At 63.8% G+C, this 112182-nt stretch carries 112 protein-coding genes and 4 tRNA genes (2 of these 116 running past the window's edge); 90 read left to right on the plus strand and 26 right to left on the minus strand.

Translation table 11 applies throughout. From position 1 onward, the window contains the following. The 4 genes in view from EPO34_00275 to EPO34_00290 are tightly spaced (at most 47 nt apart) and all read left to right on the plus strand, a layout consistent with a single transcriptional unit that may run on beyond the window. Positions 1-1055, plus strand: the 3' portion of a protein-coding gene (locus EPO34_00275) for a DNA cytosine methyltransferase (protein ID TAK03586.1). 295 nt of this gene lie to the left of the window's left edge; 1055 of the gene's 1350 nt are visible here — the last part of the coding sequence; the start codon falls outside the window, past its left edge; it ends in the stop codon at positions 1053-1055. After that, entirely contained in the window at positions 1045-2136 is a 1092-nt protein-coding gene (locus EPO34_00280; GenBank protein TAK03587.1) for a hypothetical protein, read from the plus strand. The genes EPO34_00275 and EPO34_00280 overlap by 11 nt, the downstream gene beginning before the upstream one ends. Continuing rightward, entirely contained in the window at positions 2136-2984 is an 849-nt protein-coding gene (locus tag EPO34_00285) for a hypothetical protein (GenBank protein ID TAK03588.1), read from the plus strand. The genes EPO34_00280 and EPO34_00285 overlap by 1 nt, the downstream gene beginning before the upstream one ends. Before the next feature lie 47 nt (positions 2985-3031). Beyond that, on the plus strand, positions 3032-3616 hold the full coding sequence (locus tag EPO34_00290; protein TAK03589.1) for an NUDIX hydrolase: 585 nt from the start codon (positions 3032-3034) through the stop codon (positions 3614-3616). Positions 3617-3686: 70 nt separating this feature from the next. Here the strand turns inward: EPO34_00290 and EPO34_00295 are convergent, their stop codons facing one another. Then, complete coding sequence (locus EPO34_00295; protein TAK03590.1) at positions 3687-4694, minus strand: magnesium transporter; 1008 nt, start codon at positions 4692-4694, stop codon at positions 3687-3689. 54 nt (positions 4695-4748) lie between these two features. Beyond that, positions 4749-4824, minus strand: a tRNA-Pro gene (locus tag EPO34_00300). Positions 4825-4887: 63 nt separating this feature from the next. Between EPO34_00300 and EPO34_00305 the strand changes: the two genes are divergently transcribed. The 5 genes from EPO34_00305 (at position 4888) to EPO34_00325 (ending at position 9946) form a co-directional block, all read left to right on the plus strand. Next, entirely contained in the window at positions 4888-5403 is a 516-nt protein-coding gene (locus tag EPO34_00305; protein TAK03591.1) for a class I SAM-dependent methyltransferase, read from the plus strand. Between the two features lie 96 nt (positions 5404-5499). Next, positions 5500-6018 carry a DUF4178 domain-containing protein gene (locus EPO34_00310; GenBank protein TAK03592.1) on the plus strand — a complete coding sequence of 173 codons (519 nt, stop codon included), beginning with the start codon at positions 5500-5502 and terminating at the stop codon, positions 6016-6018. A gap of 9 nt (positions 6019-6027) precedes the next feature. After that, positions 6028-7791, plus strand: a complete 1764-nt coding sequence (locus EPO34_00315) for a penicillin-binding protein 2 (GenBank protein TAK03593.1) — start codon at positions 6028-6030, stop codon at positions 7789-7791. Positions 7792-7872: 81 nt separating this feature from the next. Then, positions 7873-9180, plus strand: coding sequence for a hypothetical protein (locus EPO34_00320; GenBank protein TAK03594.1), 1308 nt, complete (start codon positions 7873-7875; stop codon positions 9178-9180). A gap of 7 nt (positions 9181-9187) precedes the next feature. Continuing rightward, positions 9188-9946, plus strand: a complete 759-nt coding sequence (locus EPO34_00325; protein TAK03595.1) for a slipin family protein — start codon at positions 9188-9190, stop codon at positions 9944-9946. Positions 9947-10032: 86 nt separating this feature from the next. Here EPO34_00325 and EPO34_00330 read toward each other — a convergent pair. Continuing rightward, a tRNA-Glu gene (locus EPO34_00330) sits at positions 10033-10108 on the minus strand. Positions 10109-10204: 96 nt separating this feature from the next. On the opposite strand from EPO34_00330, the gene EPO34_00335 reads away from it, so the two are divergent. Then, complete coding sequence (locus tag EPO34_00335) at positions 10205-11356, plus strand: hypothetical protein (protein ID TAK03596.1); 1152 nt, start codon at positions 10205-10207, stop codon at positions 11354-11356. 89 nt (positions 11357-11445) lie between these two features. On the opposite strand, the gene EPO34_00340 is transcribed toward EPO34_00335, so the two are convergent. Next, positions 11446-12297, minus strand: a complete 852-nt coding sequence (locus EPO34_00340; GenBank protein TAK03597.1) for a hypothetical protein — start codon at positions 12295-12297, stop codon at positions 11446-11448. A 109-nt stretch (positions 12298-12406) separates the two neighbouring features. Between EPO34_00340 and EPO34_00345 the strand changes: the two genes are divergently transcribed. The 12 genes from EPO34_00345 (at position 12407) to rplU (ending at position 25366) form a co-directional block, all read left to right on the plus strand. Further along, positions 12407-12805, plus strand: a complete 399-nt coding sequence (locus tag EPO34_00345; protein ID TAK03598.1) for a hypothetical protein — start codon at positions 12407-12409, stop codon at positions 12803-12805. Between the two features lie 56 nt (positions 12806-12861). Next, a complete protein-coding gene (locus tag EPO34_00350) occupies positions 12862-13569 on the plus strand; it encodes a hypothetical protein (GenBank protein ID TAK03599.1) in 708 nt (235 codons plus the stop codon). Beyond that, the gene (locus EPO34_00355; protein TAK03600.1) at positions 13556-14074 is read left to right on the plus strand and encodes a nucleotide exchange factor GrpE; all 519 of its coding nucleotides are present in this window, start codon (positions 13556-13558) and stop codon (positions 14072-14074) included. The genes EPO34_00350 and EPO34_00355 overlap by 14 nt, the downstream gene beginning before the upstream one ends. Positions 14075-14078: 4 nt before the next feature. Further along, positions 14079-16058 (plus strand): molecular chaperone DnaK, encoded by a 1980-nt coding sequence (gene dnaK / locus EPO34_00360; protein ID TAK03601.1) that lies wholly within the window; start codon positions 14079-14081, stop codon positions 16056-16058. Positions 16059-16197: 139 nt separating this feature from the next. Continuing rightward, the gene (gene dnaJ, locus EPO34_00365; GenBank protein TAK03602.1) at positions 16198-17316 is read left to right on the plus strand and encodes a molecular chaperone DnaJ; all 1119 of its coding nucleotides are present in this window, start codon (positions 16198-16200) and stop codon (positions 17314-17316) included. 159 nt (positions 17317-17475) lie between these two features. Further along, positions 17476-19242 (plus strand): ABC transporter ATP-binding protein, encoded by a 1767-nt coding sequence (locus tag EPO34_00370; protein ID TAK03603.1) that lies wholly within the window; start codon positions 17476-17478, stop codon positions 19240-19242. A 49-nt stretch (positions 19243-19291) separates the two neighbouring features. After that, on the plus strand, positions 19292-20425 hold the full coding sequence (locus EPO34_00375) for a tRNA guanosine(34) transglycosylase Tgt (protein ID TAK03604.1): 1134 nt from the start codon (positions 19292-19294) through the stop codon (positions 20423-20425). Between the two features lie 7 nt (positions 20426-20432). After that, positions 20433-20813, plus strand: coding sequence for a hypothetical protein (locus EPO34_00380; protein TAK03605.1), 381 nt, complete (start codon positions 20433-20435; stop codon positions 20811-20813). A 1-nt stretch (position 20814) separates the two neighbouring features. Then, positions 20815-23424, plus strand: coding sequence for an AAA family ATPase (locus EPO34_00385; protein ID TAK03606.1), 2610 nt, complete (start codon positions 20815-20817; stop codon positions 23422-23424). Continuing rightward, positions 23421-24464 (plus strand): undecaprenyl/decaprenyl-phosphate alpha-N-acetylglucosaminyl 1-phosphate transferase, encoded by a 1044-nt coding sequence (locus EPO34_00390; protein TAK03607.1) that lies wholly within the window; start codon positions 23421-23423, stop codon positions 24462-24464. The genes EPO34_00385 and EPO34_00390 overlap by 4 nt, the downstream gene beginning before the upstream one ends. Continuing rightward, positions 24457-24918, plus strand: coding sequence for a DUF192 domain-containing protein (locus tag EPO34_00395; protein TAK03608.1), 462 nt, complete (start codon positions 24457-24459; stop codon positions 24916-24918). Before EPO34_00390 ends, EPO34_00395 begins: the two co-directional genes overlap by 8 nt. Positions 24919-25054: 136 nt before the next feature. Continuing rightward, positions 25055-25366, plus strand: a complete 312-nt coding sequence (gene rplU / locus EPO34_00400) for a 50S ribosomal protein L21 (GenBank protein TAK03609.1) — start codon at positions 25055-25057, stop codon at positions 25364-25366. A 243-nt stretch (positions 25367-25609) separates the two neighbouring features. Here the strand turns inward: rplU and EPO34_00405 are convergent, their stop codons facing one another. From EPO34_00405 to dnaB, 5 genes are all read right to left on the minus strand, one after another. Next, on the minus strand, positions 25610-25906 hold the full coding sequence (locus tag EPO34_00405) for a GIY-YIG nuclease family protein (protein TAK03610.1): 297 nt from the start codon (positions 25904-25906) through the stop codon (positions 25610-25612). A 218-nt stretch (positions 25907-26124) separates the two neighbouring features. Continuing rightward, a complete protein-coding gene (locus EPO34_00410; protein TAK03611.1) occupies positions 26125-27045 on the minus strand; it encodes a DUF475 domain-containing protein in 921 nt (306 codons plus the stop codon). Between the two features lie 3 nt (positions 27046-27048). Next, positions 27049-27651, minus strand: a complete 603-nt coding sequence (gene recR, locus EPO34_00415; protein TAK03612.1) for a recombination protein RecR — start codon at positions 27649-27651, stop codon at positions 27049-27051. 1 nt (position 27652) lies between these two features. Continuing rightward, entirely contained in the window at positions 27653-27955 is a 303-nt protein-coding gene (locus tag EPO34_00420; GenBank protein TAK03613.1) for a YbaB/EbfC family DNA-binding protein, read from the minus strand. A 109-nt stretch (positions 27956-28064) separates the two neighbouring features. Next, positions 28065-29534, minus strand: a complete 1470-nt coding sequence (dnaB, locus tag EPO34_00425; protein ID TAK03614.1) for a replicative DNA helicase — start codon at positions 29532-29534, stop codon at positions 28065-28067. 11 nt (positions 29535-29545) lie between these two features. On the opposite strand from dnaB, the gene EPO34_00430 reads away from it, so the two are divergent. Further along, entirely contained in the window at positions 29546-30775 is a 1230-nt protein-coding gene (locus tag EPO34_00430; protein TAK03615.1) for a hypothetical protein, read from the plus strand. Next, positions 30772-31191 carry a hypothetical protein gene (locus EPO34_00435; protein ID TAK03616.1) on the plus strand — a complete coding sequence of 140 codons (420 nt, stop codon included), beginning with the start codon at positions 30772-30774 and terminating at the stop codon, positions 31189-31191. The genes EPO34_00430 and EPO34_00435 overlap by 4 nt, the downstream gene beginning before the upstream one ends. Here the strand turns inward: EPO34_00435 and EPO34_00440 are convergent. Together EPO34_00440 and EPO34_00445 are read right to left on the minus strand one after the other, a co-directional pair. After that, positions 31188-32009, minus strand: a complete 822-nt coding sequence (locus tag EPO34_00440) for a bifunctional 5,10-methylenetetrahydrofolate dehydrogenase/5,10-methenyltetrahydrofolate cyclohydrolase (protein TAK03617.1) — start codon at positions 32007-32009, stop codon at positions 31188-31190. The genes EPO34_00435 and EPO34_00440 overlap by 4 nt on opposite strands. 44 nt (positions 32010-32053) lie before the next feature. After that, on the minus strand, positions 32054-33295 hold the full coding sequence (locus EPO34_00445; GenBank protein TAK03618.1) for a serine hydroxymethyltransferase: 1242 nt from the start codon (positions 33293-33295) through the stop codon (positions 32054-32056). Between the two features lie 67 nt (positions 33296-33362). Here EPO34_00445 and EPO34_00450 point away from each other — a divergent pair, with 67 nt between their 5' ends. The 21 genes from EPO34_00450 to EPO34_00550 all read left to right on the plus strand — a co-directional run bounded on the left by EPO34_00450 (position 33363) and on the right by EPO34_00550 (position 56707). After that, positions 33363-35444: a penicillin-binding protein gene (locus EPO34_00450; protein TAK03619.1), complete on the plus strand. Its 2082-nt coding sequence runs from the start codon at positions 33363-33365 to the stop codon at positions 35442-35444. A 32-nt stretch (positions 35445-35476) separates the two neighbouring features. Beyond that, positions 35477-41401, plus strand: a complete 5925-nt coding sequence (locus EPO34_00455; GenBank protein ID TAK03620.1) for a hypothetical protein — start codon at positions 35477-35479, stop codon at positions 41399-41401. 53 nt (positions 41402-41454) lie between these two features. Continuing rightward, the gene (locus EPO34_00460; GenBank protein TAK03621.1) at positions 41455-42798 is read left to right on the plus strand and encodes a hypothetical protein; all 1344 of its coding nucleotides are present in this window, start codon (positions 41455-41457) and stop codon (positions 42796-42798) included. 101 nt (positions 42799-42899) lie between these two features. Further along, entirely contained in the window at positions 42900-44270 is a 1371-nt protein-coding gene (gene murC, locus EPO34_00465; GenBank protein ID TAK03622.1) for a UDP-N-acetylmuramate--L-alanine ligase, read from the plus strand. 2 nt (positions 44271-44272) lie between these two features. Continuing rightward, entirely contained in the window at positions 44273-45289 is a 1017-nt protein-coding gene (gene murB / locus EPO34_00470) for a UDP-N-acetylmuramate dehydrogenase (protein ID TAK03623.1), read from the plus strand. Positions 45290-45324: 35 nt separating this feature from the next. Continuing rightward, on the plus strand, positions 45325-45669 hold the full coding sequence (gene raiA / locus EPO34_00475) for a ribosome-associated translation inhibitor RaiA (protein TAK03624.1): 345 nt from the start codon (positions 45325-45327) through the stop codon (positions 45667-45669). Positions 45670-45742: 73 nt separating this feature from the next. After that, positions 45743-48424 (plus strand): preprotein translocase subunit SecA, encoded by a 2682-nt coding sequence (gene secA, locus EPO34_00480; protein TAK03625.1) that lies wholly within the window; start codon positions 45743-45745, stop codon positions 48422-48424. Between the two features lie 23 nt (positions 48425-48447). Beyond that, complete coding sequence (locus tag EPO34_00485) at positions 48448-48993, plus strand: four helix bundle protein (protein ID TAK03626.1); 546 nt, start codon at positions 48448-48450, stop codon at positions 48991-48993. 44 nt (positions 48994-49037) lie between these two features. Then, positions 49038-49304, plus strand: a complete 267-nt coding sequence (locus EPO34_00490; protein ID TAK03627.1) for a DUF3850 domain-containing protein — start codon at positions 49038-49040, stop codon at positions 49302-49304. Positions 49305-49326: 22 nt separating this feature from the next. After that, complete coding sequence (locus tag EPO34_00495; protein ID TAK03628.1) at positions 49327-49869, plus strand: serine hydrolase family protein; 543 nt, start codon at positions 49327-49329, stop codon at positions 49867-49869. 9 nt (positions 49870-49878) lie between these two features. Then, complete coding sequence (locus EPO34_00500) at positions 49879-50442, plus strand: hypothetical protein (protein TAK03629.1); 564 nt, start codon at positions 49879-49881, stop codon at positions 50440-50442. A gap of 51 nt (positions 50443-50493) precedes the next feature. After that, positions 50494-50901 carry an NUDIX hydrolase gene (locus EPO34_00505; protein TAK03630.1) on the plus strand — a complete coding sequence of 136 codons (408 nt, stop codon included), beginning with the start codon at positions 50494-50496 and terminating at the stop codon, positions 50899-50901. A 41-nt stretch (positions 50902-50942) separates the two neighbouring features. After that, positions 50943-51254 (plus strand): hypothetical protein, encoded by a 312-nt coding sequence (locus EPO34_00510; GenBank protein ID TAK03631.1) that lies wholly within the window; start codon positions 50943-50945, stop codon positions 51252-51254. Between the two features lie 22 nt (positions 51255-51276). After that, positions 51277-51570: a hypothetical protein gene (locus EPO34_00515; protein TAK03632.1), complete on the plus strand. Its 294-nt coding sequence runs from the start codon at positions 51277-51279 to the stop codon at positions 51568-51570. Between the two features lie 53 nt (positions 51571-51623). Next, positions 51624-51827: a DUF1653 domain-containing protein gene (locus tag EPO34_00520; protein ID TAK03633.1), complete on the plus strand. Its 204-nt coding sequence runs from the start codon at positions 51624-51626 to the stop codon at positions 51825-51827. Beyond that, positions 51824-52126, plus strand: a complete 303-nt coding sequence (locus EPO34_00525; protein TAK03634.1) for a phosphoribosyl-ATP pyrophosphohydrolase — start codon at positions 51824-51826, stop codon at positions 52124-52126. The genes EPO34_00520 and EPO34_00525 overlap by 4 nt, the downstream gene beginning before the upstream one ends. Before the next feature lie 60 nt (positions 52127-52186). Continuing rightward, positions 52187-52807 (plus strand): hypothetical protein, encoded by a 621-nt coding sequence (locus tag EPO34_00530; protein TAK03635.1) that lies wholly within the window; start codon positions 52187-52189, stop codon positions 52805-52807. Positions 52808-53030: 223 nt separating this feature from the next. After that, positions 53031-54338 (plus strand): HD domain-containing protein, encoded by a 1308-nt coding sequence (locus EPO34_00535; GenBank protein TAK03636.1) that lies wholly within the window; start codon positions 53031-53033, stop codon positions 54336-54338. 128 nt (positions 54339-54466) lie between these two features. Next, a complete protein-coding gene (locus EPO34_00540; protein ID TAK03637.1) occupies positions 54467-55570 on the plus strand; it encodes a hypothetical protein in 1104 nt (367 codons plus the stop codon). Positions 55571-55670: 100 nt separating this feature from the next. Beyond that, positions 55671-56228 (plus strand): non-canonical purine NTP pyrophosphatase, encoded by a 558-nt coding sequence (locus EPO34_00545; protein TAK03638.1) that lies wholly within the window; start codon positions 55671-55673, stop codon positions 56226-56228. Between the two features lie 125 nt (positions 56229-56353). Continuing rightward, on the plus strand, positions 56354-56707 hold the full coding sequence (locus EPO34_00550; protein ID TAK03639.1) for a DUF1294 domain-containing protein: 354 nt from the start codon (positions 56354-56356) through the stop codon (positions 56705-56707). Positions 56708-56738: 31 nt separating this feature from the next. Here EPO34_00550 and EPO34_00555 read toward each other — a convergent pair whose 3' ends face one another. Then, positions 56739-56984, minus strand: coding sequence for a hypothetical protein (locus EPO34_00555; GenBank protein ID TAK03640.1), 246 nt, complete (start codon positions 56982-56984; stop codon positions 56739-56741). On the opposite strand from EPO34_00555, the gene secD reads away from it, so the two are divergent. The 9 genes from secD to mnmA all read left to right on the plus strand — a co-directional run bounded on the left by secD (position 56924) and on the right by mnmA (position 70237). Beyond that, the gene (secD, locus tag EPO34_00560; protein ID TAK03641.1) at positions 56924-59293 is read left to right on the plus strand and encodes a protein translocase subunit SecD; all 2370 of its coding nucleotides are present in this window, start codon (positions 56924-56926) and stop codon (positions 59291-59293) included. The two genes, EPO34_00555 and secD, sit on opposite strands and share 61 nt — an antisense overlap. 1 nt (position 59294) lies before the next feature. Then, a complete protein-coding gene (gene secF / locus EPO34_00565) occupies positions 59295-60200 on the plus strand; it encodes a protein translocase subunit SecF (GenBank protein TAK03642.1) in 906 nt (301 codons plus the stop codon). A 177-nt stretch (positions 60201-60377) separates the two neighbouring features. Further along, a complete protein-coding gene (locus tag EPO34_00570) occupies positions 60378-62018 on the plus strand; it encodes a hypothetical protein (GenBank protein ID TAK03643.1) in 1641 nt (546 codons plus the stop codon). Beyond that, positions 62015-63775 carry a hypothetical protein gene (locus EPO34_00575; GenBank protein ID TAK03644.1) on the plus strand — a complete coding sequence of 587 codons (1761 nt, stop codon included), beginning with the start codon at positions 62015-62017 and terminating at the stop codon, positions 63773-63775. The genes EPO34_00570 and EPO34_00575 overlap by 4 nt, the downstream gene beginning before the upstream one ends. A 1-nt stretch (position 63776) precedes the next feature. Next, positions 63777-64427, plus strand: a complete 651-nt coding sequence (locus tag EPO34_00580; protein TAK03645.1) for a hypothetical protein — start codon at positions 63777-63779, stop codon at positions 64425-64427. Then, a complete protein-coding gene (locus tag EPO34_00585) occupies positions 64424-65209 on the plus strand; it encodes an undecaprenyl-diphosphate phosphatase (GenBank protein TAK03646.1) in 786 nt (261 codons plus the stop codon). The genes EPO34_00580 and EPO34_00585 overlap by 4 nt, the downstream gene beginning before the upstream one ends. Positions 65210-65254: 45 nt before the next feature. Further along, on the plus strand, positions 65255-66757 hold the full coding sequence (locus EPO34_00590) for a hypothetical protein (protein ID TAK03647.1): 1503 nt from the start codon (positions 65255-65257) through the stop codon (positions 66755-66757). Next, the gene (locus EPO34_00595; protein TAK03648.1) at positions 66426-68825 is read left to right on the plus strand and encodes an adenylate/guanylate cyclase domain-containing protein; all 2400 of its coding nucleotides are present in this window, start codon (positions 66426-66428) and stop codon (positions 68823-68825) included. The genes EPO34_00590 and EPO34_00595 overlap by 332 nt, the downstream gene beginning before the upstream one ends. A 335-nt stretch (positions 68826-69160) precedes the next feature. Continuing rightward, positions 69161-70237, plus strand: coding sequence for a tRNA 2-thiouridine(34) synthase MnmA (gene mnmA, locus EPO34_00600; protein TAK03649.1), 1077 nt, complete (start codon positions 69161-69163; stop codon positions 70235-70237). 113 nt (positions 70238-70350) lie between these two features. Here the strand turns inward: mnmA and EPO34_00605 are convergent, their stop codons facing one another. Then, positions 70351-70992 (minus strand): hypothetical protein, encoded by a 642-nt coding sequence (locus EPO34_00605; protein TAK03650.1) that lies wholly within the window; start codon positions 70990-70992, stop codon positions 70351-70353. A gap of 43 nt (positions 70993-71035) precedes the next feature. On the opposite strand from EPO34_00605, the gene EPO34_00610 reads away from it, so the two are divergent. From EPO34_00610 to EPO34_00640, 7 genes are all read left to right on the plus strand, one after another. Next, positions 71036-71299, plus strand: coding sequence for a hypothetical protein (locus tag EPO34_00610; protein TAK03651.1), 264 nt, complete (start codon positions 71036-71038; stop codon positions 71297-71299). Then, a complete protein-coding gene (locus EPO34_00615) occupies positions 71296-71520 on the plus strand; it encodes a hypothetical protein (GenBank protein ID TAK03652.1) in 225 nt (74 codons plus the stop codon). The genes EPO34_00610 and EPO34_00615 overlap by 4 nt, the downstream gene beginning before the upstream one ends. A gap of 4 nt (positions 71521-71524) precedes the next feature. Then, positions 71525-73528, plus strand: a complete 2004-nt coding sequence (ligA, locus tag EPO34_00620; protein ID TAK03653.1) for an NAD-dependent DNA ligase LigA — start codon at positions 71525-71527, stop codon at positions 73526-73528. Positions 73529-73561: 33 nt separating this feature from the next. Then, positions 73562-73867, plus strand: a complete 306-nt coding sequence (gene gatC, locus EPO34_00625; GenBank protein TAK03654.1) for an Asp-tRNA(Asn)/Glu-tRNA(Gln) amidotransferase subunit GatC — start codon at positions 73562-73564, stop codon at positions 73865-73867. Between the two features lie 135 nt (positions 73868-74002). Then, entirely contained in the window at positions 74003-75457 is a 1455-nt protein-coding gene (gatA, locus tag EPO34_00630; GenBank protein ID TAK03655.1) for an Asp-tRNA(Asn)/Glu-tRNA(Gln) amidotransferase subunit GatA, read from the plus strand. Positions 75458-75567: 110 nt separating this feature from the next. After that, positions 75568-76317 (plus strand): prolipoprotein diacylglyceryl transferase, encoded by a 750-nt coding sequence (lgt, locus tag EPO34_00635; protein TAK03656.1) that lies wholly within the window; start codon positions 75568-75570, stop codon positions 76315-76317. Between the two features lie 30 nt (positions 76318-76347). Next, the gene (locus tag EPO34_00640; protein ID TAK03657.1) at positions 76348-76731 is read left to right on the plus strand and encodes a DUF302 domain-containing protein; all 384 of its coding nucleotides are present in this window, start codon (positions 76348-76350) and stop codon (positions 76729-76731) included. Between the two features lie 52 nt (positions 76732-76783). On the opposite strand, the gene EPO34_00645 is transcribed toward EPO34_00640, so the two are convergent. The 3 genes from EPO34_00645 to EPO34_00655 form a co-directional block, all read right to left on the minus strand. Further along, positions 76784-76871 (minus strand) — tRNA-Ser (locus EPO34_00645). 85 nt (positions 76872-76956) lie between these two features. Further along, positions 76957-77403 (minus strand): hypothetical protein, encoded by a 447-nt coding sequence (locus EPO34_00650; GenBank protein TAK03658.1) that lies wholly within the window; start codon positions 77401-77403, stop codon positions 76957-76959. Positions 77404-77413: 10 nt separating this feature from the next. After that, on the minus strand, positions 77414-77863 hold the full coding sequence (locus tag EPO34_00655) for a hypothetical protein (protein TAK03659.1): 450 nt from the start codon (positions 77861-77863) through the stop codon (positions 77414-77416). Between the two features lie 86 nt (positions 77864-77949). Between EPO34_00655 and EPO34_00660 the strand changes: the two genes are divergently transcribed. From EPO34_00660 to EPO34_00685, 6 genes are all read left to right on the plus strand, one after another. Next, entirely contained in the window at positions 77950-78324 is a 375-nt protein-coding gene (locus EPO34_00660) for a hypothetical protein (protein ID TAK03660.1), read from the plus strand. Positions 78325-78357: 33 nt separating this feature from the next. Further along, positions 78358-80193, plus strand: a complete 1836-nt coding sequence (locus EPO34_00665) for a DNA primase (GenBank protein ID TAK03661.1) — start codon at positions 78358-78360, stop codon at positions 80191-80193. A 98-nt stretch (positions 80194-80291) separates the two neighbouring features. Beyond that, the gene (locus tag EPO34_00670; protein ID TAK04304.1) at positions 80292-81515 is read left to right on the plus strand and encodes a sigma-70 family RNA polymerase sigma factor; all 1224 of its coding nucleotides are present in this window, start codon (positions 80292-80294) and stop codon (positions 81513-81515) included. Between the two features lie 72 nt (positions 81516-81587). Then, entirely contained in the window at positions 81588-82223 is a 636-nt protein-coding gene (locus tag EPO34_00675; protein TAK03662.1) for a sigma-70 family RNA polymerase sigma factor, read from the plus strand. After that, positions 82168-82527 (plus strand): hypothetical protein, encoded by a 360-nt coding sequence (locus EPO34_00680; GenBank protein TAK03663.1) that lies wholly within the window; start codon positions 82168-82170, stop codon positions 82525-82527. Before EPO34_00675 ends, EPO34_00680 begins: the two co-directional genes overlap by 56 nt. A gap of 246 nt (positions 82528-82773) precedes the next feature. Beyond that, on the plus strand, positions 82774-83739 hold the full coding sequence (locus EPO34_00685) for a sigma-70 family RNA polymerase sigma factor (GenBank protein TAK03664.1): 966 nt from the start codon (positions 82774-82776) through the stop codon (positions 83737-83739). 35 nt (positions 83740-83774) lie between these two features. On the opposite strand, the gene EPO34_00690 is transcribed toward EPO34_00685, so the two are convergent. From EPO34_00690 to EPO34_00705, 4 genes are read right to left on the minus strand one after another with little or no spacing between them, the layout of a single operon-like run. Then, on the minus strand, positions 83775-84533 hold the full coding sequence (locus EPO34_00690) for a hypothetical protein (protein TAK03665.1): 759 nt from the start codon (positions 84531-84533) through the stop codon (positions 83775-83777). Between the two features lie 56 nt (positions 84534-84589). Further along, complete coding sequence (locus EPO34_00695; GenBank protein ID TAK03666.1) at positions 84590-85504, minus strand: A/G-specific adenine glycosylase; 915 nt, start codon at positions 85502-85504, stop codon at positions 84590-84592. 4 nt (positions 85505-85508) lie between these two features. After that, complete coding sequence (locus EPO34_00700) at positions 85509-86570, minus strand: DUF2914 domain-containing protein (GenBank protein ID TAK03667.1); 1062 nt, start codon at positions 86568-86570, stop codon at positions 85509-85511. A gap of 7 nt (positions 86571-86577) precedes the next feature. Then, positions 86578-87063, minus strand: coding sequence for a leucine-rich repeat domain-containing protein (locus tag EPO34_00705; GenBank protein ID TAK03668.1), 486 nt, complete (start codon positions 87061-87063; stop codon positions 86578-86580). Between the two features lie 141 nt (positions 87064-87204). Between EPO34_00705 and EPO34_00710 the strand changes: the two genes are divergently transcribed. The 7 genes from EPO34_00710 (at position 87205) to EPO34_00740 (ending at position 94399) form a co-directional block, all read left to right on the plus strand. After that, positions 87205-87459, plus strand: coding sequence for a GIY-YIG nuclease family protein (locus EPO34_00710; protein TAK03669.1), 255 nt, complete (start codon positions 87205-87207; stop codon positions 87457-87459). A gap of 71 nt (positions 87460-87530) precedes the next feature. After that, positions 87531-87605 (plus strand) — tRNA-Asn (locus EPO34_00715). Positions 87606-87744: 139 nt separating this feature from the next. Continuing rightward, positions 87745-88329, plus strand: coding sequence for a molecular chaperone Tir (locus EPO34_00720; GenBank protein ID TAK03670.1), 585 nt, complete (start codon positions 87745-87747; stop codon positions 88327-88329). A 5-nt stretch (positions 88330-88334) separates the two neighbouring features. Beyond that, positions 88335-88823 carry a DUF4231 domain-containing protein gene (locus tag EPO34_00725; GenBank protein ID TAK03671.1) on the plus strand — a complete coding sequence of 163 codons (489 nt, stop codon included), beginning with the start codon at positions 88335-88337 and terminating at the stop codon, positions 88821-88823. 293 nt (positions 88824-89116) lie between these two features. Continuing rightward, positions 89117-90778, plus strand: coding sequence for a site-specific DNA-methyltransferase (locus EPO34_00730; GenBank protein TAK03672.1), 1662 nt, complete (start codon positions 89117-89119; stop codon positions 90776-90778). A gap of 1 nt (position 90779) precedes the next feature. Next, positions 90780-93062, plus strand: a complete 2283-nt coding sequence (locus EPO34_00735; protein TAK03673.1) for a hypothetical protein — start codon at positions 90780-90782, stop codon at positions 93060-93062. 398 nt (positions 93063-93460) lie between these two features. Beyond that, complete coding sequence (locus EPO34_00740) at positions 93461-94399, plus strand: hypothetical protein (GenBank protein ID TAK03674.1); 939 nt, start codon at positions 93461-93463, stop codon at positions 94397-94399. Between the two features lie 130 nt (positions 94400-94529). Here EPO34_00740 and EPO34_00745 read toward each other — a convergent pair whose 3' ends face one another. After that, positions 94530-95147 (minus strand): rhodanese-like domain-containing protein, encoded by a 618-nt coding sequence (locus EPO34_00745; GenBank protein ID TAK03675.1) that lies wholly within the window; start codon positions 95145-95147, stop codon positions 94530-94532. 132 nt (positions 95148-95279) lie between these two features. Here EPO34_00745 and EPO34_00750 point away from each other — a divergent pair, with 132 nt between their 5' ends. From EPO34_00750 to EPO34_00765, 4 genes are all read left to right on the plus strand, one after another. Continuing rightward, positions 95280-95549, plus strand: coding sequence for a hypothetical protein (locus EPO34_00750; GenBank protein TAK03676.1), 270 nt, complete (start codon positions 95280-95282; stop codon positions 95547-95549). A gap of 86 nt (positions 95550-95635) precedes the next feature. Further along, complete coding sequence (locus tag EPO34_00755; protein ID TAK03677.1) at positions 95636-96865, plus strand: nitrite reductase, copper-containing; 1230 nt, start codon at positions 95636-95638, stop codon at positions 96863-96865. Positions 96866-97150: 285 nt separating this feature from the next. Then, complete coding sequence (locus EPO34_00760; protein ID TAK03678.1) at positions 97151-97525, plus strand: hypothetical protein; 375 nt, start codon at positions 97151-97153, stop codon at positions 97523-97525. Positions 97526-97536: 11 nt separating this feature from the next. Beyond that, positions 97537-98988 (plus strand): ABC-F family ATP-binding cassette domain-containing protein, encoded by a 1452-nt coding sequence (locus tag EPO34_00765; protein ID TAK03679.1) that lies wholly within the window; start codon positions 97537-97539, stop codon positions 98986-98988. On the opposite strand, the gene EPO34_00770 is transcribed toward EPO34_00765, so the two are convergent. Further along, the gene (locus tag EPO34_00770; protein ID TAK03680.1) at positions 98985-99488 is read right to left on the minus strand and encodes a transcription elongation factor GreA; all 504 of its coding nucleotides are present in this window, start codon (positions 99486-99488) and stop codon (positions 98985-98987) included. The genes EPO34_00765 and EPO34_00770 overlap by 4 nt on opposite strands. 18 nt (positions 99489-99506) lie before the next feature. Here EPO34_00770 and EPO34_00775 point away from each other — a divergent pair, with 18 nt between their 5' ends. Then, positions 99507-99962 carry a hypothetical protein gene (locus tag EPO34_00775; GenBank protein ID TAK03681.1) on the plus strand — a complete coding sequence of 152 codons (456 nt, stop codon included), beginning with the start codon at positions 99507-99509 and terminating at the stop codon, positions 99960-99962. A gap of 118 nt (positions 99963-100080) precedes the next feature. Next, on the plus strand, positions 100081-100278 hold the full coding sequence (locus EPO34_00780; protein ID TAK03682.1) for a cold shock domain-containing protein: 198 nt from the start codon (positions 100081-100083) through the stop codon (positions 100276-100278). Between the two features lie 44 nt (positions 100279-100322). Here the strand turns inward: EPO34_00780 and EPO34_00785 are convergent, their stop codons facing one another. Next, the gene (locus EPO34_00785) at positions 100323-100781 is read right to left on the minus strand and encodes a hypothetical protein (protein ID TAK03683.1); all 459 of its coding nucleotides are present in this window, start codon (positions 100779-100781) and stop codon (positions 100323-100325) included. A 261-nt stretch (positions 100782-101042) separates the two neighbouring features. Here EPO34_00785 and EPO34_00790 point away from each other — a divergent pair, with 261 nt between their 5' ends. From EPO34_00790 to EPO34_00805, 4 genes are all read left to right on the plus strand, one after another. Next, positions 101043-101339, plus strand: coding sequence for a hypothetical protein (locus EPO34_00790; protein TAK03684.1), 297 nt, complete (start codon positions 101043-101045; stop codon positions 101337-101339). 66 nt (positions 101340-101405) lie between these two features. Then, positions 101406-101828, plus strand: a complete 423-nt coding sequence (locus EPO34_00795; GenBank protein TAK03685.1) for a M48 family peptidase — start codon at positions 101406-101408, stop codon at positions 101826-101828. Continuing rightward, complete coding sequence (locus tag EPO34_00800; GenBank protein ID TAK03686.1) at positions 101812-102714, plus strand: RsmB/NOP family class I SAM-dependent RNA methyltransferase; 903 nt, start codon at positions 101812-101814, stop codon at positions 102712-102714. The genes EPO34_00795 and EPO34_00800 overlap by 17 nt, the downstream gene beginning before the upstream one ends. 12 nt (positions 102715-102726) lie before the next feature. Continuing rightward, complete coding sequence (locus EPO34_00805) at positions 102727-103713, plus strand: hypothetical protein (protein ID TAK03687.1); 987 nt, start codon at positions 102727-102729, stop codon at positions 103711-103713. A gap of 34 nt (positions 103714-103747) precedes the next feature. Here EPO34_00805 and EPO34_00810 read toward each other — a convergent pair whose 3' ends face one another. Further along, a complete protein-coding gene (locus EPO34_00810; protein TAK03688.1) occupies positions 103748-104059 on the minus strand; it encodes a hypothetical protein in 312 nt (103 codons plus the stop codon). Here EPO34_00810 and EPO34_00815 point away from each other — a divergent pair. From EPO34_00815 to EPO34_00830, 4 genes are all read left to right on the plus strand, one after another. Next, entirely contained in the window at positions 104036-105514 is a 1479-nt protein-coding gene (locus EPO34_00815; GenBank protein TAK03689.1) for a 23S rRNA (adenine(2503)-C(2))-methyltransferase RlmN, read from the plus strand. The two genes, EPO34_00810 and EPO34_00815, sit on opposite strands and share 24 nt — an antisense overlap. A 39-nt stretch (positions 105515-105553) precedes the next feature. Continuing rightward, entirely contained in the window at positions 105554-106486 is a 933-nt protein-coding gene (gnd, locus tag EPO34_00820; GenBank protein ID TAK03690.1) for a decarboxylating 6-phosphogluconate dehydrogenase, read from the plus strand. Then, positions 106437-107738 carry a glucose-6-phosphate dehydrogenase (NADP(+)) gene (locus tag EPO34_00825; protein TAK03691.1) on the plus strand — a complete coding sequence of 434 codons (1302 nt, stop codon included), beginning with the start codon at positions 106437-106439 and terminating at the stop codon, positions 107736-107738. The genes gnd and EPO34_00825 overlap by 50 nt, the downstream gene beginning before the upstream one ends. A gap of 246 nt (positions 107739-107984) precedes the next feature. After that, positions 107985-109472: a leucyl aminopeptidase gene (locus EPO34_00830; protein TAK03692.1), complete on the plus strand. Its 1488-nt coding sequence runs from the start codon at positions 107985-107987 to the stop codon at positions 109470-109472. Between the two features lie 59 nt (positions 109473-109531). Here EPO34_00830 and EPO34_00835 read toward each other — a convergent pair whose 3' ends face one another. Together EPO34_00835 and EPO34_00840 are read right to left on the minus strand one after the other, a co-directional pair. Further along, a complete protein-coding gene (locus EPO34_00835; protein ID TAK04305.1) occupies positions 109532-110053 on the minus strand; it encodes a peroxiredoxin in 522 nt (173 codons plus the stop codon). A 43-nt stretch (positions 110054-110096) separates the two neighbouring features. Further along, complete coding sequence (locus EPO34_00840) at positions 110097-110723, minus strand: superoxide dismutase (GenBank protein TAK03693.1); 627 nt, start codon at positions 110721-110723, stop codon at positions 110097-110099. A 57-nt stretch (positions 110724-110780) separates the two neighbouring features. On the opposite strand from EPO34_00840, the gene EPO34_00845 reads away from it, so the two are divergent. Continuing rightward, positions 110781-111785 (plus strand): DUF3179 domain-containing protein, encoded by a 1005-nt coding sequence (locus EPO34_00845; GenBank protein TAK03694.1) that lies wholly within the window; start codon positions 110781-110783, stop codon positions 111783-111785. Then, positions 111773-112182, plus strand: partial view of a 16S rRNA (cytidine(1402)-2'-O)-methyltransferase gene (rsmI, locus tag EPO34_00850; protein ID TAK03695.1) — the 5' portion only. It continues 283 nt past the right edge of the window; the window shows 410 of its 693 coding nt (coding positions 1-410); it begins with the start codon at positions 111773-111775; its stop codon lies beyond the right edge, outside the window. The genes EPO34_00845 and rsmI overlap by 13 nt, the downstream gene beginning before the upstream one ends.

Raw genomic sequence — 112182 nt, forward strand, 5'->3', positions numbered from 1 at the left:
CTGGTAAGCGAGGGACGGTTTCGGATCCGAGAGGTACGTTGATTTGGCAGTTCCTCCGCTTCGTCGAGATAATGCGCCCACGCTTCTTTTTGATGGAGAACGTGCGCGGCCTTCTTTCTGCGGCGCTAAAACAGAGACCAGTAAAAATGAGGCCGGATCGGGGAGGCCCTCCACTTGAGGACGACGAACTTCCCGGGTCGGTCGTCAGGCGATTCGCGGCAGATTTCGAAAAGATCGGTTATCGTTTTGATTGTTTCGAGGTCAACGCGGTCAATTACGGTGCACCACAAATTCGAGAAAGGGCATTATTTATCGGGAATCGGTTCGGTGAAGTGGTGGATTTTCCCATGCCGACTCATGGAGTTGGGGACGAACAAATAGCTCAGACGAAGCTGCTCGCTTCAGGTATAACCATGTTCCAACCACGCCGGACGCTCCGTAACGCGATTGGCGACTTACGAGAAGTGAATCCGGTAATTTTGGATTTCAGTCCGCGGAAAAAACGGTTTCTTTCCCTGATTCCACAAGGGGGAAACTGGCGTTCATTGCCAGAGGAATTGCAAAAGGAATCGATGGGGAAAGCTTGGAAAGCGAAAGGGGGGCGTTCTGGCTGGTGGCGGAGATTGAATTTTGATTTACCCTCGCCAACAGTCGTGACGATGCCAAATCACGCAAGCACAGCTTTGTGTCACCCCACGGAAGTTCGAGCATTGACTTTGAGGGAGTGCGCGCGGATACAGGAGTTTCCTGATGCGTGGCAGTTCTGCGGAACCGCTCAGCAGCAGTACGCTCAAGTCGGGAATGCGGTTCCAACACGACTTGGTCACGTGGCTGGCCAGACACTTGTCGGATTGTTGCAAAAACATGTTAGTAAAAAAGGGGAGGCCATTTCTCCACTTGCGCCAAGCCGAGTCATTTATCTTCAATCACATATTCGTACACGGCAGTGGTTCAAGAGCGGCCAAGCTGTAATTTGGAAAGACGGGAAGGAAAATCATCAGATGGCACCGAAGACAGTTCGGGCCGAAAGAGCATTAGCAAGTTATGCCCGGTAGATCGTTAGATGAGTTTTACATGACGCAACGGAGGCGCACGTCTTTCGATCCGAAGGAGCTGAAGGAACTTTTCCGTCAGATGGATCAAAAGCGCGTTAAGGCTTTGGCTTCGAGCATCGCGGCGCACATTGCTGCGAATTTGCAACGAACGGTCGAAAGGAAATCGAAGTTGTCTGACTACCGCACCAGCCCATACGTTCTTACTGCCATTTCGAGCGTGATGAATCTGGCCAAGCCTTTAGATTTAGCGCGATTTCTTCTCGATACCAAGTTGTATACTGGTTTGGAAACCTCATTTGGCAAACAGATTGAAAGCGCATTCGTACAACATTATCCTTCGCTTGATGGGTTGTCTGGCCGATGGACTGACCCAATCGAGAAGTTGGAAGAATTCGCTGGACTCAAAGGGCTTACCAGAGAGACGAAAGCCTCAAAGAGGTCGCATTCGGTTTGGCGAGAGATCGATAAGGAATGCACGGTAGGCGACCGCAGATATCTAGTTTCGATAAAAAGCGGTCCGCACTGCATCAATGATACGCAGGTGGCGGGTATGGTTCATGCGATTAAAGAAAACTATTTGGAATGGTTGCAGGCAAGCAAGAAAGCGAATCCAAAAGTTAAAGGAATTGATGTAGTTATCGGCTTGACGTATGGGACGCCAGCGACCACCAATAATAAAGAAAATCAAATTCTTGTTAAATTAAGGGGAGATGGATTTGAGCCTTTGAAGGGAAAAAATGGAGTACTCGTCGACAAGAGAACAAAATCCGTTCGGGTTTATCGAGCTGTTGGAATTGACTTCTGGTCATTCATCGGTGACCCCCGTAGTCCAAATAAGGCTCGTCACACATTCCTTGAAGCATTACTTGCATTATCTTTGGCCATGCGAGCTGGCGAAGGGCGTGAATCACTTCTTGATTCAATTCAGGCACGAGGCATAGCACTTGCCCGTGCAATTGAAGCAATCGTGTTGAGTTTTCCCCAAAGCCTTTTCCCCAAATGGGCACATCGGGAATTATCCGATGATGAATTCCTTTGGTTGAGTACGGCCATCACATCATTCTACGATGAGGGAGTATAATGACAGAAAGACTCCCGACGCGATGTCGTGGGTTTGCGTTTGACCCATTCGACAGCGCAGGCAAAACGCCGTACAACATGCTGTATATGCAGACGCGCGTCGTCATCCTCGCGGCCGGCAAGGGAACGCGGATGAAGCAGGACCTCCCCAAGCCGCTTACGCCGGTTTGCGGCAAGCCCATCCTCCAGTACCTGGTCGAGGCCGTCGAAGGGGCAGGGATCGGGGTGGGGGAGCCGATCGTCGTGGTGAACAAGGACCGGCCGGCGCTGTGCGAGGCGTTCGGGAAGAGCTGCGCGTATGCCGTGCAGGAAGAGCAGCGCGGCACGGCGCACGCGGTCGCGTCGGCCCGCGAGGCGCTGGTCGGCGCGGAGGCGATGATCACCCTCTACGGCGACCATCCCTTCGTCTGCGCCGACACCGTCCGGCGGCTCGCGGCGTTGCACGCCTCCGCCGCGGGACCGCTCAGCATGCTCACGTTCACCGTGCCGGATTTTTCCGGGTGGCGCGGCGCCTTCGAGCACTGGGGGCGGGTGCTTCGCGACGGGGCCGGGAACGTCGTCGGCGTACGCGAGTTCAAGGACGCGAGCGAAGAGGAGCGCCGCATCCTGGAAATCAACCCTTCCTTCTTCTGTTTCGACGTGGCCTGGTTCTTCGGAAACGTCCATCGCGTAAGCGACAAGAATGCCCAGGGCGAGCATTACCTTACCGACATGGTCGCCGTGGCCGTCTCGGACGGCCACCGCATCAAGGCCGCGTCGGTGGATCCGCAGGAGGCGATCGGCATAAACACCCAGGAAGAACGGCGGTTTGCCGAGGAGCTCTTGCAAAAACGCCCGTTTCATGCCTAGACTGTAGTGCCTCTGTCGGCATCATCTGCACGTTTCGGGGAGAGAGAATGGTGGAAAAGCTACGCGAACAGGAAATGACCGGGCGGGAGATCCAACGGGTCTACTGCATGAATGACGGGGCGGAACGCAGCTTCGTCGTCCGGGCGGACAAGGACGTCGCCGTCACGGTGGCGTTCGACCTCGAAGGGATGGTGCTGCTGTGCAGGCAGTTCCGTCCCGGGCAGGAGCGGTTCGTGGACGATCCGCCGGGCGGCATGGCCGAGCCCGGGGAGGATCCGGAAACGACCGCGGCGAGGGAGCTCCTCGAGGAGACGGGCTACGAGGCCCGAGAGCTCATGCGCGTGTGCGCGCATCCGATGGTCACCAATTCGACCAGGACGGTGTACGGCTTCCTGGCTCGCGGGTGCAAGCGGGTCGCCGAACCCGCCTTGGACGACGGCGAGCACATCGAGCTCGTCCGCAAGCCCCTTCCGGAGTTCGTGCAACAGGTCGCGCGCGGCCTGGTGAGCGACTACGGGGCGGCACAGGCGGCGCTGTTGCGCGAGCTCGTGCCGATGCTCGGAGACGGCGAGCGCGCCGCCTTCGCCGCCATGCAGCTGCAGGTCCTCGCCGGACTGCCGCTGTCGCAGTGAGCGACGCGCGTCCATGACGGGCGACCGAACCAGCGCGTGGTCCGGTCGTTTTTCTTTTTGCCCGTCGACGTCAGATCAGCAGCCAGGAGGCCACGGCGAAGTAGATGGAGAGCGAAAGCAGGTCCTGGACGATGGTGGTGAACGGCCCGCCGCCCACGGCCGGGTCGCGGCCGAACTTGCGCAAAAGCTCGGGGATGGCGATTGCCACCGGGCCGGCCGCGACCATCACGAGGAACATGGAAAGCGAAACGATGGCCGCGACCTGCGGCATCCCGGTGAGCAGGAGGGCGAACGGGCCGATGAGCAGGGCGGACACGAGGCCCATGGTCGCGTCCACGGCGACCTCGCGCGCGAAGTAGTGGCGCTTGTCGAGGGCCTCGAGCGCGAGCGAGCGCACGTAGATCGTCTGCGTCTGCGTGCCCACGGCGTCGCCCATGTATACGATCACCGGGATGAAGAAGGCGAGCGCGATCACCGATTCGAGGTCCTGCCTGAACCCGTCCACGAGCAGGGTGGCGAGCATCCCGCCGAAGAGGCCCACCACGAGCCATGGCGTGCGCCAGGCGATCAATTGCGGCAGGCGCGCGGCGATCACTTCGGAGAATCGCGCGCGCGTGGCCGCGAGACCGGACGCCGAAAGCACGCTTCGCACGTGTTCCGCCTCGAGGGTCGAGAGGATCTCGTCGGTGCCCACGGCGCCCATGAGCGTCCCGTCGTGGTCCACCACGGGGAGCATCTTCACCCCGCGGGCGATGGCGCGCGCGGCGGCCACGCGCACGTCCGAGTGCGGATGCACGACGGCGAGGTTGCGTTTCGCGAACGCGCGCATGGCCTGCATCCCGTCCGAGCGCAACAGCTCCTTGATGGAAACGACGCCCAGGAGGTGGCGCTCGTCATCCACCACATAGACGTAGGAGACGCTATCCCAAACGGCCTTTGGGTCGGTGAGCCGCCGGCGGGCCGAGGAGACGGTCTCCTCCGGCGGGGCCGTCGGGATCCGAAGCAACATCCGCCGCGCCGCCGCGTCGGGGGGGAAGTGCGACTTCGCGCGTTGCCGTTCGAGCCCGTTCCTCCTCACATGCGTCGAAGTATAGCGCAAAAACAAAAGGCCGTCCGCATGGACGGCATCTTGTGGTCGGGCCGGCGAGACTCGAACTCGCGGCCTCTTCGTCCCGAACGAAGCGCGCTACCAACTGCGCCACGGCCCGATGTGCCGGAAGGATAGCGGATGCCGGATGCCATGGCAAGGGACATGGTAGGATGGGGCACCTATGCATTGGCTGGCGCTTATCGGTCTGTTTCTCCTCGCCTCGGTCGCGTATGCGGCTTGGCGCGGGGCGCCGTGGGTGCCCACCTGGCGGCGCGACCTGGACCGTCTGGCCGGCCTTGCCGCTCTCAAGCCCGGGGAGCACTTCGTGGAGCTCGGGTGCGGCGACGCCCGCGTGTGCGTCGAGATGGCGCGCCGGTCCGGCGCGCGCGCGACCGGGGTCGAGCTCGGGCTGCCGCAATGGGCCGCCGCCCGCCTGCGAGCCTGGCACTCGCGGCTTCCCGTGCAGATCGCGCTTGGCGACGCGTTTTCCTTTCCGCTCGCGGACGCGGACGTGGCATATCTCTTCCTCATGCCAGACGCGCTCGCGAAGCTCGCTCCCAAGCTCGCGGCGGAGCTGCGACCGGGCGCCCGGGTGGTGAGCTACGTGTGGCCCGTGCCGGGGATGCAGGTGGTGCGGGAAGATCATGTGGAGGGATCGCCGGTGATCTTCCTACAGGTGAAAAAACTTGAAACGTGAAAACTTGAAACGGTGAAAGGACACGAGAAAACATGAAACCTTTGAAACGTTTCATCTTTCATCCTTTCCCAAAAACTTTCAAGATTTCAAGTTTTCATGTTTCAAGTTTTCCCCCTTGGCATTCCCAAGGGCTGTGCGTATAATCGCCGCAAACACCTTATTGACGTTATGACGATTGACCAACTCCTCTCCGCATCCATCGGGACCGAATGCACCGTGCACAACGAGCCGTTCGCCTACGTCGGCCGCGCCGACGTCACCCTCGACGGGGGCGACGTGCGACGCTGGCTCTATGGCGGGGGCGGCGACGTCCTCGCCATCTCTCCCGACGACGAGGAGATCATCCTGTTCAAGGTCGTCGAGGAGGAGCTGGAGCCCCAGGGCGACACCGTGCTCTACGGCGGCAAGGAATACGAGTTCAGTTACGAGGATTCCGGCATCGTTTCCGGCGTGGAAGGGGACGCCTCCGAGGAGTGCGAGGACCGCCTCACGTTCAGCGAATACCAATCCGAGGACGGCGAACGCCTCCGCCTGGTGACCAGCGAGAACCGGAGCGAGACCTCGGCGTACCTCGGCACGACCGTCGTGGAGGAGGACATCCTCCCGATCGAATGACCGCGCCGCATGGGGGATGAGCGCCGATCACGCTGGAAACCGCGTACCGCGACGGGCGATCGGCGCACCGGCGTGTTCCGCGGCCTCATGGCGCTGTTCGCCGTCGCGCTCGTGGGGAAGCTGTTCCTCCTGCAGGTGATGGACCACCCGCTGTACGCGGCGCTCGCGAGCGGCCAGCACGGCATCTTCCAGCGGCTGTTCCCCAGCCGCGGCGACATCCTCATCCACGACCTCAAGGACGACGCGCTCATCCCGGCGGCCACCAACCAGCGCCTCGCCATCGTCTTTGCCGACCCGCGAGGCGTGGAGGACCCGGAAAAGACCGCCGCGCTCGTGGGCGAGGCGTTCGGGTACGACGAGGAGAAGGTGGCGTCGCTCGCGCGGCGGCTGTCGCGCCGCGACGACCCCTACGAGCCGATCGAACGCCGCGTTCCTGAAGCGACGCTCGCGCGCGTGCTCGCGCTCGCGCTTCCCGGGATACGGGTCGCGAGCGAGGAGACGCGCTTTTACCCGGAGAAGGAACTGGGCGGGCACGTGTTCGGGTTCCTGGGGCCAGACGACGACGGCGCGATGACCGGAAAATACGGCATCGAAGGCTGGTTTGACGAGGAGCTTGCCGGCACGCCCGGGTACCTGAAGAGCGAGCGCGACATCAGCGGGCGCATCATCGCGGTCGGGGAGCAGTCGGTGATGCCGGCCGTTCCCGGGTCCGACGTCGTGCTCACGATCGACCGCACCATCCAATACCGCGCCTGCCAGGCGATCGTGAACGCGGTCGCCAGGTACCAGGCCGACGGCGGCTCCGTGGTGATCATCGAGCCGGGAACGGGGCGCATCCTCGCCTTGTGCGCGACACCGGACTTCGACCCGGGCGACTACGGCCGCGCCGGGAGCGTGTCGGTGTTCAACAATCCGGCGATCTTCGACGCGTACGAGCCGGGGTCGGTGTTCAAGGCGTTCACCATGGCCGCCGCGGTCGATGCCGGCGCCGTGACGCCGGAGAGCGGCTACGAGGACACGGGCAAGGTCACGATCGGCGCGCACGACATCGAGAACTCGGACCGAGCCGCCCACGGGTGGCAGACCATGACCCAGGCGCTCGAGAAGTCGCTCAACACCGGGATGATCTTCGCGATGCGGGAAACGGGCCGGGACGTCTTCGCGGAATACGTGAAACGGTTCGGGTTCGGCGAGCGCACCGGCATCGAGCTCGAGACCGAGGCGCCCGGCGACATCCGCAGCCTCGATAAGGAAAGCGAGGTGTTCCCGGCCACGGCGAGCTACGGGCAGGGGATCACGGTCACCGTGCTCCAGCTCGCCGCCGCCTATGCCGCGATCGCGGACGGCGGCATCCTCAAGGCGCCGCGCATCGTCGACGAGGTGCGCCGCGCGGACGGGACGGTGGAAACGCGCGCGAGCGCGGACGTGCGCCGCGTGATCGACCAGAAGACGGCGCGGCTCATCGCCGGGATGCTGGTCTCCGTGGTGGAGAAGGGCCACGGCAGGCTCGCCGGCGTGAAGGGGTATTACGTGGCCGGCAAGACCGGCACCGCGCAGGTGGCGCGCCAGGACGGGCGCAGCGGGTACGAGGACGACGCCACCATCGGCTCGTTCGCCGGGTTCGCCCCGGTGGAAGACCCGAAGTTCGCGATGGTGGTGCGCATCGACCGTCCGCAGGGCGCGAGGTGGGCCGAATCCACGGCCGCTCCGGTCTTTGGCGAGCTGGCGAAGTTCCTGTTAGAGTACTTTGAAGTGCCTCCGACGAGGAAATAATTAGTTGGCAGGGAGTAGGCGGTAGGGGGTAGGGCGATAATTTTCCTACCAACTACCACCTACCAACTACCACCTCTCGCTATGAAATCCCTCCTCCTCAACCTCCTTTTCCGGCAAACCAAGGCAATCCTCGTCAAATACCACCCATCCATCATTGCTGTCACGGGTTCGGTGGGGAAGACCACCACCAAGGCCGCCATCGCCACCGTCCTCGCCGACCGGTTCCGCGTGCGCGCGTCTAAAGGGAATTTCAATACCGAGCTCGGGGTGGCGCTCACCGTCTTGGGAGCGGACGAAGAGCCGGGGCGCAGCCCCACGGCTTGGCTCGCGCTGCTCCTTAAGGCCTATCGCCTCCTTGCCTCGCACGACGAGGCGTACCCGAACCTGCTCGTGCTTGAGTTCGGTGCCGATGCTCCCGGCGACATGGGCAAGCTCTGCGACCTCGCGGCGCCGGACGTGGCCGTGTTCACCGCCTTTTCTCCGGTCCACCTCGCAAACCACCCGTCCGCGCAGTCGCTTGCCGACGAGGAGGCGACGGCGGTGATGCGCGTCAAGCCCGGCGGGCTCGCCGTGCTCGGCGCTGACGATCCGATCGTGCTCGCCTATCGCGCTTCGGTCACGGCACCGCTCGCCACGTTCGGGCTTTCCGACGGCGCGGACGTGCGCGGGGAAAACGTCGCGCTCGCGACCCGCGACGACTTCTCCTTCGAGCCGGGCGAGGAGTTCGCCCGCACCTCGTTTACCATCGTCACGCGCAACTCCCGCGCGGATGCCGTCCTTCCGCACCTGGTCGGAGAGAGTCCGGTACGCTCCGCCCTCGCCGCTACGGCCGTGGCGCTGCACTTCGGAGTGTCGCTCGGCGAGATCGCGGCGCGGTTCAAGGACCTGCTGCCCGTGCCCGGCCGCATGCACCCGATCGCCGGCATCAAGGGCTGCCTCCTCCTCGACGACTCCTACAACGCCGCGCCGGCCTCCATGCATGCCGCGCTCAAGGCGCTGTGCGCGTTCCGCCCGGCCGCAGGCGCGCGCCGCATCGCCGCGCTCGGGCACATGGCCGAGCTCGGTCCCGCTTCGGAGCAAGAGCATCGCCGCCTCGGCTTCGCGGTGCAGGAGGCATGCGTGGACCTGCTCGTGACCGTGGGCGAGATGTCGCTCGACACCCGCCGGGCCGCGATCGAGGCCGGGCTCCCCGAGGCGCAGGCCCTGCATTTCGACCGCCCCGAAGAGGCCGGCCGCGCGCTCGACAAGCTGGTGAAAAAGGGCGACATCGTGCTCGTGAAGGGCAGCCAAAGCGCCCGCATGGAAAAGGTCACCAAGGACCTCATGGCCGAGCCGCTCCTTGCGGAAACCTTGCTGGTGAGGCAATACGGGAAGTGGCTAACCTCATAATCCGATTATGGATATCCTTCTCACCCTCCTTCTCGGCCCGTTCGGCCTGTTCATCCTTATCCTCCTGCTCGCCTCGCTCAAGCAGGTCAACCAGTACGAACGCGGGGTGAAGTTCACCATGGGCCGGTACGCCGGCATGGTGGAGCCGGGCTGGCGCCTGGTGATTCCCGTCTTCCAATCCATGCGCAAGGTGGATTTGCGCCTGCGCACCGTGGACGTGCCGGCGCAAGACGCCATCACCAAGGACAACGTCTCGGCCAAGATCAACGCGGTCATCTATTACAAGGTCACGGACGCGGCCAAGACGGTCATCGAGATCGCCAACATCGATTACGCCGTGCTCCAGCTCGCGCAGACCACGATGCGCAACGTGGTGGGCGAAGTCACGCTCGACGAGCTGCTCTCGCAGCGCACGGTCATTTCGGACAAGATCGAGAAGCTGGTGGACGCCGCCACTACCGGATGGGGCGTGGAGGTGGTCACCACGGAGCTGAAAGACATCAACCTGCCGGACACCATGATCCGCACGATCGCCAAGCAGGCCGAGGCCGAACGCGAGCGCCGCGCCGTCATCATCAATTCCGAAGGGGAAGTGGCCGCCGCGCAAAACCTCGCCAAGGCCGCGGAGATCCTGTCCCAGCACGCCGGCGCCCTGCACCTGCGCACGCTCAACTCCATCAACGACATCAGCTCGGACCAGTCGAACACCGTGGTGTTCGCGGTCCCGCTGGAGGTCCTCAAGGCGCTCGAGGGGTTCAAGAAGTGATTCGACCCTAGGTCGAATCATCCTGAGGGCCATCAGGACCGAAGGAACTCCTGGAAGGAAAAAGCCCCGGCGTGCGCCGGGGCTTTTGGTGACCCTACCGGGACTCGAACCCGGGTTTGCTCCGTGAGAGGGAGCCGTCCTGAACCGCTAGACGATAGGGCCTCAAAATGTGCCGGAAGGATAGCAAGGGCCGCATCAGAAATCAAGTCTTGACGGTCCGTTCAGGCGTGTTTAGATGGGCGCATTAACCCCTACGTTATGGACCTGTTGCCAAAGAACCTCCCTCTTGACGGTGGAATGCACGACCATGCCCATGATGCCGGCCAAGGCGTGCCGCGTCTGCTGCCGTTCATTCTCGGCGCCCTGGTGGTGCTGGTGGCCGCGTTCGTGCTGGTGACGAAGACCGGCCTCGTGGCCCAAGCGGAAATCGCCACGGTGGAAGGGAAGGTCGAGCGGTATGCCGAGGGGACGGGCTGGGTGGAGGCGGCTGCCGGGGACAAGGTGATTTCCGGCACGCGCCTGCGCACGGCGGACGGGCGCCTCGCCGTGTCGCTTCCGGGAGGCTCCGCGCTGCGCCTGGACGGCAATACGGAAGTGACGGTGGTGGCGCTCGGGCGCGACCGCCTGCGCCTCGACCTTGAGCGCGGGCGGGCGTACAGCCGGGTGAAGGAAGGGATGGACTGGCAGGTGCAGGCGTTGGACGCCACCGTTTCCGCGGTCGGGACCGCGTTTTCCGTGTCCGCGGACGAAGCCAGGCGACGCGTGGGCGTCGATGTCATAGAGGAGAGCGTCCACCTGGCCGCTTCCGTCGCGGACGGCAAGGTCGAGCGTGATATCGAGGAAGGGACGTACGTGTCCGTCGACCTGGCGCGGGCCACCTCGGACGCGATCGCGGAAGCGGTGATGAATCCGGCCGACGTGCGCAAGGATCCGTTCCTCGGGTGGAACGTGAAGCTGGACGAGGCCACCGGCGTCGCCTTCGCCTGGTTCGACGCCTTCGTGGCCCCGGTCCCGGCCGTCGCGGCTCCCAAGCCAGCCGTGAAGCCGGCTCCCAAGCCGCCGGTCGCGACGACGAAGACCACGACGACCTCAAGCACGAAGACGGTCACCGCCACGAGCCCGGTGTCTTCCGAGATGCGCCTCCAGGCCTTTTCCGGGCCGGAGGGGGTGAACCTCGTGTGGACGCAAAGTTCCACGCCCAAGTTCCAGGGATACAAGGTGGTGCGTTCCGAAGCCAATCCAGATCCCACCTATCCCAACGACGGGTACATCCGGTTCGCCACGGATCGCTCCAACACCGCGTTCCTTGACACGGGCGCCGCGTTCCGCAAGACCTACTATTATCGCATCTGCCGCCTGGCCGAGGGCGTGCCAGTTGCCTGCGGGAACGTGGTGACGGTGACGCGGTAGCCATACCGCGTCATCCTGAAGCGCCGCAGCGCTGAAGGATCTCGTGCTTCGCGAGAAAAAAGACCCCGCCTTTCGCGAAAGGCGGGGTTTCAGGTCGTGGCGGCATCCGCGGCGCCGACGACGCCTTGGAGGATCGCGTCGGCATCGTCATTGATCTGCTTGATCGACTCCAGGGCCGTCTTGATGGCCGCCGCGTCGCTGCCGGCCGTGTGCTGCGCGGCGGAGAACCATGCCTCCACCATGTCGAAGATGAGCAGCCGCTGCGTGATGACCTCGTCGAGGCCTTCGGAGCGCCTCTGCGCCGCTTCGATCGCCTTGTCGATCGCCTCGCGGGTCTTCCTGACCCGTCCATCCGCGGAGGACTCCGGATACACCTTCTGCTTGGCGACCTGGCGTTCCTTGTCCCGGTTCGCCTGCCGCCAGGGCCCAAGCGACTGGGGGAGCTGGTCGGGAATCAGCTTGAGCAGGGCGTAATTCGCCTTCCACCCCGCGTGCTGTTCGAGCACGGACAGGTCCGCGACCCGTTGCGACGCGTACCTGATGATCGCCGCGTCGGGTTTCTCCCGCCAGGTCATCGGCGTGCCGGGGTCCGCGCGCGCCAATTTCCGTAGGGCGTGCTTGGACGCCTTCCAGGCGGGAAGGGCGATCAGGAACCCCAAGGGGACGCCGGCCCATTCCGGGATGAGCGGCCCCGTCCATCTTGCGATCTCGAACGCGATCGCGCCCACGACGACGCCGGCGACGCCGTACAGCCCGAGCCGCTTGCGCGTCTCGTTCGCGTGATAGTGCTCGAACAACGACATGTCCGGCCGCACGCCCGGTTTCGCGTCGGCCCCCTCGGCTTTCTTGGCGAGGCCGTTGGACGGCCCCGCCGACCCGTCCGCCGCTTCGGGCTTCCTGGGCTCGTGGAACACCGTCCCATCGGATTGCTCGTCGGCCATGCCGACCCCCTTTCTGAATGAGCGTGTGCCGACCCATCCAATCATGCCGGGCAGGCAAGGTCAATCGCTCCCTTGCGCGCCGCCGGAGCCCGATTTACCATGTCCGCATATGAATGAACGACGAGGGCCGGAGTTCCACGAAGCGATCGTAATTTCGCCCGAAAAGGTCAAGGCAATTCAGGAGGAGGCGAAGAGCCATGGGGTAAACGTCGAGGCGATACGGGCGAGCGGGGATGAGCAGGTACGGCAGCTGGCGGAGGAGGCCGAACGCGCGCGCGCGGCGAAGGATTCGGCCATGGAACAGTCCATACGCGACCAGATCGCGAATCAGCCGGATCCCAAGTCCTACGCGCGAGAGTTCTCCTTGGGCGAGGCTGGATCCGAGGCCCAAGCGCCGCGGCAGCAGGACATCCCGACCCAGGTGATCCGGCGTCAGGAGGTCCCGAAGGAGGTCCCGAAGGAGGTCCCGAAGAAGAAAGGGTGGTTGGATCGTCTGCTCGGCAGATAGGCCCTTGACCCTCCCCGGTTAGCACTCTACAATAGGGAGTGCTAATCGTTTTGATTATGGACGCCCGGCAGGAATCCATCCTCAAGCTCGTGGTCGAGGAATACATCGCCACGGCCGAACCCGTGGGCAGCCGCGCGCTGTGCGACAAGCATCGCCTCGAATGCTCGCCGGCCACGGTGCGCAACGACATGGCCGCGCTCGAGGAAGCGGGCTACCTGCGCGCGCCGCACACGAGCGCCGGGCGCGTGCCCACCGAGAAGGCGTTCGTCTACTACCTGCGGCATTTCGTGGAAGGAAAGGCATCGGGGGAGGAGAGAGATGCCGGACGGGAGATGAAGAAGGCGGTGCGCGACGAGGAAGGCGACGAGAATACGGTGCACATGCTCGCAAAGACGCTCTCGGAGCTTTCGGGGGAGATGGTGATCGCCGCGTTCGACCGGAGCTCGAGCTACTACGCCGGCGTCGGCAACCTCATGTCCAAGCCGGATTTCGGCGACCTGGAGGTCGTGCGTGCGCTGTCGCTCATGGTGGACCGGTTCGACCTGATCGTGCGTGACATCTTCGACAACGTCCCTCAACAGCCACGCGTGATGATCGGTCGCGAGAATCCGTTCGGGAAGGACATGGCGAGCGTCATGGTCAAATTCCGCCTTCCGAGCGGACATATCGCGATTCTCGGCCTCGTGGGCCCCATGCGCATGGACTACGGGCGCAACATCGCGCTGTTGGAGCAGGCGAAGGAATTGCTTGATGAACGGGAATGATATGAATGACGAAGAGAAACAAGACGAGGCCGCAGGCGTTGAAGGCCGCAGGCCGCAGGCCGAAGGAGCGGACAAGACCGCTGAGTACCTCGCGGGATGGAAACGCGCTCTGGCCGATTACGACAACCTGAAAAAGGACATGGCGCGCGAACGCGGCGAGATGCGACGCGACGCGATGGAAGCGGCTGCCGAGGAGTTCCTTCCCGCACTTGAGCACTTCGACGCAGCGATCCGCTTCACCCCAGAGATCGACGAAAAGGCCAAAGGCTGGCTCCAGGGCATCCTCCACATCCGCCGCGAACTTGAGGAGGCGATGAAGTCGATGGGCGTCGAACCGTTCGGCGAAATAGGCGAAGCGTTCGACCCGACGAAGCATGAGTCCGCTGGGAGCCGTAGGGAGGAGGGGAAGGCGCCGAACGTCATCGTGGAAGTGCTCCGTAAGGGATGGAAGATCGGTGAACGCGTCATTCGTCCGGCTTCAGTCATCGTGAATAGCAATGAATAAACCTATGTCAAAGATCCTCGGAATAGACCTCGGCACCACCAACTCGTGCATGGCCATCATGGAAGGGGGCCAGCCGAAAGTTTTGGAAAACAAGGAAGGGCTGCGCACCACGCCGTCCATCATCGCGGTGTCTAAGTCGGGCGAGCGCGTCGTCGGCACTTCGGCCAAGCGCCAGGCCGTGACGAATCCGGAAAACACGCTCTACTCGATCAAGCGCCTCATCGGCCGCCGGTTTGACGACGCGGAAGTGGCGCGCGACATGAAGGTGATGCCGTACAGGATCGTGAAGAAGGGGGAGGGCGTCGCGGTGTTGCTGGGCGGCAAGGAGCACACGCCGGAAGAGATTTCCGCGATGGTGCTTGCCAAGCTCAAGGCGGACGCCGAGGAGAAGCTGGGCGAGAAGGTGACGGAGGCCGTCATCACGGTCCCGGCGTACTTCGACGACGCGCAGCGCCAGGCGACGAAGGTCGCCGGGGAGATTGCCGGACTCAAAGTGCTTCGCATCGTGAACGAGCCCACGGCGGCGGCGCTCGCGTACGGGTTCGACAAGAAGGTCGGTCAAAAGATCCTCGTGTACGACCTGGGCGGCGGCACGTTTGACGTGTCCGTGCTCGAGGTGAGTCCCGACACCGTGGAGGTGAAGGCGACCAACGGCGACACGCACCTGGGCGGCGACGACTTCGACCGCGTGGTGATCGACTGGATCCTCGCCGAGTTCAAGAAGCAGGAAGGGGTGGACCTTGGGAAGGACGCGCTTGCCATGCAGCGCATCAAGGACGCGGCGGAGCGCGCCAAGATCGAGCTGTCCACGGCCGCGCAGACGGAAATCAACCAGCCGTTCATCACGAGCGGCGCGGAAGGGCCGAAGCATCTTGTCCTGACCCTGACCCGCTCGAAGCTCGAAGAACTCTGCCATGACCTGGTGATGAAGACGCTTGAGCCGGTGAAGAAGGCGCTCGCGGACTCGAAGCTCGACAAGGGTGCCATCCAGGAAATCGTCATGGTTGGCGGAATGACCCGCATGCCGCTCGTGCTCAAGGCTGTCGAGGATTACTTCGGCAAGAAGCCAAACGTGTCCGTGAACCCGGACGAAGTGGTCGCGGTCGGCGCCGCGGTGCAGGCCGGCGTCTTGCAGGGCGAAGTGAAGGACGTGCTGCTCCTTGACGTGACGCCGCTCTCCGTGGGCATCGAGACGCTTGGCGGGGTGATGACCAAGCTCATCGAGCGCAACACCACGATCCCCACGAGCAAGTCGCAGGTCTTTTCGACCGCCGCCGACAGCCAGCCCAGCGTGGAAATCCACGTGCTGCAGGGCGAGCGCCAGATGGCGGCCGATAATAAGACGCTCGGGCGCTTCATGCTGAACGACATCCCTCCGGCCCCGCGCGGCGTGCCGCAGGTGGAAGTGAAATTCGACATCGATGCCAATGGTATCCTGTCCGTGTCGGCTACCGATAAGGCCACCAACAAGTCGCAGAGCATCACCATCACCGCCTCGACGGGACTTTCCAAGGACGAGATCGAACGCATGAAGAAGGACGCTGAGCTTCATGCGGAGGAGGACAAGAAGAAGAAGGAACAGATCGAGCACAAGAACCTGGCCGAGACGATGATCTATACGTCCGAGAAGATGCTCAAGGACGCCGGCGACCCTTCGACAAGCTCAGGGCAGGCAAGGATCACGGCCGAGGAAAAGAAGGAGGTCGAGGATAAGATCGAGGCGCTCAAGAAGGTGAAGGACGGCGACGACCACGAGGCCATCAAGAAAGCCGCGGATGAGCTCACGAACGTCGCGCAGAAGGTGGGGGCGAAGATGTACAAGGATGCGCAGGCGAAAGAGGCGGACAAGGCCTCAGGCGAGAAGGCGGCTGATGAGCCGATCGATGCGGAGTTCAAGGAAAAGAACCCTTCGACCCCTCCAGACGGTCAGGGTCGCCCTGAGGATCCTCGAAGGGCGACAGGCTCAGGGTCTGACGAGGAATAGGTGTGGATATCGACCTGGTCCGGGTGATCGACGCGATCGCCATCCTCGCGTTCCTCGCGTTCCTCGCGGCGGTCACGTTCGGCGTGTTCGGAGGCGGGGAGCATCATTAAAAAAGTGGTAAAGGTGGTAAGGGTGGTAAATGTGTAGGAATATCTTTTTAAAAAATATTTCCAACACCTTTACCACCTTTCAAACCTTTACAACCTTTGTGCCCCACGACTACTACCAGCTTCTGGGCGTTTCCAAGTCCGCTTCCGCGGACGAGGTGAAGGCCGCCTTCAGGAAACTCGCGCACCAGTATCACCCGGACAAACCTGGCGGGAACGCGGAGAAGTTCAAGGAGATCAATGCGGCCTACCAGGTGCTTGGCGATGCGGAGAAGCGACAGAAGTACGACCAGTTCGGCTCGGCCGCATTTGAGAACGGCGGAAACGGCGGCAGCCCGTTCGGCGGATACGATTTTTCGGGATTCCAACAGGGCGGCGGCGTCGACCTGGGCGAGATGTTCGGCGACATGTTCGGCTTCGGCGGCAACCGCCAACGACGCGGGGCCGACGTGCGCGTGGACGCGGAGCTTTCGTTCAAGGACGCGGCGTTCGGCGTCGAGCGCGCGTTCACCCTCACGCGCACACTTTCGTGCGAACGCTGCGGCGGAACCGGCGGCGAGCCGGGCGGGAAGATGAAGACGTGCGACGAGTGCGCCGGTAAAGGCGTGAAGGTGCACATGCAACGGACGATTCTCGGGAACATCCAAACCAAATCGGCCTGCGGCCCATGTCACGGCGACGGGGAGATTCCCGAAAAGAAATGCACGACGTGCTCCAGCACCGGGCTCGACAGGGCGCAGAAGACGCTCACGGTCGAAATCCCCGCCGGCGTGGAGGACGGCGCCACCCTGCGCGTACGCGGCGAAGGCGAAGCGACCAGGGGCGGTCAACCCGGCGACCTGCACATCCGCATCCACGTGGAACCCGACAGGCGTTTCGAGCGCGAAGGGGACACGCTGTTCTCGCAGGAAAAGATCGGATTCACGCAGGCGGCTCTCGGCGCGAAGATCGACGCCCAGACGCTTGATGGCACGGTCGAGCTCACCATCCCGCCTGGCACCCAGGGCGGCACGCAGTTCCGCTTGCGCGGTAAGGGAATTGGCGGACGGCGAGGGCGTGGTGATCAGATCGTGACGGTCGAAGTGGTCACCCCCACGAAACTGTCGAAGGAGCAGAGGAAGCTGCTGGAGGAGTTGGATCTGAAGGAATAGTCCCCCGTCATTGCGAGGAGCCTGCCGTCCAAGCGACGAAGCAATCCCGTCCATTCGCGGTCGACGAGATTGCTTCGTCGGCTGAGGCCTCCTCGCAATGACGGGGTGTCGGTATCGTATCGGTACCGAATTTTCGTTCATGGTAGAATGGCGTGAACTATGGAGGAGCAGACGTGGAGGAAAACCGTGGGAGCGATCCTCGGGGAGTTGAAGCCGATGCGATGGAGGATCGTCGCCGTATTCATATCCGCGGCCATTCCGGTGTCGCTCGGCCTGGCTCAGCCGTTGACTATCAGATGGCTGATCGATTCGCTGGCGTCCGCCGGACAGCCGTCGTGGGAGGCGGTGCGTTTCCCGTTCTTCGCGCTCGTCGGGCTGCTCGTGGCCTCATGGATCGGCTGGCGCGTCGCCAATACGGTCGAGCTGCACGTCGTGACACGTGCAAGGACGGCGGGGATCGCCCGGGTGTTCACGCGTCTGTCCATACGTTCAGCCGGGTTCTTCGGCGATGCGCAGAGCGGACGCCTGGTTCATCACGTCGAAAGTTTCGGAAGCGCGATCGAGCAGCTGCTGAACATGACGGTCAACCAGATGATGGCCACGGTCATCTTTGTCGTCTCGTTCGCGCTCGCGCTCGCACGTCAATCCTTGTGGTTCGCGGCCGGGTTCCTCGCGTGGGCGTTCGTCACGACCTATGTCCAATATCGCGTGGCCGCTACCACCCGCTCAAGGCGCAAAGTCGTCATCGATCGCCGTTCCGAGGCCGGAGGGTTGCTCGCGGACGCGGTCGGGAACGTCCTGACGACGAAGGTTTTCGCCCGGGAACGGCAGGAAGAAAAGGAAATGCGCGCTTCCCTCGGCCGTTTCCGGGAGGCGAAAGAGAAGCAGGACCTGCGGGAGGAATGGATGTGGGGGTTGCAAGACGCGCTGTTCTTCTCGCTGCAGGGGACGCTCATGTTCATGGTCCTTCGCGCCTGGGCTTCAGGACACGCGACGGTCGGGGACGTGGTGCTGGTGCAGGGATACCTCGCGATGCTGTTCTACTACCTGTCCGGCCAGACGCGCATGTTCCGCCAGCTGCCAAGCATTCTGTCCGAGGCCGCGCCCGCCGCCTCATGGCTCCTTGAGGATCCAGACATCCTCGACGTTCCCGACGCCAAACCGTTGCGCGTCGCCGCCGGCGCTATCTCGTTCGAGGGCGTTCGTTTTAATTACAAGGGCGGACGCAACGTGCTCGCTGGGATCGATCTCGACATCAAGCCTGGAGAGAAAGTGGCGTTCGTCGGTCCTTCGGGAGCGGGGAAGAGCACGATGGTGAAGATGATCTATCGGTTCTACGACCCGCAGAAGGGGAGCGTCTCGATCGACGGGCAGGACGTGTCGAAGGTGACGCAGGAAAGTCTGCGTCGTTCGCTTGCGCTCGTGCCGCAGGATCCGGTGCTGTTCCATCGGACCATCCTGGACAACATCCGCTATGCACGACCGAAGGCGTCCATGAAGGAAATCGAGGCGGCGGCCAAGCGCGCGCGGTGCCATGACTTCATCAAGGCGCTGCCTGACGGGTACGATTCGCTCGTGGGCGACCGTGGCGTGAAATTGTCCGGCGGTGAACGCCAACGTGTCGCGATCGCGCGCGCCCTGGTTGCCGACGCGCCCATCCTCGTGCTCGACGAGGCGACATCCAGTCTCGACTCCGCTTCCGAAGCGCTCATCAAGGAGGCTCTGCACGAGGCCATGCGTGACAAGACCGTGATCGTCATCGCCCACCGCCTGTCCACGATCATGGAAATGGACCGCATCGTGGTGATGGAGCGCGGCAAGATCGTGGACCAGGGAACGCATGCGCAGCTCATCGCCCGGAAGGGGACGTACAAGAATCTGTGGGACCTGCAGTCAGGCGGGTACCTGCCGGAAGTGGAGGAATGACCCGCGCGTTGACCGCGCGGGTTTCTTCGTTTAGGCTTCGGAGTCAGCTATGTTCGAACTCCTAAAGAAAACCGGTCGCGCGCGTCGTGGCCGACTGACCCTTCCGCATGGCGTCGTAGAGACGCCGGTGTTCATGCCGATTGCCACGCGCGGGGCGGTGAAAAGCATCACGCTCCCCGAGGTGAAGGGGCTGGGCGCGCAGATCATCTTGAACAACACCTACCATCTGTTGCTTCGTCCGGGCCTTGAGGGGATGAAGAAGCTCGGCGGGTCGCACAAGCTCATGAATTGGGACAAACCGATTCTCACGGATTCGGGCGGGTTCCAGGTGTTCAGCCTGTCGAAGCTCAACAAGACCGGGGAGGACGGCGTGGAGTTCCAGTCGCACATCGACGGGGCAAGGGTGACGATCACTCCGGAATCGTCCATGGAAATGCAGCGCGCCATCGGCTCCGACATCGTGATGCAGTTCGACGACGTGGCACACGGGCAGTCCACCAAGGAACGGTTCGAGGACGCGATGGAGCGTTCGTTGCGGTGGGCGCGACGATCTCGTGTCGCTTTCGACTTCACAGACCCCACCCATGCCCTCCCCTTACCAAGGGGAGGGGTAGCTCGCCAGGATCTGTTCGGTATCGTGCAGGGCGGCACGCATGAGGACCTACGGACGCGATCGGCCGAGGGACTGAAAGAGATCGGGTTCGAAGGTTACGCCATCGGTGGCCTGTCGGTCGGCGAGACACGTGAAGACATGTACCGGATGGTCGAACATGTTTGCAGGATCCTTCCCGAAGACAAGCCGCGCTATTTCATGGGCGGCGGGATGCCTGAAGAAATCGTCCGCAACGTCTTTGCTGGCGTGGACATGTTCGACTGCGTGTTGCCGACGCGTAACGCCCGCCACGGCACGCTGTTCACCTGGAACCGCGACCCGAAGGCGATCGATTGGGCGTCGTGCCCGACCGATTTCTATGACAAGGTGAACGCCACGGCCGAGAAATATGCCTTCGACCATGGCAAGCTCGACCCATACTGCGACTGCGAGACATGCGCGACCGTGAGCCGAGCGTACCTACGCCACCTCTTCGCCGTCGGCGAACCCGTAGCACAGCATCTTGCGACTATCCACAACCTGCGGTTCTACCTGCGGCTTATGGAGGAGCTGCGTTCCGTGCTAGAATAGGGGCGGTATGGCCCAATCCACCGCGGGCCTCGCGGCCAGGTATTTCTTCGGCGACCTCATCGGGGGGATCGTCCTGTTTCCGGTGTGGTGGTATACGCGCGGACTCATGATCGCCGCGCGCGGGGCGATGGGCGCGTTCGCGAGCGCGAACCGCGCCATCGGGTTCACGGTGTGGCTCAAGAACCTGTTCGTCCCCATGTACGGCGAGACCGAACTCTCGGGGAAGCTGGTGTCGTTCGTGGTGCGCCTGGGCGTGCTCGCGTTCCGCGGCGTGGGCGTGCTTGCCTGGGGGACCACCGGCATCGTGATGTTCTTCGTCCACCTCCTAGCCCTGCCGCTTTCAATCATCGGCATCCTGTATAACGGCCTTGGGTGGTTCATTTCCTGATATGGACGGCCCGTTCCTCAAGGAGACGCAGGGCGAACCGAGGGTGATGGCGCGCATCGGTGACGCGTCGTTCGCCTGGAGCGAGCGCGTGGACGTCGCGTCCATCGCGTTGCGCAAGGCGCGCAACGCCTCCATGACCGCGGTGAACCTGGTCGCGTTCTTCGTTTCCGTGTGCGCGCTCGCGACTTCGATCCTGCTCTATTCCTTCGTCAGGCCGACGAGCCTGCTCTCGCCCTCGATGTTCGGCCTCTTCGCGTCGTGCACGCTCTTGGGCGCCTGTTTCGTCTATTATCGCCTTGAAGACGCGAGCCGCCGGCACGTGGCCATGCCGCGCCAGGCGAAGGACGCGACCCTGCCCGCGCTCGAGCCCGCGCTCCCGCAGCCAAAGCCGATGAACGTGGCGGCGCTGTATTCGGTCGACGCGCGTAAGGCCGTGGAAGACGCGTATGCGCTCGCCGAGCGGTACGGGCATGCCGAGATCCTTCCGCTGCACCTGTTCGTGGGGACGCTCGCCGCGGGAGAGGCGTCGCTCGTGTTCATGCGCCTGGGCGTCGGCTTCGACGCGCTCAAGGAACCGCTCGGGCGCCGGCTGCAATCCCAGCAGCTGGGCCGCCCCCCGAGGATGTCCGCGGCGGCCGAGGAGGCGCTCGTGGCGGCGTTCGTGAACGCGCACGGGCAGGACCGCGCGCTCGTGTCCCCGGTGGAGGTGCTGCGCGAGGCGTACGCGCGTGACCCCTTCCTCAAGGAGCTCCTGTTCGACCTCAAGGTGGACGAGCGCCGGTTCGAGAACGCGGTGGAGTGGCTGCGCATCGACGGGAAGATGCGCGAACGCTATCAGCGGTTCCGCGGCGCGGCCTCGCACAAGCCCACGGGCGCCATGAACCGCGCCATGACCTCGGTGGCCACCCCGGCGCTCGACGCGTTCTCCGAAGACCTGACGACGCTCGCGGTGCAAGGCGCCCTGCCGATGCTCGTGGGACGCGACCGCGAGATGGAATCCGTCTTCCGGGTGATCGAAGGGGCGCGCCGCAGCGTGCTGCTCGTGGGGCCCGACGGCACGGGACGTGCCACGCTGCTCGCCGGGATCGCGCAGCGCATGGTGGAGGAGCGCGTGCCGAAGGTCTTGCAAGACCGCCGGCTGGTGAGCCTCTCCTTGCCCCACCTGCTTTCCGGCGTCTCGGCCGAGGAGGCGCAAGAGAGGCTCCTCACCGTGCTCGTCGAGGTTTCGCGCGCGAAGAACATCGTGCTCGCCATCCCGGACCTCCACTTGGTCTCCGGCACGCCGGTCGAGCCATTGCTCGCCGACGCGCTTTCGCGCGGCGTCGCATACGCGATCGCGACGACGGATACGCGCGAGTACGCGGCGATGGAGCGTTCCCCGCTCGGCCGCCTGTTCGAGAAGGTGGACGTGCCCGAGCCCGGGGAGGACGACGCCATCCATATCCTGGAGTCCAAGGTGGGCGCCATCGAGTACGAGCACAAGGTGCTGTTCACGTATGAAGCCGTGGAGAAGGCCGTGAAGCTTTCCGACCGCTACATGCACGAGCAGTACCTGCCGGCCAAGGCGATCGGCGTATGCCGCGAAGCCGCGCAGGCCGCGGCGAAGGCGGGCGGGGAAGGGGCGCGGGTGACCGGCGAGGACGTGGAGGCCATCATCGCCGAAAAGACCGGCGTCCCGCTCGGGGCCGTGGCCAAGGACGAGACGCAGACGCTGCTCACCATGGAGAAGCGCCTGCACGAGCGGGTGATCGGCCAGGACGAGGCGGTGAAATCCGTGGCCGCCGCGCTGCGCCGCGCGCGCACCGAGCTGCGCTCCGACACGCGTCCGATCGCCGCGTTCCTGTTCCTCGGCCCCACGGGCGTGGGCAAGACCGAACTCGCCAAGGCGATCGCGGCCACGTATTTCGGCGCGGAAGACGCCATGTTGCGCTTCGACATGAGCGAGTATCAGGAACAAGGGAGCGTCGAGCGGCTCATCGGCAACGTGAATAACCCGAGCGGCCTGCTCACCGAGGCCGTGCGCCGCCGCCCCTTCGCCATCCTGCTGCTCGACGAGTTCGAGAAGGCACATCCGGACATCCTGAACCTGTTCCTGCAGGTGTTCGACGACGGCAGGCTCACCGACGCTTCCGGGCGGACGGTCGATTTCACCAACTGCATCATCGTGGCGACCAGCAACGCCGGCACGTCCTACGTGCAGCAGGCCGTGGCAGAAGGGAAACCGCTGCCGGAGATCCGCACACGGCTCATGGAGCAGGAACTGCGCGGCATCTACCGGCCGGAGCTGCTCAACCGCTTCGACGGGGTGATCGTGTTCAAGCCGCTCACGAAGGACGAGGTGCTGCAGATCGCCTATCTGCTGATCGGCGCCGTGTCCGCGCGGCTCGAACCCAAAGGCATCGCGTTCCGGGCGACCGACGAGGCCGTGGCGGAGCTCGCCCAGAAGGGGTTCGATCCGCTCTTCGGCGCGCGTCCGCTGCGCCGGGTCATCCAGGAGGAGGTTGACAATGCCATCGCGAAGGCCTTACTTGAAGGACGCGTCCGGCGTCGCGACACCATCGTGCTGAAGCCGGGCGGACAGATCGATATCGAACAAGCCGCCGCCCTGTGACACCGGTCATCATTTCTTGGATGCTGATCGCCCTGGCCGTGTCGTTTTTCGCGACGCGGCTGTTGGTTTTGATCGTGCCGAAGTGGGGGGTCGTGGACCGGCCGGACGGAGAACGCCGGACGCACGCGAAGGCCGTGCCGCTTTTGGGAGGCATAGCCGTGTTCGTCGCGGTCACCGTCTGCGTGGATATCCTGCTCCTTTCGGGCGACCAGCTCACGGGCGGGCTCATCACGACGCGCCACTATGTCGGGTTCCTGATCGGCGGACTGATACTCATGGTCGGCGGCTATCTCGACGACAAGCACCGCCTGTCGCCGCGCCTGGCCGTGGTCGCCCCGATCATCGCCGCGCTCATCGCGATCGCTTCGGGAATCCAGGTCGAGAAATTGACGAACCCTTTCGGAGGCGTGATCGAGCTCGCCCCCTGGCAATCGCACGTCCTCGTCTTCGCCTGGCTCATGGGGGCGATGTACACGACGAAGTTCCTGGACGGGCTCGACGGGCTCGCGACCTCGGTCTCGTCGGTCGGCGCGTTCATGGTGATGTCGCTCGCGCTCACGGTCGCGTACTTCCAGCCCGATGTCGCCTTGTTCGCCGCAATCGGGATCGGGGCGCTGGCCGGGTTCCTGTTTTGGAACGTCCCACCCGCCGCCATTTTCCTCGGCGAAGGGGGGAGCACGTTCGTCGGGTACCTCATCGGCACGCTCGCGGTGATTTCCGGGGGGAAGATCGCCACGGCCGCGCTCGTGCTCGGCATTCCCATCATGGACGTGGCGTGGGTGATCCTTCGTCGTTGGAAGTCTGGGGGAGTAAAAAACGTGTTCAAGGGCGATCGCAAGCACCTGCATCACCGCCTGCTCGCGCTCGGATGGACGAGCGGCCAGGTCGTCGCTGGCTATACGCTCGTTGCCGCTGCGTTCGGTTCGGCCGCGCTGTTCTTGCAGAGCCGCGAAAAGCTGCTTGCCATGCTCGCGCTGTTTGGACTCATGCTCTTCCTGGCCGCCTTCCTGGTCGCGCGCGAACGCACGTCACATGATTAGGCTCATCCTCGCCATCGCCATCCTGATCGTCATGCTCGTGTTCTTCGCGACCAGGGTTCGCGTCCCTGCCGCGTCCTCTGGCCTTGCCTCGATGACCTTGCCGGACGGGAGCCATGTCACGGCCGAGGTCATGGACACTCCCACGGCCCGCGCCCAGGGTTTGTCGGGACGCGACCGTCTCGAAGAGGGGAAGGGAATGCTGTTCCTTTTCGATACGAAGGCCGCTCACGGGTTCTGGATGAAGGGGATGAAGTTTTCGATCGACATCGTCTGGCTCGACGGCGACAAGGTGGTGACCGTGCTGCCGGACGTGCCATTCGACCGCATGCATCAGCTCGTCATCCGCATGCCCACGGCCCCGGCGGACAAGGTCTTGGAGCTCCCGGCTGGGTATGCCAAGTCCCATGGCATCGTCGAAGGAGCCACGCTTGACATCCTGCTGCCGGCACGCTAATCTTCGGGCAGAAATCGCAGCCTCTAGCCTTCAGCCATTAGCCTTTAGCTAACGGCTAACGGCTAACAGCTAATGGCTGCGACATAAGAGATCGCAGGCGATAAGCCCTTGGGAGCCGAAGCCGCGAGCGCAAGATATGATCGCTGTCGTAAAGACTGGCGGAAAGCAGTACGTGGTCCGGGAGGGGGAGGAACTGGTCGCCGAATGGCTCGAGGAGAACCCGGTGGGTTCCACGCTCGAGCTCACGACCCTCCTCGTGTCCGACGAGGACGGAAAGAACGCGAAGGTGGGCAAGCCTATGGCCGGCAAGGTCACCGCCACGGTGCTCGAGCACGGTCGTGGCGAAAAGGTGCTTGTCGTGAAGTACAAGCCGAAGTCCCGCTATCGTCGCCATGTGGGCCACCGCCAGCCGTTCACCAAGCTGAAAATTGAGAAGATTTCCGCGTAAGTCGCGACGCATACCAAACCCCGCCCTTGTGAGGCGGGGTTTGTCGGTCCCGGGCATGGTGGAGCCGACGGGATTCGAACTGGCACCTCACTGTCATCCTGAACGGAGGCCCTCAGGCCGGAGTGAAGGACCCTGGTCTGGAGGCCGCCAGATATTTCATTTGGGAATGACCGTCTGGAGGTCGCTCGTCGTGGATCCTTCGTCAGCGGTCCAGACTCAGGATGACAATGAAGGATGGGATTGTTAGTGCAGATTTCCGCTGACATCCGCCCAGATGGGATTCACCGAATCGATAAGGGCGATCTTCTTCCTGCGGACCCATCCCTTTATCTGCTTCTCCCTGGTGATCGCTTCGTAAGCGCCGGAGAACGCCTCGAAGTAGACGAGCTTCGTGACATTGTATTTTGCCGTAAACCCTTTCACGAACTTCTGATGATGTTCGTATACACGACGAGCAAGATTGTTCGTGACACCGGTATAGAGCACGTGGTTGGTGACATTTGTCAGGATGTAGACGGCGTATTGTCTGTCGTGTGCCATAGATGATCCTTCGTCGGCTGAGGCCTCCTCAGGACGACATGAGTGTCGCCTCCACGGCCCCTGGAACGTTTCCGTTCCTGCCCGGGGAACATACAAAACGACCCCCATCAAAGATGGTAGGTCGTTTTGTTGACACCCAGATTTGGAGGTTACCCTCGCTGGTTATTCATAATCTATCAGAAGTTTTGGTTTTCGTCAACGGTCTCCCTGTGGAAAAGTCAGGCGACGAGCAGCGGCTTGTGGTTTTTCGACTTCATGAAGAAGTAGCCTACGACCGCGAAGGTCATCACCGGGGATACCCAGCTTGGCACGTGGACGCCGAAGGCGTCGAGGAGCATGACGACGGACAGGCCGAGGATGGAGTACATCGCGCCGTTCTTGAGGAACACGTATTTCTTGATCTTTTCCACGTTGCGGATGGTGAACTCGCGCACCACGTACGCGCCGATGCCGTTGCCGATCAGGATGAGCGGTACAGAGAGGGTGAAAGCGAAGGCTCCAAGCACGCCGTCGATGGAGAAGGTCATGTCTATCACTTCCAGGTAGAGGATCTTCGACAGGTCGGAAAGGTGGGACTTGGTGAGCTGCGCCTCGGCCTGTTCCGCGTTCTGCTTGAAGCCGTGGGTGATGAAGAACGCCGTGGAACCGACGACCGCTCCGAAGGCCATCACCGGATTCTCCTTAAGCCCGAACCACACGATGAGGGTGAGGAGGATCGACACGACGGCGTAGAACCAGATTCCCTGGCGGGAGAAGAAGTGCTCACCGGGGAGCCCGAACGTCTTCTTTTCGAGGAACAGCCAGTGGAAGAACAGGAACAACAGGAACGTCCCGCCTCCGGCGAGCAGGATGGGGGCTGACAGTTCGATCGCCGCATGCACGCTCGGGTCGTTGGAGAAGGTGGCCGTGAGCGCGCCGACGGGGCCGAGCGACGGGGTCACGGCCCACACGATGAGCCACGGCAGCAGGCCGCGCACGGCGAACACCGCGAAGATGAGTCCCCAGAACAGGAACCATTTTCGGGCGCGTTGCCCCATGCCGTGCAGCACCTCGGCGTTGATGATGGCGTTGTCGATGGAGCTGACCGTCTCGAACAGCACGAGGCCGGCGATGGTGATGAGCGCGGGGACGAGTTCCATAGGCTAGGCGTCACGGCGGCCTTTTAACGCGTCACCGAGCGTCACCTCGTCGGCGTATTCGAGGCTGGCGCCCATGGGCAGGCCGCGGGCGAGGCGCGTCACCCGGCGGCCGAGCGGGGAAAGTTTCTTGGCCAAGTATAGCATGGTGGTTTCCCCCTGGATGGTGGGGGAGAGCGCCAATATCACCTCGACGATGTCCGGATTCGCGGCGAGGCGCTGTTCCAGGTCCGCGATGCGCAGCACGTCGGGCGTGATCCCTTCGATGGGATTGAGCACCCCGCCGAGCACGAGGTAGAGCCCGCGGTAGGCGCCGGTGGATTCCATCGTGGCGATGTCGCGCGACTCCTCGACCACGCACAGGAGGCTTCGGTCGCGTCTGTTGTCCGTGCAGATCTCGCATCCCTCGGATTCGCCGTACGAGAAACAGGCGCCGCAGGTCTTCACGCGTTCGCCCAGGCGCACGATCGCCCCGGCCATCATGGACAGGTCGCCCTTCGGAAGCTTCAGAAGATAGTACACGAACCGCAGGGCCGTCTTCGGCCCCACGCCGGGGAGGCGCGCGAACGCCGCGACGGCGTTCGCGATGGGTTCGGGGAAGCGGCGCATGTTACATCCCCAGCTGCTTCATCGCTTCTTGGAGCCCGCCCATGTCCTTCATCCTGCCGGCGAGCTGCTTCTGCAGCTTCTTCACGGCGTCGGCGAACGCCTCCTTGAGGAGCTCCACCAGTTTGGACTTGTCGGCCATGAGCTCGTCGGCGATCTCGATGTCGAGGATGCGCTGGTTGCCGTTCAGCTTCACCTTCACCTTGCCCCAGCCGGCCTCGCCCTCGGCGACGACTTCCTCGAGGGCGTTCTGCATGATTTTCGCCTGGTCGCGGAGGTTCTTGACGGCCTTGATCTTGTTGAACATATCGAAAGGGGGTAGTTGGTAGTGCGTAGTGCGTAGGGTTGAAGGGTAGCGTGGAAAATGTCTTTAGACAACAGTCGATGCTACCCCCTACCACCTACGTACTACCCCTTCAGATTCCTGAAGGATTCGGGTCCACGGGGGGCGGTCCTCCCGCGCCGTGGCTTTGGGCCGGGGGCGGGCCTGCGGCAGCCAACGCCTTGGCAGGTGCCGCGTTGAAATCCCCTCCGCGGCGGTCGAGGTTCTTGAAGCTGGTGCGCTGGATGTCGAAGAACAGGCGCACCATGCCGGTGGGGCCGTTGCGGTGCTTGGCGATGTGGATCTCGGCCAGGGTCTTCTCCTCCGGCGTGAGCTCGTCGATCTGGTAGTTGCGGTCCGCGCTCTTCCTATAGATGAACAGCACCACGTCGGCATCCTGCTCGATGGAGCCGGAGTCGCGCAGGTGGGAGAGGCGCGGGATGGCGGGCTTCACCATCTCCACGGCGCGGGAGAGCTGGGCGAGCGCGAGCACCGGCACGTTGAGCTCGCGGGCGATCTGCTTCAGCCCGCGCGAGATTTCCGACACCTCCTGCACGCGGTTGTCGGAGTTGCTGTTCTTGTTGCGCCCCTCCATGAGCTGGAGGTAGTCGATGATGACGAGCCCCAGGCCGTGCTCGGCCTGCAGCCTCCGGCACTTGGTGCGCAGCTCCATGATGGTGAGCGAGGCCGAGTCGTCGATGTAGATGGGGGCCTCGGACAGGACGCCCAGCGCGTGTCCGATGCGCGGGAAGTCGTCGTCGCGGTCGGAGAGCCGTCCCGTGCGCAGCTTCCACAGGTCGATGTTGGCTTCCGCGCAGATCATGCGGTCCACCAGCTGTTCCTTGGACATTTCCAAGGAGAACAGCGCCGTAGGGACCTTTCCCTTCACCGCCACGTTGCGGGCGATGTCGAGCGCGAGCGAGGTCTTGCCCACGCTCGGGCGCGCCGCGAGGATGATGAGGTCGCTGCGCTGGAGCCCGGCCGTGAGCTGGTCGAGGTCCGTGAGGCCGGTAGCCACGCCGCGCAGCTTCCCGCGCTCGCGGTGCAGCTCGTCGATGCGCTTGAACGCGTCCTCCAAGACGCTCCGGATCGCGATGAAGGTGTTCTTGAGGAACTTCTGGCTCACCCGGAACAGCGTGCGTTCCGCCTCGTCGAGGGTCGCTTCCACGTCCTCGCCCTCCTCGAACCCGAGCTTGGTGATGTTGCCCGCCGCCTCGATGAGCCGGCGCAGGGTGGATTTCTTCTGCACGATCTGCGCGTAGTTCACGATGTGCGCCGAGGTAGGCACGGTGTTCGACAGCTCCACCAGGTAGGTGCGGCCGCCCACGCGCTGCAGATGCCCTTTTTCCTCAAGACGGTTGCCGAGGGTGAGGATGTCGACCGGCTCGTGGCGTTCGTACAGCTCGCACACCGTGTCGAAGATGAGCCGATGGGAGTCCCGATAAAAATCCTCGGGCCGCACGATGTCGGCCACTTTCATCATGGCATCCTGGTCCACGAGCAGGCACCCGAGCAGGGATTGCTCGGCCTCGAGGTTTTGCGGCGGAAGGCGTTCGACGGCCATACGGTGGGAGCATGGTAGCGGAGGGGGAGAAGAGGGAGAAGGGGAGAAAGGGGATGAGGTGTGATAAACTTGGGGAAAGATCCAACATGCGGCATTGGAGGGCACATATCAACCTGCCGTTCTGGCGCGCGGTCGCGGGGATGGTCGGCGGGACCGTCGGGGTCGGCGTGTTCGGCCTGCCGTTCGCGTTCTCGCAAAGCGGGTTCGCGATCGGCCTCACGACCCTCGCGGTCGTCGCGGCGGCCGTGCTGGTGCTCAACCTCATGTACGGCGACCTGGTGCTGCAGACCGCCGGCCGCCACCGGTTCGGCGGATACGTGCGCGAGCATCTCGGGGACGGGTGGGGACATCTGGCCTCGATGACCATGGCCTTCGGCGTGATCGGGGCCATGTTGGCGTTCATGGTGGTGGGCGGACGGTTCCTTGAGGAGCTGCTGATGCCCCTCGTCGCGCTCCCGGAAGAGGCCTGCGCGTTCGCGCTCGCCGCGACGGTGGCGGCCGCGTCGTATCGCGGCACGCGCCTCGCCGCGCGCGTCGAAGGGGTCGTCGTCGGGGCGCTCTTGTTCCTGTTCGCGTTCCTCACGCTCGCCGTGCTCCCAGAGGGGCACGTGAGCAACCTCGCGGGCGCCAATCTCGCCAAGGCATTCGTGCCGTACGGGGTCGTGCTCTTCGCCCTGGCGGGCGGCGGCGTGATCCCGGACATGCGGGACGTGCTGGGCGCGCGCCGGGAACGCGAGCTCCCGCACGCGATCGGCCTCGGCCTCCTGCTCATCGTCGCGCTGTACGCGGCGTTTTCGGCCGCCGTCCTCGCCGCCACGGGGAGCGCGACCACCCCGGCGGCCCTGACGGGGCTCATCGCGCTGCTCGGCCCGTCGTTCGGGCTCGTCGTTTCGCTGCTCGGCTCCCTGGTGGTCGCCTCCATCTTCCTCACGCATGCCGTCATCCTCCAGAACCAGCTTCACGTGGACCACGGGGTGAAACGAACCCATGCCTGGCTCGCCGCGTCGCTCGCGGCCCCGGCGCTCTACCTGCTCGGCCTTCGCGATTTCATCGCCATCATCGGGTTCGTGGGGTCGGTATTCGGCGGCGTGTCCGGGTTGCTCATCATCGCCTCATACGAGGCGATGCGCACAAGCCGGTGGTGCCGCGAGCACGTGTGCCTTGACGTCCCGTTTGCCGTCTCCGCCCTCGTCGCCGTATCATTCATCATCGGCATCCTCGCCGAACTCCATTCCTTATGAAGTTTCGCGCATTCCTTTCCGGCCGGAGCCTCCTGTGGTGGTTGGGGCTGTTCCCCACCCTGTTCATGGCCTCGGTCATGCTCTACGTCGCGGCGGTCGCGACCGGCCTCCCCGCCTATTTCCTCGCGGCCCAGCTCGCCGGCCCCCTCCTGTTCTTCCTGTTCGCCTGGTTGTATTTCCGCGGGCTCGAGATCCAGACCTATGCGTTCCATTTCGCCACGGGGGTGATGTGGATTGCGCTCACGCTCGTGGGGTATGCGCTCCTCATGAAGCCGGTGTACGGCGTTTCCTGGCAGGACGTGTTCGGGATCGAGACGCTCTCGGGGCAGGGGGCGAACCTCGTGGCCGTGCTCGTCGCCGGTTTCGTCGCCAAGCGGCATCCCAGGAAGATGCGGACGCCGGAAGGGCTCGTTTAGGAGCGCGCGGCCTTCGCCACGTTGTTGAGCAGCATCGCCACCGTCATCGGACCCACGCCGCCCGGGACCGGGGTGAGGAATCCCGCGACCGGTTCCACGGAAGCGAAGTCGACGTCGCCGAGGAGTTTTCCGTCCACCTTCGTCGTGCCGACGTCGATCACGATCGCGCCCGGCTTCACCGCGTCGGCACGCACGAGTCCCGGTCGTCCAGCCGCCACGACCAGCACGTCGGCGGCTTTCGTCTTTTCCGCGAGGTCCGACGCGTCAGGATTCACGACGAATGTTTTCACGTCGAGCTCAGCAAGCAGCGCCTCGATGGGCTTCGCGAACAGCGGGGAAGACACGATCGCCGCCCATCGTCCGCGCAAGGGTGCATGCGCCTCGTCGATGAGCTTCACGATGCCCAGCGCCACGGCCGGCACGAGGCCGGGTTTTCCTGACTGCAGCGCGTCCAGGTTTTTTGGGTGGAACCCATCCACGTCCTTCTTCGGGTCAATCGCCGCGACGATCTTGTCCGCGTCCTGCGAAGGGAGGGGGAGTTGGACGAGGATCCCCGTCACGTCCGGGCGCGCGTTGAGCTCGCCAATCTTCACGACGAGTTCGTCCTCCGACGCATCGGCCGGATAGGCCAGCCGTTCGAACGCGATTCCCGCTTCCTCGCACGCCTTCTGCTTGAGATCCACGTACAGCCTGGACGCCGGATCCTCACCCACGAGGAAGACGGCCAGAATCGGACGCGCGGGCAAAGCCGCCACCCGTTCCTTCACCTTCGCGCGGATGCGCGAGGCCAGCGTCTTTCCATCTAAAATCACAGCCATATCGGCCGTGATGATAGCAGTTCGGGAACCGGTTGTCACTCCGATCAGTAGGCGATGCCCGGATAGAGCGGGAACCGGTCGGTGAGCGCTTTCACTTCGGCGCGGATCGCGGCGAGTCCCGCTTCGTCTTGCCAGCCCATGAGCGCGCGGTCAATCCAATCCGCCACTTGGCGCATCTCCCCCTCCTTCATGCCGCGGGTGGTGATGGCCGGGGTGCCCAGGCGGATGCCGGAGGGATCCATGGGGCCGCGCGGGTCATCGGGGATCGCGTTCTTGTTGACCGTGATGCCGGCGAGGTCGAGGGCGTGCTGCGCCTGTTTGCCGGTCACGCCCTTCTGCGTGACGTCGATGAGCAACAGGTGGTTGTCGGTCCCGCCAAAGCACAGCGTGTAGCCGCGATTCAGGAATTCCTCCTCGAGCACCTTCGCGTTTTTCCTGATCTGCCTGGCGTACTCCTTGAACGACGGCTCGAGCGCTTCCTTGAATGCCACCGCCTTGGCCGCGATCGCGTTCTCGTGGGGTCCGCCTTGGAGCCCCGGGAACACGGCCTTGTCCACGGCCTTCTGGTGGATCGCCTTGCACATGATCATCCCGCCGCGCGGGCCGCGCAGCGTCTTGTGCGTCGTCGTCGTGACGATGTCGAACAACGGAACAGGATTCGCCATCTCACCGGCGGCAATGAGCCCGGCGATGTGTGCGATGTCCGCCATGGTGAGCGCACCCACCTCGTCGGCGATCGCCTTCACCCGGGCGTAATCGATCTCGCGCGAGTAGGCGCTGTAGCCGACCAGGATCATCTTGGGCTTGTGCTCTAGTGCCATCGTCCGGAGGTTGTCATAGTCGAGCGTCCCTTCCGGCGTGGTCTTGTAGCGGATGAAGTTGTAGATGCCGGCCATGAACGTGACAGGATGCCCATGGGTGAGATGCCCGCCGTGCGACAGGTCCATGCCAAGGATCGTGTCGCCGGGCTTGAGCAGCGCCGAGTACGCGGCGAGGTTCGCTGGCGCGCCGGAGAGCGGCTGCACGTTCACGTGTTCGGCGCCGAACAGGAGTTTCGCGCGTTCGATCGCGAGCGTTTCCATCTCGTCGATGAACTGGCAGCCGCCGTAGTAGCGCTTGCCGACGTATCCTTCCGCGTACTTGTTGGTGGCCACGCAGCCGAGCGCCTCGAGCACCGCTTCGGAAACGAAATTCTCGGACGGGATCATCTCAAGCCCTTCGCGTTGCCGGGCAAGCTCCCGGTTGAGCGCGGCGGACAGGTCGGGGTCGTAGGAGGCCAGTTTCATAGTGGGGACATTGTAGGGGAGGGATGGGCCGAAGACAATTCCAGGAAAAAATGATAGATAGGAAGGCATGTCACGCTTCAGGTTCACGAAAAGACAAGCGATCGCCGCTGCCGTGGCCTGCCTCGCTACCGTCTTCGGCTTCGCGCTCTGGAGCGTCGTCCCGACCTTGGGCGCGCCGCCGCTGCCCGTGCCCACCACCGTGCTCGCGAGCGACGGCTCCGTGCTCTACGAGGCGAATGCTTCCGACGAGGAAACCGCCGCGCCGGTCGCGCTCGACGCGATGCCACCGCGGCTTATCGAGGCCGTGCTTGCGGCCGAGGACAAGCGGTTTTATGCGCATCACGGCATCGACTGGCTCGCGCTCGCCCGCGCCGCGAAGGACGACGTCGTCGCAGGGCGCGTGGTGAGCGGCGGCAGCACGATCGAACAGCAGATCATCAAGAACCAGTTCTTTCCCGGCGAGCCGCGCACCGTCATCCAAAAGGCGCGCGAACTGGTCGCGGCGCGCTGGTGGTCGCTCACCCATGCGAAGGACGCGACGCTCGAGCGGTACCTGAACTCGGTGTACCTCGGGAACAACGTGTCCGGGGTGCAGGCCGCCAGCCGCGAGTACTTCCACAAGGAAGCGACGGACCTGTCGCTTCCAGAGGCGGCCTTGCTTGCCGGCGTCATCGGCGCGCCCACGCGCTACGATCCGATCCGCCACCCATCCGCGGCCCGCGAACGGCAGCAGTTCGTGCTCGACCGCATGCGCGAGCTGGACGAGATCACGTCGGAAGAGGCCGATGAAGCGTCGGATGCGCCGATTGCCACGTTCGCCCCGCGACACGACCTGCACGCCCCGCATTTCGTCTTTCGCGTCCTCGACCTCTTGGACGAGACGTACCCAGACCTCCTCACGGGCGGATATGCCATAACCACCACCTTGGACCCGGCGCTGCAGTCCGTCGCGGAAGATTCGGTCTTTCGCCAGCTCGGGAAGCTGACGGACAGCCATGTGACGAATGCCGCGGCCGTCGCGGTGGATCCCGGCTCTGGCGAGGTGCTCGCCTATGTCGGCGGGGCGGACTATTGGGACGAGGGAATCGACGGAGCCGTGAACATGGCCGCGGCCAAGCGCCAGCCCGGGTCCGCGCTCAAGCCGTTCGCGTATTTCGCCGCCTTCATGCGCGGGATCATCACCCCAGGCACGCTCATCGACGACGCGCCGGTGCGCTATGACGTCCCGCTCGAGGGCCAGTCCGGCACCGGCGTCTACGTCCCGCGCAACTACGGCTACAAGCTCCACGGGCTCGTGGCCGCGCGCGACGCGCTCGGGAGCTCACTCAATATCCCGGCGGTGAAGGTGGTGGACGCGCTGGGACTGAACGCGTTTTTCGGCACGCTCGCGCGGTTCGGGCTCGTATTTCCGGAAGCGCCGGAGCATTACGGGCTCGGCATCGTGCTCGGCGGTGGGGAAGTGACGCTCGAGGAGGCGACGAACGCGTACGCCGCCCTTTCCCGCGCGACCACTGCGCTTCCGCTCTCGTTCGTGCGCGAAGTGCGGGACCGCCATGGGGCGGTCGTGTCCGTCCAGGCGAGCGCGCCGCGGGAGATGTTCGAGCCCTTCGACAGGCTCCGGGCCCGCCAAGCCGCCGCGCTCGTCACCGACATCCTGTCGGACAAGACGGCCCGCGCGCTCTCCTTCGGGGAGACGTCGCGGATGGAAATCGGGAAGCCTGTGGCGGCGAAGACCGGCACGACCAAGGATTTCCGCGATAACTGGGCGTTCGGGTACACGAGCGACTTCGCGCTCGGCGTGTGGGCCGGGAACGCGGACAACTCGCCGATGTACGGCGTGAGCGGCGTGTCCGGCGCGATCCCGATCTGGCATGACATCATGGCGTTCCGCTATCGGTACGCGGATCCCGCCGCGCGCGCCGGCGTGTCCGGCCTCGTTTCGCGCGACCTCTGCCTTGAGACCGGCTTGCTCGCGACCCCTTCGATTCCTCAGGGTCGCCCCGAGGAGGCTCGAGGGGCGACCGCCTCCTGCGAGAAGACGCGCACGGAGCTGTTCATCGGCGGGACCGAGCCGGACGCCGCGACGCAGGCGGAAGCGGTCATCCTCGCCGAGCCCTCCGATAGACAGGTGCGCAGCCTCGTGGAATAATCAGCGTAATTAACATCCGTCACGTTCGCCGTATGGAGCGTCTCACGAAGGCCTTCCGCCGCGCGCGGAAGCCTCTCGCCATTTCCCTGGCCGCCCTCGCGGTCGCGGGACTGGCCGCTTTTCACATTTCCCCGGCCCCAAGCGTGCGCGGATCGGTCCCGGACGCGCGGGTCGAAGCCGATAAGAATGCTCCGTGGAGGTTCGTCTTCGACCAGGGGATGTGGCACCGATCGGTCGAACGCGCTTTCAAGGTCACTCCGCCCGTTTCCGGAGCGTTCAGCTGGCAGGGAAACGTGCTCACCTTCGACCCGGCGTTCGCGCTTGAGAAGGGCGCCACGTTCAAGGTGGACATCGATGCGGACGCGCGCAACTGGTTCGGCAAGAAGCTCGCGGTGCCCTTCACACAGTCGTTTTTCGTGAACAACGACCCGGAGGTGTCGGTCGTGACCCCGGCAAACGGGGTGACCGTGCGTCCGGCGCAGACGCTCACCATGCTGTTCGACCGCCCCATGCGCGCGCTCACGGGCGACCTCGCCGTGCCGGACCTGCTCACGATGACGCCGGCCGTGCAGGGGACGTACCACTGGCTCGGCACCAGCGGGTTCGAGTTCGTCCCGGCAACGGGCTGGGCTCCGGCCACCACGTACGAGGTGACGCTCCCGAAGGGCCTCACGTTCATGGACGGCACGTCGCTGCTCGACGCGTACGTCTGGCATTTTTCTACGCCTGCCCTTTCCGTCGGCCTCGCGAGCGATTCGACCAGCGTTCATCCGAAATCCGCCGTGGCGCTTGCCTTCAACTATCCCGTGAAGGCCGCCGTCGTGCGCGATGCCATCACCATCTACGAGCAGAGCGTGCCGCGCGCAGGGGAACCCGTGGCGGAGGGCGCGCAGACCGTGGTCTCCAAAGCGACGTTCACGTTCGTGAACGACAAGGACCGTCCGGAACAGGTGCTCATCACCAAGGCGGGCGGCCTGCGCATGGGCACGCGCTACACGTTCGTGCTCCCCGAACATTTTACCGGCGGACTCGGTCCGAACGGCCTGTCCGCCACCTGGTCGCAGACGGTCACGACCGACGAGCTCGGGTTCCGCGTGTTGCGGGCCTGTCCGGAATCCGGCGGGACGAAGAGGACGGACAGGTCCGTGCTGTTCGTCGTCAACAACCAGGCGGACGAGGAGACGTTCAAGACGGGGGTGAACGTCGTGCCGGAGCTCGAGAACGTCGAGATCGGCACGTACGGGTACGATCGCGGGTGCAAGGGAGAAGGGGGGCGCAGCGTATCCGTCTATGGCCGCTGGAAGCCGTCCACCACGTACACGATCACCCTCTCCCGCGGCCTGAAGGACATCTACGGCCAGCCGCTCGAGAATCCGCAGACGCATACGATCACCACCGATCCGTATCCCGCGCGCGCGGACCTCACCGGCTACAGCGCATACGGGGTGCTCGCGAGCCACCTGCCGCGCGTGTACCAGGTGCGCACGATCAACATGAAGGAGCCGGTGAAGGCCACGCTGTGCGCGCTTCCGCTTGAAGGATACGTGAAGCAGGGAGGGACGGATTGCCAGCCGATCGGCGAGAAGACGTATGAGACAAACGGCCCGCTCAACGGGTACAAGGTGATCGACGTCGACCTCGACGAGATTGCCGGCTCCAGGGTCTCGACCGGCATGTACCGGCTCGACCTCACCATGCCCGGGGCGACCAACTTCTCGTATCACAATGGAAAGGCGTCGCGTTACCTGCTCGTCACTGACACGGCGCTTACCGTGAAGCGCGACAAGGCCGGAAAGGTGCTCGTGTGGGCTACGGACATGAAAACGGGGTTAGGTATCGAGGGGCTCGACGCGAGCATTCACAATCCAGAGCATGTGGGAGACGGGGCCGTCGAACAGATCGACAATGCCCGTACCGACGCGGACGGACTCGCGACCCTAGAAGTAAAGCGGGGGGAGCGCCATAATCTCGCGATCCGCGCGCAGGGGAACGGCCACTTCGGCTTCGTGAACCAGTCGTGGGACGACGGGATCAGCCCGTGGAACTTCGGCCTGGACACGAGCTACGGGAACAAGCTTTCCCGCGACATCGGCTACCTGTACACCGACCGCCGCATCTACCGCCCCGATCAGCTCGTGTATTTCAAGGGCGTCGTGCGCAAGGACGTGGACGCGATCCTCGGGCTTCCAGACGAGAAGGAGGTCGAGGTCACGTTCCACGATCCAAACGGCACGCAGGTGGGCAGGCAGACGCTGCCCGTCTCCAAATACGGGACGTTCAACGGCGCGTTCCAGCTCGATCCGAGCATGGCGCTCGGCTCCTACCAGTTCGCCGCGGCGCTCAAGGGCGAATCGATCTACGGACGGTTCGACGTGCGCGAATTCCGCCGTCCGGATTTCAAGGTCACGATCACCCCGCCCTCCGGCACCCCGACCGCCGGCGACGTCATCAACGTCCCGATCCACGGCGAGTACTACTACGGGGTGGCCCTCGCGGGCGCCACGGTCGAATACTCGCTTACCCGTCGCGCGCTGTATTACCAGCCCATGCGCGGCGAATGGTACAGCTTCACCGAGACCGACGATTCCTATTGTTACTGGTACTGCCGCATGGGCGGGGACCTCGAGACGGTGAAGACCGGCACGGCGACCTTGGACCAAAACGGCGACTTCGTCCTTTCCGTCCCCGCGAGCCTCACCGATTACAAGACGAGCGCCACCTACGCGCTCACGGCCACGGTCACGGACGTGAACCAGCGGTCGGTCTCCGCGAACGGGGAGTTCGACGTGCACAAGGGGGACTTCTACGTGGGCATCCGCTCGGATTATTCGGACGGCTGGCAGTCGCCGACGGCGGCGTTCGACCTCGTGACCCTTTTCCCCGACGGGACGCCGCTTGCCGGAGCCACGGGGACCGTGGAGCTGTACAAGCGCAGCTGGACGAGCGTGAAGAAGGAAGGGACCGACGGGGTGCCGTACACGGACTGGGTGAAGGACGACGCATTCGTCGCGAGCGTGCCCTTCACGACCGACGCGGAGGCAAAGGCGCACGTGTCTTTCGTGCCGGAGAAAGACGGCGAATACGTGGCCGTGGCCAAGGCGCGCGACCGCCGCGGCCGCGAGATCACCGCCTCGGTGTCGCGCTGGGTGGAGCGCGGGAGGGGCGCCTCGGTGCGCGTGTCCGACGACCACGTGATGAAGGTCATCCAGAACAAGGCGGATTACGCGGTGGGCGACACGGCCTCGCTCGTGGTGCAGCTGCCGTACGAGAAGGTAAAGGCGCTCGTCACGATCGAACGCGACACCATCCGCAAGTCCTTCGTCGTGGACCTCGGTTCCGACAAGAAGACGATCGAGATTCCCATCGACGACGCCATGACCCCGAACGTGTACGTCTCGGTGATCGCCGTGCAGGGCGGGGGCGAGACCGGGATCCCGGAGTTCCGCATCGGCTACGCCAACCTCCAGGTGGATACGGCGCGCAAGGCGCTCGACCTGTCCGTGAAGGCGGACAAGGCCGTGTACCGCCCGGGGAACACGGTCACGCTCGAGGTGGACGCGAAGCGCAGCGACGGCTCCCCCGCGAGCGCGGAGGTGTCGATCGCGGTCGTTGACGAGCGCGTCGTCTCGCTCTTGGGCTCGATCGACAAGGACATCCTCGGGAAATTCTGGTTCCCCCGGTCGATCGGCGTCACCACGGCGCAGACCTTGACCCAGCTCACCAAGAAGATCTTCACGGACACGGAAGGGGGCGGAGGGAAGGGCGGCGAGGAATCGCCGGCCGTGCGCGGGAATTTCCTCGACACGGCGCTGTGGAAGGCCGACGTGGTGACGGACGGCAACGGGAAGGCCACGATCAGCTTCCCGCTCCCGGACAACCTTACGAGCTGGCAGGTGCTCGCGATCGGCGAGACCAAGGACACGGTGGTGGGCAGCGCGGAAACGAAGATCGTCACGCGCCGCGACCTCATGGTGGAACCGCTCCTGCCGCGCCTCGTGCGTACCGGCGACACGGTCACCTTCGGCGCGACCGTGTTCAACAACACCGATACGGCCTTGAATGCCGTCGTGGAGCTTGCCGCGGAAGGGGTCACGGTGGACGGGGCGCGTGTGCGCAACGTGTTCCTCCCGGCGAAATCGCGCCGCGCCCTTTCCTGGGCCGTGCAGGTGCCGATGACCTCCTCGGAGGCGAAGGTCCGCGTCACCGGGAAGGGCGGCGGATTCGAGGACGGGTTCGAGACCACGCTCCCGGTGCGCGGCTATGCCGTCGCCGAGACCGTGTCCGCCTCGAACCTGTTCGGCCGCGCCGCGACCGAGACGATCGAGCTCCCGGAGGGCATCCTGCCGGACGTCGGGCAGGTGAAGGCGAGCGTCACGAGCAACGTGGGCACCGGGCTCGTGAGCGCGATCGACTATCTCGTGAAGTACGGGTACGGATGCGCGGAGCAGACCGCGAGCGCGCTCCTGGGCAGCCTCACGTATGAGCAGCTGGTCGCGGCGAAGCTTGCCAAAGGCAACGACGCGTTGGGCCGGCTCGCGCACGACAAGGTGGACGGCGCGATCAAGAAGCTCGTCTCCACCCAGCGGCCCGACGGCGCCTGGGGGTTCTGGCCCGAGGCCTATCGCGCGTACCCGCATCTCACGGCGTACGTCTTCTGGGCCCTCACGCAGGCGCAGCAGGCGGGATACGCCGTCTCCGACGAGGCGCTCGACCGCGCTGACCAATACCTGCGCAACTACCTCGCCTCGCCGGGAAACGAGAAGTCCGTCGGCCTGTCCATGAACGAACGCGCGCAGGTGCTGTTCATGCTCGCCGAGCGGGATTCCGGAAATCTTGGCGGGTATGCCGCGACCGTATACGAGGAACGCAACAGCCTCACCGCGTTCGGCCGATCGTTCCTCGCCATGGCGCTCGTCGCGATCGACGGGCCCGGTTCCTCGCGCGCGAAGACGGTGCTCGACGACGTGAAATCCAAGGTCATCTACATCAATCCTTCCACCGCATACGTGTCGGAGGACACCGGGTACGACGACTACTTCATGGGCAGCGACGCGCGCACGACCAGCCTCTACCTGCAGGCGCTCCTGCGCATCAGCCCCAAGGACGACGACGTCGATCGCCTCATGCGCTACCTGGTGAGCAAGAAGGTCGACGGCTACTGGTATTCCACCCAGGGGACCGCCATGACCCTCTCGGGCCTGCTCGCGTACGTGAAGCGCCATCCGGTGGACACCGAGGCGCTCTCGGTGAAGGTCTACCTCGACGACGCCCTCGCGGAAACGCTCGCGTTCGACCAAGGCGACCTCTCCGGCGAACGCTCGGTCGTTTTCCCGATCGCGGAGCTTCTGAAGGACGGGGCGACGCACGACTTCACGTTCAAGAAGGATTCCGAGAAGCGATACTTCTACGACCTGTCCTCCACCATCTACCGTCAGATCGAGGATATCGAGCCGTTCGACAACGGGTTCACCGTGCTCGCGGGCGTGTACGCGGTGAAGGACACGAAGTATGCGAAGCCGCTTTCCGAGGCCAGGCAGGGCGACACCGTGCGCGTGCACATGAAGCTCTTGGTGCCCAAGGAGCATCGCAACGTCTCCCTCGAGTACCACCTTCCGGCCGGGCTCGAACCCATCGACTTCTCGCTCCTTACGAGCCCGCAGGACGTCTCCGGCGAGCAACGCCAGTGCGTGCCGGACTGGTCGGGGGAGACCTATTGCATGAGCGACTGGGAATACGGCTGGTGGTGGGAGAACGCCTGGAAGCACATCGAGCAGCGCGACGACCGGGTGTTCCTGTTCTCCGAGGACCTCCAGCCGGGCATCTACGAATATGACTTCCTCGCGACGGCCGTGACCCCGGGCACGTTCCGCGTGCCGCCCGCCCGCGCCTACGAGTTCTACGACCCGCTCGCCAACGGGCACAACGAGGGCAAGTTGTTCCGCGTCACCGCCCCATGAATCCGCGCTCACGGTACCCGCTTGACATGGGTCAGGAACATGGGTAGGGTGCCATGAACCTTCGACGCCGCCATGAGCGGGAGAAGGGGAAGGAGGTAGAGGTGTTTCCCATGCCCGGACATTCCAATAAAGGCACGCCGGCGGACCGGGCCTCGGCCCTCCGCACGATCCTCGCGTTCGCGAGGCCGGTAAAACGCGAGACGGATTTCGTCGAACAGGCCGCGAAGCGGCAGATGGCGTTCTCTCCCGACGGCCGCCACATGTGCAACGTGGTTTCCGCCGGGAACGGGACGGGGCTCCGGCGCCTGCTCCATTCCTCGTCCGTGCGCGGCCGCTCGTCGATGACCAGCGTCGACCGCTTCAAGGACGTGGGGATCCTGGACGTCCACGAGCACGGTGCCCGCATCTGGGCGATCACCGAACACGACTGGGTCGGCGTACTCGACTACGACGCGCTCTCCGGCCATGCGACGGCCGTCGCGGCGCTCGCCGAGTGCCTCTCCGTGATCCGCACGGACCGCGGCGTCGCGGTCTGCGGCTACCACCGCTGCCCGTCCATCGACGGGCACCCGCCCCATCCGATGGCCTGGCGCGTGATCCTGTCCTCGGGCAAGACGTACGACGTCAACCTCCGGACGGACGAGGAGACCGGCGCGGCGCTCAAGGCCGAGACCAGTTCCGGCCCGATGCCGGACGGGGGCGTGCGCGTCGCGCGCCATGACGAGGACGGGTGGGGACGGTTCGTCTTCACGCCCGAGGCGTCGCAACGCGTGGACCTGCAAGACGCGCCGGCCGTGCATTCCATCCCCCTCGGGGACGGTTTCGCGCAGTTCCTGGCGAAAGGCAGCCGCTACAGCATCCTGCTTGGCGACATGCGGATCGAGCGCGAGGGCGGTCTCGAGCATATCTGGGTGTCCCCGAACCGTTCATGGGCGCTCGTGCTCGAGGTCATTGGGAGCTCGAACGAGAGCGGCAAGGTGATCCGCCAGATGTCCCGCATCGACGCGGACGGCTCCGTGCAGGCGTTCGGGGAAGCCGGGACGTTCTGCCTCGGCCACGACGCGGTGTCCTGGTCGCCGGACGGACGCCACGCGGCGTTACGCGTCACCGAGACGCTCGACGACGGGACGCGCGACGTGGTCCGCCTCTCCTCCGGGAGCGAGGCGGACCTGCCGCTCCCGCACGCGCGCGTGCGGGAATGCCTGGTCGACGATGATGGGGAGCTCGAAGGCTGCACGATGGACGCCGACGGGAAGACCCGGGTGATGGTGCGCGGATACGCGTACGGACCGTACGCATATGCCGAAAACCTGCATCGCGCCTCGGACGGACGCATCGCGTTCAACGCCATCAGCGTGGACAGGGACGCGGCCATCCTGGTGACGGTGGACGATTGACCGCAAGAGACCCTTTGTCGCTGATGCTTCTCAGGATGCCCGTATCCTCTGCGGATACGGGCATTTTTCTTTGCAAAACCGGGGTTTTTCGGTAGGATGCCATGCGTATGTTCGAGGGGATGAAACGGGTGCATTTCGTGGGAATCGGAGGGATCGGGGTGAGCGCGATCGCCAAGCTTTGCCTCTCCCGCGGCATCCGGGTGAGCGGGTCTGACGTGCATGCGTCCGCGATCACGGAAGACCTCGTCCGGCGCGGCGCGTCGGTCGTCACGGGGACCGGGACGCGACCGGCCCTGGACGGCGTCGACCTGTTCGTGTATTCGCCGGCGGTGCCGGAGACCGATCCCGAACGCGTCGAAGCGAAGCGTCGCGGCATCCGCCAGATGTCCTATCCCGAGGCGCTTGGGGAGTTGTCGCGGACCACGAAGACCGTCGTCGTGACGGGCACCAATGGAAAGAGCACCACCACGGCCATGCTCGGGCTTATCCTGGAGGCTGCCGGCATGGATCCCACCGTGATCGTCGGATCCCTCGTGCCGGGATTCCCCGACGGCAACCTGCGGGTGGGCGCGCATGACCTTCTCGTCGTCGAGGGGTGCGAATCCCAGGCGAACGTCCTCAACCTGTCGCCTGAAGCCGCCGTCCTCACGAACGTCGAGGAAGACCATTTGGATTATTACCGCGACATCGACCACATCCGAGACACGTTTCAAGCGTTCGTCGCCAAGGCGACCGGTCCCGTGGTGTGGAACGCCGATGACCCGCAAAGCCGGCGGCTGAAGTTGAAGGACGGGATGAGCTACGCCATGGAAGCGGAGGCCGACGTGAAAGGCGCGAACCGCCAGGTCGAGGCAGGGGAGCAGGCGGTCGAGGTGATGCGCCACGGCGTGAAGATCGGGTCGCTCACGCTTCGCGTGCCCGGCGCCTTCAACGTCATGAACGCGCTCGCGGCCACCACCATGGCGCTCGAGCTCGGCGTGCCGTTCGAGACGTGCCGCAAGGTCCTTGAGGGCTTCGCGGGCATCTGGCGGCGGTTCGAGCGCGTCGGTTCGTTCCACGGAGCAGAGGTCATTTCCGACTACGGCCACCACCCCACGGCGATTCGTGCCACCATCGCGGCCGCGCGCGAGTTCTTCCCGGGCCGCCGCATCGTGCTGTGCTTCCAGCCGCACCAACATTCGAGGACGCTGGAATTGAAGGGCGATTTCATCGCCGCGCTGCCGGAGGCGGACGTCGTCGTGGTCCCGGAGATCTATGGCGTGTCCGGCCGTACCGGAGAGGAAGCGAAACGGATTTCCAGCCGCGACCTGGTGAACGGGATCAAGAAGGCGCATCCGGACCAGGACGTCCGCTACGCGAAGGACTTGGACGAGGCGCAAAGGACCCTCGGGGAAATCGTGAAGCGAGGGGACGTCGTCATCATGCAGGGCGCCGGGGACGTGGACGACCTCGCCCGGCGTATCGCCCGCTGAGTATGGACGACCTCACCCTCCAGCTCCAAGCCGTCTTCGGCGAAGCGCTCAAGGAGCATGAGCCGATGGCCAAGCACACGAATTTCCGCATCGGAGGGCCGGCGCGGTGGTTCGCGGCCGTGACGAGCGAGGGTGAGCTCACGCGCGCGCTCGACCTGTGCGATGCGCGGGGGATTCCCTGGTTCGTGATGGGTGGTGGGTCGAATTCGCTGTTCGCGGACGAGGAGTTCCCGGGGCTGGTGATGCAGATGGCGATGCGCAAGACGGACATCGTCGGCACGCGCGTCACGGCCGAAGCGGGAGTCCTGATGGTCGGCCTTGCCAGGGCGACGGCGGACGCGGGCCTCGCCGGCCTCGAATGGGCCATTTCGCTCCCGGGAACCGTGGGAGGCGCCGTGCGCGGGAATGCCGGCTGCTTCGGCGGGGAGACCAAGGATCACCTGGCGTCCGTCCGTCTCCTGCGCGGGAACAAGTTCATCGATGTTCCTGCCTCCGACTTGGACATGGGGTATCGTCACTCGGCCCTTAAGGGTTCCCATGACATCGTCCTGTCCGCGACGTTCGAACTCACGCAGGGCGACGCCTCCGCGCTCAAGGCCGCGCAGGCGGACATCCTTGCCAAGCGGAAGGCGTCGCAGCCGCTGTATGCCGGCAGCGCCGGGTGCCTGTTCAAGAACGTGGAACTGAAGGCCGACGCGGACCTGCAACGAGCGTCGTCGCTTTCCGATATACCTGGTGCCAAAGAGATGCTGGCCAGCCGGCGGCTGTCCGCCGGCTGGCTCATCGACAAGGCCGGGATGAAAGGCACACGCGTGGGTGACGCGCAGGTTTCCGAGACGCATGGCAATTTCATCGTGAACCTCGGCGCCGCGAGGGCGGCGGACGTCCGGGCGCTCGCGGCAAGAGTGAAGGAGGCCGTCCATGCCCGATTTGGCATCGATCTGGAGGAGGAGGTACAGTGGGTTGGAGAGAAGGCGGACAAGGCCTCAGGCGGACAAGGCCTCAGGCGTTTTTCCTGAAGCCTTCTCGCCTCAAGCCTTAACGCCTAACATGTATGAAACTCATTTCCATCAAGGGGACGCAGATCGAGCTCACCGATGCCATCAAGGATTACGTCAACGTCAAGCTCGAGGCGATCGAGAAGTTCACCACGGATTTCGGGGAGGCCGCGCAGATCAGCATCGAGTGCGGACGCACGAGCGGGCATCACAACAAGGGGAACGTGTACCGTTGCGAGATGAACCTCCAGGTGCCCGGGAAGCTGTTGCGCGCCGAGCGCGAGGCCGAGGACCTGTACGAGGCGATCGACTTCGTGAAAGACGAGCTCATCCGCCAGATCAAGGACCACAAGGGGATCCTCGCCGATGCGCATCGGGGATCGCGGCCCGACAAGGCGTAGGCGTGACGGCGGGGGAGACCCCGCCGTTGATTTTTGCCCCGTTTTCGGGCACACTCTGGCGGAACTTGATGCTATGCAAAAGCTGTTCAATCTCGTCTTCGGCGACCCGAACAAGAAGGTGGTGGATGGCCTCCGTAAGGACGCCGAACGCATCACGGCGCTCGAGCCCGCGATGACCGCGCTCTCCGATGGCGAGCTGCGCGCCACCACGGCGAGGCTGCGCGAGCGCCTGGCAAAGGGCGAGTCGCTCGACGCGCTCTCCTTCGAGGCGTTCGCCGCGGCCCGCGAGGCCGGCAAGCGCGCGCTCAAGCAGCGCCATTACGACGTGCAGCTCATGGGCGGCCTCGCGCTCTATCGGGGCGGCATCGCCGAGATGCGCACGGGCGAGGGAAAGACGCTCACGGCGACCTTGGCGCTCTTCGCGCATGCGCTCGCGGGGAAGGGGGCGCACCTCGTGACCGTCAACGACTACCTGGCTAAACGCGACGCCACGTGGATGGGCCAGGTGTTCAACGCGCTGGGCATGAGCGTGGGCGTGATCCAGCACGATGCCGCCTTCCTGGTCGAGGCGGGAGCCCTGCGCCCCGTGCCGCGTCGCGAAGCCTACGCCGCCGACGTCACCTACGGCACCAACAACGAGTTCGGGTTCGACTACTTGCGCGACAACATGGCGCCCACGCTCGCGGCCTGCGTGCAGCGCGGGCTGCATTTCGCGATCGTCGACGAGGTGGACTCCATCCTGATCGACGAGGCGCGCACCCCGCTCATCATCTCGGCCCCGGCCGAGGAGTCGAACCAGATGTACGTCACCTTCGCGGCGATCATGAAGACGCTTGTCGAGAACCGGGATTACAACGTGGACGAGAAGATGCGTTCCGCCACGTTCACGGCCGAGGGGATCGAGAAGGTCGAGCGCGCGCTCGGCATCGACAACCTGTACGCGGCCGGGATCAACCTCCAGCATTTCGCGGACAACGCGCTGCGCGCGCACACGCTGTACAAGCGCGACGTGAATTACGTGGTGAAGGAAGGCCAGGTGGTGATCGTGGACGAGTTCACGGGCCGCCTCATGCCGGGCCGCCGTTTTGGCGAAGGGCAGCATCAGTCGATCGAAGCCAAGGAAGGCGTGGCCATCCAGCGCGAAAGCATGACGCTCGCCACCATCACCTTCCAGAACTTGTTCCGCTGCTACGAGACGCTCTCCGGCATGACCGGCACGGCCGCCACCGAGGCCGAGGAGTTTTCCAAGATCTACAAGTTGGAGGTGACCACCATCCCCACCAACATCGACACGCGACGCATCGACCTCACCGACCGCGTGTACAAGACGGAAGCGGCCAAGTACCGGGCCGTGGTGGACGAAGTGAAGCGTCGCCACGCGATCGGCCAGCCGGTGCTCGTGGGTACCGTGTCCATCGAGAAGAACGAGCTGCTGGGACAGCTGCTTACGCTCGCCGGGGTCCCGTTCAACCTGCTCAACGCCAAGAACCACGAGAAGGAAGCCGAGGTCATCGCCCAGGCCGGCGCGCCGGGGGCGGTGACGATCGCCACCAACATGGCCGGCCGCGGCGTGGACATCATGCTGGGCGGCAACCCGCCGGACCCGATGCAGGCCGAGAAGGTGAAGGAGCTCGGAGGCCTGTTCGTGATGGGCACCGAACGTCACGAGTCCCGCCGCATCGACAACCAGTTGCGCGGACGCTCCGGCCGCCAGGGCGACCCGGGCACCACGCAGTTCTTCATCAGCCTGGAGGACGACCTCATGCGCATCTTCGGCGGCGACCGCACGCGCAAGATCATGGACGCGCTCAAGATCCCGGAAGACGTGCCGATCGAGAACGGGATGGTGATGAGCACCATCGAAAAGAACCAGACCCGCGTGGAGGGCCACCATTTCGACACGCGCAAGCACATCCTCGAGTACGACGACGTGCTCAACAAGCACCGCGGGGTCATCTACGAGCGCCGCCGCGACGTGCTCACCGCGTTCGAGACGGGCGGGCCGCTTGAGTTGCGCGAAAAGGTGATGGAGCTGGTGGAGGGGGAAGTGGAACAGGTGGTGCTGTTCCACACCGGGGAGACGTTGAGCGCCGTCGATGCCAAGGGTCCTGGGGATTGGGACGTGAAGGAGATCGTGGAGACGATGAAGACCATCGTCCCGCTTTCGCCCGCGCATCTGGACAGGCTCAACGCGCTCACGCTCATGGCTACCAAGGACAAGATGCATGTGGCGCAGCAGCGCACGGCGGCCATCGAGGAAGTGATGAAGGCCGTGAAGGAAAGCTACGACCAGCTCGAGACCCACTTCCCGGACCGCGCCCAGCTTCGCGCCATCGAGCGCGGAGTGATCCTGCGCGCCATGGACACGCTCTGGATCGACCACCTCTCCGCCATGAGCGCGCTGCGCCACGGCATCGGGCTGCAAGGCTACGGCCAGCGCGATCCGCTCGTCGAGTACAAGAAGGAGTCCTACCAGATGTTCCAGCGCCTCCTTGCCGCCGTGAACCAGGAGGTGGTCTACACCTTCTTCAAGGCCGCCACTCACGCCATCGCGCAACAGCGCGCGCAGGAGGAGCTCACGAAGTCCGTCTTCGAACGGGCCGGCGTGCAGCTTCAGGGCGCGGTCACCGAATCCGCCCCCGCCTCAACCTCCTCCAGCTCCCCAAGCTCTTCAAGCTCCTCTGACAAAGTCGGCCGCAACGACTTGTGTCCGTGCGGGAGTGGGCTCAAGTACAAGCGCTGTCACGGGAAATAGGTCCTGTAGGACCGATAAGATCTATGGAGGAATCGCTCATTCCCGCGCACGGCGGGTATCGTAAACTCAAATCGTTCCAGACGACGACGATCGTCTATGACTTAACGGTCGATTTTTGCAAACGATTCGTGAAGGAGTATCGGATGAAAGATCAGATGGTCCAGGCGGCCCGTTCGGGACGGCAGAACATCGCGGAGGGGTGCCAGGCATCCGGCACGTCCAAGAAAACCGAACTGAAACTGATTGGCGTGGCACGAGCGAGCCTTGAGGAGTTGTTGTTGGATTTCGAGGATTACTTGCGCCAGCACCAGCTGGCCCGATGGGAAAAGGATCACCCGAAGGCGTTGAGCGTCCGCGCGTACGGCTACGAAGACAATAGATCCTTTTCGACCTATAAGTCCTATGTGGAAACGGCTGAGAGCGCCGCGAACACCGCTATCTGCCTGATTCACCAGGCCAACTACCTGCTGGATCAGCAGCTTCGTGCGCTTGAAAAGCGGTTCATGGAAGAAGGCGGATTCACCGAACGGCTTTACAGGATGCGAAAGGAAAATCGTGACGGGACTTAACGTCGCCTTGCCCAGAGCGGTTTTTCGTTGCAGGATGGGGAGATATGGCTGTCGTGCGAAAAAAAATTTTGCCGAAGTTTTTCGAAGCGGTTCTTTCTGGTAAGAAGAACTACGAGCTTCGGCTGAATGATTTCGACATTTCCGAAGGAGACACGCTGATTTTGGAGGAAATCAATGAAAAAACCCGCGAGCGGACTGGTCGTACGATCGAGAAGGTCGTCACGCGGGTCGGTCGGTTCAAGATCGATGAATTGTTTTGGCCAAGGGAAGAAATCCTGGAAAAGGGACTCCAGATCATTTCGTTCAATTGATTACGCTTAAGTGTCTTAGGGTATGTCTCGCGTCATCGTCGTCCATGGGTGGGGAGATTCGCCGGAAATCAACTGGATGCCTTGGTTGAAAGCTGAGCTCGAAAAACGGAGCTTCAGCGTTCTTGTTCCCGAAATGCCTGACACCGAGCACCCGAATATCGACAAATGGGTCGGGAAACTTCGTGAGGTCGTCGGGGTATCCAGCGCGGACACGATCCTTGTTGGTCACAGCATCGGCTGTCAGACTATCATGCGGTATCTTGCGACATCCGACATGAAAGTCGGCCGCGTGGTTTTCGTGGCGCCATGGTTCACATTGATAGGCCTTGAGGACGAGGAGGTGCTGGTGGCCAGGCCTTGGCTCAACACACCCATCGACTTCGAGGCGGTAAAGCGTTCGGCAGCGGAAATCGTTGCGATTTTTTCCGACGATGACCCCGTGGTGCCCATCGAGAACGAACGGATGTTCCATGAAAGCCTTGGCGCTCGAACGATTGTCGTACATGGCAAAGGACATTTCGACGACGCCGAAGCGCCCGAAGTCCTGGCCGAGATCGTTCGTTGATTGTTGTGTATGGACTGGCAAAAGGTCCTATCGGACTGGCAGCGGGAAGAGGAGGAAGCTTGGCGGCCGTTGTATACGGAGTGCGGGTTTGGATCGTGGCTCGAGTGGCGTAAGAGTTACATCGATGATCTGCAGCTCGAGCGACGGGTTTGGACGGAGACCGTCATAGAGAACCCGCACGATGTTGTCCCGGCTTACGCGATTGGCGGATACAAGGGATGGAAGCCGTACCGGCCGGCGGGGAAGGATGTCGCGACGTTTGCCGACGTGGCGGCGCCGGCGGCTCCGGGAGAGGTCGCCTTCGACGGAACGCCTCGCTTGGACGTACGGACCAACAGGAAAGTCGCTTCGCTCGTGGGAGCGCTCCATGATTTCCACATCATCGTGTTGCGTTGCGGGGATTTGAACGTCGTCCTCGAAGGGACGCACCGCTGTGCCGCGACGGCGGTCGAAGCGGCCGACGGGAACCGATCGAGATTCAGGCTGACCGTCCGCACCGCCGCGTTTGACTCGAGCGAACGTGCGCTGCTCGAGGAGTTCTGTCGGGAGCGGGCCGCTGTCATTAAAAAATGAACGTACGCTGCCCCTTGAATCGGACGGCGTTTCGTTGCAGAATGGAGCCCTATGAAATCCGAGCATCTGATGGCGGACATCCCGTGCAAGGCGTTCGTCGAACGCGACGGGAAAATCCTGTTCGTCCAGGAAGCAGACGGTCCGTGGGCCCTGCCCGGAGGCCGCATCCATGTGGGCGAGATGCCGCGCGAGGCGTTGAAGAGGGAAATCCGGGAGGAGCTTGGCGTGGATATCGAGGTGGGCGATCCGTTCGACGTCACGGTGTTCACGAGCAAGTCCGGGCTGGCGCATCTGGTGGTCGCGTTTCATGCGACAATCGCTGAGGGCCAGGAGCTCGTGGCGGACCCGAGTGAAGTCGCGGCCATCGAATGGGTCGGGATCGAGGAGATTCTTACGAGGACCATGCACATCGGATCTCGCTCGATCATCGAACGGCTTGCGAAGCGGGGTACCCCTTGAACCTTCCGGCGATACGGGGCAGGATGGCAGTGGAGGTTGCCATGAAGGAAATCCCGAAGCCGGGGACCGAACGGCTGAAGAAGGCGCTCATGGGGCACCCGGCCTTCAGCGATGTCGACCACGCGCGCCGGCCGGATTCGGTGGACGGGAGCGCATGGGAATGCGAAGCGAACGTGCTCGCGTTCTCCTACCGCGAGCGCCCGTACTTCGCCCATGTGGGCGACGAGGTCGTGCAGGTCACCCGCCCGGGCGGGTCCGGACGCGAGCGCATGGTCGGCCGGTTCGTCCGCACGGACGCGAGCGACCTCGCCCGCGCGCTCGCCGCGGCGATCGACGCGGCGGTGCACGAATGAATCCATACGCAAGGAGGGACGCATGCTGATCCTTGATTGTTCCGAGTGCCAGGCGAACGCCTCCTGCGCGCTCGGGCAGAAGGCGCGCGCCGAGCCCTGTCCGGCGATCGAGCCGGGCCACTGCGGGCTCTCGATGCGGCACCAGTCGGTCGTTGCCAGGGAGCCGGGGCCGCAGATCTCCTTCGTGTGCGTGAAATGCGGCGCGCACGGGCTCGCCCGCACCACGCGCTCGCCCAGCGCCGAAAAGAAGGTCTCGTTCGCCGACCCGGTGCGCCCTACCGTCTCCGGCGGCGGGATCCCGGACACGCTCGAATGACCTCGTACGCGCGCCTCGACCAGGGGCGCGTTTTTGTCTTATGCTGTCCGGGTATGACCGAACCGGGGAAGTACCGCCACTACAAGGGGAACGAGTACGAGGTAATCGGGCTCGCCAGGCATTCGGAAACGCTCGATAATATGGTCGTGTACCGTGCCTTGTACGGCTCCGGGGAGCTCTGGGTCCGCCCCAGGGCGATGTTTGAGGAGGAGGTCGAAGCGGGCGGCGTTCGCCAGCCGAGGTTCAAGCGGGTATGAGATACGACAAGCTGGTGCGCGACAAGATGCCGGAGCGCATCAGGGCGAAAGGGGAGGCATGCTCGTTTCATGTCGCGGACGACGCGGAGTACTGGCAAAAGCTGAAGGCCAAGATGGCCGAGGAGATGGGCGAATTCGTGCGCGACGAGAGCGCGGACGAGGTGGCGGACATCCTGGAGGTGCTTGACGCCATCATCGCGTACAAGAAGTTCGACCGCGCCGAGATCGAGGCGATCAAGAAGCGAAAATTCGACGAGCGCGGCGGATTCGAGGGACGCATCATCCTGGACGAGTCGTGAGTTGACGGATCGTGCCAACGGCATCAAGCTGGCGGCACGTTCCTTTCATCGGGAGGCATCTTGGAACCGGATTACAAAGGACAGCTTTCGCTTCTCACGGGAGACGCGGATCCCACAGCGGCCATCCAGGCCGCCCGCACCGCGTTAGACAGGTTGTGCAAGGGATTCATGTCGTCCGAGTTGCGTGACGGGATGCTCCTGCGCGCGGCCGAGGAGGCCCGGCAGCAGCTCGTCGCGGTGCGTTCGGCCGGCGCGTATTGCGACCTGGCCGCGTTGATCGCCCCGTACGCGCGCCAGATCCTGGAGGTCGAGGAAGACCTGCATCTGCAGGAATACGTCGTCCTGCGCCTTCCCGCGGACCTGTTCGTGCAGGCCTTTCTCCATGGCAAGGACGTGCGGGAAAAGTGGGAGCTCGCGTTCCTCATCGCGGGAGCGGAGCGCGTCCGAGACCTCATCAAGGACCTATGGGCCGCCGGCAACCTGGATGACGCGGCGCTCCTGTACGCGTCGGCCTATTCGGAGGGACGTCGCGAGGACGCGCTCAGTAATTCGCGCGAAACGGCCTGCGACGATGTCCCGAAAGACTTCCTCCGCGCGCTCATGGGTTACGACCGATGGCCGGATCCCAAGGCGGTAGCGGGCATCGACGAGTGGATCGCCGAGGAGATTGATCCGAAGTGAGGATGATGGCGGACGACGCGACGGGGTGGCAGCGCCCCGTTTTTTAATCTTCCAGGAAACCCCGGGTGAGGGCATCAGCCAGAAACCTGGGGATGAATGGTGCCTTGCTCGAGATCGAAGCGGGCGGCGTTCGCCAGCCGAGGTTCAGGCGCCTATCATGAGTTGACAAGATGCGCCGCCGGCCACAAGCTGGCGGCGCGTTCTCTTTCCGAAGGGAGACCCAATGCCAAGCGAGAAGAAGGCCGCGCTCGCTCGGCGGCGGGCCGAGGATCGGGCGGCGCTCGAAAGAGGCGACCATGTCGCGTTCGACAAGGAAGACATGCCGCGGCTGCCGGCATCCGTGACGCGTTCCTTGGAGGAACATGCGTTCGTGCTCGTGCCGGCGGAGGACGGCGCGGCGCAGGAGGCCGTGAGGGAGTTCTTTCGCCGATACGGTCCGGCGCTCGACGACCTGGAGGACTGTCCGGCCGTGAACCGGCTGTGCGGGCTCTTCCAGCTCGGGATCAAGCGCGACCCGTCGCAGGACGCGGTGCTGCTGCAGCCCGGGAAGGCGGCCGCGCGCGTGAAGACGGCGCCGTTCGTCCATGACCGCCTGACGCACTCGAAGCAGGTGGCCGCGCACATGGTGGCGCTCGGCTGCACGCTTGGGGAACCGCCGGATCGGCTCGTGGACGCCGCGCTGGGCTCGCTCCTGCATGACACCGGCCACTGCGCGTTCAGCCATGACGGCGACCAGCTGCTGGTCGCGCGCGGCCGGCCCGACCACGAGATGCGCGGACAGCGGCTCGTCCTCGACGACCCGGACATCCGTGAATCGCTCGCGCTCGCCGGGGCAAGACCGGACGCGGTGGTGGCCGTGATGCGGGAACAGGGCCGATACGGGCAGATGCAGAAGCTGATGGATACGCTGGCCTACGTGACGCTCGACGCGGAAATGGCCGGCGCGCCGCTCCCGGAGGGGTTCGGCAGCGCCGTGCTCCGCTCCATTTGCGGCGTGGACGAACACGGGTTCGCGGTGCGCCATCCGCTGGCGCTCATGGACGTGCTGACGTTTCGCGCCAGGCTTTCCAAGGCGATCTACTACGCCTGGTACAACCGCGTGGCCGTGGCCATGCTGCAGAAGGTCCTCGGGACGCTGCTCGACGCCGGACGGCTCCCGCTCGAGCGGCTTGAGCGGGGAAGCGACCAGGAGATCGAAATGCGGACGACGCTCGCCTTGGGCAGTTCCGGCGCATCGGAGGAGGCGTGGCTGCAGAGCGCCAACGCGGTGAGCTACGGGTTCTGGGAGGAGTTCGAACGGCATTGGGAACGGCTCGAGTTCGCGGACGGGGACGCGGCCGCAGGGTGGCTCTCCGGCCTCAGCCCCTCCCGCGCGGCCTCCGGCGTCCTGTGCCCGCCGTACGATTACACGAAGAAGGCGTTCCTAGCACGCACGAGCCTTGCGGTCGAGCCTCGGCGCCTGCAGGCCTCACCGGACATCATGGATTCGATCGACCGCCAGTGGATCGCCTGCGCATACAAGCAAGGCTGACTCGCCCCCGACGCGCCGTCGGGGGATTTTTGTCCTGTATCAGGCTGTGTTACGGTATTTCCTGAAGGGCATCGGAGTTGACAAAACAGCCGTTTTCCGCTATGCTCCAGCGTTATTCTGAAGAATCTATGATTAACAAAAACCTCCGTATTTCCGCGGTTGCCACGATGATCGGCTTGTCCGGGTCCCTTGGGACCTTTGCGAGCGCCTCCGGGGTAAGCGTTCACACGAACGAGCGCAACCTCGCGCCGAGCGTCTCGTCCTGGTCGCGCAGCAATGGCGCGGACGTGAACGGCGACGGCACGATCCGCCTGCAGGATCGCGATGACGCTTCGGCTTCGACCGACGTCGCCGTGTCGAGTTCGCGCTCGGGCGATTACGCCTTGCTCGTGTCCTTCACGCGCGCCACCGGTTCCGGCCGCAATTCAGACTCCATCGCGGGCAAGCCGTATCTCTACGGCTACCTGATGGACGGTCGCGACATCCTGGAGTACCTGCAGGACGATTCCATGACCCACCGCGAAGGCGGCGACTGGGGCGTGAGCTACGGCGTGTTCCGCATCCCGAGCGGAACGGACAACATCCGGTATTTCCTGAACCAGGGTTCCCGCCGCGGCACGAGCGATGCCGGCCGTGAAGCGTGGTTCTATCGTCCGGGGCTGTTCATCACCGACAGCCGTTCCGATGCCATGGACATCGTTGACGCGTATGAGCGTCGCCTGGACGACGTCGAGGACGCGCTCGACGGCCGTTCGTCCAACGACGACCGTTACGACAACCCCAATTATGGCAACGGGAATTGTCCCAACGGGTATTGCGATGATGGTCTCACCGGCCCGCCCGTGTATTCCACCGGAACGCTCCTCAAGTGCCCGGGTCGCGCGGCCGTGTTCTCGGTCACGGGACGCCGCAGCATCCGCCTGTTTCCCAACGAGGACACGTTCTACGCCTGGGGGTACTCGTTCCAGGACGTCCGGACGATTTCCTGCGCCACGCTCGACCGCTTCGACATGGACGGGAGCTGGACGTACAGCCGCGACAGCCGGCTCATCAAGTTCACCGATTCCCCGGCCGTGTACACGCTCGACAACGGGCGCTACCTGCGCGGGATTCCCAACGAGCATACGGCCCGCGCCATGTACGGCTCCGACTGGGCCTCGCGCATCCGCCTGCTCTCGCCGTACGAGCGGTACAACTACGTGATTTCCCATCAGCATCCGAACCGCTACTAAGACAAACCGCCTCGGGCCTCGGCCTGGGGCGGTTTTTCGTTCGGGTCACTAAGTGACCTCCCTGGTCACTTAGTGACCCGGCGGCTATACTTCTCGCGATATGGCACGCATTACCCTCGTCACCGGCAATCCGGACAAGAAGAAGGAGTTCGAGAACGCGCTTTCCGGCACGGACATCGTCATCGCCGATCATCACCTCCACGAAATCCAGTCGCTCAATCTTCGGGAGATCGTCGAGCATAAGGTCCGCGGCGCCTATGGATGCGTGAAGGGTCCGGTGATTGTCGAGGACGTAAGTTTCGAGGTCGCGGCCATGAACGGCTTTCCTGGTCCGTTCGTGAAGTACTGGGCGAACTTGGTGGGCTACGAGAAGGCGCTCATCCTCTGTGAAGCCGAAAAAAACTGGGCTGCCCGGGCCGTTTGTGCCGATGCCTATTTTGACGGGAAGCAGCTTGTCTACGTAGAGGAAGCGGTGCCGGGCAGGCTCACCTCGCGTGCGGGCGATGACGGCTTCGGATTCGATTTCTTCTTTATTCCAGACGGCTATGACCAGACATTCGCCCAGCTCGGACGAACCGTGAAGAACAAGATTTCCCACCGTGCCCGCTCGCTGCAGGCGCTACGCGTCGCGCTGGCAGAGAAGGGAATCCTCGCCTGACGGTCCAACACCCGGTGTTGGGCCACCGAGTTTCCTAAGAATTTAGGCACTTTAGAAAATCACCCTCACAAAAATCCTAGGAATTTCAAGCAAATCTACTTTTCCAACACCGGGTGTTGGACTCTATGGCATTTTTCCCCCGCGAAGGCTACCGATTTCTCCTCTTGCACGTCATCCTCACGGCCTCGGCGTATTTCCTGCTGCTCCGTTTCGTCCCGCAGCTCGGACGATTCGTGTGGCTCGCGGCGCCCAGCGCATCAGGGTTCGTCATCACCATGCTCGATAAATTATCGGCGCAGGTACGCGTCCGTCGTATCCCGGAAACGGCGCTCCATGCGATCGCGCTTCTGGGCGGGTCGCTCGGCGTGTTCGCGGGGATGCAGCTCATGCGCCACAAGACGCGCAAGGTGTCGTTCCAATTCACGCTCACGGCGGTGTTCCTCATCCAGCTCGCCATCCTGTACTTCCTCATGAAATGAAAAGGCCCGCAGGGAAGCGGGCCAGGATCGGTCATTGGCTGACCGGGACGCGTTGCGCCCACGCGTGTTCGCTCACCTCTCCCATGAGGGCGAGCGGCGGGTAGACGAACAGCACGGCGTTGCACGTTTCGCAGTAGTGGAACCCGACGGAGCAGGCGAACGGCGCCCCGGCCGTGAAGAAGTCCAGTCCGATCTTGCGGCCGGCGCACCATCGGCATGTCCTGGGCGCTCCGGCCTCGTCGTTGTGGAATTCGAGCGCTTCCTCGATCCGCCGCATCCGGAGCGACGGGAGCACGCGTTGCGGCTCGACCTGGCTCAGGTCGCGCGTTGGTTTCAGTTGCTTCTTCTTGCTGCGTCGGCTCACGCACGCTCCTCGAGTGGGGGAAAGGTCATGGGCGCCCCATTGTGTCCGCGGATCCGGGAAGTTGTCAAAGGGATACGCCGTCTTGCGTCTCCTTGCCGTTTCCCCTACACTCCCGTCGTCTAAACGGAGCTCCGGCATCCCCTATGCAGACCTGGAAAATCAAGCGCAACCATGGCGCTCAGCGCCCCGCCTCGCGCGGCGGTCATCCGCGCGTCGCCACCGCGCTTTTGCTCATCCTCACCCTGGCGGGCGCGACATACGATTTTCCCGCGCTCTGGAACGGCTCCGCGTCGTTCGTAGAGGGGAAGACCGGCTGGAGCCTCCCGTCGCTCCCGGAGGATCCGTACCGCCTGGGGCTCGACCTGCAGGGCGGCACCCATCTCGTGTACGAGGCGGACATGGCGGAGATCCCCGCCGGCGACCAGGACACGGCCCTCGAAGGGGTGCGCGACGTGATCGAGCGGCGGGTGAACGCGTTCGGCGTTGCCGAGCCCGTGGTGCAGACGATCACCGCCGGCGGCATCCACCGCCTCATCGTGGAGCTCGCCGGCGTGCTCGACGTGAACGCGGCGATTGAGCAGATCGGCGAGACGCCGGTGCTCGAGTTCAAGGAGCCGGCCACCGACGTCGGCCGCGAACTCACCGCCGAGGAAAAAGCCGCGCTCGCGGCGCTGAATGCGCAGGAGCGCGCGGCGGCCGAGGCCCTGCTCTCGCGCGCCCGCGCGGGCGCGGCGTTCGACGCCCTGGTCGCGGAGGCTTCCGTCGAGCCGGGCGCGGATGAGACGAAGGGCGTCTTGGGCGGGGCCGTGGCGGATTCCGCGCGCTACGGCGAGATCGTGAAGGCGATCCAGCGCAGCGGGGTGCGAGCGGGCGGCATCGTCCCGAAGGTGATCGAGACCCCGGAAGGGTTGAGCGTGGTGAAGTATCTCGGCCAGAAGCAGGACCGGGAGATGCAGCTGTCCCACATCTTGTTCTGCTTTGAAGGGAAGACCGGCTGCGTGAAGGACGTCCCCGCGCTCGACGCCTCGGTGCGCATGACCGCGCTCAGGAAGGATCTCACGGCGGAGAATTTCGCTGAGAAGGCCACGGAACTTTCCGACGACCCGAGCGCGGCGCAAAACGGCGGCGACTTGGGCTGGGTGAAGCCGGGCGACACCGTGCTGGCGTTCGAACTCGCCGCGCGGCAGGTCGAGAAGGGGAAGATCTCCGAAGCCGTGGAGACCGATTTCGGCTACCACCTCATCTACAAGCGCGACGAGCGGGCGATCGCCACCTATCAGGTCCAGCGCGTGCTGCTGAAGCTCTCGAAGGACGCCGACGTGGTGCCCGACGCGAGCCCGTGGAAGAACACCGGGCTTTCCGGCAAGCACCTCGAGCGCGCGAACGTCGCCTTCGATCCTACCTCCGGCGCGCCGCACATCAGCCTGCAGTTCAACTCGGAGGGGGCCGAGCTGTTCGGCACGCTCACGCAGGCGCATGTGGGCGAGCCCATCGCCATCTTCCTCGACGGCGAGGCCATCTCCGTGCCCACGGTGCAGCAGGCGATTTATGGAGGCCAGGCCGTCATCAGCGGCACGTTCACGCTCCCCGAGGCCAAGCTTCTCGCCCAGCGCCTCAATGCCGGCGCCTTGCCCGTGCCCGTGAAGCTGCTGTCGCAGGAAACGGTCGGGCCCTCCCTCGGCGCCGCCTCGCTCGCGGCGAGCGTGAACGCCGCCCTGATCGGTTTCGCGCTGGTCGCCGCGTTCATGATCCTCGTGTACCGACTGCCGGGGCTGCTCGCGGGCGTGGCGCTCGTCCTCTACGCCGTGCTCAACCTCGCGGCCTACAAGCTGTTCGGCGTCACCGTCACCCTTTCGGGCATCGCCGGGTTCGTGCTGTCCCTGGGCATCGCCGTGGACGCCAACGTGCTCATCTTCGAGCGCATGCGCGACGAGTGGCGCGCGGGCCGCGACCTGTCGTCGTCGATCTCCGAAGGGTACCGCCGCGCCTGGGCGCCGATCCGGGACGGGCACCTCACCACGCTCATCTCCGCGCTCGTGCTGTATTTCTTCAGCTCCAGTTTCGTGAAGGGGTTCGCCCTCACGCTGGGCATCGGGGTGGCGCTGTCGCTGTTCACGGCGCTCACGGTGACCCACGCGTATCTCGGCGCGGCCCGCTCCGCCAGGTTCCTTACGGCCCCGTGGCTCTACAGCCTTAAGCGTCCGACGACGGACCCCAAGTGATATGGCCTTCAGCTTCATCCGTCCGCGCCGCCTCTGGTTCGCCATTTCGGCCGTGCTGATCGGCGCCTCGCTCATGGCCCTCGGCCTGTTCGGGCTCAAGTTCGGCACCGACTTCACGGGGGGGACGCTGCTCGAGCTCCGGTTCGCGTCGGGGCGCCCGGAAAACGCCGAACTCGCGGGCCTGTTCGCGAACGCCGGATTCCAAGGCGCCACGGTGCAACCCGCCGGGGAAGACCGCGCCCTCGTGCGTCTCCCTCCGCTCACCGAAGAGGAGCACCAGACGGCCCTCGCCGCCGTGAAGGCCGCGCACGAAGGCGCATCCGAGCTCCGGTTCAACTCCGTCGGACCGGTGATCGGCAAGGAGCTGCGCACCACGGCCGTGCTGGGCGTCGCCATCACGCTCCTGCTGATCGGACTCTACATCGCCTACGTGTTCCGCACGGTGAGCGACCCGGTGCCCAGCTGGAAGTATGCCGTGGTCACGCTCATCGCCGCCGCGCACGACGTGATCATCCCGCTCGGCCTGTTCGCCGTGCTCGGTCATTTCCGGGATTGGGAAGTGAACGCGGGATTCGTGGCCGCCGCGCTCACCATCCTCGGGTATTCCATCTCCGACACCGTGGTGGTGTTCGACCGCGTGCGCGAGAACCTGTCGCGGGATTCCTCCGACGCGTTCGAGGACATCGTGGACCGTTCCGTGCAACAGACCGCCGTGCGCTCGTTCAACACCTCGTTCACGGCGCTCCTCGCCCTCGCCGCCATCCTCGCGTTCGGCGGCGACACCACCCGCCCGTTCGCCGCCGCCCTGTTCGCCGGCATCGCGACCGGCACGTATTCGTCCATCTTCATCGCGAGCCCGCTGCTCGTGGAGTGGGAGAAGAGGAACAGGAAGGGATCGGGAGGGTGATGAAGTGAAGGATCAAGGCCGGAAGGTTCTAAGGACCAAAGGAGACGTGAAAGAATTTATTGACGAAAAGACGAAGGTTTAAAACCTTCGTCTTTGAATTTCGGACTTTCACGTTTCCTTTGGCCCTTTCAAACCCTTCATTCCTTGGTCCTTTCTTGTGCTATACTGTTCCCGACTATGTCCTGGCTTTCCGCTTTCCTTGACGCGCGCATCGACGTGCAGCTGTACGTGCTTACGGTCCTGTTCGGTTGGATAGGAACGGCCGCCGTGCTCGCGTGGGGGTTCGTCGAGATGTGGAAGAACCACCGTCAGGGGCTGTACGTGCAGGGGCTCCAGCACGTGTTGCTCGCGATCAACGTCCCGGCGATGACCGAACAGAGCCCGAAGGCGGTCGAGGCCCTGTTCTCGAACCTGATCGGTTCCTTCAGCAACCTCATCTGGAAGGAAAAATGGCTGAAGGGCAAGGTCCAGCCCGTATTCTCGTTCGAGATCGCGTCCACGGAAGGGTACATCCAGTTTTACGTGCACACCCAGACCAAGTACCGCGACGTCATCGAGGCCAACGTGTACGCGCATTATCCCGAGGCGGAGATCGTCGAGGTGGAGGATTATGCGGCCTCGGCGCCCACCAAGTATCCGGACGAGCATTATGAGGCTTGGGGGGCCGAAATGACCCTGAGCAAGGAAGAATTCTATCCGCTGCGCACGTACGTGGATTTCGAGGACAAGCTCGCCGGGGAATTCCGCGACCCGCTCGGGCAGATGCTCGAAAGCTTCGGCAAGATGCGGCCCGGGGAACACCTGTGGATGCAGGTGCTGATTTCCCCTGGAAACAACGATTGGAAGGACAAGGGATTGGCCTTCATCGACGAGACCTACGGCAACGTGAAATCGCACAAGCCCGGCATGATCGAGGCCGGGATGTCCGCGGCCCTGTCGATCCCCAACGCCATGCTCCAGGAGGTGTTCGGCGGCGCGAGCGAGGACGCGCACGCCAAGAAGGAAGTCGACCCGTGGAAGGCGTTCAAGATCACGCCCGTCCAAAAGGAGATTGCCGAGGGGATCTTGCGGAAATGCGGGAAGGTGGGGTTCCCGAGCAAGGTGCGGCTGGTCTACGTCGCCCGCAAGGAAGCCTTCAATAAGGGTTCGCGCGCGCCCATCCTCAAAGGGATGCTCCAGCCGTATTCCCACCTGAACATGAATTCGTTCCGGTTTCACGGCTCCAGCGTGCCGAAGGACGATTATTTCTGGCAGCGATGGTCCTTGCCGAAGAAGCAGGGCCGTCTCGTGCGCGCGTTCCGCAAGCGCAGCTGGACCATCGGCGCCACCCCGAAGGTGCTGAACGCCGAGGAGCTCGCCACCATCTGGCATTTCCCGGCGATCGGGGTGAAGGCGCCTTTGGTGCGGAAATCCGAGGCGAAGCGCGGCGAGCCGCCGGTGGACCTCCCCTTGGATTCCGAAGGGGCATTGCCGAAGTTCGTGCGCCGCTCGGAGCCGGAGCCGGATGCGCATGGCGACCATGGCCACGGGCATGTCGAAGCCGCGCCTGACGCGACGCACGCCCTCCCGGGACTCCCCACGATCGACGTTCCGGCCGTATCGATGCCTGCCATGCCCATCTCCGACGCGCCGCCTCGCCGAAGGCCGGTCCAGGCGGAGCCCGAAGCCGAAGAACGCGAGCCGGGCTTGGATGCGACCGACATGGGTCCGCCCGCGGGCGTGGTGCTCCCGGGCCCGCCGCCCGGGTGGAAGGAAGAGACGAGGGGGGATGGCCCGGCCTCGTCTGACGCCGAGTCGCCGCCGAACCTTCCGGTATGACGAACCCCGCCCACGACCACGAGAACGAGATCACGTATTTCGCCCGTACCAACTTCCGCGGCCAGCTGCGGAAGTTCGGCGTGAAGACCGACGACCGGCGCCGGCACGTGTACATCATCGGGAAGACGGGCATGGGCAAGACCACGCTCATGGAGAACATGGTGATCGGCGACATCTACGCCGGGCACGGCTGCTGCTACGTGGATCCGCACGGCGACACGGCCGAGCGGCTGCTCGATTACATCCCGAGCTGGCGCATCAACGACGTGGTGTACTTCAACCCGGCCGACATGGATTACCCGGTGGGGTTCAACATCCTCGAATCGGTCGACCCCAAGAACAGGCACCTGGTGGCCTCCGGCATGATGGGGGTGTTCAAGAAGATCTGGGAGAACCTGTGGAGCGCGCGCATGGAGTACATCCTCAACAACTCCATCCTGGCGCTCTTGGACAACCCCGGCTCCACGCTCCTGGGCATCAACCGCATGCTCTCCGACGCCGACTACCGCAAGCGCATCGTGAGCAACGTGAAGGACCCGATCGTGAGCCAGTTCTGGCTCACGGAGTTCGCGAGCTACAACGAGAAGTACGCGCAGGAGGCCGTGGCCCCGATCCAAAACAAGATCGGGCAGTTCCTGTCCGCGAGCATCATCCGCAACATCGTCGCGCAGGTGAAGTCCACCATCAACATCCGGGAGATCATGGACGGGGGGAAGATCTTCATCGTGAACCTGTCCAAGGGCCGCATCGGCGAGGACAACTCGCGCCTCCTTGGGGGGCTGCTCATCACCAAGCTCCAGCTCGGGGCCATGGAACGCGTGGACATCCCGGAGACGGAGCGCAAGGACTTCTACCTGTACGTGGACGAGTTCCAGAACTTCGCCGTGGAGTCCTTCGCCAACATCCTCTCCGAGGCGCGCAAGTACCGCCTATGCCTCACCTTGGCGCACCAGTACATCGCCCAGCTCTCCGAGGAGGTGCGCGACGCCGTGTTCGGCAACGTCGGCACGCTCATCGCCTACCGCGTGGGCGCGCCCGACGCCGAGGAGCTCGAGAAGGAATTCGCGCCGCGGTTCGTGGTGGAGGACATCATCAACCTTCCCAAGTACAACGTGTACCTGAAGCTCCTCATCGACGGGGTCACGAGCCAGCCGTTCTCCGCCATCACGCTCCCGCCCATCGCGCAGCGCACCGGGAGCTCCGACCGCGTGATCAAGGTGAGCCGCGAACGCTACGCCACGGCGCGCGCGGAGATCGAGGAGAAGGTGCTCAAGTGGACCGGCATGGAGGAAGGGGTGGACGTGGAGAAGCTGCTTGCCGCGGCCGAGGAGAAGAAACAGGCGGCCAAGGGGTCGAGGAAGCCGGCGCACAAGTACAACTGTACCCGCTGCGGCAAGGAGTTCACGCTGCCGGTGGAGCTCGATCGCAGCCGCCCCATTTACGACGACGAGTGCATCGAGATCGTCCGGGCCGAGCGCAAGGGAGGGAAGCCGGCATCGAAGCCGCCAGTCGTGAGCCGTCCGCCGGGCGCCGCGGCGACGGTCGCGGCGAAACCGGTTCCGGCCAAGACGGTCCCTCAAAAGCCCGCGAAGCTCTCTGACGGCGTGATCGTGGAGAAGATCATTACCGATCCAGCCGTGTCCCTTGCCGCGCTCACGGCGGCCAAGGAAGAGCGCGCGGCGAAGGAGAAGAAGGAGTTCGGTGGGAAGCCGAGGATCGTGGCTTCGAAACCCGGCGACCTGCCGTCGTTCGACTGATATGCCCGAGCGGGTCTCGTTCACGACGCAGGACGGCGTGGAAATCGTCGGGGACTGGTATCCGGCTCCCGGGAAGCGGTTCGCGATCCTGCTCCACATCCGTCCGGCCACCAAGGAAAGCTGGAGGCGTTGGGCGGAAATCCTCCGGGAGCGCGGCGTGTCCGTGCTCGCCTACGACCAGCGCGGCCATGGGGAGAGCACGATGGGCGGCACGATCGATTTCGAGAAGATGACTGACGACGAGAGCCGCGGCAAGCGCCTCGACCTTGAGGCCGCGTTCGCCTGGCTTGAGGGAAAAGGGGCGACGGACGGGAACACGTTCCTGATGGGCGGATCGATCGGGGCCAACCTCGCCATCCGGTTCCTGTCGGAACATCCCGGCGTCCCGACGGCGATCGCGTTGTCGCCCGGCCTCGACTACCGGGGCGTCACGACCGGGGATGCGATCTCGAACCTGTCCGGCGTCCAGCAGGTCGTCCTCATCGCGAGCGATGACGACCAGCACGACAGTTTCGCGAGCTGCGCGAAGCTGCATGAGCTCGCTCCCGAACGCACCACGTTCCTGCGCCAGACGGGCCTTGGACACGGGACGCACATGCTTGAAAAAGACCCGGCGCTGTTTGACGCGATCCTCGCACGCCTTTCCCTGTGACCCTCCTGCAAGCCGCGGTCCTCGGCATCGTCCAAGGGCTTACCGAATTCCTGCCCGTCTCCAGCTCCGGCCACCTCATCCTGGTCCCGGCCTTGTTCGGTTGGGAGCCGCATCCGGTCGCGTTTGACGCGGCGATCCACCTGGGCACCTTCTTCGCGGTCGTATTCGCGTTGCGAGACGACGTGAAGCGGATCCTTCGGGGCCTGTTCGTGCCAGGCGACGCCTGGGGAGGGCTCGGTTGGATGGTGGTCGTCGCCACGCTGCCGGTGCTGCTCAGCGGCTTCCTCATCGGGGAGGTGTGGAAGCCCGACCTGCGCGACCCGCGCCTCATCGTGGGCACGCTCGCGTTTTGGGGCGTCGCGCTCTACCTCGTGGACCGGTTCGCGCCGTCCTCGGAAGGGAAGGCGGAGAAGGCCGGCTGGAGCAGGTCGCTGCTCATGGGCCTCGCGCAGGTCCTCGCCTTGCTCCCCGGCACTTCGCGCAGCGGGGTCACGATCACGGCCGGCCGCGCGCTCGGGCTCACGCGCGAAGCCGCGGCCCGCTTTTCGTTCCTGCTTTCCATCCCGGCCGTGGCCGCGGCGAGCGCGCTTTCGCTCGTGCAGGTCGGCACGGGCGCGGCCGAGGTCCCGGCCCTGCCGCTCGCCATGGGGATCATCGCCTCGGCCGTGTCGGGCGCGCTTGCCATCCGCTGGCTCATCAGGCTCATGCGCACCGCCACCTACGCCCCGTTCGCGCTCTACCGCCTCGCGCTCGCCGCGCTCGCGGCCATCGTGCTGCTGTGACGACCCCTTTGACAGCCTGTCCCGGTGGGATAGGGTAATGCCGATATGCAACGCCTCAAACGCCTTTTTCCGCTCCTCCTCGCGGCGTTCGTCCTCGTCGCGCTGTTTGCGCCCAAGGCCTGGCGCGCGATGACGCCCGGATACGACGCGAGCCGCCTCGTGACCCCGGCGCAGGCCGCGGCCCTGTTTGCCGCGGGCAACACGCTCACGGTGGAGCGCGGGAGCGCCACGGTGCGCCGCGCGGACGGCGCGAGCGAGACCGTGACGGACGAGGCGTTGATGGGCGTGGGCGACGCCGTGACCGTGTCCGAGGACGGGTTCGCGACGCTGCGGTGGTTCGACGATTCCGTGAGCCGCCTTTCCGGCGGCGCCGAGCTTCGCATTTCCGCCGCGGATTACGACCCGGAGGAGATCAGCGAGACGCATGTGGAGTTCGAGGTGGTGAAGGGGGCCGTGTGGTCCAAGGCCATGAACCTGGTGGACGCGGATTCCACCTTCGAGGGGCGAGCAGGCGACGTGGTGGCCGGGGTGCGCGGGACCGCGTTCAACCTGTCCGTCACGGACGGATCCGTGCTCGTGCAGCCGGTCGAGCATGCGCTCGCGCTGCGAGAGGACGGGGGGACCGAGCGCGTGGTGGTGGCCGGGGAGAGTGCGCGGTTCGCCCACGGGCGCGCCGGAGCGCTCGCGTCCATGCGCCTGAGCGCGACCGACCCCGCGGACGCGAAGTCGGATTGGTTCTTGAAGAACGAAGCGCTCGACGGCCAGGCGATCGCCGGCCTCGCAAGCGCCATGCGGGAGCGCCTGCGCCAGCGCGTGGGCGCGCTGCCGGGCGAATCGGACTGGGACAAGAAGGAGCGCGCGCTCGCCGAGGCGCTTTCCGCGAGCTCGGGCGCGGCGCGCGTGCGCGCGCAGGCCGCCATCGCCTCCATGCGCGTCTTTGAGTTCGCGCTGCGCGCTCGCGCCGGCACGGCCGTTGCCGCGGACGCGGAAGGCGTCCTCACGGGCATCGAGGCGGCCGTCGCGCAGGTGAAGGGGAGCGACCTGCCCGAGCCGGAGAAGCGGTCGCTCATCGCCGCCATGGTCGCCGAGACCAAGGCCGCGGACCGCGCGCTCGCCGACGCGCTTCCCGAGGACGCGTCCGCGTACGCGGCTCGGCTCAAGGTACGCGAGATGGCGCGCGCGCTCGTCCTCGACCAGGAAGAGCGCGAACGCCTCATTGAGCTCTACCAGCGCCACAACCTGTTCGAGCTGGGCGACTCGCTCAAGCACGGCTGGACCGACGCGTGCGAATGCAAGGCCGAGATCGAGGAATACCGCCAGCGTTCGCTCACGGACAAGGGGTTCCGCCGCATGTTCGAGCTGTTCCTCGCCGACATCCGCGCCAAGTGCCCGGGTTCCGACGCGGCCAAGATCCGCTTCGCGCCCGTCGCCTCGCCCAAGGCCGCGACGATCGCCCCGGCCGCCATCCCGGCCCCCGTCCAGGAACCCGCGCCGCCCAAGGACCCGTACGCGCAGCCGTCCGCCGGATCGTCCGGCTATCCGTACTAGTGTGAACAGGCGCGCCCGGCAAAAGCTGGCGTTCTGGGGCGCGGCGTCGGTCGCGCTTTCGTCGTGCCTGTTTGCCGTCGCCTCCCTGGGCTGGTTCGAGGGGCTGCACCTCTCGCTGTCCAACTCGCTTTACCGGTCCGCACGGCCTTCCGCGCGCGAGGACATCGTGATCGTGGCCATCGACGACCGGTCGCTTGCGCGCCGGAGCGCGAGCGAGGACGGGACGCTGCGCTTTTCCAAATCCGATTACGCCAAGGCCATTGACACGCTCGCGCGCGCCGGGGCCGCCGCGATCGGCGTGGACGTGATCCTTTCCGAACCGGCCCCCGAGGCGGACGTCGCCGCGCTCGCGCGCACGCTTGCCTCGCATCCGCAGGCGGTGCTCGCGACGCGCCCGGCGTACGGAGGCACCCCGGCGCTTTCCCCGCTCCCCGAGCTCGCGCGCGCGGCACAGGGGCGCCTCGGCAGCGTGCTGTTTTCCGCGGACCGCGACAGCTTGCTGCGGCGCCAGGGCGTCGGGACCGCGGGAGAGATCCCGGCCTTTGCCGTGGCGGTCGTGAACGCGTTTTTGGGACAAGGGAGCGAGGCCAACCGCCGCGAGGAGGGCACGCTTACGGTGAGCGACGAAGCCGTGCGCGTGGGGAGCAAGCGCGTGGACGCGCTGCGCGTGCCGCTCGACGGTTCCGGGCGCTTCCTCATCCGCTATTTCGGGGCGCCCGGGAGTTACCGGCGCGTCTCCTTCGCCGACGTCCTCGACGGCAACCTCGTGGATCGCGACGGGAACAGTGTGGACCTCTCCGGCGCCGTGGCGCTGATCGGCGAGACCGGCACGGCCGTGCACGACGAGCAGCCCACGCCGGTGTCCGAAGGGGTCCCCATGAGCGGGGTGGAGATCCACGCGAACGCGGTGCAGACCATCCTGTCCAACCGATCGCTCACGGAGCAGTCGCCCCTCAGCGCGATCGCGTTCGCCTCCCTCGCGCTTTCCGGCGCGCTCGCGGCGTTCCTCGCGCTCTCCCTCCCGCTTTCGACCCTTGCGTTCGCCTTCGCGCTCGCCGCCTACGCCGTGGCGACATGGGCCGCGTTCGAATACGGCCTGGTCCTGCACACGGCCTACCCGCCCCTCGCGCTCGCCCTCGCTTTCGCCGCGGCCTACGCGTTCCGCTACCTCACCGAGGCGCGCCTGGGCCGCGAGACCGCTTCCGCGTTTTCGCGTTACGTGAGCCCGCACGTGGTGGAGGAGCTCATGGAGCACCCGGAACGCCTCCAGCTCGGCGGAGAGAAGCGGGAGATGACCGTGCTGTTCTCCGACATCGCCGGGTTCACCACCATCGCCGAGTCGCTGGACGCCGTCGACCTCGTGGCGCAGCTCAACGAGTACCTGGACGCCGTGAGCTCGGTGGTGCTCGCCCACGACGGCACGATCGACAAGTTCATCGGCGACGCGGTGATGGCGTTTTGGAACGCGCCGCTCCCGCAGGCCGATCACGCGATACGCGCCTGCCGCGCCGCGCTCGCCTACAAGGCGCGCCTCGGCGAGCTCAACGCGAAGCGCGCCCAACGCGGCCTCCCGCCGTTTCACGCCCGCATCGGGCTCAACCTCGGCCCCATGGTGGTGGGCAACGTGGGGTCGAGCCGCCGGTTCGACTACACGGTGATCGGCGACGCCGTGAACCTCGCGTCGCGGCTCGAGAGCATCAATAAGGCGTACGGCACGGACCTGATCGTGTCCGAAGCCGTCCTGTCGGAAACCGCTGGTGCGTTCGAGGCGCGCGAGCTCGACCTCATCGCCGTGAAAGGGAAGGACAAGCCCGTGCGCATCTTCGAGCTGTTATGCGAGCGCGGCAAGGTTCCCGAGGAGGTCCGCAAGGCCGTCGTGTTCTTCGGCGAGGGGCTCTCGGCCTACCGATCGGCGCGCTGGGACGACGCGCAGCGGTTCTTTACCGAGGCCCTGCGCGTGCGCCCGGGCGACGGGCCGTCCACGGCGTTCCTCTCTCGTGTCACGGACCTGCGGGCGCAGGGGGTGAAGGACGGATGGGACGGGGTGTACCGGGCGAAGGAGAAATAGGGTATCATCCCTTTGCACGACCGCGCGCTGGTGCCCGGTCAACGAGGTGTCCCGTGTCCGACGCTCACGATCCTTCCGCTCCCGACGACAAGCCGCCTCCCAGGGCCCCGGCCATGAACGGCTGGAAACCTCCGCCCACGGAAACCGACCTGCTTGCCGAGAGGCTCAACATCCGATGGCTGGATGCCGCGCGCATCACGCGCGTGCAGCGCGGCATGAGGACGTCCAACAAGGTGGTGAAGTTCGCCCAGCGCCGCGGCTGACCGTCGTTTCACCCTCCCGTTCCGGCCTCCCTTGCGGGGGCCCTCTTTTTATCCTAAGATCCGTCGTTCCGTATGCCCGGCCCAAAGCCCAAAGTCCTGCTCGGCATGTCCGGCGGCGTGGATTCGTCCGTGGCCGCGGCTTTGCTGCTGGAGCAGGGATATGAGGTGATCGGGGCGTTCATGAGGAACTGGAGCGACTGCGCCTGGAGGGCGGACAGGCGCGACGCGAACCGCGTCGCGGCCCAGCTTGGCATCCCGTTCCTCACGCTCGACTTCGAAAAGGAGTATCGGGAAAAGGTCATCGACGAGATGTTCCGCGAGTTTGCCGCCGGTCGCACGCCGAACCCGGACGTGCTGTGCAACAGGCATGTGAAGTTCGACCTGTTCGCGCGCGAGGCCGATCGCCTCGGATGCGACTTCGTCGCGACCGGGCATTATGCGCGGGTCCAGCACGGCACAGACCCCACCCATGCCCTCTCCTTGGCAAGGGGAGGGGTAGCTCGCCTGATGCGTCCTGCGGACACCGAAAAGGATCAGACCTATTTCCTTTGGGCCATCGAACCGAAGGTGCTGCCGAGGGTGCTGTTCCCGCTTGCGGGGCTCACGAAGCCCGAGGTCCGGGCGAAGGCGAAGGCGCTTCAGCTGCCGGTCGCGGACAAACCGGATAGCGTTGGGATCTGTTTTGTGGGGGAAGTGGACATGAAACAATTCCTTGCTCAACGCATCCCGCATGTCCGTGGAAGGATCGTCACGACCGACGGGCGGGACGTCGGCACGCACGACGGGTTGCCGTTCTACACGATCGGCCAGCGCGAAGGGTTGGGCGTTTCGGCGAGCGAGCCGTATTACGTGGTCGAGAAGCGGATGGCCACGAACGAGCTCGTCGTCGGCAGCGCCTTCGACCCGGGGTTGTTCAAGAAAACCGTGTCCGCGAATCAGGCGAACTGGTTCCGTCGCCCGCAGGCAGGGGACCGGGTAGGCGCGCGCATCCGGCACCGCGGGCCGATCGCGCCGTGCACGGTGGACGCGGTCGGCGACGCGACCGTATCCATCACGTTCGACGAGCCGCAGCGGGCCGTCACTCCGGGGCAATCCATCGTCTTTTACGACGGCGACGAGGTGCTCGGGGGAGGCGTTTTGTCATCCTGAACGAAGGCCTTCAGGCCGCAGTGAAGGAACCTCGTCTGGAGTCCATCAGACGTTTGTCCTGGGATGATCGTCTGGAGGTATCCCAACGAGGATCCTTCGTCAGCCGTTCAGTCTCAGGATGACAATAAATGGAAGAATTTGGCGTAAAACGCGGCGCCGGCGCTCGTGTTCGCGTCGAACGCGAATCCCTCCACGGACAGGCCCGGTCGCTCCGTGACGCGTTGCGCCCCGACGGCGACGATGGCGCTGTCGTCAACGAACAGGATCGGGAGCGGCGCGTCGAAGGGAATGATTTCCACCACATGGCGGAAACTATAGTTGATGACCGACATGGAGGCGCCGCTTGGAAGCTGCGTGTCGGTCGCCTCGGTGGTGACGGAGAGGATGGGCGAGGAGGGGTCGGACGCGGCCGCGAGGCGGCCTTGCACGAGTCGGACGACCGGGTGCGACGCAGAGAGGTCGGCCATGAGCAGGTCCGTGCGCTCGTCGAGCCCCAGCCGCACCCCCGCGACCGACAGCTCCGCGTAGCCGCCGGCTCCGATGAGGACGATCTCGCCGCGCCGCAGGCGCTCCCCGACGGTCGCCGGGCGCGTCTTGCCCGCCGCGTCCACGACCACCTCGCCGTCCGCGACGAGGACGACCGCTTCCACGGCAGGTCCACGGTCCGCTCCCGCCCACGGGGAGCCGAATCTCTGGCCGACAAGCAGGGTCGCCACCAGGATCGCGAACAGCAGTGGAGGGAGATGCCGCTTCATGCCTGGCATGGTAGCATGGATGCATAATCCGCCTGATCCCGATATGGCCCTTCTCGAGTTTTACGGCAAGGAATGCCCCCACTGCGTCACCATGATGCCCCTTGTGGATAAGCTGATTTCCGAGGGGTTCGACATCAAGAAGCACGAGACCTGGCACGATGAGGCCAATGCCGAGAAGCTGAAGGAATACGACCGGGGCCTGTGCGGCGGGGTGCCGTTTTTCTTCAATACCGCGTCCAAGCAGCATATCTGCGGGGAGGCGGACGAAAAGACGCTTCGGAAATGGGCTGAAGGGAAAAAAGTATGAACGTCGGCCGCGTCCTCCCGCTCGCGCTTGCCGCCTCGACGCTCGTCGGGGCCGGGTGCGTTTCGGTCGACGCGTCGAAACAGACCGTCCATCTCGACCTTGATTGGCATTACGGCCCGGCCGTCTCGGAGGCGGCGGAGATCCTGTCGGAAGCGATGGTGACGCCGCCGAAGGTGACGATCGAGCTCGGGGCGCGCCAGGACCCGCCGAAGGCGGAATGAACGTATGACGAAGGCCGAAGCGAAGGCGCGCATCCTTGAGTTGCGAAAGGCGATCGACGCGTACCGTTACGAATACCACGTGCTCGACAAGAGCTCGATTTCGGATGCGGCGCTCGACAGCCTCAAGCACGAGCTGTACGCGCTCGAGCAGGCGCATCCGGACCTCATCACGGCGGACTCCCCGACGCAGCGCGTGGGCGGCAAGGCGCTCGCCAGGTTCCCCAAGGTCACGCACCTGCGGCCGATGCTCTCCATGGAAGACGTGTTTTCCCCGCAAGAGTTCGGAGACTGGTATCGTCGTCTGGCAAAGCTTAGCGACCGGGAGCGGTTCGACCTGTTCTGCATGCCGAAGGTCGACGGACTTGCCTTGTCCATCGTGTACGAGGATGGTCTTTTGAAATCGGCGGCCACGCGCGGGGATGGCAAGATCGGGGAGGACGTGACGGCGAACGTGCGCACGATCGAATCCGTCCCGCTCCGTCTGCGCCTACCCCCTACCACCTACCCCCTACCAACTACGATCGAAGTCCGAGGCGAAGTCTACATGCCGGTCGCGGCGTTCGAGGCGTACAACCGTGAGATGAAAAAGGAAGGGAAGGAGGAGCTGGTGAACCCGCGAAACGCGGCGGCCGGGAGCGTGCGCCAGCTCGACCCGGCGGTCACCGCCTCGCGTCCGCTCGCGTTCATCGCCTGGGACCTCGTCGACGACCTTGGACAGACGCGCCAGCATGAGGAATGGGAAATATTGCGCGAGATGGGGTTCAAGGCCGCGGAAGCCAAGGCATGCAAGGACGCGCAGGAAGCGGAGGCGTTCTGGAGGGCGTTGCAGAAAAAGCGCGAGCGACTTGGATTCTGGATCGACGGCATGGTGGCGCGGGTGGACGACAACGCGCTCTACGCGTCGCTTGGCGTCGTGGGCAAGACCCCGCGCGGGCTCGTCGCGTGGAAATTCCCGGCCGAGGAGGCGACGGCGGTCGTCCGCGGCATCGAGTGGTTCGTGGGGCGGACCGGGGCGCTGACCCCGGTCGCGGCGCTCGACCCGACGTTCATCGCCGGGACCACGGTGAGACACGCGTCGCTCCACAACCTCGACGAGATCGAGCGCCTCGACGTGCGCGTGGGAGACACGGTGATCCTGTACAAGGCCGGGGACATCATCCCGAAGGTGAAGGCCGTCCTGAAGGAGCTCAGGCCCGCAGGGTCGCAGGCAACGAAGGCGCCGAAGAACTGTCCGGTGTGCGGGACGAAGGTCGTCCGACGCGAAGGGGAAGTGGCGATCGTCTGCCCCGACAAGCGCTGTCCGGCGCAGGACCGTGAGAACGCCCTGCATGCCGCGCGCGCGTTCGAGATCGACGGCCTTGGCCCGCAGACCGTCGCGCAGATGCTCGAGCAGGGGCTCGTGAAGAGCGCCGCCGACCTGTTCGCGCTCACGAGCGACGACCTGCTCAAGCTCGAGGGGTTTGCCGAGGTTTCCGCGAAGAAGCTCGCGGACGCCATCCGCGCGAAGAAGCGCATCCGGCTCGACAAGTTCATCCTCGCGCTGGGCATCCGCAACGTGGGCGAGGAGACCGCGCGCGACCTCGCGTCGCATTTCGGCTCCCTTGACGGGCTCATCAAGGCCGACGAGCAGGCGCTCACCCAGGTGCCCAACATCGGCCCGGTGGTGGCCACGAGCGTCCTCGAATGGTTCTCGGACGACGAGAACCGCGACCTCGTCGCGTCGTACCGGAAGAACGGGATCGTCGTCGGGAAGGGGGAGAAGCGGGCCGTGAGCGGCGTTTTTTCCGGAAAGACCGTCGTCATCACCGGGACATTGTCCGCGCTCAGCCGCGATGAAGCCAAGGAAGCCGTTCGCTCCGCAGGCGGGAAGGCGTCCGAATCCGTGAGTAAGAAGACGGATTTCGTCCTGGTCGGGGAAAGCCCTGGGTCCAAGGCAGACGACGCGAAGCGGCTTGGCGTTCGCATCTTGTCTGAAGCCGATTTTCTCCGTATGCTTCGGCCATCCTGAGGCCTTATCGCCTAAGGCCTTCAACGCCTCCCTATGCCCATCACCCCCGAAGAAATCCGGCACCTGGCGCATCTCTCGCGGCTCAAGCTCGACGAGGAGGACGTTGCGGCGTATGCGAAGGACCTCGACGCCATCGTCGGGTACGTGGACAAGCTGCAGGATCTCGACACGAAGGACGTGCCGGAAATGGAGCATGTCGAGGATCTCGTAAACGTCTGGCGCGAAGATGTCGTCGGCGGATGCGATCCGGACGCGCGTACGCGCATGATCGCGGCGTTCCCGCGGCACAGCGGCGACCTGCTCGAGGTGGATGCCGTGTTCGCGGACAAGACGGACTGATATGCCCAGTACTACAACAAGGACATTTTTATCGGTTGACTCCGTTAGAATTCCTTCAGGTCGAGAGCATCTTTCATTCCAGACGATCGTCCAGGATGCCTTCCTGACGAAGACGTCCTTGTTGTAGTACTGGGTATGGACCTCACGTCAGTGACCATCCGGGAGGTCGGGAAGCGGCTCGCCGCGCGGGAGATCTCGAGCGAGGATTTGGTGCGCGCATGCCTCTCCCGCGTCGAAGCGGCGAATGGCAAGCTGAACGCGCTGCTCGACGTGGACGAGAACGGCGCATTTGCTGCCGCAAGGATCGCGGACAAGGCCCGCAAGTCCGGTGACGACCCAGGGGCGCTCGCCGGCATCCCGATCGCGATCAAGGACAACGTCTGCGTGACCGGCTGGACCGCCTCGGCCGGTTCGCGCATCCTTGAGCCGCATCGCGCCGCGTACGACGCGACGGTCATCACGCGCCTTAGGGCCGCCGGAGCGGTGCTCATCGGTCGCGCGAACATGGACGAGTTCGCGATGGGTTCTTCTACCGAATCGTCGCACTATGGCCCGACGAAGAACCCGTGGGACGCGTCACGGGTCCCGGGCGGCTCGTCCGGCGGCTCCGCCGCGGCCGTCGCCTCCGGCATGGCGCTTGCCGCGCTGGGCTCCGACACGGGCGGCTCGGTGCGCCAGCCCGCGTCGCTGTGCGGCGTGACCGGCCTCAAGCCCACGTACGGGCGCGTGTCGCGCTACGGCCTCATCGCGCTCGCGTCGAGCCTGGACCAGATCGGGCCGCTCACGCGCAGCGTGGAGGACGCCGCGATCGTCATGCGGGCCATGGAAGGGGAGGACGACCTGGATTCGACGAGCGTCGGCCCGCTCGAGACGTATGTGCCCGAGCTCGACCAGCCTTCGGTCGCGGGGCTGCGCATCGGCATCCCCAAGGAGTATTTCCTTGAGGGGATGGACGAGCGCGTGAAGGCGTCGGTGATGGAGGCCGTGGCCGAGCTGAAGAGCCAAGGCGCGACGGTGCACGAAGTGTCGCTTCCTCATGCGGAATATGCCCTCGCCACCTATTACCTCGTGATGCCGGCCGAAGCGAGCTCAAACCTCGCGCGGTTCGACGGCATCCGCTACGGCTACAGCGCGAGCGCCGACAGCCTCAAGGAAACCTACGAGCGCAGCCGCGGCGAGGGATTCGGCGCCGAGGCGAAGCGCCGCATCATGCTGGGAACCTACGTGCTGTCAAAGGGCTATGCCGACGCGTACTACCGCCAGGCGCTCAAGGCACGCACGCTCATCCGCCGCGATTTCGACGAGGCGTTCAAGGAGGTGGACCTGATCGCGACACCCACGAGTCCCACCACGGCCTGGAAGTTGGGCGAGAAGTTCGCGGACCCGCTCACCATGTACCTCTCCGACATCTACACCGTCTCCGCCAACATCGCCGGGATCCCAGCGATGTCGCTCCCGTGCGGGTTCGCCGACGGGCTCCCGATCGGCTTGCAGCTCATGGCCCGCCCGTTCGACGAGGCCACGCTCTATCGCGCCGGCATCGCGTATCAAGGTGTAACTGATTGGCATCGCCGAACACCAAATCTGTAAATTTGTCTTTGCGAGGAGCGTGCCGTCCAGGCGACGAAGCAATCTCCCATCTCGCGTGAGGTTGCTTCGTCGGCTGAGGCCTCCTCGCAAAGACAGAGTCAAAGAGATCTGTGATCCCATACATCCAATTCGTCTCGTTCCAGCTCGGTCCCCTCACCATCTATGTCTGGGGGTTGATGGTGGCGCTCGGCATCCTCGCCGGTACGTGGCTTGCCGCACGTCTCGCTCGCGAGCGGGGATTGAACCCGCAGGTGATGTGGGACCTGGCGTTCTGGGGGACGCTCGGCGGATTCGTCGGTGCGCGTCTCGCGCATGTCGCCTTTTATGCGCCCGAGACGTATCTCGCCGATCCGTGGCGGATCTTGGCGATCCGTGACGGCGGGTACTCGAGCGCGGGCGCGATCATCGGCGGCATCCTGTGCGGCGTGCTGTACCTGAAATGGAAGAAGCTGTCCGTCGCCGCGTACGCCGACGTCGGCGCGTTCGGGGCCCCGCTTGGCTACGCCATCGGCCGCGTCGGCTGTTTCCTCATCCACGACCACCCGGGGACGCTGACCAGCTTCGTCCTGGGCGTGAAGTATCCCGACGGGGTGCGCCACGACCTCGGGCTCTACGAGGCGTTGAGCGGATTCGCCCTCACCCTCCTGTTCGTCGTGCTCTGGAAGCGCAAGGCTCCGGCCGGGTCGTACGCGCCGCTGTTCCTCATCTGGTACGGCGCCTCCCGTTTCTTCCTCGACTTCCTGCGAGCGACCGACGGCGCCATCGTGGACGCACGCTACGGCAACCTCACCCCGGCGCAGTGGCTGGGCGCGGCCCTGTTCGTGTGGGGGCTGTGGCTGTATCGTCGCAGGGTCGTCTGAAGCCGTGCTCATACCCCTAACCTCAAACCTATGGAATTCGCCTACACGGTCTCGACCCCGAAAACGTTCGACGAAGCCGTCTCAAGCGTCCAGGACGAGATTGCCAAGGCGGGCATGCGCGTCTTGTACGTGCACGACGTGCAAAAATCGCTCGGCGAAAAAGGGTTCGAGCGCGGGCCGTTCAAGATCATCGAGTTTTGCAACGCCAAGTTCGCCCATGCGTTCCTGGAGATCGACGTCGACATCGGGCTTTGCCTGCCCTGCAAGGTCAACGTGTACGTGAAGGACGGCCAGACCGTCATTTCCGCCATGCGGCCGATCGTCCTCACGCGATTCTTCCCGCAGGCGGACCTGGGCGAGAGACCCGGGGAAATCGACGCGACGGTGACGTCCGTGGTCGACCGCGCGAGATAAGCCTCCCATGCGAACCCTCCCAAGCAAAAAGCTCCCAGTCCTGGGAGCTTTTTGGCGGAGAGGGAGGGATTCGAACCCTCGAACCCTTGCGGGTTGCACGCTTTCCAAGCGTGTGCACTAGACCGCTATGCGACCTCTCCGTGTTCCGTGGGTGGCGGCAATATACCTGACGCAGCCTGACGAATCAAGGAATAAAAAAGGACGCCCTGCGTGGGGCGTCCGGCGTCACTTGTTTGGGAGCCTTCGGGACGGCTCGGGGAAGTGCATGCGGATCGTCGAGAGCAGCTCGTCCTTGAGGAACGCCTTGATCTCCTCGGGCGTCTTTTTGGCAAACCACTTGCTTTCCCAGCTTACCGCCTCGCCCCGGCGGGTGATGACGCCGCTTGCGTACACCTGGGGCTTGAATTGCTGGCACAGTTCGGAATTCCGCGCCTTTGCCATGGCCCAGCGCTTCTTCGCGTCCTCCTTGCTCCCGCCGGAGAGCACATGATGCATGAGGAACAAATCGAGGTGGTTGCCCACGTCCCCCACGATGAGGATCGACTGCGTCCCTTCCACGGCGGCGCGCAGGAGGATCCAGGAGAAGGCGTTGTCCGCGGCTTCGTACGGCTTGGGGTCGCCGATCTCGAGCAGTTCGCTCATCCGTCGCAGATGAATCGGGCTCGTATGCATATGCCCTCCTTCATGACAGGGTGATGTCGGCGTCATCGGGCATCGGCCGCCCAAGAAACGCCCAGTTGACGACGAGCGGCAGCTTGGCCGTGAGGATCCGCTGCCACTCCTCCGGCGTCTTGACGTCGAAGTAGAGCGTTTCCCAGCCGAGGGGTTTGCCGTCGAGCCCGATGATGCCGCCGGCGGCCACGCGCTCACGCCAGATCGCCCGGAGCTCGTCCTTGCACGCGCGGATCTCCTTGTACCGCTCGCGCGGCGTTTCGGGACGCTCCTCTAGGAGCACCCACAGGTGAAAGAGCGTCTCGTGGGGATTCACGTCGCCGATCACGAGGACCGGCTCCCGATTCTCCTCTTTGAACAAGAGCCAGTTGGCGTTGCCTGCCGGGGCCTTGAAGACCTCGGCGTCCTCGATCTGGAGCAGGTCCGGAAGGTCCTGCGTCCGTATGGCGATGACCCGCATCGGTTCCCTTTCTTCCTGCGCCTTGCAGGACGGGGCATCATGGCAGGAATCGCGGTTTCGGTCAACCTTTGGTATCCTGCCCGCGTATGGACCGATTCTTCCCAGGGCCGCTTTCCGACCGCGCGCGCAACACCATGCGGCGCTCCGGCTATGCCGAGCAGAGGGCCGACGGCAATGAGATCGCGTTTACGCGGCGCCTCCAAGGGACGCCGTTCCCGCGTCTGCACGCGTACGTGGAGGAGCAGGGCGGCGGGGCGCGCGTGAGCCTTCACATCGACCAGAAGCAGCCGAGCTACGAAGGGAGCCGCGCGCACGGCGGCGAATACTCGGGCCCGCTCGTCGAGCGCGAGATGGAACGCATCGCCTCGTTTTTCCGACCGGTTCCGACGCGTCCCGTCGCGTCTCATCCCGTAGACGACGAACCGAAGGGCGGCTTCTTTTCGCGCCTGTTCGGCGGCTAGCCCCTGGTGCGCGGAAGGTGCTAGGGTGTCGACATGGACCCCAAAGAGGAGATCAAACAGAAGACCGACATCGCGGAGCTGATCGGCGGCTATTTGACGCTCAAGCCGTCGGGCATGGCGAGCTTCAAGGGGCTCTGCCCGTTCCATGCCGAGAAGTCGCCTTCGTTCCACGTTTCGACGGACAAGCAGATTTTCCATTGCTTCGGCTGCTCGGAAGGGGGCGACTGCTTCTCGTTCGTGATGAAGATGGAGGGGATGGAGTTCCCGGAGGCGCTCAAGTTCCTGGGCGACAAGGTCGGAGTGGAGGTGAAGCGCTACGACTCGACGGAAGGGAACGAGCGCGCGCGGCTCGTGGCCGTGAACGAGCTTGCGGCGAAGTTCTATCGGAAGGTGCTCATGGATTCTCCGGCCGCGGAACAGGCCCGGGCCTACGTGGCTGGGCGCGGAATCGGCGCGGAACTCGCCGAGAAGTTCGGGCTCGGCTACGCGCCGGACGCCTGGGACACGCTGTCGTCGTTCCTGCAAAAGAAAGGATATCGGGACGGGGACGGGGAAAAGGCCGGACTGACGCAACGGCGGAAGTCGGGCGTCGGCCACATCGACCGGTTCCGCCATCGCCTGATGATCCCGCTGTGCGACCAGCACGGCGCCGTCGTCGGCTTCACCGGCCGCATCATCCCTACCCCCTACCTGCCCACCGAAGCTTCAGCGAAGGTGGGCCCCCTCCCCCCTCCCCCCTCCGACGGCCCAAAATACATGAACTCGCCGGAGACGGCGGTGTATCACAAGGGGAGCCTCCTGTACGGCCTCCATCTTGCCAAGCAGGCCATCAAGCGCGCCGGGAGCGTGGTGATCGTGGAAGGGAATCTCGACGTGATCGCCTCGCACAAGGCCGGCGTCGAGAACGTCGTCGGCAGTTCGGGGACCGCGCTCACCGAGGAACAGCTCGCGCTCCTCAAGCGGTTCACGGGGACGATCGCGTTCTCGTTCGACCGCGACGCGGCCGGGTTCAAGGCGGCGCAGAAGGGGATCGCGCTCGCGCGCGCGATGGGGTTTGACGTGCGCGCGACGGTGCTTCCGCAAGAGGCCGGCAAGGACCCGGACGAGGCGGTGCAGAAGGATCCGGCGCTCTGGCGTGAAGCGGCGGGCCGGTCGGTGCCGATCATGCAGTTCATGATCGAGCGAGCGGTGCTCGGGCGGGACTTGAGCGACGTGGATGACAAGCGCGCCGTGTCCGCGCTCATCCTGCCGGAGCTGCGGCTCGTCACCGACGTGGTGGAGCGGGAACATTGGCTGCAGACCGTGGCGGACCTGCTTCGGACCGACATCGGGGCGCTGCGATCGGCCATCGGACCCGCGACGCGGACCGCCCCTGCCCCCGCCCGCGACCTCCCGCCGACCTCTTCGCGCAGCTCCAAGCAAGACGCGTCGGCTCGCGCCCTGGTCGGCCTGGCCATCCAAAGCCCGTCCTGGTTCGACCGCGTCGCGAAAACGCTCGGCAGCCTGCCGCTGCCGGAGCCTTGGGCCACGCTTTACAGCCTTGTCAAGGACCAGTATCATCTCCCCCAGACAGACCTCCCGGGCCAAACGGGTCCTTACGGCCGATTACGTTCAGCCATCGAAGCGCATGCGAGCCAGGCGGACTTGGTCCCCCTGCTCGACACCGCCGCGCTCGACGCCGAACGGCTCCTCGCGGGCGTGGCCGAGAAGGATCTCCCGGGACAGGTCACCGAATTGGTCCACATCCTCGTCGCAGCCGATGCCAAGCGCCGGCGCGAAGCGATCGAGGCGGACATCCGTCGCGCCGAGCGCGACGGCGACCGCGAGGCGGTCGAGCGTCTAATCAAGGAACTCACATCGCTGCGCTGATCCCGACGCCACGCCGGGGCAGGGCGGCACCTTCCTTTTCTATGTCCGTCAAGAAGGCGTACGCCCGCCGAAGCCTCGGCGAAGGCGGGAAGAAGCCCATGCATAAGAAGACCCTTTCAAAAAGGCAGGTCCACGGGAAACCAGCCCATAAGAAGCGCGGCAAGAAGCCCGCGCCCCACCAAAGGCCGCGCTACGTCCGCGCGGAGCCGCCTGGTGCCGACGTCCTCGACCGCCTCGTCAAGAAGGGGATGAGCCGCGGGTTCATCACGGAGAACGAGGTGCTTTTCACCTTCCCCGACGTGGAGGATTACCTTCCCGCCTACGAGGAGTTCATCGAGGCGATCGACCGCATCGGCATCCATTTCATCGAGATGAAGGAGGGGATCCTCGGGCGCGAGAAGGACCGCGACGACGTGTACGACAAGATCCGCGTGAGCCATGACAAGGAGGTCAAGAAGGAGAAGAAGAGCTCGGCGTCCGACACGGGCATCCCGGAGCTCACCCAGGACTCCATCCAGATGTACCTGCGCGAGATCGGCAAGATCCCGCTCTTGAACGGCGAGCAGGAAGTGGCGCTCGCCAAGCGCAAGGAACGCAACGACAAGGAGGCCGAACGCCGCCTCATCGAGGCGAACCTCCGATTGGTGGTGTCCATCGCCAAGAAGTTCGTGGGAAAGCAGATGTCGCTCCTTGACCTCATCCAGGAGGGGAACATCGGCCTGTTCCGCGCCGTGAAGAAGTTCGAGTATCGCAAGGGGTACAAGTTCTCCACCTACGCCACTTGGTGGATCCGCCAGGCCATCACCCGCGCGCTCGCCGACCAAAGCCGCACCATCCGCATCCCTGTGCACATGGTGGAGACCATCAACCGGTTCATGCAGGTGGAGCGCCAGCTCATCCAGGACCTCGGCCGCGAGCCGCTCCCCGAGGAGATCGCCGCGGAAATGAGCGAGCCGCTCGAGAAGGTTCTGCACATCCGCCGCATCAGCCAGGACACGGTGAGCCTTGAGACGAGCGTGGGCGAAGACGACGAGGACAGCAAGCTCGAGGACTTCATCGAGGACACCAAGACCATCAGCCCTGACAAGGCCGCCGCCCGCGAGCTCCTGCGCGACTACGTGAACGAGGCGATGAAGGACCTGTCCCCGCGCGAACAGAAGATCCTCGAGATGCGCTTCGGGCTTACGGACGGCGTGAGCCACACGCTCGAGGAGGTGGGCAAGGAATTCGACGTCACCCGCGAGCGCATCCGCCAGATCGAGGCCAAGGCGCTCGAAAAGATCCAGCAGCACCAGCTGATCGCGAAGTTGCGAGATTACTAAGAAAAAACGGGGTGCAACCTTGCGCCCCGTTTTGGTATATACTCTTGAAAGGTCGATTGATTTCCACACCCTATGAACGAAGAGGAGGTGATCGTCCAGGCAAAGACGGACCCCGAAGCGTTCGGCCGGTTGTACGACGCGTACTACCAGCCGATCTTCGGCTTTCTCTACAAGCGCACGGGCAACGCCGAAGCGGCCAAGGACCTCGCGAGCGAGACGTTTTTCCAGGCGCTCAAGAACATCCGGCGCTACGAGCTGCGTGGGAAGCCGTTCAAGAGCTGGCTGTTCGCCATCGCGGCGGCGCAGGCCGGCACCTACTTCCGCGGCAAGGCGCGGGCGTTCCCGGTCACGAGCGAGGAATGCCCCGAGGTGGCGGCAAGCGATCTGTATCGGCCCGACGTGAGCGCGGTGGTCGACGAGGATGTCGTGGATCTCAAGCGTCAGGCCGGGGTCGTACGGCGTCTGCTCACCAAGCTCAACCAAAAGCAGCAGACCATCCTCAACCTGCGCTTCTTCAGCGGCCAGACCGTTCCCGAGATTTCCGCCACGCTCGGCATGAAGGAGGGCACCATCAAGTCCCACATCCATCGCGCGCTCAATAAGCTGCGCGGACTCGTCGTCGCCGAGGAAAAGCGCACGCAACCCGACACCTATGTCCGCCAAGGAAACGCTCACGCTCGAGCGACTGCTCACCCGCATCGGGTCTGAACCGGTCCCGGCCGACCCCAGGCATTTCTATGCCTTGCGCCGGGCCCTGTTGAACTCGCCCTACTTCGAGCGCCATCGCACGGCCGAGACGGTCGCCCTGTGGGTCGAGACGGCCCGCATCGTGTTCGCCGGCGGGATGGTGACCGTGGCGTTCGTGCTGGTCGTGCGACAAGCCGTGATCCGGCAGCCGGTCGTCGTCATGGGTCCCGAAGCGCCGGTACAGGTCGCAGAAGCCGTGCAGTGGCAGATTCCGGACAGCGTGTCCTCGATCACGAGTCGCATCACCCTTTCGGCCGCGCGTTGAGCCTGGAAACACAAAACCCGAGGGATCCTCGGGTGTTTTGATACTCCGCGGCGTACGGAATTGGCTATCTGACAGTGGAACTTGCGTTCCTAGGCTCTCATGCCGCGACCACGGTCGCGGCGGTTCCGAGCCAGCCAATTCTTTTGGCCAATACGTATCGCAGCGGAGTGCTTCAAGCGTACCAGACCGTTGACCGGACGCAAGGGGGAGGCTAGGGTATAGCCTCGATCCTTTCAGGGGGTGTCCATGGTGAATAGGAAGCGGCCGTCGCATGACGACGGCACCGGCGCGCTTTACCGGGAGATCTTGCGCCTGCCGCTGCTCACGCGGCAGCAGGAGCAGGCGCTCGGCGCGGCCGTGACCCTGCGGCGAAAGGCGCTCGCGTACGCGGCCGCGCTCGCGGACCCGAATTCCGTGCAGGAGCCGGAGGCGCGCGCGCGGCTCGTCGAGGAGGCACGGGGCGTTCCGGTCGAGCGGTGGATGCGCGAGGGCGACCGGGCCGTGCGCGTGCTGACGGAACGCAACGTCCGTCTGGTCTTCTCCATGGCGCGCCGAGCCCTGCGGTTGCCGGGCGTGGAGGTGGTGGACCTGGTGCAGGAGGGGATGCTCGGCCTCATCCGCGCGGCCGAGCGTTTCGACCCCGACATGGGGACGAGGTTCTCCACCTATGCCGTATGGTGGATCCGCCAGGCGATGCAGCGCGGCTGCGGGTCCGTGGATGGCGCCGCCACGCTGCCGCCGAACGTGCAGCAGCGGTACGTGACCTACGCGCAGGCGCACGCGTACCTCACGCGCCGGCTCAAGAGGCGCGTGTCCGTGGAGGAGACGTGCGCCTGGCTGGGCTGGAACGCCAAGGTCGGGCATGACCTGCTCGTCCACGTGCGCAGGGCGGTCCCGCTCGAGGCCCAGGACGTCCTCGAGGACGGCGCCTCGCGCGAGATCGTGGGCGACGACGCCCCCGGTCCGGAGGACCTTGCCGGGTTCCTCCAGGCCCGCATGCGCTTGCGCTGCATGCTCGCGCAGCTCAAGCCAAGGGAACGCGACATCCTCGAGCGCCGCTTCGCGCTCGACGGCGGGGAACCCGAATCCCTTCAGTCCATCGCCGACGACTGGGGGCTTTCCCGAGAGCGCATCCGCCAGATCGAGGAAAAGCTCGTGCGGCGGCTGCGCGACGTGCAGGAGACCGCCGAGATCCGCTTCACGCGGCCGTGAACACGGCCGTCTTTTTTATGAAAAAACGACGGGGTTTACGCCGTCGTCGAGGAGAGCCGCGCATTGAGCGCGCCGCGGGTGTAGTCGAGCATGTTGAGGAACGGGCTCGCGCTGTCGTAGAGCCGGCGCTGCTGCTTCACGACCTGGTCGATCGCGGCCCTCAGCTCATGGCGGGCGAGATGCGATTCGCGCAGCACCTTGCACAGCACTTCGGCGCCGGCCTCGGTTGCCGTCACCTGGTGCGGGCGGAACTGCCGCATCTCCTCGTAGATGGCCGCGCGCCGCTGCGACGGGGTCATTCCAGGCATCCCTTGTAGCTGTCCCACCGCGTTTCGCATGAAGCGTTCCGACTCCTGTTCGATCGCCGGGTTGCTTGCCCCGCCGCCCTTGGCGTGGAGCATGGCGACCGACGCGCACAGCCTGTCCAGGCGCTCGAGCACGGCCAGGAAGAGCTGTTTCTTGGGCGCCGTGGACGGCCGGACCACCTCCTCGAATCGCACCGTGTCGAGCCACTTCTTGCGCGCGATGCGCTTGAGGACGTCGCGCACCTGCTCCTCCTCGTCGATGGCGAGGTCCGACGCGCGCACCACCTGCAGGAGCATCACGGCGATCGCCTCGTAGCGCCGCGCCGCGTACGCCTTGGTGGACGCCTGCGACGCCTCGGCGTTGTCCTGGACCCTCCGGCAGGTCTCAAGCGTCCCGAGGATGACGCTCAACAGGCGCGCGCGGCGCCGCGGATCCGTCACCTCGTTCACGATCGCGGAAGCGCCGACGGGCTTTTCCGTCTGTCCCATGGTTCACCTCCGGGTGGAAAGGACTTCGCACATCTGGCCCGAAACGGCGCGTCTTGTCAACGCGGCAACGACACGGTCTTCGTCGTACGCGCGAGCAGGCGGTCCGCGACCAGGCGCTCCACCATGGCCGCGAGCCAGGCGCGGTCGAGCGCGTCGTCGTATCCGGGATCGATCGTTTCACCCAGGCGCGCGAGTAAGAATCCGCCACTGCGCCCCGCGAGCTTCAGGATGCGGCCGCGGTAGATGCGGTCCGGATGCGGCTTGTTTCGGTGCCGCGACTCGGCGGCCTTGGCAACGGATCGCTTCGGGATGCGGACTTTTCCCGAGAGGAATTTCGCCGCGGCAGGACAAACGGTACGCATGGGACAGCTTGTGCAGTCGGGCGTCTTCTTGCACACCATGGTCGCGAGGTCGAACAGCGCCTGCGGCACGTCGTAGAACCGCCCGCGCCTTGGCAGGAACGCGTCCGCGGCCTTGCGGATGCGCTCGTCCTGCTTCGGGGACGGGAAGGGGATGCCAAGCAGAAACCGTCCGAGCACGCGGCGGACGTTCGTGTCCACGGGCATGACGCGTTCATGCAGGGAGAACGACGCAAGCGCCGCGGCCGTGTACGGGCCGATCCCCTTGAGGGTGCGCCATTCGGATTCCGTAGTTGGTAGGTGGTAGTTGGTAGGTGGTAGTCGGGGATTGACCGCGATTTGGAGCGCGATGTCGCGCAGCATCAGGGCGCGGCGGTTGTAGCCAAGGCCGGACCAGGCGCGGATCACAGAGGCGTTGTCCGCCTTGGCGAGCGCCTTCCAATTCGGAAACCGTTCCAGCCATTGCGGGTAAAAGACGAGCGCGCGCGACACCTGCGTCTGCTGGAGCATCACTTCCGACACGAGGATGCGGTACGGGTCGCGCGTCTTGCGCCAGGGGAGGGTCCGGCCGTTCCTGTCGAACCAGGCAAGGAGCTTGGCGGCCGCTTTCATACGGTCAGCGCGCCGCGTACGTGAATGAGAGGCGCCCGAGCACCTGGCCGCGCTCGGTCTCCACGGTCACGCGCCAGCGCCCGGCAGCGACGAGCGCATAGGAATAGCCGCGATACCCCGCGTCGCGCCCGCCAGTGATCGGAAAGGAATGGCGCGCGTGCAGCACCCAATCGCCCTTGGCCTCGTCAAAGCGCTCCCAGCGATGGGCAATGACCGCCGAAAGCCCCGGGGGCGCGAAGATGGCGGTGTAGGCGTAGAGGCGTCCGTCTTCGTCGGGCCCCAGCGCCTGCCCCGGCGTGACGGACGCCAGGAAGGATTCCTCTTCGCCAAGCAGGGCATACCCGTCGCCCGAGCGCGCAAGGTCGTGGTAGATGCCAGCGTCGCGGATCGAGAGCGGGATGGGCGGGATCATGTTGAGGAAATACAGCCCGTCCATGGCCGCGACGATGAACAGCGCGGCGCCGGTGAGCTGCAGGTCGAAACGGCGGACGGCGGGCGAGAACCGGGCGATGAGCGAGATGAGCGAAAGCACCGCCACCGTGCTCGCCGCGCCCGCGAGGAGGAACGCCCAGGACTCGAGCGTGTTGAACACGAACGGGAACAGGAGCGAGAAGTATGAGAGCAGCACGAACGCGAACACCACGATTTGCATGCGCGGGCGCAAGAACACGTGGCGTAGCGCCTCGTTCGACGTCATGAGGGCCACGAAGAACGCCATCAACGGCCAGCTGGCCGAAAGCGATCCGCTGTACCAGTAAAACAGGAACGACGAGCTCAAGAGCGCGCCGAACGCGAAGGAAATGGCGAGCGGGCAAGCAAGCCGCGCCGCGCTCCACACGCGCCCCTTGGGCGGTGCCGGCCGCGCGTCGTAGGCGTTCGCGTACGCGATGGCCGCGGCTGCCGCGAGCGCATACGCGCCCAGCACCGAGAGCGTGGTCGTCACCTGCAGCGTGCGAAACGTCACCACGTCCACGAAGAACCCCGCCACCAGCAGGCCTGGGACCAGAGCGCGTTCGTAACGCTCGAACCAGGAGCGCAGCGTCAAAACAGGAGAAAAGAGGATCATGCGCGGATCATTCGAGGATCTCGGTGTCCTTGAGGCGCGCGCGGATGGCCTCGAGGTCCGGTCGTGACACGTCGTTGCCGCGCAGGTCGAGCAGGCGCAAGTTCGGCAGGTTCCCGAGTTCCATCGGAAGGCCCGTAAGTTCGTTGTCCGACAGGACAAGCGTTTCAAGCAAAGAAAGCTGGCCGATCTCGGCCGGCACGCCCGTCATCGCGTTGCCGCCCGCGTCGAGGACGCGAAGGTTCCGCAGGTGCCGGATCTCTCCCGGCAGCGCGCCGGTGAGTCGGTTGTCGGACAGGTCCAGTTCAACCAGTCTGATGCGGTCGAACACGGACGCGGGGACGCGTTCGAGGCCCTGTCCGCTCAAGTCGAGACGCGTGGCCGATGCCGGTGCGTAGATGCCTTGCGTGTTCGCGGGGCCCGGGACGGGAACGGAGCACCCGGCGCCAAGCAGCACGATCGCCAAGGCCGGAACGAATGCGTGTGTCTTTTTCATACCCTCAAAGGGTAGCACACCCGCCCCATCACCGAATCTTGCGGCAACCCTGACGTTTTGATACACTCGCGCCACCTTATTCCGGGGTAGTCTCCGACCCGACGGGTCGTAGACCCGGAGGGCTCAGCGGCTGCGCGATGTATGTACTTTGTCTACTTGCTGCAAAGTGAGAAAGACCATCAATATTACATCGGTCAGACGCAGGATCTCTCCATTCGCCTGGAACAACACAACGCCGGTACCGTACGCTCTACACGACATCGGACCCCTTTTCGCCTGGTCGGTCATGAGACTCATCCGACACGAGCAGAGGCCCGTTGGCGTGAGTACACTCTGAAACGGAGTGCACACCAACGGAAAAAGTTCATCGAGAAATTAACGCACATTCCGGGGTAGTCTCCGACCCGACGGATCGTAGACCCGGAGGGCTCAGCGGCATCGCTGTGTCTCGCACGTGCAAATTACATTCCGGGGTAGCTCAGCGGCAGAGCAGTGGACTGTTAATCCATTGGTCGTGGGTTCGAATCCCACCCCCGGAGCCATGAGCGACTGTGTCTGGCGACCCAGACACGGTCGGTCAATAGAGCATCAAGAAATTGGTGTGCTGCTGACCGATAGAGGCGACTTCACCGTAAGTAGGGAGAAGGTCATTTAAAAGGAGGTGCCGGAACTTTCTTGAATATGGCCAGAAAATGTTTCATCTCGTTTAAGACAGAGGACATCGCTTACAAGGAAGCGATACAAAATGACCCCAACATAGACATGATTGATAAGTCTCTGAATGAGGCTATAGATTCAGACGACGAGGATTACATTATGCGCGCGATCCGTGACCAGTACCTGTCGGACTCCACGGTGACGATTCACTTGATTGGGAACAAAAGTTCCGAGGTCCTCGGTTACGAGGAACAGAAATTCATCAAGCGAGAACTCCAGGCTTCTCTGTATAACGGAGAGAATAACGCAAGAAGTGGTATTCTCGGCGTCGTGCTTCCGTCCATGTACGAAAGTATCTTTAAGGGGCCTTTCGAATGTACCACCTGTCGTGAGAGTCATAATTGGGTGATCGTCGGGGACGGGACGACGGTTTCGGAGTTCCATCGCAACTACTACATACAACACGACAAGTGCCATCACGCGGAGGATGATCGCTATTGCGTGCTTGTGAAGTGGGACGACTTTCGTCTCAATCCCAACACGTATATCGAACAGGCGTTTCTGAAGCGAGATCACGCCATCGCGGAAAAGGTGAAGGTGCGCCCCTAATCAATATGTTCAGACTAAAGAAACGAGAAGCTATGGCAGTTCCCGGCAATACCGAACAAGAACCTGATTCCGGGTACGCACGGCTAGAACAGCAAATCAGGTGGTATGACACGAAGTCGCAAAGCGCTCAGCATTATTACAAATGGGCGAAGATCCTGGAATTCAGTTTTGCGGGACTCATTCCTTTTTTAGCGAGCACATCTTCGTGCATCACTGCTGCATTAGGAATTCTGATTATCGTCCTCGAGGGTTTGCAACACGTAAACCAATGGTCGCACAATTGGATCACATATCGCTCCACATGCGAGGCACTCCGACATGAGAAGTACCTGTACATTGGCCGTTCAGTTGTTTATGCGGGAATGAGCGATGAGGAGGCGAAAAAAGTGCTCGTTGAACGAGTTGAATCTTTGATTTCAACCGAGCACGCAAAATGGATTTCCCAGCAAGATCTGACAACAAAAGCCCCCCACAGTGCGAAGAAAGAAGAATAAAGCGTCTGCCCTTGAGTCCTGCTACCTAGACCGCCGGTTCCACCGTTCCATCAGAGATCCTCATGGTTGATTTGATGTGAGACAGAAGATCTCGTTTCTCCTCCCGGGTCCCTTCCTTCAGAATATATTTTGCGCACGCGTACACATTGATGTCCGGCATGATCTCGGCAATCTTTGCGGTCGTGGCGTGGTCGCCAAGGCTGGAGATCATTTTTTTCTACCCTTTTTACCCACAATCAGGCCTCTCTTTTTTACCTTAACTACTGTAAACTTAGGGGGTTCGAAAAACCGCTATGTCTAGACACCAGAAGTACAAAAAATGGGACAAGGAGAAGCTGATCTCGGAGATCTGCCGACTTGAGGACTGCAAGAAATACGGTTTGGTTTGGGAGGATAAGCCTGAGGATGTGGCGGAGCAATGCAGGGAGCAGTTACCGGTTTTAGAGGAGGTGCCAGAAAGAGCGCATCTCAAAGATGGATTGCTTGGGACCAATATTTTGATAGAAGGAGATAATTACCACGCACTTTCCGTTTTAAATTACACGCATAAGGGCGCGATTGATGTCGTTTATATTGATCCGCCCTATAACACAGGAGCTAGGGACTGGAAATATAACAATGACTACGTCGATATTAACGACGTTTTCAGGCACAGCAAGTGGCTCTCGATGATGCAGAGACGGCTCCTTCTCTCGAAAGATTTATTAAAGGATGATGGCGTACTAATCGTGACGATCGATAAGCATGAGCAGCCGAGAATCGTAATTTTACTTGAGGAGCTTTTTCCGGATAAGGAAATAGTCACAGTCGTCATTGAGCACAACCCCAAGGGCTCACCGACACGGCACTTTACGTATACAAATGAGTTTGCAATTTTCGTAGTACCAAAGGCGACGAATGTGATAGGAAAAGATCCGACCGAAAAAGTGGACACGCGCAATCTTCGCAGAGCTGGTCGTGCGTCGACTCGAAAAGAAAGGCCGACGATGTTTTATCCAATTTACGTAAGGAGTGGAAAGGTTATAAGGGTTGGTGATACGCCGGACGCCTCATTTCATCCTAAAAAAAGAAATGTTGTACAAAAAAATGGTGAAATCGCTATTTGGCCCATCGATGACGATGGTCGAGAGAGGCGGTGGCACTTTGGACTGGATTCGATCAATGATTATCTAGACCGCATTGAGGTTCGGCAGTCCAAGGGAGAAATACAATTATTCGTGACGGCTTCGCCCGGGCGATACAAGACTGTATGGCGAGGCGGCGAATTCGACGCTGGTAAATATGGAACCTCCCTGGTCAGGGACCTGATCGGCGTCGAATTTCCTTACCCAAAATCTGTATTTGCGACGGCTAAGTGTCTCGAGACCGTTGTACACGGGCGGCCCGATGCTTTAATTTTGGACTATTTTGCCGGCTCTGGAACCACGGGGCACGCGACGCTTTACCTCAACAAAAAGTTTGGTGGTAACCGGCGATTCATACTCTGCACTAACAACGAAAACGACATAGCAGAGGATATTACCTTTCCGCGACTGATTAAAGTAATTGACGGCCACAAGGACCATAAGGATACAACAGGCATACCGGTCAATCTGCGCTACTTCAAAACGACCTTCGTAAAAAAATCAGACGTTTCAGATGATACCCGCCGTGAGCTTGTGAAACGTTCGATGGAGATGATCTGCGTGAAGGAGGGCACCTTCCAAAAAATTGCAGACAATAAGCAGTTCAAGATTTATCGCGACGTGAATCATGTCACCGGCATCCTCTACAATCTGGATGCAATATCCGAATTCAAGAAGAAGATTTCGGACCTTGGTCTCTCGGCAAGCATCTACGTATTTTCGTTAACGACGGATACGTACGATGCCGATTTCGTAGATTTGGAAGTCAAATACACGCTTTGTCCGATCCCGGAAAGCATCCTCGAGGTCTATCGCAAACTGTTCGCGTGATATGAAACTCAAGGATTATCAGAAAATCGCGGTAGACAAGCTGCTCTCCATAAGCAAGAAGTTGTTGCAGAAAGAGGGTATGCGCATATGCGTCCTGAAGGCGCCGACTGGCTCGGGAAAGACCATCATGGTCGCCGACTTCCTTGATCAGCTCGCCCATGCTCACATCGCCGGCGCATATTCTTTTATATGGATCAGCGGTAACAAACTTCATGAACAGAGCCGGGCAAAGCTTGAAGGATATCTTTCCGAGAGTCGCTATTCGTTCTCGTATCTCGATGAGGCCAGCGCTGGAAGCTTTTCGGAAAACGAGATTGTCTTTGTGAACTGGCATAGCCTCACGAGGCAGGACAATGAGACCGGCGAGTATACGAACGTCTTCATGAAGGAGAATGAGCAGGACCGTGACCTGCCGACCTTCATTCGTAACACCAAGGCGGAGGGGCGCGAGGTCATCCTCATCGTGGACGAGAGCCATTATCATTATTGGAGCAAAAAGTCGCAGGAGCTGGTCCAGTCCGTCATCGGTCCAAAGCTCATCCTTGAAGTCTCAGCGACGCCGACCAACCAGCCGACCCCGGACGAGCTTTCGAGCGGAGACGCTGGGTACGTCGCAGTGAAGTACGATGACGTGGTCGCGGAAGGAATGATCAAGAATGAGATTGTCATCAACAAGGATGTCGGTAAGTTCAGCGACATCCAGCGATCCGCGGACGAGGTCGTCATTGACGCCGCGATAGAGAAGCAGAAGGAGCTCAAGAAACGGTTCGTCAAGATTGATGTCGACATCAATCCGCTCGTGCTCATCCAGTTGCCGAGCGAGAGCCAGACGACGTCCGTGCTCGACAAGACCAAGCTTGAATTCGTCGAGGCGTACCTGAAGAAAAAGCACGGCGTCACTGTCGAGAACGGCAGGCTTGCCGTGTGGCTTTCGAATCGCAAGGACAACGTCGTGAATGTCGAGATGCCGAACGCCAAGGTCGATGTCATGATCTTCAAGCAGGCAATCGCGCTCGGTTGGGATTGCCCGAGGGCGCAGATCCTTGTGATGTTTCGTGAGATTCAGAGCCAGGTGTTCGAGATCCAGACGGTCGGGCGCGTGCTCCGCATGCCCGAAGCGAAGCACTATGAGGATGAGGAGCTCAATCGAGCGTTCGTCTACACGAACCTGCCAGCAATCACCATCGCTGCTGACGACGCGAGTCAGCGTTTCTTTCAGGTGCATCCAGCGCATCGCATCGAAGGGTACGAGGCGGTAAAGCTTCCGTCGGTCTATATCGGGAGGACCGACTTCGGCGACCTTACGCTCTCTTTCCGAAAGCTCTTCATCGAGGAGGCGAACAAGCGTTGTGGCATCGGGAAAGACGACATCATGGACAAGGCCTTCAAGAAGGCCGACAAATTGATGGAGCTGTATCCTGAGGAACTGACCCATCCCGTGATCTCGGACGCGGTCGTCGGCAATCTCGACGAGGCAAGGGAGATTGCCGGTGAGAAGGCAGAGTTCGCCATCCCCGAGGACGAGCTGAAGTATCGCTTCGAACAGTTTGCCAAGATCGCGTCGCTGCCGTATGCGCCGGTGCGCTCGCATACCAAGGTGCAGCAGGCTATCTACGACTGGTTCGACGGTTACCTCGGATACGAGAAAAGGAGCCGAATCGAAATTCAGCGAGCCGTCGTTTGTTCCGAGGCGAATCAGAAGCTATTCGCAGAGATTATCGAGGCCGCAAAGGCTCGCTTCGCCGATATCCGCCGATCTGAACTCGACGGTAAGAAAAGTGAGCAGGCTTACGAATGGGACGTGCAGGCGATTGAATACTTCAACGAGCGTCACGAACGAATCGCTGTATCGAATTACGCCATGGATAAGTGTTATGTGCTCACAGATCGCTCCAAGCCGGAGAAGGATTTTGAGCTCACAGTCGCAGCAGCCAAGGGGGTTTTGTGGTGGTACAAGAACGGTGTGAGCAAGCGGGATTATTTTGCGGTGCCCTATGATGACCCGAAGACGGGTGCTCGTAGGGCCTTCTACCTGGATTATGTTGTCGTCATGAAGGATGGCTCGGTTAGTATCTTCGACACCAAGTCTGGGGTCACGGCGGACAGCGCCGAAACCGGCGCGAAGTCCGATGCGCTTCAGGCCTACATCAAGAGAAATACGACGAAGAGTAAGAGGATTTGTGGCGGAATCGTCGTTAGTCGTCAAGATGGGACTTTTGTTTTCGTAGGATCGAAATATACTTCGGATCCGAGAGATAAGGGTTGGGTGCGGTTAGAACTGTAGCTCAGAACGCTGTCTTTACAGCCTATAATCTCTGTAACCCACGTGCGTCGTTCGGCCCGACGGAATACCCCTGAAAGGTTGCCCAAAATTGAGGTCTGTACCCGTACGTCGAGCCATGAAAAAAGAACAGACTCATCTGTTCTTTTTTCATATCTGGGTGGGATTCGGACGGGGAGGGTTTGGGAACCCTGCCGGCAGGCAGGCGTGAGGTTCCCGCCTCTGCCGGGGGAGGCCCGCGGAGGGGTGGAAACCACTCTGCTCTGCGAACGCTTGTGAGCGCGTGCAAAATTCCACCCCGGAGCCAACGACTTCTCAGCCTTCGCTAGGATTTGTTCTTTGCGTGGAGCTGTCTGTAATGGGATTTGAGCTGGTATACTGTTTTTAATCAACCTTCCGCTATGAACATCGTGAAATTGTTCAATCGCCTCGTCGAGTCCTATCTGTTCGTCGTCGTGATAGCCTTAGTGGCCGGGTTGGCATTTTCGGAGCGCATTTCCATCCTCACGGCGTACACGACGGTATTCCTGCAAATCATTTTTTTCCTTTCAAGCCTGAAGCTGGATCCGAAGGCGATAGTGAAAGAGGCGAAGGACGTCAAACTCATCCTGCTGGTGAACGCCTTCAAGCTCCTCATCCTTCCCGCCGTCGTCTATCTTGTCGCGGCGCGCCTGTATCCATCGATGGCCGTTCCCCTGTTGCTGCTTTCCGCGGTGCCCAGCGGGATGACGACGCCCCTGCTCGTGGAGGTGGTCGGGGGGAAACAGGGGTTGGCGCTCGTCCTCACCGTCACCAGTTCTTTGATCGCGCCGCTCACGATCCCGTTGGTCATCGGGCATTTCGCCGGCACGGCCGTGACGGTAAACGCCTTCGAGATGTTCCAGAAGCTCGTGCAGGTCATCGTCATTCCATTCCTGATCGCGCAGGCGGTGCGCGCGTTCCTCGACCGCCGGCTTTCGGCGACCTATTTCACGTTCAAGCCGATTTCCATCGTCATCCTCGGACTGCTGATTGCCGGCGCGGTGGCAAAGCAGGCCTCCGTCATCCTGTCGCATGTCGACATGACCATGTTGATCCTGTTGTGCGTCCTTTTCCTTTTCGTCGCCCTGATGCTTTCCATCGGGTACGCCATGGCATACTGGCGCGATTGCTCGGATCGGCTGACGGTCGCCGTCAGCACGGCGTTCATGAATTTCTCGCTCGCCATCTTCCTCGCGGACGCGTTCTTTCCGGACCCGAACGTCTTGCTCGCGTCCGTCCTCGTCATCTTTCCCTGGGCGATGATGCTGTTGCCCTTCAAGCACGTCGTTCACAGGTTCATCTGCAAGACGCCGGCGTGAGGACGTTTTCAGGATAGGGAGTAAAGGCGACCTTCGTGCGCACAGATAGCGATTCTAACGTCGTCCACGACGCGGGCAAAATTAACATGACCGTCTACGGGCGACCGTGTCGAGTGAGGCAGGAGTCCGATTAGCACCCCATGTCGCCGTCGATGGGGCAGGCCTTGGAGGCGGGGTTGGCCTTGGGCGTGCCGGGGTCGGGGCCGATGGTGATGTAGTCGGCGGCCTTGGTGAGCTTCCACTCGTGCTCGTGGTTCCAGCCGGTCCAGTCGTGCTTCCATTCGTTCCAGCCGATGCCCAGGTGCTTCACGAAGATCCCGCGCTCGGCGAGCATCTTGCCCACCTTGCGGCCGGTCATGCAGGGGATGGAGTAGCAGTAGACGATGACGTCCTTCTCCTTCGGCAACGCGGCGAAGGCCTCGGTGATGCGATCGACCTCGTCGTAGGCGGAGGTGTCCTTGTCCTTGTACGCGGGGATGCTGACGGCGCCTGTGACGTGGCCGAGCGCGTATTCTTCGGCGCTGCGCAGGTCCACGAGCACGAACGAGTCGTCGCCCTTGTCCATCATCTTGCGCAGGCCATGCGGGCTCACGTGCACGGCGGATTCGGTGCGGTAGAAGTCGGCGATCAGCTCCGCGTCGCTCGCGTGGCGCGCGGGGAGCAGGGAAACGATGCCCCAGGCGGAACCGGCGCCCGCGGCGGCGCCCAGGAGCACGGAGACGACGATGGTGAGGATGGCCTTGTTCATACGGGCTTTCGGCGATTAGGCGGCTCCAGCATACGCCGTGAGCCCAAAAATCGCCACAGGGAGGAGGTCGGGTCGTGGATGTTGAATAGGTGAAGAGGGTGTATACTTAGAAAAATCATTAACCTTTGGCGTATGACCGTCTCTCCAAAGCGTCTCGCGCTTACGTTTGGCCTGTTCGCGGGCCTCGTGCACCTCGTCTGGTCCGTGCTCGTGGCCGTGGGCCTCGCACAGGGGCTCGTGGACTTCCTCTATGCGGCGCACTTCATGTCGCAGATGCCCTCGAAGGTCGACCCGTTCTCGCTTGGGAACGCCGCGCTGCTCGTGATCTTCAGCTCCGCGGTCGGCTACGCGGCCGGATGGGTGGTCGCGACCATCTGGAACAAGACCGCAAACGCGAAGTGACGCGGATCGTCGGGCGCGCGCCGTGAGGGCGCGGATTTTACGTTTCGACTTCCGCACGGTATCGTTAGGCCTGAATCGATGATGGTATGTACGGATACATCGCCCTAAAGCTCCTGTCGGCCGTGGTCGGCGCGATCGCCCTGGTCCTCATCCTGAGGGGGCTGTTGCTCATCCGCAAGCGCTCCGAACCGGGGACGCGCCTGGCCATCGACGCCGGGGTCGCGGGTCTCGCGCTTGCCGCCGTCGCCTACGTGGTCGCGAGCGTCCCGCTCCCGCTGAATTTCGCCATGCCGCCCACCATGCACGCGATGACCATGGACCGGAAGCCGGCCTCGCTGCCGATCCCCGCCATCCTCGACTTCTTGTCCCACCGGGACCGATTCGCGAAGGTGGCCGACGTCGGGAGGGATCCCAACGACGTTCCGGCCCCGGTCGGGGCACGGGCGCCGCAGACGGTGAAGATCGACGTGCGCGCCAAGGAGGTGATCTCCGAGGTCGCGCCCGGGATCTTCTTCAACTACTGGACGTACGGCGGCCAGGTGCCCGGGCCCATGTACCGCGTGCGCGTGGGCGACACGGTCGAGACGACCCTTGCCAACGACCCGACGAGCCTGCACCCGCACAACATCGACCTCCATGCCGTGACCGGTCCCGGCGGCGGCGCGTCGGTCACCAACGTGCAGCCCGGGGAGACCAAGGCGTTCCGGTGGCTCGCCAAGCATCCGGGGCTGTACGAGTACCACTGCGCCATGCCCAACGTGAGCACGCACAATTCCCACGGCCAGTACGGGCTCATCCTCGTGGAACCCGAGGGCGGATTCGCACCGGTCGACAAGGAGTTTTACCTGATGCAGGGGGAGCTCTACACCATGGGCGGGATCGGGAAGAAGGGGCTCATGGCGTTTGACACGCAGGGGCTCATCGACGGGACGCCCAGCTACGTCACCTTCAACGGCAAGGTGGAGCAAACCCCGCGCATGAAAGCGCGCGTAGGCGACCGCATCCGCCTGTTCGTGGGCAACGGCGGGGTAAACCTGGTCTCGTCGTTCCACGTGATCGGGGAGGTGTTCGACACGGTGTATCCCGAAGCGGCGATCGGCGAGGGTTCCGCCGTCTTCAAGAACGTGCAGACCACGGCCGTGCTACCCGGAGGCGCCGCGATCGTGGAGTTCACGGTCGACGTCCCTGGGAAATACCTGATGGTCGACCACGCGCTCGCGCGCATGAACAAGGGCGCCTGGGCCGTGCTCGAGGTGGAGGGCGAGGCGAACCCCGCCGTATTCACCGCCCTGGAACCGGAGACTGCGGCCCAGTAAGGCATTCGTTAGGAACGGAAACAAAAAAGCCCCGCCGATGGCGGGGCTTTTCTCCGCTTTACGCGGCGGCTTCCGTGGAAGGGGCCGGGGCGGCCGGAGACTCCTCGGTCGGCTTCTGGGTCTCGTCGGCGGCCGCGGCGGGCATGTTGGTGTCGTCCATAGGAGTCGTTGTTCGCGGATTAGGTGCTAAATATAGCTTAAAAATCGTACCTTGTCAATAGAGATACGATTTGGATGGAGGCTCGTTGCCAAAACAAAAGAAATCCGCTATGCTTCGCCAATTCTATGTATAAACCCCATCACGGCAAGCACGGCGGCGGATTCGGCGGCGGCAAGAAGTTCGGCGGATCTCCGTCGTGGAAGCGCGGCGGCGCCGACGAACGGGGGTTCGTGCGACCGGACCTGCACGACGCCACCTGCGGCAAATGCGGCGCGCCCTGCAAGGTGCCGTTCCGACCGAACGGATCCCGGCCCATCTACTGCCGCGACTGCTTCAAGAAGGATGACGCGTCGGAGCCGAAGCGTTTTGAGAAGCGTCCGTTCGGCGACAAGCCGTACCGCTCCACCCCGCATGCGTCAGGCGGGAACATCGAGGCGCGGCTTAAGGCGATCGAGGACAAGCTGGATGCTATAATCGAGGCGCTCGAGGACGACATGTAAGACGCGGAAACATGGACCACGGAAACGTCATCATCCGGTTCGAAGGGGTGACCTTCGGATACGACAAGGAAAAGCCCATCCTCAAGGAGGTGGATTTTTCGGTGCGCGACGCGGCCAAGATCACGGTGATGGGGCAAAACGGGGCGGGGAAGTCCACGATCTTCAAGCTGCTCACCGGCGAACTCAAGCCCGACAAGGGACAGATTCACATCACGAACGGGTCAACGATCGCCATCGCCACGCAGGTGATGCCAAAGGAATGCCTGGAGATGACCCTGCGCGAGTTCTTTGCCCGCGCCTACGCCGAAAAGAGATATGACCTCGACGGCCGCATCAAGGAGGCGCTCGACGCCGTGAACCTCGATGCCGAGTACGACCGGATCGTGAAAAGTTTCTCCGGCGGCCAGCAGGCGCGGCTTCTTCTCGCCTACGCCATCATCCAGGACCCCGACATCCTGCTGCTCGACGAACCGACGAACAATCTCGACGCGGCCGGGATCGAACACCTCACCGGATTCCTGATGTGCTACCTGAAGACGGTGCTGGTCATTTCCCACGACGCGGAGTTCCTCAATTCGTTCACGGAAGGGGTGCTCAACCTCGACGTGCACACGGGGAAGGTGGAGCGCTACGAGGGGAACTACTTCAACGTGGTGGAAGAGATCGCCGCGCGGGTGGAGCGCGACCGCATGCAGAACGCGCGCATGCTGAAGGAGATCCAGGATCGCAAGGACAAGATCAACTTTTTCAGCCACAAGGGGGGCAAGATGCGCGCCTTGGCGGCCAAGCTCAAGGAACAGGTGATCGAGGCCGAGGAGAACATGGTGGACGTGCGCCGCGAGGACCGCACGATCCGCGATTTCGCCATTCCAACGCAGGACTTCACCGAACCCATGGTGACGATCACTTCCATCCGCGTCATCGAGCGCCACGAGCCGCGCCGAGCGCAGGTGAACGTCCTGTTGCGCAAGCGCCAACGCCTGCTCGTGAGTGGCCCGAACGGCATCGGCAAGAGCACGTTGCTGCGCAGCCTGGCCGAGGGGACCGACGAAGGAAGCTCCATCACCGCCGGCGTGAAGGTGGGCTATTACCGCCAGGATTTTTCCGGACTGGACTTCGATTCGACGGTGTACAAGTCGCTTGAGGAGATGATGGACGTGCCTGACAACGAACGGTTGCGCGAAGTGGCCGCGCAATTCCTGCTCACCGGCGAGCTGCTCCTCAACAAGGTCGGGTCGCTCTCGGAAGGGCAGAAGGGGCTTTTGAGCTTCGCGCGGTTCGTGCTGCAGCAGCCGGGACTGCTCATCCTCGACGAGCCCACCAATCACATCAACTTCCGCCACCTGCCCGTGATCGCCAAGGCGCTCGACGCCTTCGACGGCGCCATGATCATGGTGAGCCACGCCCCGGATTTCGTGAGCAAGATCAGCTTCACCGAGACGCTCGACCTGGGAGCCCTCTAGCGGACGCTGACGACCCGGACGATTCCCGACGGCCCTTCGACCTCGTCGCCCGCGACGTGTCCCATGAGCGCGGCCCCTAGCGGCGAGAGGTAGGAAATGCGACCCCGAGAGGGGTTGCTTTCTTGTGAGCCGAGGATCTCGTACGTGGAAGCCTTGCCGTTCATCTCGACGTCCACCGTCGTCCCGATGCGCACGCGGCCGTCGTCCGTGCCGCTTTCGATGGGGATAGCGTGCTTCAGGCGTTCTTGCAGCGAGAGGATGCGCCCGTTCACTCGCCGCAGGTGCGCCTTGGCCGCCTGGTATCCGGCGTTCTCCGAGAAGTCGCCCATCTCGCCGGCGCGGCGCACTTCCGCGGCGGCCTTCCCGCGCTCGTCCTTGATGAGGCGTTCCAGCTCGTCCTTGAGACGCGATATGGCCTGCGGGGTGAGGAACCGGTCGGGTTCGCCCTGAAGGGCTTCGCGCTGGGTTTCGGATTTTCGCTTCGGGACGCGCATAGGCATTTGCTATACTAACGCCATATGACATTTGCCACCATCGACAAGCGCGTGATCGGTATTGCCCTTCGGTTCCGGGATTCCGCCGGGTTCCTGGCGCTCGGCATCGTGTACGCCTGGTTTGGGATCCTCAAGGTGCTAGGAATCTCGCCCACGAGCCCGCTCGTTCTGGCGCTCCTCGACAAGACCATGCCTGGAATCTCGCCCGACACCTTCATGCTCGCGTTCGGCGCGTTCGAAACGGTCATCGGCCTCCTGTTCCTCTTTCCGGTGGCCGTACGCCTCGTGGTGGCTCTCATGGCCGCCCACATGGCGATGACCGTGCTCCCGCTCGCGCTTTTGCCAGGCATGACCTGGACCGGACCGTTCGTTCCCACCCTCGAAGGGCAGTATATCCTCAAGAACCTGGTGCTTCTCGCGTTGGCCCTCACCATGGTGGCCGCCACGCCCCCCTTGGCAGAGGGAAAATCGCGGACTTGACGGCCCCTAAGGGATGCCGTAGCATCCAGCTTGCAACGTAACGCTCGGCGGGGAGATCAGTCGAATTTCCGCAAAGAGGCCTGACGTGCGGATAATTCAACCGAACGCAATATCCACTATGTTGGGTACCATCAAGCGCGTGACGGACAAGGGATTCGGGTTCATCACCCCGGACGGCGAGGAGAAGGACGTCTTCTTCCACATGTCTTCCCTGGTCGACGTGCAATTCGATGAGCTGCGCGTCGGCGACAAGGTCTCCTTCGAGACCGAGGACTCCGACAAGGGTCCTCGCGCCGTCAACGTGACTCGCGCCTAACGGCGCACGAAAACCGCCCCGCACGGGGCGGTTTTCTGTTCTCTCTAATCCTGCGGGGCCCAGATCACGAGGATCGACGTGAGACCCTCGTCGCCCGGGGACGCGGTCACCGAGAGGGCAGCGTCGCCCTTCTCGTAGGCGCGCATGTCGGATCCGTTCACGGCGAAATTCCCGGACTTCTCCCAGCCGTCGCCGACGAGCTCCTGCTCGTACCAGCCGGATGCGGCCGCTACGGCGTCGGGCGTGGTAAGCATGAGCGAGGCGCCCTGCCGGCCTTCCTGGGCGGAGGTCATGGCGGTCACGACCGTGGCGCCCGGATACATGGGGATGTCGGCGGGGAAATCGGCCGGGATGCTCACGCCGTTGCCAACCTGCACTCGGGTCCCGGCGCCGTCGTCGTAGGTGGTGGTCCCGGTGAGCGGGTTGGTGGCCGTGCTCGCTCCACAGCCGGCGCCAACGAGGATGAGGGCGGCGAGCGGGAGCGTCGCGACGAGGCGTTTCATACGTGGGAAGCGTTATGGATCGGATGCGGACATGGTAACGTATTCCTTGACGCGCGCAAGCAACCGTGGTAGCGATAAGGGACTATGAACATGCAAAAGGACCGTCTGTTCTACGCGATCATCGGCCTGTTGACCGCCCTTGGCGCCTTCTACGGCTTCTCCGCGTCCCCGGAGGCGGAAACGGCGAAGGATGCCTCCCCGGAAGCGGTGCCGGCCGTCATCACGGCGCCGGCCGAGCCTGTCGCCGAGCCCGAGAAGGCCGTGGCGAAGCCCCCGGCCGCGCCCGCGACGCTCACCTATGAGCGCGCGCTTGAGCTGTATGGGAAGTACCGCATCCAGTTCGTGAGCTGCCACGGCAATCCCGGACAGATGACGCTCGGCAAGGGCGCCAAGCTCATGCTCGACAACCGCGACAAGAAGGCGCACACGGTGAAGGTGGGATCCGTCTCGTATCGGCTCGCCTCCATGGGGTTCGCCATCGCCACGGTCCGCGAGGTCGGGACGCTCAACGTCACCTGCGACGGCGGCGGGGCCGCGACGGTCGAGGTCCAGCCGTGAGTGAAGGACCAAGGTCAGAAGGTTTTGAAAGGACCAAAGGAAACGTGAAAGGTCGAAGGATGAAGGATGAAGGTTTCAGCCTTGGTTCTTTTGAGCGTTCCGTTTACACTTCCCCTCATGTCCGTCTCCCCATACGCCCCCCAGGGTCTCGAGCGGTTCAAGCACCGCGCCAGGCACCTCGTCACGTCGCGGCTTTCGCATTTCAACCGGTTCTACGGGTTTGCCTGGAAGCGCGTGTCCATCCGCGACCAGAAGAGCCGCTGGGGGAGTTGCTCCAGCAGCGGGACGCTTTCGTTCAATTGGCGGCTCGCCGTGCTGCCCGAGCCGCTCGCCGATTACGTGATCGTGCACGAGCTGTGCCACCTCAAGCACCTCGACCACTCCTGCGCCTTCTGGGACCTCGTCGCCCGCGCCATTCCGGACCATCATCATCACCGCCGTGCCCTCCGGCTCATCGAACGGCAATTCCAGTATGAGCAGGCTCCCTAAGCCGTTCATCGACCGTCTCGAAGCGCAGTTCGGCAAGCCTGCCACCGACGGGATCCTCGCCGCGTTCAAGGACCCGCGTCGCCCCACCTTCCGCGCGAACGCGCTGAAGATCGCCGACGACGAGCTGATGCGCCTCCTGCGCGAGGACGGCATCCAGTTCGAGCGCGTCAAGGACGTGCCGCACGCGTTCGCCGCCAAGAACCGGACCAGCCCCGAGCTGCTCGAGAGCTACCTGGCCGAGCAGGGGAAGATCTACCTCCAGGGCATTGCCTCGATGATGCCGGCGCTCGTGCTCGATCCCAAGCCGGGGGAAACGGTGCTCGACCTGTGCGCCGCGCCCGGGAGCAAGGCCACGCAGATGGCCGCGATGATGGAGGGAAGGGGACGGCTGGTGGCCGTCGAAGAGGATCCAGTGCGGTTCCAAAAGCTGCAGAACACCGTCTGGATACAGGGCGCGAAGTCCGTGGAAGCGCGCCATGCGGATTCCACCCTGCTCTATCACGAGGAGCCACAGACGTACGACAAGGCGCTCGCCGACGTCCCGTGCTCGGCCGAGGGGCGCATCACCCTGCGCGACGCGCGAAGCTACTCATTCTGGTCGCAGAAGAACATCACGATCCATGCCAAGCTCCAGCGCCGCCTGCTGCGCTCCGCCGCGCGTTGCCTTAAACCGGGCGGCACCCTCGTCTATTCCACCTGTACGCTCGCGCCGGAGGAGAACGAGGAACAGGTCGCGTGGTTCCGAACGGAGTTCCCCGAGTTCGCGCCCGTGGATTTCGACCTTCCCTTGTCTGCGGTGCGCCGCCCCGGCAAGGGGATGGCCGTCGTGTTGCCCACGAAGGAGCACGAGGGATTTTTCGTCGCCAAGCTCCGCAAGGCCGCGTAGACTGCCTCTCGTATGAACCGCTACGTCGAGCTGAAGGCGAAGGACAATACGGAACTCGGGCACCAGCTCGGCGAGATCTTTCACGACCGCCTCAAGGCCAAGCTCGAACGAGTGCGCGGGGCGGAGTGGAATCGAAAGCGCAAGATCGCCTTGCCGCATTGGGCGGTCACGAAGCGTCATTTTCCCGCCTATGCCGACGAGCTCGTCGCGTACGCGCGCGCGGCCGGCCTCGGGTGGCAGGACCTGTGGACGTTCAACCTGGAAATCGGCATGGACGCGGAACGCTGCACCAGCATGGTCACGAATCGCGGGAAGCTCATCGGGCATGTCGAGGATTTCGACCCGTCGAGCGTCGACGACCTGTTCCTGATCCGAAAGACCGTCGGGCGGACGACCGTGCTCGACCTGAATTATTTCCATACGCTTGGCGGGAACGCCGCGAGCGTCAACTCCCATGGCTGGGCGCAGCTCGTCAACACCCTCCACGGCCCGACGCGGCGCGCCGGCATTCCCCGGAACGTGATCGCGCGTTGGCTTTCGGAAAGCCAAGATCCCGAACGCGACGCGCGTCGGCTTGGCCGCCTGCCGCGCATGGACGGATACGCGCACACGTTCGTCCACGCGGACGGACGCGCCTTCAGCCTCGAGGTCGCCGCCGAGGCCTTTTCGTTCTCGAAGGCATCCTCGCCGTTCGTCCACGCCAACCATTACCTGTCTTCGCTCGCCGCCCAGGAAACGTTCCGTTCGGCGAGTTCGACCGATCGGTTCGAGGTGGCGACGTGCAAGCTCAAGCCGCGCATGACCGTGGACGCGATAAAGAAGCTGATGGGCGATCAAAGCCGCGGGAAAGGAAAAAGCATCCTCAACGATGACACCATCGGAAAGATGGTCGTCGATTTCAAGCGTCACGAGGCGCAGGCATGGTTCAAGGCCGCGCCGCGCAAGGGATACCTGGCCGTGCCGCTGAATTTTCTCGATAAAAAGACCGCCTTGTCGTAAGGCGGTCGGCTTGTCCCGAGACGGCGGCGCGCCATCAGTTGACGTCGTTATCATCGGGATCTTTCGCGTCTCCATCCACGGCCGTGACGGCGACGGCGAGGAGCACGTGCGCGTATTCCTTGTGGAAATACGCGCCGGTCACGCCTTGGACGAACCCGCTTTCCTCCTGCCTGATCGTGCGGGCGAAGATGTCCACGAAGCTGCGCGCGACGACGGCGAGGAACGCGCGGGCCGCCCCCGTCTCGTTCCCGCGCACGGTCTCGTCGATGCGGTGCGCGACCGTGGCGCTGAGGCACGCCTGCAGGCACCCGCAGGCCGAGGCATGCTTGGTGTGCGATTCGAGCACGCCCGTGAGCGCGTGGACGACCTCGAGGTCCTTGAGTTCGAGGATCGCCTCGGCCAAGGGGCGCGCCTCGGCGCGGAAGCACTCGGTGAGCACCGCGACGAGCTTCTCGGGATCGGTGGGGATCCCGGAGGCCACGCCCTTGGCGAAGTGCCGGCACAGTTCGTGATGTTCGTCCGGCGTGAGCGCCGTTTTCTTCTTCTCCGTCAAGGTTCGCTGCCTTTCCGGCCGAGACGTTCGACCGCCGGGCACCATACGCGAAAACAGGCCTCCTGTCAATGGGCGTCGGGAAGGGAACGGGCGTTGACCGCGGCCGGATTCGCGCCTATCCTGCGCCAAGAACAAGAAGCTATGCCCATCGCTTCACGAACCGAACGCCTGAAGGCCGTCCTCGTGGGCGTGCCGGCGTTTCGTGCGACCCAGGTCGAGGAGGCGCTGTTCCGTCCGGACATTTCCGGATGGGCGGACGTGAAGAATCTCCCGAAGGCGCTGCGCGAGCGGCTCGTGGCGGAGGTGCCGTGGATGACGCTCGGGGAAGGGCCGATGCTTACGAGCAAGAAGGGGGACACGTTCAAGGCGGCGCTCGAGGTGGAGGGCGGCCCTTCGACAGGCTCAGGACAGGGCAAGCGCATCGAGACGGTGTTGATGGCGAACGCGCGCGGGCAGTGGACCGTGTGCGTTTCCGCGCAGGTGGGATGCGCCATGCGCTGCGCCTTCTGCGCCACGGGCAAGATGGGGCTCACGCGCAGCCTCACGGGCGACGAGATCGTTGACCAGTACCGTTTCTGGCGGCGGTTCCTGCACGAGCGCCCCGAGCTCCAGCCGCGCATCAGCAACATCGTGTTCATGGGGATGGGCGAGCCGCTCGCCAACTACGAGGAGGTGAAGCGCGCGATCCGCATGATCCTGCGGCACACGGACATCGGCGAGACGCACATCGTGGTGTCCACCGTGGGCGTGCTCCCGCGATTGAAGCAGATCCTCACCGACAAGGATTTCCCGCCGGTGCGCATCGCGCTGTCGCTGCACAGCGCCATCGCTGCGACGCGCAAATCCATCGTCCCCACGTCGTACGATAACTTCCTCCAGACGGTCACGGAGTGGACGCGCCAGTACTTCGAGGCGTTCCCGGCGCGCCGCCGCCACCTCACCTTCGAGTATGTGATGCTCAAGGGCGTGAACGATGACGACGCGCACGTGGAGGCGCTCACGCGTTACGCCAATGAGGCGGGCAAGGTGCGCATCAATCTCATCCCGTACAACTTCACGGGCGGCGAGTTTTCCCGCAGCGATGACGACCGCGTGGGCGCGTTCGTGAAAAGCCTTGAGCGCGCCGGCGTGCTCGTCACCGTGCGCCGCACCATGGGCGACGACATCGCCGCCGCCTGCGGCCAGCTCATCACCGATCCCAAGCCCGCGCCCACGGGAGGCAAGCCGGAGTACGCGGATGCGGAATAGGCCGCCTCTGCTATACTCCATGCATTAACGGACAGACCTATGCGCCTCGGATTCGTCGGGCTCGGGAAAATGGGCGGGAACATGGTGGAGCGGATGCTCGAGCGCGGGCATCGGCCGGTGATCTTCGCCCGCACCAAGGCGACCGTGCGCCGCTATGTGGAGAAGGGGGCGAAAGGCGCCGGGTCGCTCGCGGAGATGATGCGATCGCTCGGGACCGGGAAGCGCCTGGTGTGGATCATGGTCCCGCACGCCGCCGTTGACGGGGTGCTCGACGAGCTCATCCCGCTGCTCAAGCGCGGGGACACCGTGGTGGACGGCGGCAATTCGCCCTGGACGAAATCTGTGGAGCGTTCGGCACGCCTCAAGAAGCGCGGCATCGCCTTTCTCGACATCGGGGTCTCCGGCGGGCCTGCTGGGGCGCGTGACGGCGCCTGCCTCATGATCGGCGGCCCGGCTCCGACGTATCGCAAGCTGCACAGGCTGTTCGTGGACCTGTCCGTGAAGGACGGCGAGGCGCATCTGGGCCCCTCGGGCGCCGGACATTTCGCGAAGATGGTGCACAACGGGATCGAGTACGGGATGATGCAGGCGTTCGCCGAGGGGTTCGACGTGCTGCGCAAGAAAAAAGCGTTCCGCTTCGACCTCCGTCAAGTCGCGGGGCTGTACGGACATGGCAGCGTCGTGACCTCGCGCCTGAACGGCTGGCTGGAGGACGGGTTCAAGACGTTCGGGACCACTCTCAAGGGCGTGTCCGGCTCCGCCGTGGGAACTGGCGAAGGGAAGTGGACCGTACAGACCGCGAAAACGCTCGGGGTCAGGACCCCGGTGATCTCCGCGTCCGTCGCGGCGCGCGTGGCAAGCATGAAGAAACCGAGCTTCCAGGGGCAGGTGGTGATGGTGATGCGCAACCGGTTCGGCGGTCATGACCCGAACCCGAACCCTTCGACTTCGCTCAGGATCAAGAAGCGCTGATATGGCCGGCATCGCCCTCATCGTGTTCGGAGGCACCGGCGACCTGACCCAGCGCAAGCTCTACCCCTCGCTGTACCATCTCGCGCAGCGCGGCCGGTTGCCCAAGGGATTCTCGTTGTACGGCGTCTCGCGCAAGACGCTGACGGACAAGGAGTTCCGGCGAAACATCGAGCGGGACATCCGCGCGTTCGCGCATGGGAAGATCGACGAGAAGGCCGTGGCACGGGTCACGGGCGCCGCGCATTACCTTTCCGCGGACCTGAACCATCGCGAAGGGTACGAGCGTCTCGAGGCGCGCCTGAAGCCGGGCACGCTCCGGCTGTTCTATCTCGCCCTTCCGCCCCGGCTGTTCACGCCGATCGTGGAACATCTCGACCGGTGCGGCATGGCGCGCGCCCTGGGAGCGGCGCGCTCGCGGGTGATCGTGGAGAAGCCGTTCGGCTACGATTACGCCTCCGGCAAGAAGCTGGAACGCGTCTTGAGCGCCGCGTTCGACGAACCGCAGATCTTCCGCATCGACCATTATCTCGGCAAGCAGGCGGTGCAGGACCTGCTTGCGTACCGCCGCGGGCATCCGGCGTTCGAACGCTCGCTCGACGCAGGGCACGTCGCGGCCATCCGCATCGATGCGCTCGAGCCGGGCGGGCTTGAGATGCGCGGACCCTATTACGACGGCGCCGGATCCATCCGCGACATGACGCAGAACCACCTGCTCCAGCTTCTGGCGTTCATGACCATGAAGCTGCCGAGGACTTCGTCCGCCGCGACCATCCAGTCCGCGCGCGCGAAGGTGCTGAAGGCGGTCCGGCCGTTCCGTAATCGCGTAGACCTGTTGATCGGACAATACCGCGGCTATCACTCGGAGCCAGGCGTCGACAAGGACTCGAGGACGGACACGTACTCGTCGCTCGTCTTCGAGGTGAACGACGCGCGGTGGAAAGGGGTCCCGATCCTCGTCCGCACGGGAAAACGGCTGACGCGCAAGCTCACGGCGGTCACGATCGAGTACAAGCCGAAACAGGGGAAGCGTCACGTTTTCCAGCTCGATCCCCATCCACACGTGGCGAACGAGATGGGAGATTACGAACGGCTTCTCCTCGCCGCTTTCGATGGGGAGCGCGAACTGTTCGTGAGCGCGGCGGAGGTGCTCAATTCCTGGAAAGCCGTGGACCCGTTCCTGAAGGCGGCCAAGCGGACGAAGCCCATCCTGTACCGCAAGGGTTCGCTCGGCCCCAAAGGAAAAACCGCCTGACGATCAGGCGGTTTTCGTTACTTCTTCGCGGCGGCCTTCTTGCCGAGCTTGGTGAGGCGGATGGCCTTCTTGCGGCGGCGCGCAATGATGTTTTCCTTGCGTGCGGCCTTCCACATGGTGCGATGGACTTTGCGGAGACCCATAGGAGGATTCATTAGCAATGCGCGGAGTTTACCGACAAACCCCGGTTTGGTCAATGTTGCGCGGTTTTTGCGACGGGACTAAGGTTGGCCAAACCATATCCCTATGAACATCACCGTGCGAAAAGGGGCCCTGCCCGAGGAAAAGGTGGACGTGCTCGTGGTAGGCGCCTTCATGCATAAGGACGGTTTCACCGGGGAAGCGGCCAAGCTCGATGAGGCTTTGGACGGCCTTCTTGCGGCCGAGGCGAAGGACCATGCCTTCAAGGGGAAGGCGGGCGAGACCCTGTCCGTGCGCATCGGGGACTCCATGAAGGCGAAGCGGCTCGTCATCGTCGGCCTTGGCGAACCAGAAGCCTGCTCAGAAGAGTCCGTCCGTGAGGCGGCTGCCGCCGGGTTCAATCGTGCCAGGAACAGCGCGGCCAGGCGCGTCGCCTTCGTGTTGTTGGGAGAGGGGAAGGTGTCGGCGCGAGCTGTCGGAAAAGCAATGGCGGAAGGGATCCGACTGGGCTCGTACGCGTTCGAACATTACAAGAGCGAGAAGTCCAAGCTGAAGGTGGACGAGGTGGTCATCCTCACCGGGAATGCTCGCGATGCGAAATCGGCGGAAGACGGGGTGATGCTTGGCGAAATCTACGCCGCGGCCACTTCCCGCGCGCGCGACCTCGTGAACTCCCCGAGCGCGCACATGTCGCCGAGGGACCTGCTGCTTGCCGCGCAGGAGGCGGTGAAGGGCCAGAAGGGCGTGCGCATCAGGTCCTACGACAAGGCCGCGCTCGCGAAGATGGGCGCGGGCGGCATCCTGGGCGTCGGGCAGGGATCCGACCATGATCCGGTTCTCGCGCACATGAGCTACAAGCCCGCCGGGGCGAAGAAGCGCGTCGCGCTCGTGGGCAAGGCGATCACCTTCGATTCCGGCGGCCTCTCCCTCAAGTCGGCCGGAAACATGGAGACGATGAAACTTGACATGGCGGGAGCCGCCGCCGTGATCGGGGCGTTCTCCGTGATCGCGAAGCTCGGCGTCAAGGCCGAGGTGCACGGGATCTTCGGCGCGTGCGAGAACATGCCAAGCGGCAAGGCGATCCGCCCGGGGGACGTGGTGAAGACATTGAACGGCAAGACGATCGAGATCCGCAACACCGACGCCGAAGGGCGCGTGACCCTCGCCGACGCGCTCGCCTACGCCGCAAGGCTCAAGCCCGACCTCATCGTGGACATCGCCACGCTCACGGGCGCGGCCGTCGTCGCGCTGGGCGATGACATCACGGCGCTCATGACCAACGACGAAAGGGCCGGGGCGAAGGTGAAGGTCGCCGCCGCGGGCGCCGGCGAATCGGTGTGGGAACTCCCGCTCGAGAAGCGCTACCGCGATGACGTCATCTCCGACATCGCCGACTACAAGAACGACGGCCCGCGCTCCGGCGGCGCCATCACCGCCGGGTTGCTGCTCAAGGAATTCGTGAACGACATCCCGTGGGTGCACCTCGACATCGCGGGCCCGGCCTTCGCCGAAAAGCCGCGCAACGCCTACACGCGCAAAGGCGGCACGGGCCACGGCGTTCGGACGCTGCTGGAATTGCTCCGAAACGCCTGATCCATGTGCCGCAGGCAGAATGAAAAACGGGCAAGAGCCCGTTTTTCGTCGATTTCGTCTCAAGCCTTCCCGAGCGTCTTGCCGCCCTTCTTCCAATCCATGGGGCAAAGTTCGCCCGTCTGAAGCGCCTCGAGGACACGGAGAGTTTCGTCGACGGAGCGGCCCACGCCGAGGTCGTGATAGAGCGCGTAGCGGAGGATCCCTTCGGGGTCGATGATGAACGTCCCGCGCAGGGCGATGCCCTTGTCCTGGAGCAGTACGCCGTAGTCGCGGCTCACGCTGCGGGTGATGTCGGAAAAGAGGGGATAGTTGAGGTCACCGAGCTCCTTGAGCCAAGCCCGGTGCGAGTGTACCGAGTCGGTCGACCCGCCGAGCACGACGGCATCCAGTTTTTGAAATGCGTCATGCGCATGCGAGAACGCGGTGATTTCGGTGGGGCACACGAAAGTGAAATCGAGCGGGTAGAAGAAGAGCACGACCCACTTGCCTTCGTATTGGTCGAGGTCGATCGTGACGAACTTCCCACCCTTCTCGACAGCCTCCACCTTGAAGTGCGGAGCACGGCTTCCCACCTGGGCCATCTGTGGGGCGTGCATGTCATCTTGCGTTTCGTGTGCCATAGGATCAGGAAAAGGAAATCTTAGACGCCTTCTCGTACACCTTATTCGCGGCGTCCCAGTTCAAGTTCTTCCAAAAGTCGGCGATGTAGGCCTTGCGGTCGGCGCCGTAGTCGATGAAATAGGCGTGCTCGTACACGTCGAGCACGATGAGCGGGATCGCGCCCCATACGCCGCCCTGGTTGTGGGCGTCCGCTCCGTAGATCTTGAGGCGGGCAAGGTGCGTGTCCCAGGCGAGCACCACCCAGCCGCGCATCGCCATGCCCGTGGCGGTAAAGAAGGCGACGAACGTCTCCATCGACCCCCACTTGGCGACGATGGCGTCCGCCAACGCGCCGGACGGTTTCCCGTCCCCACCGAGCACGTTGAAATAATGCTCGTGCAAATAGACGCCGTTGGTGGCAAACGTCTCGCCGTCGCGCAGGGCCCGCAGGTCGGAGTAACTCTGGTTTGCGGCTTCAAGCGTCGCGGCGGCGGTCGAAGCGGCTTTCAGCTTCTCGCCTACCTCTTTCATCTTGTTCACGTACCCCGCGTACAGCTTGTCGTGGTGGATCTGCATCGTCTTCTCGGTAATGCCCGTCAGTTTCGTAGCGAACGGGAGAGGTTTCGCTTCGTAGGTTCGCGCGGAAGGCATATGGACGGATGGCGTTAACGCGCTACTATGGTAGCCGTTGTGCGTTGAGCGTCAATCATGCCTAAAGGAAAGGACATCGGCTGGTGGTCGGCATTGCTCCTCGGGGCGTTCCTCGTGGCGTTTTGGCAATACCGCGCGGCGCGCGTCCCGGGCGATGCGCCGGCGGCGGCCATGCATCCGAGCGTCACGGTCCCAGGTTCGGCGACGACATCGATCGATGATCCGGAGTACGAATCCGTCGTCTCGGCCGACCAGTACCTGAAGGACGACGGGGAGGGGTTGGCCCTCGATCTGGACGGCAAACGCCGGTTCTATCCGTTCCAGGTGCTCGTGTGGCACGGGGCAGTCAACGATCCAGCGCTCCCGGTCCTCGTCACCTATTCGCCGCTTGCCGGCACCTCCGGCGTCTTCGACCCGCGCGTCGACGGGGCCGTGAAGGCGTTCGACGTGACGGACATGCTGCGCGACAGTTCGCCGATCATCCTCGATCGCGAATCGCATGCCGCCGAAGCCGAGGGACAGCCGCGGATCCCGACCGCGGTGATGACCTGGAAGGCGTGGCGCACCGCGTTCCCGGACGGACTGGTGCTCGCGCGCCCCGGCGGGACGGACCATGACTACACGCGCGATCCGTTCCTGGAGTATCGCAAGACGGCGGCCCTGTGGTACCCGGTGGAGCCGAAGGATCCGCGCCTGCCCATGAAGGAACGCGTCGTCGGCATCGCCTCCGCGGGAACGGCCAAGGCCTTTCGGACCAGCGACGTCGGGCGGCTGCTGATCATCGAGGACGAGGTCGGCGGCCTCCCCGTGCTCATCCTGTTCGACAAGACGCGGGAGACGATCACGGCGTTCGATCGGCGCGTCCTGGATGCCACGCTCACGTTCACCCTCGATGACGACCGCGGCATCGTGGATGCACAGAGCGATTCCGTCTGGAGCGCGCGCGGCATCGCCACGCGCGGTTCGTCGAAAGGGACGCATCTCGCCCCCATCGCGCTGCAACCCGCCTACTGGTTTTATTGGGCGGCAACCCATCCCGGCACCGACCTATGGCAACCTTAGGAACGCTCTACGTCGTGGCCACGCCCATCGGCAACCTGTCCGACCTCTCCGAACGCGCAAAGGCGACGCTCGCTTCGGTTGATGCCATCTTGTGCGAGGACACGCGCGTCACGTCCAAATTGCTTTCCGTCATCGGCGTCGCGAAGCCGCTCGTGGCCTTTCACCAACATTCCGACGCGCGCAAGACGCACGACGTCGTCCGTCGGCTGTCGGCGGGAGAATCCTTCGCGCTGGTCACGGACGCCGGGACGCCGGGCATCTCTGACCCGGGCGGGATGCTGGTCGAGGCCGTCGTGAAGGAGTTGGGCGACGCGGCGAAAATCGTCCCGATCCCCGGTCCGTCGGCGGTCATCGCGGCGCTGTCCGTGTCGGGTTTCCCGGCCGACCGCTTCACGTT

The organism is Patescibacteria group bacterium, assembly GCA_004297215.1.
Classification (GTDB): Bacteria; Patescibacteriota; Patescibacteriia; order UBA9934; family GWF2-40-263; genus 2-01-FULL-63-20.

Coding starts and splice junctions, on each gene's coding strand:
- EPO34_00280 (TAK03587.1), top strand. CDS start 1,045: ATGCCCGGTAGATCGTTAGATGAGTTTTACATGACGCAACGGAGGCGC.
- EPO34_00285 (TAK03588.1), top strand. CDS start 2,136: ATGACAGAAAGACTCCCGACGCGATGTCGTGGGTTTGCGTTTGACCCA.
- EPO34_00290 (TAK03589.1), top strand. CDS start 3,032: ATGGTGGAAAAGCTACGCGAACAGGAAATGACCGGGCGGGAGATCCAA.
- EPO34_00305 (TAK03591.1), top strand. CDS start 4,888: ATGCATTGGCTGGCGCTTATCGGTCTGTTTCTCCTCGCCTCGGTCGCG.
- EPO34_00310 (TAK03592.1), top strand. CDS start 5,500: ATGTTTCAAGTTTTCCCCCTTGGCATTCCCAAGGGCTGTGCGTATAAT.
- EPO34_00315 (TAK03593.1), top strand. CDS start 6,028: ATGGGGGATGAGCGCCGATCACGCTGGAAACCGCGTACCGCGACGGGC.
- EPO34_00320 (TAK03594.1), top strand. CDS start 7,873: ATGAAATCCCTCCTCCTCAACCTCCTTTTCCGGCAAACCAAGGCAATC.
- EPO34_00325 (TAK03595.1), top strand. CDS start 9,188: ATGGATATCCTTCTCACCCTCCTTCTCGGCCCGTTCGGCCTGTTCATC.
- EPO34_00335 (TAK03596.1), top strand. CDS start 10,205: ATGGACCTGTTGCCAAAGAACCTCCCTCTTGACGGTGGAATGCACGAC.
- EPO34_00340 (TAK03597.1), bottom strand. CDS start 12,297: ATGGCCGACGAGCAATCCGATGGGACGGTGTTCCACGAGCCCAGGAAG.
- EPO34_00345 (TAK03598.1), top strand. CDS start 12,407: ATGAATGAACGACGAGGGCCGGAGTTCCACGAAGCGATCGTAATTTCG.
- EPO34_00350 (TAK03599.1), top strand. CDS start 12,862: ATGGACGCCCGGCAGGAATCCATCCTCAAGCTCGTGGTCGAGGAATAC.
- EPO34_00355 (TAK03600.1), top strand. CDS start 13,556: ATGAACGGGAATGATATGAATGACGAAGAGAAACAAGACGAGGCCGCA.
- dnaK (TAK03601.1), top strand. CDS start 14,079: ATGTCAAAGATCCTCGGAATAGACCTCGGCACCACCAACTCGTGCATG.
- dnaJ (TAK03602.1), top strand. CDS start 16,198: ATGTGTAGGAATATCTTTTTAAAAAATATTTCCAACACCTTTACCACC.
- EPO34_00370 (TAK03603.1), top strand. CDS start 17,476: ATGGAGGAGCAGACGTGGAGGAAAACCGTGGGAGCGATCCTCGGGGAG.
- EPO34_00375 (TAK03604.1), top strand. CDS start 19,292: ATGTTCGAACTCCTAAAGAAAACCGGTCGCGCGCGTCGTGGCCGACTG.
- EPO34_00380 (TAK03605.1), top strand. CDS start 20,433: ATGGCCCAATCCACCGCGGGCCTCGCGGCCAGGTATTTCTTCGGCGAC.
- EPO34_00385 (TAK03606.1), top strand. CDS start 20,815: ATGGACGGCCCGTTCCTCAAGGAGACGCAGGGCGAACCGAGGGTGATG.
- EPO34_00395 (TAK03608.1), top strand. CDS start 24,457: ATGATTAGGCTCATCCTCGCCATCGCCATCCTGATCGTCATGCTCGTG.
- rplU (TAK03609.1), top strand. CDS start 25,055: ATGATCGCTGTCGTAAAGACTGGCGGAAAGCAGTACGTGGTCCGGGAG.
- EPO34_00405 (TAK03610.1), bottom strand. CDS start 25,906: ATGGCACACGACAGACAATACGCCGTCTACATCCTGACAAATGTCACC.
- EPO34_00410 (TAK03611.1), bottom strand. CDS start 27,045: ATGGAACTCGTCCCCGCGCTCATCACCATCGCCGGCCTCGTGCTGTTC.
- recR (TAK03612.1), bottom strand. CDS start 27,651: ATGCGCCGCTTCCCCGAACCCATCGCGAACGCCGTCGCGGCGTTCGCG.
- EPO34_00420 (TAK03613.1), bottom strand. CDS start 27,955: ATGTTCAACAAGATCAAGGCCGTCAAGAACCTCCGCGACCAGGCGAAA.
- dnaB (TAK03614.1), bottom strand. CDS start 29,534: ATGGCCGTCGAACGCCTTCCGCCGCAAAACCTCGAGGCCGAGCAATCC.
- EPO34_00430 (TAK03615.1), top strand. CDS start 29,546: ATGGTAGCGGAGGGGGAGAAGAGGGAGAAGGGGAGAAAGGGGATGAGG.
- EPO34_00435 (TAK03616.1), top strand. CDS start 30,772: ATGAAGTTTCGCGCATTCCTTTCCGGCCGGAGCCTCCTGTGGTGGTTG.
- EPO34_00440 (TAK03617.1), bottom strand. CDS start 32,009: ATGGCTGTGATTTTAGATGGAAAGACGCTGGCCTCGCGCATCCGCGCG.
- EPO34_00445 (TAK03618.1), bottom strand. CDS start 33,295: ATGAAACTGGCCTCCTACGACCCCGACCTGTCCGCCGCGCTCAACCGG.
- EPO34_00450 (TAK03619.1), top strand. CDS start 33,363: ATGTCACGCTTCAGGTTCACGAAAAGACAAGCGATCGCCGCTGCCGTG.
- EPO34_00455 (TAK03620.1), top strand. CDS start 35,477: ATGGAGCGTCTCACGAAGGCCTTCCGCCGCGCGCGGAAGCCTCTCGCC.
- EPO34_00460 (TAK03621.1), top strand. CDS start 41,455: ATGAACCTTCGACGCCGCCATGAGCGGGAGAAGGGGAAGGAGGTAGAG.
- murC (TAK03622.1), top strand. CDS start 42,900: ATGCGTATGTTCGAGGGGATGAAACGGGTGCATTTCGTGGGAATCGGA.
- murB (TAK03623.1), top strand. CDS start 44,273: ATGGACGACCTCACCCTCCAGCTCCAAGCCGTCTTCGGCGAAGCGCTC.
- raiA (TAK03624.1), top strand. CDS start 45,325: ATGAAACTCATTTCCATCAAGGGGACGCAGATCGAGCTCACCGATGCC.
- secA (TAK03625.1), top strand. CDS start 45,743: ATGCAAAAGCTGTTCAATCTCGTCTTCGGCGACCCGAACAAGAAGGTG.
- EPO34_00485 (TAK03626.1), top strand. CDS start 48,448: ATGGAGGAATCGCTCATTCCCGCGCACGGCGGGTATCGTAAACTCAAA.
- EPO34_00490 (TAK03627.1), top strand. CDS start 49,038: ATGGCTGTCGTGCGAAAAAAAATTTTGCCGAAGTTTTTCGAAGCGGTT.
- EPO34_00495 (TAK03628.1), top strand. CDS start 49,327: ATGTCTCGCGTCATCGTCGTCCATGGGTGGGGAGATTCGCCGGAAATC.
- EPO34_00500 (TAK03629.1), top strand. CDS start 49,879: ATGGACTGGCAAAAGGTCCTATCGGACTGGCAGCGGGAAGAGGAGGAA.
- EPO34_00505 (TAK03630.1), top strand. CDS start 50,494: ATGAAATCCGAGCATCTGATGGCGGACATCCCGTGCAAGGCGTTCGTC.
- EPO34_00510 (TAK03631.1), top strand. CDS start 50,943: ATGAAGGAAATCCCGAAGCCGGGGACCGAACGGCTGAAGAAGGCGCTC.
- EPO34_00515 (TAK03632.1), top strand. CDS start 51,277: ATGCTGATCCTTGATTGTTCCGAGTGCCAGGCGAACGCCTCCTGCGCG.
- EPO34_00520 (TAK03633.1), top strand. CDS start 51,624: ATGACCGAACCGGGGAAGTACCGCCACTACAAGGGGAACGAGTACGAG.
- EPO34_00525 (TAK03634.1), top strand. CDS start 51,824: ATGAGATACGACAAGCTGGTGCGCGACAAGATGCCGGAGCGCATCAGG.
- EPO34_00535 (TAK03636.1), top strand. CDS start 53,031: ATGCCAAGCGAGAAGAAGGCCGCGCTCGCTCGGCGGCGGGCCGAGGAT.
- EPO34_00540 (TAK03637.1), top strand. CDS start 54,467: ATGATTAACAAAAACCTCCGTATTTCCGCGGTTGCCACGATGATCGGC.
- EPO34_00545 (TAK03638.1), top strand. CDS start 55,671: ATGGCACGCATTACCCTCGTCACCGGCAATCCGGACAAGAAGAAGGAG.
- EPO34_00550 (TAK03639.1), top strand. CDS start 56,354: ATGGCATTTTTCCCCCGCGAAGGCTACCGATTTCTCCTCTTGCACGTC.
- secD (TAK03641.1), top strand. CDS start 56,924: ATGTCCTGGGCGCTCCGGCCTCGTCGTTGTGGAATTCGAGCGCTTCCT.
- EPO34_00555 (TAK03640.1), bottom strand. CDS start 56,984: ATGCGGCGGATCGAGGAAGCGCTCGAATTCCACAACGACGAGGCCGGA.
- secF (TAK03642.1), top strand. CDS start 59,295: ATGGCCTTCAGCTTCATCCGTCCGCGCCGCCTCTGGTTCGCCATTTCG.
- EPO34_00570 (TAK03643.1), top strand. CDS start 60,378: ATGTCCTGGCTTTCCGCTTTCCTTGACGCGCGCATCGACGTGCAGCTG.
- EPO34_00575 (TAK03644.1), top strand. CDS start 62,015: ATGACGAACCCCGCCCACGACCACGAGAACGAGATCACGTATTTCGCC.
- EPO34_00580 (TAK03645.1), top strand. CDS start 63,777: ATGCCCGAGCGGGTCTCGTTCACGACGCAGGACGGCGTGGAAATCGTC.
- EPO34_00590 (TAK03647.1), top strand. CDS start 65,255: ATGCAACGCCTCAAACGCCTTTTTCCGCTCCTCCTCGCGGCGTTCGTC.
- mnmA (TAK03649.1), top strand. CDS start 69,161: ATGCCCGGCCCAAAGCCCAAAGTCCTGCTCGGCATGTCCGGCGGCGTG.
- EPO34_00605 (TAK03650.1), bottom strand. CDS start 70,992: ATGAAGCGGCATCTCCCTCCACTGCTGTTCGCGATCCTGGTGGCGACC.
- EPO34_00610 (TAK03651.1), top strand. CDS start 71,036: ATGGCCCTTCTCGAGTTTTACGGCAAGGAATGCCCCCACTGCGTCACC.
- EPO34_00615 (TAK03652.1), top strand. CDS start 71,296: ATGAACGTCGGCCGCGTCCTCCCGCTCGCGCTTGCCGCCTCGACGCTC.
- ligA (TAK03653.1), top strand. CDS start 71,525: ATGACGAAGGCCGAAGCGAAGGCGCGCATCCTTGAGTTGCGAAAGGCG.
- gatC (TAK03654.1), top strand. CDS start 73,562: ATGCCCATCACCCCCGAAGAAATCCGGCACCTGGCGCATCTCTCGCGG.
- gatA (TAK03655.1), top strand. CDS start 74,003: ATGGACCTCACGTCAGTGACCATCCGGGAGGTCGGGAAGCGGCTCGCC.
- EPO34_00640 (TAK03657.1), top strand. CDS start 76,348: ATGGAATTCGCCTACACGGTCTCGACCCCGAAAACGTTCGACGAAGCC.
- EPO34_00650 (TAK03658.1), bottom strand. CDS start 77,403: ATGCATACGAGCCCGATTCATCTGCGACGGATGAGCGAACTGCTCGAG.
- EPO34_00655 (TAK03659.1), bottom strand. CDS start 77,863: ATGCGGGTCATCGCCATACGGACGCAGGACCTTCCGGACCTGCTCCAG.
- EPO34_00660 (TAK03660.1), top strand. CDS start 77,950: ATGGACCGATTCTTCCCAGGGCCGCTTTCCGACCGCGCGCGCAACACC.
- EPO34_00665 (TAK03661.1), top strand. CDS start 78,358: ATGGACCCCAAAGAGGAGATCAAACAGAAGACCGACATCGCGGAGCTG.
- EPO34_00670 (TAK04304.1), top strand. CDS start 80,292: ATGCATAAGAAGACCCTTTCAAAAAGGCAGGTCCACGGGAAACCAGCC.
- EPO34_00675 (TAK03662.1), top strand. CDS start 81,588: ATGAACGAAGAGGAGGTGATCGTCCAGGCAAAGACGGACCCCGAAGCG.
- EPO34_00680 (TAK03663.1), top strand. CDS start 82,168: ATGTCCGCCAAGGAAACGCTCACGCTCGAGCGACTGCTCACCCGCATC.
- EPO34_00685 (TAK03664.1), top strand. CDS start 82,774: ATGGTGAATAGGAAGCGGCCGTCGCATGACGACGGCACCGGCGCGCTT.
- EPO34_00690 (TAK03665.1), bottom strand. CDS start 84,533: ATGGGACAGACGGAAAAGCCCGTCGGCGCTTCCGCGATCGTGAACGAG.
- EPO34_00695 (TAK03666.1), bottom strand. CDS start 85,504: ATGAAAGCGGCCGCCAAGCTCCTTGCCTGGTTCGACAGGAACGGCCGG.
- EPO34_00700 (TAK03667.1), bottom strand. CDS start 86,570: ATGATCCTCTTTTCTCCTGTTTTGACGCTGCGCTCCTGGTTCGAGCGT.
- EPO34_00705 (TAK03668.1), bottom strand. CDS start 87,063: ATGAAAAAGACACACGCATTCGTTCCGGCCTTGGCGATCGTGCTGCTT.
- EPO34_00710 (TAK03669.1), top strand. CDS start 87,205: ATGTACTTTGTCTACTTGCTGCAAAGTGAGAAAGACCATCAATATTAC.
- EPO34_00720 (TAK03670.1), top strand. CDS start 87,745: ATGGCCAGAAAATGTTTCATCTCGTTTAAGACAGAGGACATCGCTTAC.
- EPO34_00725 (TAK03671.1), top strand. CDS start 88,335: ATGTTCAGACTAAAGAAACGAGAAGCTATGGCAGTTCCCGGCAATACC.
- EPO34_00730 (TAK03672.1), top strand. CDS start 89,117: ATGTCTAGACACCAGAAGTACAAAAAATGGGACAAGGAGAAGCTGATC.
- EPO34_00735 (TAK03673.1), top strand. CDS start 90,780: ATGAAACTCAAGGATTATCAGAAAATCGCGGTAGACAAGCTGCTCTCC.
- EPO34_00740 (TAK03674.1), top strand. CDS start 93,461: ATGAACATCGTGAAATTGTTCAATCGCCTCGTCGAGTCCTATCTGTTC.
- EPO34_00745 (TAK03675.1), bottom strand. CDS start 95,147: ATGAACAAGGCCATCCTCACCATCGTCGTCTCCGTGCTCCTGGGCGCC.
- EPO34_00750 (TAK03676.1), top strand. CDS start 95,280: ATGACCGTCTCTCCAAAGCGTCTCGCGCTTACGTTTGGCCTGTTCGCG.
- EPO34_00755 (TAK03677.1), top strand. CDS start 95,636: ATGTACGGATACATCGCCCTAAAGCTCCTGTCGGCCGTGGTCGGCGCG.
- EPO34_00760 (TAK03678.1), top strand. CDS start 97,151: ATGTATAAACCCCATCACGGCAAGCACGGCGGCGGATTCGGCGGCGGC.
- EPO34_00765 (TAK03679.1), top strand. CDS start 97,537: ATGGACCACGGAAACGTCATCATCCGGTTCGAAGGGGTGACCTTCGGA.
- EPO34_00770 (TAK03680.1), bottom strand. CDS start 99,488: ATGCCTATGCGCGTCCCGAAGCGAAAATCCGAAACCCAGCGCGAAGCC.
- EPO34_00775 (TAK03681.1), top strand. CDS start 99,507: ATGACATTTGCCACCATCGACAAGCGCGTGATCGGTATTGCCCTTCGG.
- EPO34_00780 (TAK03682.1), top strand. CDS start 100,081: ATGTTGGGTACCATCAAGCGCGTGACGGACAAGGGATTCGGGTTCATC.
- EPO34_00785 (TAK03683.1), bottom strand. CDS start 100,781: ATGAAACGCCTCGTCGCGACGCTCCCGCTCGCCGCCCTCATCCTCGTT.
- EPO34_00795 (TAK03685.1), top strand. CDS start 101,406: ATGAAGGTTTCAGCCTTGGTTCTTTTGAGCGTTCCGTTTACACTTCCC.
- EPO34_00800 (TAK03686.1), top strand. CDS start 101,812: ATGAGCAGGCTCCCTAAGCCGTTCATCGACCGTCTCGAAGCGCAGTTC.
- EPO34_00805 (TAK03687.1), top strand. CDS start 102,727: ATGAACCGCTACGTCGAGCTGAAGGCGAAGGACAATACGGAACTCGGG.
- EPO34_00815 (TAK03689.1), top strand. CDS start 104,036: ATGCTTGGTGTGCGATTCGAGCACGCCCGTGAGCGCGTGGACGACCTC.
- gnd (TAK03690.1), top strand. CDS start 105,554: ATGCGCCTCGGATTCGTCGGGCTCGGGAAAATGGGCGGGAACATGGTG.
- EPO34_00825 (TAK03691.1), top strand. CDS start 106,437: ATGACCCGAACCCGAACCCTTCGACTTCGCTCAGGATCAAGAAGCGCT.
- EPO34_00830 (TAK03692.1), top strand. CDS start 107,985: ATGAACATCACCGTGCGAAAAGGGGCCCTGCCCGAGGAAAAGGTGGAC.
- EPO34_00835 (TAK04305.1), bottom strand. CDS start 110,053: ATGGCCCAGGTGGGAAGCCGTGCTCCGCACTTCAAGGTGGAGGCTGTC.
- EPO34_00840 (TAK03693.1), bottom strand. CDS start 110,723: ATGCCTTCCGCGCGAACCTACGAAGCGAAACCTCTCCCGTTCGCTACG.
- EPO34_00845 (TAK03694.1), top strand. CDS start 110,781: ATGCCTAAAGGAAAGGACATCGGCTGGTGGTCGGCATTGCTCCTCGGG.